General features: G+C 70.3%; 98 protein-coding genes, 1 tRNA gene and 3 pseudogenes (2 of these 102 cut by a window edge). 47 read left to right on the top strand and 55 right to left on the bottom strand.

What is annotated here, in order from left to right:
• The 9 genes from Q9R20_RS05045 to Q9R20_RS05005 form a co-directional block, all read left to right on the top strand.
• Window positions 1–200, top strand: partial view of a substrate-binding domain-containing protein gene (locus Q9R20_RS05045; protein ID WP_311248409.1) — the end only. 640 nt of this gene lie to the left of the window's left edge; the window shows 200 of its 840 coding nt (coding positions 641–840); the start codon falls outside the window, past its left edge; the stop codon is at window positions 198–200.
• Between the two features lie 144 nt (window positions 201–344).
• Complete coding sequence (locus Q9R20_RS05040; protein WP_311248273.1) at window positions 345–3467, top strand: cellulase family glycosylhydrolase; 3123 nt, start codon at window positions 345–347, stop codon at window positions 3465–3467.
• 56 nt (window positions 3468–3523) lie between these two features.
• Entirely contained in the window at window positions 3524–4819 is a 1296-nt protein-coding gene (locus Q9R20_RS05035; RefSeq protein ID WP_311248272.1) for an extracellular solute-binding protein, read from the top strand.
• A gap of 161 nt (window positions 4820–4980) precedes the next feature.
• Window positions 4981–5829 carry a sugar ABC transporter permease gene (locus Q9R20_RS05030; RefSeq protein ID WP_311248271.1) on the top strand — a complete coding sequence of 283 codons (849 nt, stop codon included), beginning with the start codon at window positions 4981–4983 and terminating at the stop codon, window positions 5827–5829.
• A complete protein-coding gene (locus Q9R20_RS05025) occupies window positions 5826–6728 on the top strand; it encodes a carbohydrate ABC transporter permease (protein WP_311248270.1) in 903 nt (300 codons plus the stop codon). Before Q9R20_RS05030 ends, Q9R20_RS05025 begins: the two co-directional genes overlap by 4 nt.
• Entirely contained in the window at window positions 6617–9205 is a 2589-nt protein-coding gene (locus Q9R20_RS05020; protein ID WP_311248269.1) for a glycosyl hydrolase 2 galactose-binding domain-containing protein, read from the top strand. The genes Q9R20_RS05025 and Q9R20_RS05020 overlap by 112 nt, the downstream gene beginning before the upstream one ends.
• Before the next feature lie 53 nt (window positions 9206–9258).
• On the top strand, window positions 9259–10197 hold the full coding sequence (locus tag Q9R20_RS05015) for an ROK family protein (RefSeq protein WP_311248268.1): 939 nt from the start codon (window positions 9259–9261) through the stop codon (window positions 10195–10197).
• Window positions 10198–10268: 71 nt separating this feature from the next.
• Window positions 10269–11915, top strand: coding sequence for an ABC transporter ATP-binding protein (locus Q9R20_RS05010; RefSeq protein WP_311248267.1), 1647 nt, complete (start codon window positions 10269–10271; stop codon window positions 11913–11915).
• Window positions 11912–13279 carry a carboxylesterase family protein gene (locus Q9R20_RS05005; protein ID WP_311248266.1) on the top strand — a complete coding sequence of 456 codons (1368 nt, stop codon included), beginning with the start codon at window positions 11912–11914 and terminating at the stop codon, window positions 13277–13279. Before Q9R20_RS05010 ends, Q9R20_RS05005 begins: the two co-directional genes overlap by 4 nt.
• A gap of 519 nt (window positions 13280–13798) precedes the next feature.
• On the opposite strand, the gene Q9R20_RS05000 is transcribed toward Q9R20_RS05005, so the two are convergent.
• A tRNA-Gly gene (locus Q9R20_RS05000) sits at window positions 13799–13869 on the bottom strand.
• A gap of 271 nt (window positions 13870–14140) precedes the next feature.
• On the opposite strand from Q9R20_RS05000, the gene dcd reads away from it, so the two are divergent.
• Window positions 14141–14746: a dCTP deaminase gene (dcd, locus tag Q9R20_RS04995; protein WP_311248265.1), complete on the top strand. Its 606-nt coding sequence runs from the start codon at window positions 14141–14143 to the stop codon at window positions 14744–14746.
• Window positions 14747–14870: 124 nt separating this feature from the next.
• Here dcd and Q9R20_RS04990 read toward each other — a convergent pair whose 3' ends face one another.
• From Q9R20_RS04990 to Q9R20_RS04940, 11 genes are all read right to left on the bottom strand, one after another.
• The gene (locus Q9R20_RS04990) at window positions 14871–15806 is read right to left on the bottom strand and encodes an NAD(P)/FAD-dependent oxidoreductase (RefSeq protein WP_311248264.1); all 936 of its coding nucleotides are present in this window, start codon (window positions 15804–15806) and stop codon (window positions 14871–14873) included.
• The gene (locus Q9R20_RS04985; protein ID WP_311248263.1) at window positions 15803–17179 is read right to left on the bottom strand and encodes an FAD-dependent oxidoreductase; all 1377 of its coding nucleotides are present in this window, start codon (window positions 17177–17179) and stop codon (window positions 15803–15805) included. Before Q9R20_RS04985 ends, Q9R20_RS04990 begins: the two co-directional genes overlap by 4 nt.
• A complete protein-coding gene (gene cobA / locus Q9R20_RS04980) occupies window positions 17176–18039 on the bottom strand; it encodes a uroporphyrinogen-III C-methyltransferase (RefSeq protein WP_311248262.1) in 864 nt (287 codons plus the stop codon). Before cobA ends, Q9R20_RS04985 begins: the two co-directional genes overlap by 4 nt.
• The gene (locus Q9R20_RS04975) at window positions 18036–18926 is read right to left on the bottom strand and encodes an ABC transporter permease (RefSeq protein ID WP_311248261.1); all 891 of its coding nucleotides are present in this window, start codon (window positions 18924–18926) and stop codon (window positions 18036–18038) included. Before Q9R20_RS04975 ends, cobA begins: the two co-directional genes overlap by 4 nt.
• Window positions 18916–19680, bottom strand: a complete 765-nt coding sequence (locus Q9R20_RS04970; protein ID WP_311248260.1) for an ABC transporter ATP-binding protein — start codon at window positions 19678–19680, stop codon at window positions 18916–18918. The genes Q9R20_RS04975 and Q9R20_RS04970 overlap by 11 nt, the downstream gene beginning before the upstream one ends.
• Window position 19681: 1 nt before the next feature.
• Window positions 19682–20734: an ABC transporter substrate-binding protein gene (locus tag Q9R20_RS04965; protein WP_396653658.1), complete on the bottom strand. Its 1053-nt coding sequence runs from the start codon at window positions 20732–20734 to the stop codon at window positions 19682–19684.
• Between the two features lie 57 nt (window positions 20735–20791).
• Window positions 20792–22123, bottom strand: a complete 1332-nt coding sequence (locus Q9R20_RS04960) for a GTP-binding protein (protein ID WP_311248259.1) — start codon at window positions 22121–22123, stop codon at window positions 20792–20794.
• The gene (cysD, locus tag Q9R20_RS04955; protein ID WP_311248258.1) at window positions 22123–23040 is read right to left on the bottom strand and encodes a sulfate adenylyltransferase subunit CysD; all 918 of its coding nucleotides are present in this window, start codon (window positions 23038–23040) and stop codon (window positions 22123–22125) included. The genes Q9R20_RS04960 and cysD overlap by 1 nt, the downstream gene beginning before the upstream one ends.
• Window positions 23037–23780: a phosphoadenylyl-sulfate reductase gene (locus Q9R20_RS04950; protein ID WP_311248257.1), complete on the bottom strand. Its 744-nt coding sequence runs from the start codon at window positions 23778–23780 to the stop codon at window positions 23037–23039. Before Q9R20_RS04950 ends, cysD begins: the two co-directional genes overlap by 4 nt.
• Complete coding sequence (locus Q9R20_RS04945) at window positions 23777–25489, bottom strand: nitrite/sulfite reductase (protein ID WP_311248256.1); 1713 nt, start codon at window positions 25487–25489, stop codon at window positions 23777–23779. The genes Q9R20_RS04950 and Q9R20_RS04945 overlap by 4 nt, the downstream gene beginning before the upstream one ends.
• 223 nt (window positions 25490–25712) lie before the next feature.
• Window positions 25713–26471: a hypothetical protein gene (locus tag Q9R20_RS04940; protein ID WP_311248255.1), complete on the bottom strand. Its 759-nt coding sequence runs from the start codon at window positions 26469–26471 to the stop codon at window positions 25713–25715.
• 108 nt (window positions 26472–26579) lie between these two features.
• On the opposite strand from Q9R20_RS04940, the gene Q9R20_RS04935 reads away from it, so the two are divergent.
• Window positions 26580–27086, top strand: a complete 507-nt coding sequence (locus Q9R20_RS04935) for a MarR family winged helix-turn-helix transcriptional regulator (RefSeq protein ID WP_311248254.1) — start codon at window positions 26580–26582, stop codon at window positions 27084–27086.
• Between the two features lie 24 nt (window positions 27087–27110).
• On the opposite strand, the gene Q9R20_RS04930 is transcribed toward Q9R20_RS04935, so the two are convergent.
• Complete coding sequence (locus tag Q9R20_RS04930) at window positions 27111–28490, bottom strand: MFS transporter (RefSeq protein WP_311248253.1); 1380 nt, start codon at window positions 28488–28490, stop codon at window positions 27111–27113.
• Between the two features lie 119 nt (window positions 28491–28609).
• Between Q9R20_RS04930 and Q9R20_RS04925 the strand changes: the two genes are divergently transcribed.
• The 5 genes from Q9R20_RS04925 to Q9R20_RS04905 all read left to right on the top strand — a co-directional run bounded on the left by Q9R20_RS04925 (window position 28610) and on the right by Q9R20_RS04905 (window position 35104).
• A complete protein-coding gene (locus Q9R20_RS04925) occupies window positions 28610–30367 on the top strand; it encodes a DEAD/DEAH box helicase (RefSeq protein ID WP_311248252.1) in 1758 nt (585 codons plus the stop codon).
• Window positions 30368–31093: 726 nt separating this feature from the next.
• Entirely contained in the window at window positions 31094–32965 is a 1872-nt protein-coding gene (dnaK, locus tag Q9R20_RS04920) for a molecular chaperone DnaK (RefSeq protein ID WP_311248251.1), read from the top strand.
• Window positions 32966–32974: 9 nt separating this feature from the next.
• Window positions 32975–33574, top strand: a complete 600-nt coding sequence (locus tag Q9R20_RS04915) for a nucleotide exchange factor GrpE (protein ID WP_311248250.1) — start codon at window positions 32975–32977, stop codon at window positions 33572–33574.
• 11 nt (window positions 33575–33585) lie between these two features.
• Window positions 33586–34575, top strand: a complete 990-nt coding sequence (locus Q9R20_RS04910; protein ID WP_311248249.1) for a DnaJ C-terminal domain-containing protein — start codon at window positions 33586–33588, stop codon at window positions 34573–34575.
• Window positions 34576–34666: 91 nt separating this feature from the next.
• On the top strand, window positions 34667–35104 hold the full coding sequence (locus Q9R20_RS04905; protein ID WP_311248248.1) for a heat shock protein transcriptional repressor HspR: 438 nt from the start codon (window positions 34667–34669) through the stop codon (window positions 35102–35104).
• Between the two features lie 29 nt (window positions 35105–35133).
• Here Q9R20_RS04905 and Q9R20_RS04900 read toward each other — a convergent pair whose 3' ends face one another.
• From Q9R20_RS04900 to Q9R20_RS04855, 10 genes are read right to left on the bottom strand one after another with little or no spacing between them, the layout of a single operon-like run.
• Complete coding sequence (locus Q9R20_RS04900) at window positions 35134–35727, bottom strand: hypothetical protein (protein ID WP_311248247.1); 594 nt, start codon at window positions 35725–35727, stop codon at window positions 35134–35136.
• Between the two features lie 9 nt (window positions 35728–35736).
• Complete coding sequence (locus tag Q9R20_RS04895) at window positions 35737–36426, bottom strand: 4'-phosphopantetheinyl transferase superfamily protein (RefSeq protein WP_311248246.1); 690 nt, start codon at window positions 36424–36426, stop codon at window positions 35737–35739.
• The gene (locus tag Q9R20_RS04890; protein ID WP_295840209.1) at window positions 36423–36656 is read right to left on the bottom strand and encodes an MbtH family protein; all 234 of its coding nucleotides are present in this window, start codon (window positions 36654–36656) and stop codon (window positions 36423–36425) included. Before Q9R20_RS04890 ends, Q9R20_RS04895 begins: the two co-directional genes overlap by 4 nt.
• On the bottom strand, window positions 36646–37500 hold the full coding sequence (locus tag Q9R20_RS04885) for an ABC transporter ATP-binding protein (RefSeq protein WP_311248245.1): 855 nt from the start codon (window positions 37498–37500) through the stop codon (window positions 36646–36648). The genes Q9R20_RS04890 and Q9R20_RS04885 overlap by 11 nt, the downstream gene beginning before the upstream one ends.
• Window positions 37497–38537, bottom strand: coding sequence for an iron chelate uptake ABC transporter family permease subunit (locus Q9R20_RS04880; protein WP_311248244.1), 1041 nt, complete (start codon window positions 38535–38537; stop codon window positions 37497–37499). The genes Q9R20_RS04885 and Q9R20_RS04880 overlap by 4 nt, the downstream gene beginning before the upstream one ends.
• Window positions 38534–39886 carry an iron ABC transporter permease gene (locus Q9R20_RS04875; RefSeq protein WP_311248243.1) on the bottom strand — a complete coding sequence of 451 codons (1353 nt, stop codon included), beginning with the start codon at window positions 39884–39886 and terminating at the stop codon, window positions 38534–38536. Before Q9R20_RS04875 ends, Q9R20_RS04880 begins: the two co-directional genes overlap by 4 nt.
• 32 nt (window positions 39887–39918) lie before the next feature.
• On the bottom strand, window positions 39919–40935 hold the full coding sequence (locus Q9R20_RS04870; RefSeq protein ID WP_295840204.1) for an ABC transporter substrate-binding protein: 1017 nt from the start codon (window positions 40933–40935) through the stop codon (window positions 39919–39921).
• Between the two features lie 57 nt (window positions 40936–40992).
• Window positions 40993–42786 carry an ABC transporter ATP-binding protein gene (locus Q9R20_RS04865; RefSeq protein WP_311248242.1) on the bottom strand — a complete coding sequence of 598 codons (1794 nt, stop codon included), beginning with the start codon at window positions 42784–42786 and terminating at the stop codon, window positions 40993–40995.
• Window positions 42783–44504, bottom strand: coding sequence for an ABC transporter ATP-binding protein (locus Q9R20_RS04860; RefSeq protein ID WP_311248241.1), 1722 nt, complete (start codon window positions 44502–44504; stop codon window positions 42783–42785). The genes Q9R20_RS04865 and Q9R20_RS04860 overlap by 4 nt, the downstream gene beginning before the upstream one ends.
• The gene (locus Q9R20_RS04855) at window positions 44501–45445 is read right to left on the bottom strand and encodes a methionyl-tRNA formyltransferase (protein WP_311248240.1); all 945 of its coding nucleotides are present in this window, start codon (window positions 45443–45445) and stop codon (window positions 44501–44503) included. Before Q9R20_RS04855 ends, Q9R20_RS04860 begins: the two co-directional genes overlap by 4 nt.
• 116 nt (window positions 45446–45561) lie before the next feature.
• Here Q9R20_RS04855 and Q9R20_RS04850 point away from each other — a divergent pair, with 116 nt between their 5' ends.
• From Q9R20_RS04850 to Q9R20_RS04820, 7 genes are all read left to right on the top strand, one after another.
• Entirely contained in the window at window positions 45562–46887 is a 1326-nt protein-coding gene (locus Q9R20_RS04850; RefSeq protein WP_311248239.1) for a SidA/IucD/PvdA family monooxygenase, read from the top strand.
• Between the two features lie 3 nt (window positions 46888–46890).
• Window positions 46891–53241: a non-ribosomal peptide synthetase gene (locus Q9R20_RS04845; RefSeq protein ID WP_311248238.1), complete on the top strand. Its 6351-nt coding sequence runs from the start codon at window positions 46891–46893 to the stop codon at window positions 53239–53241.
• A complete protein-coding gene (locus Q9R20_RS04840; protein WP_311248237.1) occupies window positions 53238–59357 on the top strand; it encodes a non-ribosomal peptide synthetase in 6120 nt (2039 codons plus the stop codon). The genes Q9R20_RS04845 and Q9R20_RS04840 overlap by 4 nt, the downstream gene beginning before the upstream one ends.
• Window positions 59358–59656: 299 nt before the next feature.
• On the top strand, window positions 59657–61384 hold the full coding sequence (locus Q9R20_RS04835) for an ABC transporter ATP-binding protein (protein ID WP_311248236.1): 1728 nt from the start codon (window positions 59657–59659) through the stop codon (window positions 61382–61384).
• Window positions 61381–63561: an ABC transporter ATP-binding protein gene (locus Q9R20_RS04830; RefSeq protein WP_311248235.1), complete on the top strand. Its 2181-nt coding sequence runs from the start codon at window positions 61381–61383 to the stop codon at window positions 63559–63561. The genes Q9R20_RS04835 and Q9R20_RS04830 overlap by 4 nt, the downstream gene beginning before the upstream one ends.
• Window positions 63562–63792: 231 nt before the next feature.
• Complete coding sequence (locus Q9R20_RS04825; RefSeq protein ID WP_396653657.1) at window positions 63793–65049, top strand: glycosyltransferase; 1257 nt, start codon at window positions 63793–63795, stop codon at window positions 65047–65049.
• Between the two features lie 4 nt (window positions 65050–65053).
• A complete protein-coding gene (locus Q9R20_RS04820; RefSeq protein WP_311248234.1) occupies window positions 65054–66310 on the top strand; it encodes a glycosyltransferase in 1257 nt (418 codons plus the stop codon).
• Between the two features lie 32 nt (window positions 66311–66342).
• Here Q9R20_RS04820 and Q9R20_RS04815 read toward each other — a convergent pair whose 3' ends face one another.
• Window positions 66343–66591, bottom strand: coding sequence for a hypothetical protein (locus Q9R20_RS04815; RefSeq protein WP_311248233.1), 249 nt, complete (start codon window positions 66589–66591; stop codon window positions 66343–66345).
• A gap of 87 nt (window positions 66592–66678) precedes the next feature.
• On the opposite strand from Q9R20_RS04815, the gene Q9R20_RS04810 reads away from it, so the two are divergent.
• From Q9R20_RS04810 to rraA, 3 genes are all read left to right on the top strand, one after another.
• The gene (locus Q9R20_RS04810) at window positions 66679–67674 is read left to right on the top strand and encodes a helix-turn-helix domain-containing protein (RefSeq protein WP_311248232.1); all 996 of its coding nucleotides are present in this window, start codon (window positions 66679–66681) and stop codon (window positions 67672–67674) included.
• Window positions 67675–67905: 231 nt separating this feature from the next.
• Window positions 67906–70125, top strand: a complete 2220-nt coding sequence (locus Q9R20_RS04805) for an AAA family ATPase (protein ID WP_311248231.1) — start codon at window positions 67906–67908, stop codon at window positions 70123–70125.
• A 209-nt stretch (window positions 70126–70334) separates the two neighbouring features.
• Window positions 70335–70802, top strand: a complete 468-nt coding sequence (rraA, locus tag Q9R20_RS04800; RefSeq protein WP_311248230.1) for a ribonuclease E activity regulator RraA — start codon at window positions 70335–70337, stop codon at window positions 70800–70802.
• Window positions 70803–70876: 74 nt separating this feature from the next.
• Here rraA and Q9R20_RS04795 read toward each other — a convergent pair whose 3' ends face one another.
• Window positions 70877–71461 (bottom strand): nitroreductase family protein, encoded by a 585-nt coding sequence (locus tag Q9R20_RS04795; protein ID WP_311248229.1) that lies wholly within the window; start codon window positions 71459–71461, stop codon window positions 70877–70879.
• 280 nt (window positions 71462–71741) lie between these two features.
• A complete protein-coding gene (locus Q9R20_RS04790; RefSeq protein WP_311248228.1) occupies window positions 71742–73103 on the bottom strand; it encodes a glucose-6-phosphate dehydrogenase in 1362 nt (453 codons plus the stop codon).
• A gap of 113 nt (window positions 73104–73216) precedes the next feature.
• On the opposite strand from Q9R20_RS04790, the gene Q9R20_RS04785 reads away from it, so the two are divergent.
• From Q9R20_RS04785 to Q9R20_RS04770, 4 genes are all read left to right on the top strand, one after another.
• The gene (locus Q9R20_RS04785) at window positions 73217–75004 is read left to right on the top strand and encodes a glycoside hydrolase family 15 protein (RefSeq protein WP_311248227.1); all 1788 of its coding nucleotides are present in this window, start codon (window positions 73217–73219) and stop codon (window positions 75002–75004) included.
• A gap of 9 nt (window positions 75005–75013) precedes the next feature.
• The gene (locus Q9R20_RS04780) at window positions 75014–75748 is read left to right on the top strand and encodes a hypothetical protein (RefSeq protein WP_311248226.1); all 735 of its coding nucleotides are present in this window, start codon (window positions 75014–75016) and stop codon (window positions 75746–75748) included.
• 448 nt (window positions 75749–76196) lie between these two features.
• Window positions 76197–76667, top strand: a complete 471-nt coding sequence (locus tag Q9R20_RS04775) for a ParA family protein (RefSeq protein ID WP_311248225.1) — start codon at window positions 76197–76199, stop codon at window positions 76665–76667.
• A complete protein-coding gene (locus Q9R20_RS04770; RefSeq protein ID WP_311248224.1) occupies window positions 76664–77062 on the top strand; it encodes a ParB family protein in 399 nt (132 codons plus the stop codon). The genes Q9R20_RS04775 and Q9R20_RS04770 overlap by 4 nt, the downstream gene beginning before the upstream one ends.
• A gap of 305 nt (window positions 77063–77367) precedes the next feature.
• Here Q9R20_RS04770 and Q9R20_RS04765 read toward each other — a convergent pair whose 3' ends face one another.
• The 7 genes and pseudogenes from Q9R20_RS04765 to Q9R20_RS04735 all read right to left on the bottom strand — a co-directional run.
• Entirely contained in the window at window positions 77368–77616 is a 249-nt protein-coding gene (locus tag Q9R20_RS04765; protein ID WP_311248223.1) for a hypothetical protein, read from the bottom strand.
• A gap of 48 nt (window positions 77617–77664) precedes the next feature.
• Window positions 77665–77925: a hypothetical protein gene (locus tag Q9R20_RS04760; RefSeq protein ID WP_311248222.1), complete on the bottom strand. Its 261-nt coding sequence runs from the start codon at window positions 77923–77925 to the stop codon at window positions 77665–77667.
• 127 nt (window positions 77926–78052) lie between these two features.
• Window positions 78053–78367 (bottom strand): hypothetical protein, encoded by a 315-nt coding sequence (locus Q9R20_RS04755; RefSeq protein ID WP_016465414.1) that lies wholly within the window; start codon window positions 78365–78367, stop codon window positions 78053–78055.
• On the bottom strand, window positions 78364–78924 hold the full coding sequence (lspA, locus tag Q9R20_RS04750; RefSeq protein ID WP_016465415.1) for a signal peptidase II: 561 nt from the start codon (window positions 78922–78924) through the stop codon (window positions 78364–78366). The genes Q9R20_RS04755 and lspA overlap by 4 nt, the downstream gene beginning before the upstream one ends.
• On the bottom strand, window positions 78921–80834 hold the full coding sequence (locus tag Q9R20_RS04745) for a cation-translocating P-type ATPase (RefSeq protein WP_311248221.1): 1914 nt from the start codon (window positions 80832–80834) through the stop codon (window positions 78921–78923). Before Q9R20_RS04745 ends, lspA begins: the two co-directional genes overlap by 4 nt.
• Window positions 80831–81190 carry a helix-turn-helix transcriptional regulator gene (locus tag Q9R20_RS04740; protein WP_016465417.1) on the bottom strand — a complete coding sequence of 120 codons (360 nt, stop codon included), beginning with the start codon at window positions 81188–81190 and terminating at the stop codon, window positions 80831–80833. Before Q9R20_RS04740 ends, Q9R20_RS04745 begins: the two co-directional genes overlap by 4 nt.
• A 95-nt stretch (window positions 81191–81285) precedes the next feature.
• A pseudogene (locus tag Q9R20_RS04735) lies at window positions 81286–81492 on the bottom strand (heat-shock protein HtpX); the annotation flags it as partial.
• A 332-nt stretch (window positions 81493–81824) separates the two neighbouring features.
• On the opposite strand from Q9R20_RS04735, the gene Q9R20_RS04730 reads away from it, so the two are divergent.
• From Q9R20_RS04730 to Q9R20_RS04710, 5 genes are all read left to right on the top strand, one after another.
• Window positions 81825–83753 carry a heavy metal translocating P-type ATPase gene (locus Q9R20_RS04730; RefSeq protein ID WP_396653665.1) on the top strand — a complete coding sequence of 643 codons (1929 nt, stop codon included), beginning with the start codon at window positions 81825–81827 and terminating at the stop codon, window positions 83751–83753.
• A 93-nt stretch (window positions 83754–83846) separates the two neighbouring features.
• Window positions 83847–84251, top strand: a complete 405-nt coding sequence (locus Q9R20_RS04725; protein WP_311248220.1) for a four-helix bundle copper-binding protein — start codon at window positions 83847–83849, stop codon at window positions 84249–84251.
• Window positions 84252–84358: 107 nt separating this feature from the next.
• Window positions 84359–84811 (top strand): DUF6153 family protein, encoded by a 453-nt coding sequence (locus tag Q9R20_RS04720; RefSeq protein WP_311248219.1) that lies wholly within the window; start codon window positions 84359–84361, stop codon window positions 84809–84811.
• A 92-nt stretch (window positions 84812–84903) separates the two neighbouring features.
• Window positions 84904–85512, top strand: coding sequence for a DUF305 domain-containing protein (locus Q9R20_RS04715; RefSeq protein WP_311248405.1), 609 nt, complete (start codon window positions 84904–84906; stop codon window positions 85510–85512).
• Between the two features lie 60 nt (window positions 85513–85572).
• The gene (locus tag Q9R20_RS04710; RefSeq protein ID WP_396653656.1) at window positions 85573–86439 is read left to right on the top strand and encodes a F510_1955 family glycosylhydrolase; all 867 of its coding nucleotides are present in this window, start codon (window positions 85573–85575) and stop codon (window positions 86437–86439) included.
• A gap of 150 nt (window positions 86440–86589) precedes the next feature.
• On the opposite strand, the gene Q9R20_RS04705 is transcribed toward Q9R20_RS04710, so the two are convergent.
• From Q9R20_RS04705 to Q9R20_RS04660, 9 genes and pseudogenes are all read right to left on the bottom strand, one after another.
• Window positions 86590–87303, bottom strand: coding sequence for a DUF3800 domain-containing protein (locus tag Q9R20_RS04705; RefSeq protein ID WP_311248217.1), 714 nt, complete (start codon window positions 87301–87303; stop codon window positions 86590–86592).
• 212 nt (window positions 87304–87515) lie between these two features.
• Complete coding sequence (locus Q9R20_RS04700) at window positions 87516–88325, bottom strand: AAA family ATPase (protein ID WP_295791443.1); 810 nt, start codon at window positions 88323–88325, stop codon at window positions 87516–87518.
• Window positions 88325–89708: pseudogene (locus tag Q9R20_RS15950) on the bottom strand (Mu transposase C-terminal domain-containing protein). Before Q9R20_RS15950 ends, Q9R20_RS04700 begins: the two are co-directional and overlap by 1 nt.
• 6 nt (window positions 89709–89714) lie before the next feature.
• Window positions 89715–90311 (bottom strand): recombinase family protein, encoded by a 597-nt coding sequence (locus tag Q9R20_RS04685; RefSeq protein WP_295791447.1) that lies wholly within the window; start codon window positions 90309–90311, stop codon window positions 89715–89717.
• Window positions 90312–90545: 234 nt separating this feature from the next.
• Window positions 90546–90917: a fluoride efflux transporter CrcB gene (gene crcB, locus Q9R20_RS04680; RefSeq protein ID WP_270354454.1), complete on the bottom strand. Its 372-nt coding sequence runs from the start codon at window positions 90915–90917 to the stop codon at window positions 90546–90548.
• A complete protein-coding gene (locus Q9R20_RS04675) occupies window positions 90914–91417 on the bottom strand; it encodes a CrcB family protein (RefSeq protein ID WP_270354453.1) in 504 nt (167 codons plus the stop codon). The genes crcB and Q9R20_RS04675 overlap by 4 nt, the downstream gene beginning before the upstream one ends.
• Complete coding sequence (locus Q9R20_RS04670; RefSeq protein WP_311248216.1) at window positions 91414–92160, bottom strand: 2,3-diphosphoglycerate-dependent phosphoglycerate mutase; 747 nt, start codon at window positions 92158–92160, stop codon at window positions 91414–91416. Before Q9R20_RS04670 ends, Q9R20_RS04675 begins: the two co-directional genes overlap by 4 nt.
• Window positions 92157–92663 carry a universal stress protein gene (locus Q9R20_RS04665; protein WP_311248215.1) on the bottom strand — a complete coding sequence of 169 codons (507 nt, stop codon included), beginning with the start codon at window positions 92661–92663 and terminating at the stop codon, window positions 92157–92159. The genes Q9R20_RS04670 and Q9R20_RS04665 overlap by 4 nt, the downstream gene beginning before the upstream one ends.
• Window positions 92664–93131: 468 nt before the next feature.
• Window positions 93132–93377, bottom strand: coding sequence for a hypothetical protein (locus Q9R20_RS04660; protein ID WP_137751078.1), 246 nt, complete (start codon window positions 93375–93377; stop codon window positions 93132–93134).
• A gap of 172 nt (window positions 93378–93549) precedes the next feature.
• Here Q9R20_RS04660 and Q9R20_RS04655 point away from each other — a divergent pair, with 172 nt between their 5' ends.
• The 6 genes and pseudogenes from Q9R20_RS04655 to Q9R20_RS04630 form a co-directional block, all read left to right on the top strand.
• Complete coding sequence (locus Q9R20_RS04655) at window positions 93550–94209, top strand: CDP-alcohol phosphatidyltransferase family protein (RefSeq protein WP_311248214.1); 660 nt, start codon at window positions 93550–93552, stop codon at window positions 94207–94209.
• Between the two features lie 95 nt (window positions 94210–94304).
• Window positions 94305–95336 (top strand): zinc-binding alcohol dehydrogenase, encoded by a 1032-nt coding sequence (locus tag Q9R20_RS04650; RefSeq protein ID WP_137751076.1) that lies wholly within the window; start codon window positions 94305–94307, stop codon window positions 95334–95336.
• A gap of 20 nt (window positions 95337–95356) precedes the next feature.
• The gene (locus Q9R20_RS04645; protein ID WP_137751075.1) at window positions 95357–95746 is read left to right on the top strand and encodes a 6-carboxytetrahydropterin synthase; all 390 of its coding nucleotides are present in this window, start codon (window positions 95357–95359) and stop codon (window positions 95744–95746) included.
• Window positions 95721–96779: a glycosyltransferase family 4 protein gene (locus Q9R20_RS04640; protein WP_311248213.1), complete on the top strand. Its 1059-nt coding sequence runs from the start codon at window positions 95721–95723 to the stop codon at window positions 96777–96779. Before Q9R20_RS04645 ends, Q9R20_RS04640 begins: the two co-directional genes overlap by 26 nt.
• Window positions 96773–97633 carry an SAM-dependent methyltransferase gene (locus tag Q9R20_RS04635; protein ID WP_137751073.1) on the top strand — a complete coding sequence of 287 codons (861 nt, stop codon included), beginning with the start codon at window positions 96773–96775 and terminating at the stop codon, window positions 97631–97633. Before Q9R20_RS04640 ends, Q9R20_RS04635 begins: the two co-directional genes overlap by 7 nt.
• Window positions 97630–98442, top strand: a pseudogene (locus Q9R20_RS04630) (lysylphosphatidylglycerol synthase transmembrane domain-containing protein); the annotation flags it as partial. The gene Q9R20_RS04635 and the pseudogene Q9R20_RS04630, both read left to right, overlap by 4 nt.
• 102 nt (window positions 98443–98544) lie before the next feature.
• On the opposite strand, the gene Q9R20_RS04625 reads toward Q9R20_RS04630, so the two are convergent.
• Together Q9R20_RS04625 and Q9R20_RS04620 are read right to left on the bottom strand one after the other, a co-directional pair.
• On the bottom strand, window positions 98545–99327 hold the full coding sequence (locus Q9R20_RS04625; RefSeq protein ID WP_137751071.1) for a RibD family protein: 783 nt from the start codon (window positions 99325–99327) through the stop codon (window positions 98545–98547).
• 245 nt (window positions 99328–99572) lie between these two features.
• On the bottom strand, window positions 99573–100469 hold the full coding sequence (locus Q9R20_RS04620; protein WP_270354446.1) for a LysR family transcriptional regulator: 897 nt from the start codon (window positions 100467–100469) through the stop codon (window positions 99573–99575).
• Window positions 100470–100568: 99 nt separating this feature from the next.
• Between Q9R20_RS04620 and Q9R20_RS04615 the strand changes: the two genes are divergently transcribed.
• The 3 genes from Q9R20_RS04615 to Q9R20_RS04605 all read left to right on the top strand — a co-directional run bounded on the left by Q9R20_RS04615 (window position 100569) and on the right by Q9R20_RS04605 (window position 102798).
• Window positions 100569–101732 (top strand): TDT family transporter, encoded by a 1164-nt coding sequence (locus Q9R20_RS04615; protein ID WP_267626607.1) that lies wholly within the window; start codon window positions 100569–100571, stop codon window positions 101730–101732.
• Window positions 101733–101743: 11 nt separating this feature from the next.
• Window positions 101744–102301, top strand: a complete 558-nt coding sequence (locus tag Q9R20_RS04610) for a uracil-DNA glycosylase family protein (protein WP_267626608.1) — start codon at window positions 101744–101746, stop codon at window positions 102299–102301.
• 233 nt (window positions 102302–102534) lie between these two features.
• A complete protein-coding gene (locus Q9R20_RS04605; RefSeq protein ID WP_311248212.1) occupies window positions 102535–102798 on the top strand; it encodes a hypothetical protein in 264 nt (87 codons plus the stop codon).
• A gap of 230 nt (window positions 102799–103028) precedes the next feature.
• On the opposite strand, the gene Q9R20_RS04600 is transcribed toward Q9R20_RS04605, so the two are convergent.
• The 4 genes from Q9R20_RS04600 to Q9R20_RS04585 all read right to left on the bottom strand — a co-directional run bounded on the left by Q9R20_RS04600 (window position 103029) and on the right by Q9R20_RS04585 (window position 107256).
• Window positions 103029–104147 (bottom strand): ABC transporter permease, encoded by a 1119-nt coding sequence (locus Q9R20_RS04600; protein WP_311248211.1) that lies wholly within the window; start codon window positions 104145–104147, stop codon window positions 103029–103031.
• On the bottom strand, window positions 104144–105028 hold the full coding sequence (locus Q9R20_RS04595; protein WP_311248403.1) for an ATP-binding cassette domain-containing protein: 885 nt from the start codon (window positions 105026–105028) through the stop codon (window positions 104144–104146). Before Q9R20_RS04595 ends, Q9R20_RS04600 begins: the two co-directional genes overlap by 4 nt.
• A 304-nt stretch (window positions 105029–105332) precedes the next feature.
• On the bottom strand, window positions 105333–106004 hold the full coding sequence (locus tag Q9R20_RS04590) for a response regulator transcription factor (RefSeq protein WP_311248210.1): 672 nt from the start codon (window positions 106002–106004) through the stop codon (window positions 105333–105335).
• The gene (locus tag Q9R20_RS04585) at window positions 105997–107256 is read right to left on the bottom strand and encodes a sensor histidine kinase (protein ID WP_311248209.1); all 1260 of its coding nucleotides are present in this window, start codon (window positions 107254–107256) and stop codon (window positions 105997–105999) included. Before Q9R20_RS04585 ends, Q9R20_RS04590 begins: the two co-directional genes overlap by 8 nt.
• A 143-nt stretch (window positions 107257–107399) precedes the next feature.
• Between Q9R20_RS04585 and Q9R20_RS04580 the strand changes: the two genes are divergently transcribed.
• On the top strand, window positions 107400–107972 hold the full coding sequence (locus Q9R20_RS04580; protein WP_311248208.1) for an NADPH-dependent FMN reductase: 573 nt from the start codon (window positions 107400–107402) through the stop codon (window positions 107970–107972).
• A 274-nt stretch (window positions 107973–108246) separates the two neighbouring features.
• Here the strand turns inward: Q9R20_RS04580 and Q9R20_RS04575 are convergent, their stop codons facing one another.
• The 3 genes from Q9R20_RS04575 to Q9R20_RS04565 all read right to left on the bottom strand — a co-directional run bounded on the left by Q9R20_RS04575 (window position 108247) and on the right by Q9R20_RS04565 (window position 111191).
• The gene (locus Q9R20_RS04575) at window positions 108247–109500 is read right to left on the bottom strand and encodes an RNA polymerase sigma factor (RefSeq protein WP_311248207.1); all 1254 of its coding nucleotides are present in this window, start codon (window positions 109498–109500) and stop codon (window positions 108247–108249) included.
• A 7-nt stretch (window positions 109501–109507) separates the two neighbouring features.
• A complete protein-coding gene (locus Q9R20_RS04570) occupies window positions 109508–109933 on the bottom strand; it encodes a YciI family protein (RefSeq protein ID WP_311248206.1) in 426 nt (141 codons plus the stop codon).
• Between the two features lie 415 nt (window positions 109934–110348).
• Window positions 110349–111191, bottom strand: coding sequence for an exodeoxyribonuclease III (locus Q9R20_RS04565; protein WP_311248205.1), 843 nt, complete (start codon window positions 111189–111191; stop codon window positions 110349–110351).
• An 83-nt stretch (window positions 111192–111274) separates the two neighbouring features.
• Between Q9R20_RS04565 and pyrE the strand changes: the two genes are divergently transcribed.
• Window positions 111275–111853, top strand: coding sequence for an orotate phosphoribosyltransferase (pyrE, locus tag Q9R20_RS04560; RefSeq protein ID WP_311248204.1), 579 nt, complete (start codon window positions 111275–111277; stop codon window positions 111851–111853).
• 213 nt (window positions 111854–112066) lie between these two features.
• On the opposite strand, the gene Q9R20_RS04555 is transcribed toward pyrE, so the two are convergent.
• The 3 genes from Q9R20_RS04555 to Q9R20_RS04545 all read right to left on the bottom strand — a co-directional run bounded on the left by Q9R20_RS04555 (window position 112067) and on the right by Q9R20_RS04545 (window position 113325).
• Window positions 112067–112207: a hypothetical protein gene (locus tag Q9R20_RS04555; RefSeq protein ID WP_311248203.1), complete on the bottom strand. Its 141-nt coding sequence runs from the start codon at window positions 112205–112207 to the stop codon at window positions 112067–112069.
• A gap of 15 nt (window positions 112208–112222) precedes the next feature.
• Window positions 112223–113053, bottom strand: coding sequence for an HAD-IIA family hydrolase (locus tag Q9R20_RS04550; protein WP_295840175.1), 831 nt, complete (start codon window positions 113051–113053; stop codon window positions 112223–112225).
• A 101-nt stretch (window positions 113054–113154) separates the two neighbouring features.
• On the bottom strand, window positions 113155–113325 hold the full coding sequence (locus Q9R20_RS04545) for a CsbD family protein (protein WP_311248202.1): 171 nt from the start codon (window positions 113323–113325) through the stop codon (window positions 113155–113157).
• A gap of 191 nt (window positions 113326–113516) precedes the next feature.
• On the opposite strand from Q9R20_RS04545, the gene Q9R20_RS04540 reads away from it, so the two are divergent.
• Window positions 113517–114464 (top strand): SDR family NAD(P)-dependent oxidoreductase, encoded by a 948-nt coding sequence (locus tag Q9R20_RS04540; protein ID WP_311248201.1) that lies wholly within the window; start codon window positions 113517–113519, stop codon window positions 114462–114464.
• Window positions 114465–115106: 642 nt separating this feature from the next.
• Here Q9R20_RS04540 and Q9R20_RS04535 read toward each other — a convergent pair.
• Window positions 115107–115343, bottom strand: partial view of a metal-dependent transcriptional regulator gene (locus tag Q9R20_RS04535; protein WP_311248200.1) — the final stretch only. It continues 399 nt past the right edge of the window; 237 of the gene's 636 nt are visible here — the last part of the coding sequence; its start codon lies off the right edge, out of view; its stop codon occupies window positions 115107–115109.

Here is a 115343-nt window from a genome sequence, read left to right as displayed (position 1 = left end):
TCGCCTGGGACGACTCGACGCAAGCTCAGCTGTCGACGCCTTCGCTGAGCGCCATCGCTCGGGACACTCGAGCTGTCGGCCGCATGATCGGCCAGGCGATGCTCGATGTTCTGAAGGGGTCACCGGCCGATCTGCGCCACGCGCCGGCGGCCACCCTGCGCGTTCGAACGAGCTCCGCCCGTGATGAACCCGTTACATAAGTAATTTATCTAACCTCTTGACCTCCTTCGCGTCGTGATCGATGCTGGGTTCTACGCCGCAGGGCGAACCCGCATTCACCGGTCGAAGGAGCCTGGTCGTTGTCTCAATCCCACCCCACCGCTCGCGGTCTGATCGCCGCGGCAGTGAGCATCTCCGTGACCGCCGGAGCGCTTCTCGCCGCTCCCGCAGCCACGGCGGCGCCTGCGTCGCTCGCTCAGGCGTTTGACTCCAAGAACACGTCCTTCGTGCAGCGCGACGGCAGCCGCCTCACCCTCGACGGTCAGACTTTCCGTGCAAGCGGAACCAACATCTACTGGCTCGGTCTTGACGAGAATGTCGGCGGCGTCGACTACCCGACCTTCTTCCGCATCAAGGACGCTCTGGACACCGCCAGTCGAATGGGCGTCAACGTCGTGCGCTCGCACATGGTGACCTCCACAGGCCAGAACGATACGAACCCGCTCGCGATCATGCCGCGCCTGGGCGAGTTCAACGAAGAGGCTTTCAAGACGGTCGACTTCGCCATGGCGTATGCGGGGAGCCTCGGTATCCGCTTCATCCTTCCGCTGACGGACGAATGGAGCTACTACCACGGAGGTCACCGGGACTTCACGACCCCGCTGGGGCTGCAGTCAGCGGATTTCTACACGGCGCCCGCCGCCATCAGCGAATACCAGAAGTACGTGGACATGATCCTGTCGCACACCAACTCGCTGACCGGCAAGAAATACGTCGACGACCCAACCATCCTCGCCTGGGAACTCGGCAACGAACTCGAAGGCATGACGCCGGACTGGATCAACCAGCAGGTGGAGTTCATCGCACAGCGAGCGCCTCAGCAGCTCATCGCCGCCGGACGCCGCTTCGACATCGACCCGGACACCCTGACGGCACCCGACCTCGACATCGTCGACGTCCACTACTACCCGCCGACCGTAGACAAGGTCGCCGCCGACTCGGCCGCCGTCGCGGCAGCGGGTAAGGCCTACATCGCGGGGGAGTACGCCTCGACAGCCGCCACCGGCGAACTACTTGACGCGGCCGCCGCGAACCCGAATGTCTCAGGGATGTTCTTTTGGTCGCTGTTCGGGAACAACGACCGCGGCGGCCTCGTCCCGCACGACGACGGCTTCACGCTGGATTACCCCGGCGACACCGACCGCATGCGCCAGTCAGTCACTGCCATCGAGGACTTCGGACGCGACCTCGGGCTGTCGCACACCACGGGGGTGAAGGAAGCCCCGCTCGTGGTCTCCATCGAGCAAACCAACGCCATCAACCGAATCGCTTGGCGCGGAACGGCTGGCGCGGTGGACTACACCATTCAACGCCGCGCGAGCGGCAGTGAGTGGGTGAACGTAACGGCCGCCCCCGTGGGGCCATCCGCGTCACCGGTGACCGACCTTGAATCACCCGCTGGCGCCGAGTACCGGGTGATTGCCCGCGCTGCGGACAACACCACGTCTTCTTCGGACTCCGTCGACGCAACCAGCGGGACCGTTATGGTCGACCCGCTATCGGACTGGCGTCTCACCTCCGCCCACGCTGGCGCCACTCTGTCGGTGCCGGGCGGGGCGCGAGCGACCAGCGCGACGGCCACGGCGACGTGGAAGGTGCCGGGAATCGCTCGCGCGGCCTTCCGCTTGTCGTCGATGGCGGGAGCGACCGTCGAAACGAGCGTCGACGGCAACACCTGGGCCGCAGCCGCCACGAACTCCCCGAGCCCGTCAGAAGTTGTTGCAACCGATCTCAACGCGGAGTACGTCCGGGTGTCGTGGGCAAGCGGAACCGTGCTCGAACGTGCCACGGTCTCGAGCTCGGCTCCTCGTGTGGCGCTGTTCGATCCCCTCGACGATTTCAGCCTGACGCACGCCCACAACGGCAGCCTGTCGTTCGACACGGGGAACCCCGCGCTGTTCAGCGGTGACACCTCCCGTGTGAAACGTGACGCCTCGGACGGTTCCGAGTCGCTGACCTGGACCTACGACAACATCTCCGGTGCAGACCTGATCGCCTATTACTGGCCCGACCAGCCCGTCATCCCACTGACCATTTCCGGCTCGAGCGATGGTCAGCAGTGGCGCGCACTCACCCCCGCCATCGACGGTGGTGACGGCAATTGGAAGCGGTACACCTATCGTCTCCGCGACCTCCAGAATCTCGACTACATCCGCGTGTCTTGGGAGGGCGAGGCTGGCCAGGTGTGGACCCCGCAGATCTCACAGATCTCGATCTACTCCCCAAACGCCCCCCAGCTCGGCGCACCCGGCGACGTCTCGCTGCAAACACCGGTCAACGGTGAACTGGATGTTCGATCCGCTCCCACCTTCACGTGGCTGCCCGTCACAGATGCTGCGTACTACCGCTTCGAGCTGTCCCGCGACGCTGACATGGGAACCAAGGTTGCCTCCGAGACCGGCCTGACGGGACCGTCCTACCGCCCCGCAGTCGACCTCGAGCCTGGAACCACTTATTACTGGCATGTGGTCGCCGTGAACGGGCTGGGGACAGCAACATCCCCCACCTGGAGCTTTACCACCGCGCCCGAACCCCTGGCGAACTCGGTCGTCGATGACTTCGAGTCCTACGCCGACGATGCGGCCCTGACGTCCGCATACGTCCGCAACACCGGCGGGGGAGCGGTGACGTCCACACTGGCGACGGGAACGGCGACACCCACCCAGGCGGGCTCCTTCGCATACGACCTCGGAGCGCCCGGCTATGCGGGCGTGGTTCGCTCCCTCACGGGAATCAGCTGGTTCGGATACACCGGGCTCGGCCTCACCCTTGACGCCCCGGTCGGCTCAACCGTCACCGTCCAGTTCGTCGCCTCCGGAGGCTACTGGGAGACTCGGCTCCCCGTCACACAGGCCGGGCCTCAACCCGTCACGGTCGACTTCAGCGCTTTCGCCCCTCCCGCATGGGCCGGGGAGTCAAGACTGGACCTGTCTACCGTGACCGCAGTGGCCTTCTACTTTTCCGGCCCCGCCCAGAGAACAGTCACCATCGACGACGTGGTCGCCCTCGCGCCTGTCAACGAGCCAGCCCCTGGACCTGAACCCACACCGGGGGACAGCGGCGTACCCACGCCCGGTGACACACCGAGCTCCAGCGCCCCCACACCCGCGCCGTCCGCCCCTGACGCCTCCGGCTCCCTCGCGACCACCGGCACGAGCGCTCCCCTCGGGTTCGCCGCCCTGGGCGCGCTGCTCGTAATCGCAGGGATCGGTGGCGCTTGGATCCGTCGCTCACGAACCCGTTCCTAACCCCACACACCCGGTGCGGCGGCGGTGCCGCCGCCACACCACCCCGAAGGAGAACCATGAAAAGGCATGTCATCACCGCCGCAGGCTTGACCACGGTGGCCGCCCTCGCCCTCGCTGGCTGCTCAGGTGGCGGCTCGGCGAGCACAGACGACAACCCATCCGGTGAGATCACCGTCCTGACCAACCGCACGGACATCGTCGACACCGTCTTCCAGGACTACGTGAAGGAGTTCCAGAAGACGTACCCGAACGTCCAGGTCAAGTTCGAAGCGCTCACCGACTACGAGGGTGACGTCCGTATCCGGCTGAACTCCAAGGACTACGGCGACGTACTCCTCATCCCCACCTCCAACGTCACACGCGATCAGTACCCAAACTTCTTTGAGCCGCTCGGTGACGAGCAGGAAGTCTCGCAGACCTACCGATTCGCCAACGACGGTGCCTACGACGGAACGGTCTACGGTCTGTCGACTTTCGGCTCGGCGATGGGATACGTCTTCAACCGCGACGTCTGGACCGCCGCGGGGATCACGACGCCGCCGAAAACCGAAACGGAATACCTCGACGCGCTCAAGGCCATCAAGGACACGGGCGTCACCCCGTACTACACGAACTATAAGGACGGCTGGCCGCTGTCCTCCCTCGCCGGCAACATCGGCGGCGTCACCGGCGCAGGGGCGCTCAACGCCATGACGACCGAGAACGCGCCGTGGAGCAAGAGCAACGACATCTACGACGTCGACGGTCTGCTTTACGACACCGTCGCCGCCGGCCTCAGCGAACCCGACCCCACCACCACCAACTGGGAGGAATCCAAGAACCTCCTCGCCACGGGCAAGATCGGTTCGATGATCCTCGGATCCTGGTCCGTTTCGCAGATGCAGGACGCGGCCGAGGCCGCCGGCAAGTCGCGAGACTCCATCGGTTTCTGGCCGATGCCGTGGCAGACAGACGGCAAGTTCACCTCGGTCACCGCGACGGACAAACTCCTCGCGGTGAGCAAGTTCTCGAACAACAAGCCGGCTGCCAAGGCCTGGGTCGACTGGTTCGAGACCAAGTCAGGTTTCGCTGAGAGCCAGGGTGCGATCAGCCCGCTGAAGGCCGATGACGCCCCCGCCACGCTGTCGGATTTCACCGACCTCGGAGTGCAGTACGTCGAACTCGACCCGCGGCCCGAGGGACAGGAAAGCCTGATCACAGACGTCGCGAATAAGGCGGAAATCACCCTGTTCGGCGAGAAGTACCGCCAGGAGCTCATCGACACCGCACGCGGCGCTCGCGACGGTGACAAAGACTCCATCTTCGCCGACCTCAACGCGCGTTGGGGTCAGGCGGTCGCCGCCACCAAGTGATTCCCCGGTGCGGGGTGGGCACCCGAGCCCACCCCGCACCACCCCTCCGGAAAGGAGTGCACGCGATGGCAATCGCCGAAGGCACCCCCCTTGAAACACTCCCCGCCCGCCGACGTCTGCGTCGTGCGGGCTCGCGCCGGTCCGCCGCCCGCGGGTGGCGGATGACCCCTTGGCTCTTCCTCCTCGTGCCGCTGGGTTTTCTGATCTTGTTCACCTACGTCCCCGTGGTCAACTCGTTCTGGTACAGCGTCACGGATTGGGACGGTCTCGACCCGCAACAGAATTTCGTGGGGCTCGATAACTACATCCAGATCTTCACGCGACCCGAATACTTCCAGGTCTTCGCTGTCAGCCTTTTCTACCTCGTCGGTGCCTTCGCACAACTTGGACTAGCCCTCTTCTTCGCCGTGCTGCTCAGCTTTCGCACCCGATTCAAGAACTTCTTCAAAGGCGTCATCTTCTTCCCTTACCTGATCAACGGTGTCGCCATTGGTCTGATGTTCTTGTTCTTCTTCCGCCCGGGCGGCACCCTCGACAGCGTTCTAGCAGCCTTCGGCGTCGTCAACCCGCCGCAATGGCTCGGCGACCCCTCCATCGTCAACATCTCGCTGGCAGCCACGTCCGTGTGGCGCTACATGGGGCTGAACTTCGTGCTGTTCCTCGGCGCTATCCAGTCCGTCCCGTCCGAGCAGTACGAAGCCGCCGACCTCGACGGGGCGAACTCGTGGCAGAAGTTCCGCTTCATCATCCTCCCGAGCATCCGCCGCATCCTCGGGCTGTCGCTCATCCTTGCTGTCTCCGGGGCGCTCTCCGCCTTCGAGATGCCCTACATCATGACCGGCGGAGCGAACGGGTCCGAGACTTTCGTCATACAGACAGTCGACACCGCCTTCCGCTACGCGCAGGTCGGACTCGCCTCCGCGATGGCCGTCGTTCTGTTGGCGATTGTGCTCATTATCACCGCCGTGCAGCGACGGTTCTTCCCCGACGAGAAAGCGAGCGTGCAATGACTGGCACCCTCACCCGTGCTACCCCCACATCGCGCCCCGCCTCAGCCAGACCCGCGCAACGGCGAGCCCACCTCGACCTCGGATGGATCGCGACGGTCCTGAAATACGCAGCCCTGGTTGTGGCTTGTCTGTTCGCGCTGCTGCCGATTGTCACGATCTTCGCGCTCGCATTCAAGACGTCGACGGAGTACCGCACCACTGGGCCGCTCGACCCGCCGTCGAATTGGCTCAATTTTGAAAACTTCTTCATCGCATTCACCCAGGGCGGGATGCTCACCGGCTTCCTCAACACGGGCCTCATCCTTGTGGTGTCGATTGTGGGCACCATCCTCATTGGCACCATGACGGCGTATGCAGTCGACCGGTTCCGATTCAAAGGGCGAGCGCTCGTCACCGGAGTTTTTCTTCTGGCCACGCTCGTCCCCTCGATCACCACCCAGGTCGCGACGTTCCAGGTCATCAGCGCACTCGACCTGTTCAATACGCGATGGGCAGCAATAGTCCTGTTCACCGGCACTGACATCATTGCGATCTACATCTTTCTGCAGTTCATGCAGAACATCCCGGTTGCCCTCGACGAAGCAGCCATGATCGATGGTGCAAACCGCTTCACCATTTACTGGCGCATCATCCTGCCGTTGCTCAAGCCCGCCATTGCCACGGTGGTGATCATCAAAGGCATCGCGGTCTACAACGAGTTCTACATCCCCTTCCTCTACATGCCGTCGAGAGACCTGGGGGTGATTTCGACGTCCTTGTTCCGCTTCATGGGGCCTTTTGGTTCCCAATGGGAAGTCATCGCCGCCGGCACCATTCTCGTCATCGTCCCCACCCTCGTCGCCTTCCTCTTCTTGCAGCGATTCATCTACAACGGACTCACGTCTGGAGCTACCAAATGACCGACCTCGCCACCGCCCGCCCCCTAGCCGCGCACGCCACCTCCCTCCCCGACATCTGGCAGTTGCGCGCACTCGAAGGCCCCATACCCGCTGACATCGCCGGCCGCACCATCCCGGCCACTGTTCCGGGTCTCGTACACGTTGCTCTCCTCGAGGCTGGCTTGATCCTCGACCCGTACCTGGACCGCAACGAGACCACCGTTACCTGGATTGGTCAGAGCTCCTGGGAGTACGCCACGACGTTCGAGTGGGCGCCCGACGGTCAGGACCGCCACGAACTCGTCTTCGACGGTCTCGACACGTTCGCCGAGGTCAACCTCAACGGTCGCACCCTCGGACGAACCCGTAATCAGCACCGGACTTACCGCTTCGCCATCGACGAGGCGCTGCGAGAGGGGCGAAACGATCTCGTCGTGACCTTCTCCTCCCCGGTCGCTGAGGCCGACCGCGCGAGCCTTGAAATCGGCTACCGCCCGCACACCTACTTCCACCCGTTCAACGCCATCCGCAAGGCCGCGTGCAACTTCGGTTGGGACTGGGGCTTGGACGCTGCGTCATCCGGCATCTGGAAGGCGGCTCGTCTCGAATCCTGGTCGGGGGCGAGATTGGGCGCGACTCGTCCAGTCGTCACAGTTGACGGTGTCGAAGGCGTCGTCGCCGTCCACGTGGACATCGAGCGCGCCGACGACGCTGACTACGAGGTGGAGGTGACGTTGGAGAACGGCCCGACCGCCAGAGTTGTCATCGCTGCAGGGGAGAGCACGGCTGTGGTCGAACTGCGAGCTACGGATGTCGAACTGTGGTGGCCGCGGGGTTTCGGCGAGCAGCACCTCTACAATCTGACGGTCGCCCTGCAGCGCGACGGCGCGACCCTTTCGGAGCGGACCCACCGCATCGGTTTCCGGACGGTTGACGTACAGCTCGAGCGCGATGAAGAGGGGACATCCTTCCGCTTTGTCGTAAATGGCGAGCCCGTCTGGATTCGCGGCGCGAACTGGATTCCGGACGACGCCTTCGTCACGCGCGTCACCAGAGACCGCCTCGCACACCGGCTCGACCAGGCCGAGTTCGCCAACATGAACCTCCTGCGCATCTGGGGAGGCGGCTACTACGAGTCGGATGACTTCTACGACCTGTGCGACGAGCGCGGAATCCTCGTATGGCAGGACTTCCTCTTCGCCTGCGCCAGCTACGCGGAGGAGGAGCCGCTGTGGTCCGAGGTCGAAGCCGAAGCCCGCGACAACATCACGCGCATCATGCCGCACGCCAGCCTCGCGCTGTGGAACGGCAACAACGAGAACATCTGGGGCTACGAGGAATGGGGCTGGGCCAAGCGCCTGCAAGGACGCACCTGGGGTCTCGGCTACTACCTCGACCTGCTCCCGCGCCTTGTGAGCGAACTAGACCCGGCTCGCTCCTACACCCCTGCCAGCCCGTGGTCCGGGGACCCGAACATCTTCGCGAACGACGCCGACCACGGCTCCGTCCACCTCTGGGAGCTGTGGAACCGCGTCGACTACCCCGCGTACCGTGACATTCACGCGCGTTTCGTCGCGGAGTTCGGTTGGCAGGGGCCGGCCACCTGGTCGACCATCAACCGGGCGATCTCCGACTCGCCGCTCACACCCGAATCGCCGGGAATGTTCCACCATCAGAAGGCGACGGACGGAAACGACAAGCTCACAGACGGGCTCGTCGCTCATCTCCCTCTCCCGGACGACACCGAGGACTGGCACTGGGCAATGTCACTGAACCAGGCGCTCGCTGTGACCGTCGCCATCGAGCACATGCGCTCCGAGTCCCCCCGGTGCATGGGATCCGTCGTCTGGCAGCTGAACGATTGCTGGCCCGTGACATCCTGGGCGGCCGTCGACGGCTACGGTCGCGCCAAGCCGCTGCTCTACGCGCTGAAGCACGTCTACACCGACCGACTGCTGACCATCCAGCCCCGAGATGGCGGCCTCGCGGCAATCGCCGTCAACGACTCACCCGCCCCGTGGACGGGCACCGCCACGGCTCGCCGCCTCTCCTTCGACGGAACCGTGCAAGCGAAGGCGGAGTTTCCCGTCGATATCGAGGCACGCGGCACGCACACCCTTTCCCTCCCGGTCGAGATCGCTACCGCGGAAGACGTAGCGGGAGAGTTCGTCGTCGTCGACATCAGCGGCGTTCGCGGGCTGTGGTTCTTCGCGGAACATCGCGACTCGACCCTGACCGCGGCGGACCTGACGGCCACGGCCCGCTCGGTGGAGGACGGGTTCGAGGTGCGCATCACCGCCCGCAATCTCGTGCGTGACCTCGCTCTGCTCGTGGACAAGGTGGACCCCGACGCCGTCGTGGACGACATGCTGGTGACACTCCTGCCCGGCGAGACCGCGACCTTCCATGTGCGCACCGCATGGAGCGGTGAGCCCGAACGGTTCATTGCCCGTGACGTGCTCCGCACCTCCAACCAGCTCGTCGCTGACTGGACCTGATGACGTGCGGGGGAGGGTAATTCGCCCTCCCCCGCAACACAGCAAGGCACTTAATGAACGACACATTTGTCCTGGCCGTCGACATCGGCGGCACCAAATTCGAAACGGCCATCGTCGATGGGTTCGGGAGCATCGTGGAGGGGACCCGCCGCCGGCGGCCCACCGGACGCTCGCGCGACCGCAACGAGGTCGTCGCCGCCCTGCGCGAGAGCGCGGCGGAAAGCCTCGCTGCGGCCGGCCTCCCTATCCGCGCAGCGGGCATCGGATCGGCCGGTCCCGTGGATCTGAGGGTGGGTTCTATCAGCCCACACAACCTTCCCCTTCTGCAGGGTCTCCCCGTGCGAGAGATCGTCGAAGATGCCGTCCGAGTGCCAGCTGTGCTCCGGTTGGACGGTACCTGCATTGCCGTGGCGGAAAGCTGGCTGGGCGCAACACGGGGGACGGCCATCTCGATGAGCATGGTGGTGTCGACGGGTGTTGGCGGCGGGATCCTGATTGGCGGTGAGCCCTTCGGCGGTGTGTCCGGCAATGCCGGACACATTGGCCAGATACACGTCCATTCAGGAGACAGCCGCTCCAACTCAGAGGGAAGCACTCTCGAGGCCGTTGCATCAGGCCCCGCGTCCGTTCGGTGGGCGCAGGCTCGAGGCTGGGAGGGAGCGACCGGCGAGGATCTCGCGCGGGACGTGGCGCGAGGAGACGCCGTCGCGGAAGCAGCTACCCGGCGCTCCGCACAGCTGGTCGGGCAGGCCATTGCCAGTGTGACCACATTGCTGGATCTCGAGGCGGTCGCCATCGGCGGGGGCTTCGCACGGGTCCGAGCCGACTACGTCGACATCGTGCGGGAGTCCGCGCGCGAGAACGTGCTCTTTCCGTACGCGGCACGCGTCAGCATCGCTCCGTCAGGACTGGGGGACGAGGGCCCGCTCTTGGGGGCGGCGGCTCTGGCTCTCCAGGTGGTCGAACCGGTCCACGCGAACGCGGCATTGTGAAAGCCCTGCGGTCGATTCGGCCGTACCTGAGACCCCACCGCGTTCGCATCGCCGTCGCGTCACTTGCATTCGTGCTCAAAGACAGCCCGCTGTGGGTGCTTCCCATCGTCACCGCGGAAGTGCTTGACCTCCTCATCAGCGGCGCGCCGCCCGCGGGCCTTATGCTGTGGGCACTGCTGGGTGCGGCGGCGGTCGCGGTGAACGTAGGCGCGAACGCAATCTATGTCCGTGCCTACTTCTCAGCGGTCCGCGGCATCGGGGCTGACCTGCGACGGAGCCTCACGCAGAGGCTGCAGACGCTGTCGCTGGCCTACCATTCGCGCTCCGCGAGTGCTCTCGCTCAAACCAAGCTCGTGCGCGACGTTGAAAACGTCGAACTGATGCTCCAGCAGAGCTTCGGGCCCATCCTGACCGCCGGTTCTGTACTCGTCGGCGCGAGCGTGACGATGGCTGTCAGAGCGCCTGCCTTCCTCATCTTCTTCGCCGTCGCCGTCCCGCTCGCCGTCATGCTCATCCGCTGGCTACGACTGCGCACCTCTGCAGCCAACGAACGCTTCCGTCGCGAGGTTGAGCGCATGTCGAGCAGAATCAGCGAGATGGGTTCGCTCCTGTCCGTCACTCGAGCTCACGGCCTGGAGGCCGTAGCGGTCGAGCGAGTGACGACCAGCGCAGAGCATGTACGCGCCGCAGGATTTGATCTAGACCGCATCAACGGTCGGTTCGGGGCCATGTCATGGGCCAGCTTCCAAACGCTGAGTTTGGCTTGTCTCTTCGGCGCCGCCCTCGCCTCGTTGACGGGCGTCGTCGATGTGTCGGCTGGAGATGTGATCCTCCTGAGCAGCTATTTCGGGCTGCTGACCGCGACGACTGTCGCTGTTTTCCAGCTTGCGCCCCTGATCACTCGAGGTCGCGAATCTATCTCGTCGATGCAGGAATTGCTCACCGCGGACGAGATCGAACAGAACGACGGCAAGCCCGCCGTGACCCGGGTAGCAGGTGAAATCCGTTTCGAATCGGTGACCTTTGCGTACTCCCGCGAACCTGTTGTCACCGACGTAGACCTGACGGTACGGGCAGGGGAAACGGTCGCTTTCATCGGACCCTCCGGGTCTGGCAAGTCGACGCTGCTGCACCTTTCGCTCGGGTTGATATCCCCACAAGGAGGACGGGTGTTCATCGATGGTCATGATCTCCGAGACGTCGACCGCAGAACATATCGCCGGTTCGTATCCGTCGTACCGCAAGAGCCCGTCTTGTTTGCCGCCACCGTGCGAGAGAACATCACCTATGGCTCGCCCGACCTGGACGACTATGCTGTGTGGGCGGCGCTGGAGGGCGCGAATGCCAGCGACTTCGTTCGCGAGTTGCCTGAGGGGTGGGACACCCTCGTTGGCGAGCGAGGGGGCAGCCTCTCCGGCGGTCAACGGCAGCGTCTCGCTATCGCGCGTGCTCTCGCCCGTGACCCACGGATCCTCCTCCTCGACGAAGCGACAGCAGCCCTCGACGGAGAATCCGAAGCTGCGGTGCAGAAGGCGCTGACGAACCTGCGCGTTGGTCGAACGACCTTGGTCGTCGCTCATCGTCTGTCGACTATCCGAGCAGCTGACAGGATTGTCGTCTTGGAGAATGGGCGCATCGTCCAGCAGGGCAATCATGAGACCCTGGCCCGCGCCGAGGGCTATTACCGCACCACGTTGGAGCGCGCGGGGTTGGCGTGACTCGGTTGAACGGAGCGCGGGAATCGCTGCGAATCGCACGCGGGATTCGATACGCGCGCGCCGAACGCTTTCGCCTTCCCGTTCTCGAGGCGCCCGGTCCCGACCGGCTGACTCTCAGCGCTCCTCAGCCCGGCGCTTTGGGGAGCGAGGATTGCCTCCACCTCACAGTGTGGTCTCCAGCCGAGGCGGACTCAGCCCCCGTCCTCGTGTGGATCCACGGTGGCGCCCACGTGAGCGGGAGCTCCACGAACAGCGCCACCGACGGGGCTCGGTTTGCCGCATCACAGGGTGTTGTCGTCGTCGCGGTGGAGTATCGCCTCGGCTTGCTCGGACATCTGCATCTGGACAGGGATGCAGCCGGGTTCGCGGACTCAGGGAACCTCGCGCTGCACGACCAGCTCGCAGCACTGCGATGGGTACAGGCTTACATTCACCGTTTCGGCGGAGACCCCGACGCGGTCACCGTCATGGGTCAGTCGTCTGGTGGTGTTGACGTCTTGGCCCTGCTCGCATCAGGGGCCGGCGCCGGGCTCTTCGCCCGCGCCATCGCGCACAGTTGCACGGCAGAGCGAACCGCCTCCATCGAGCAGGCGGAGGAAGTCCGAGATGAGCTGTTGAGGGCGGCCGGCGCGTTGGCGGCCACCGAGCTGGTCGACATGCCCATTGGACTGCTGATGCGCGCACAGGAGCGGGTCATAATCGAGCGCTCACAGCGCGCAGTTATAGATTCCCTCCCGTTTCGCCCATTGATCGACGGTCGATTGCTCTGCGAAACCCCGCTCCGGTCCTTTGACCGCGGCGTCGGGAAAAACGTCAGCCTCCTCATTGGAACCAACCGGCACGAAGCCCTACCGTGGGTCGATCCGGCTGGGCACAGTGTTGAGGCGCTCCACGATCTCTTAGCCGCAGTCGCACCCGGGGTCGCGTGGGAGTCCGTGCGTGAGGCGATGAACGCGGATCGAGGCAGCACACCCTCCGCAACGGCGGCATACGAGGCGGTGCTATCGCAAGTCATGTACCGCCTACCGACGGCTCGCGTCGTCGCCTCCCGGCGTGGTGCTCTGACCTACGAGTTCGTCTTCGACCCAGATAGTTCTGAGGAGATTCGTGCAGGCCATTCCGATGAGCTCCCGATGCTCTTCGGCGATGAGCCAAATCCGCCCGCCCAGGCCGCTCTCTCACACCGAATGATGAGCTCATGGGGGGAATTCGTTCGCCACGGGCGGCCCCAGCCCGAGGAGGAATGGGCACCGTCCCCCGGGGGATGCCTTTCCTGGGGGCCACGGACGAAGCGAACATCACAAAGCGACCCAAACCTGCGGGCTCTACTTGAGACCGCCTCGGCGCATGCAGACAGATGGTGAGTTTTCGAAGCGCCGAGTCGAGATGGGCCACTTCGGCGGCCCTCCCCCTGGCGCACGGGTCAGGCGGTGGAGTCGTCTTGCTTGTAGGTGCTTCCTGCGCCGCTCCCTTTGCGTTCAACGCTGGCCCCGAGTTGTCGCTGACGAACTCGCAGAGGGCATGGTCGCGGCTTTCCGCGCGGACGCCAAGCACTGTGGAAGTGCCGCCGGGGATTCGCGGTCAGGCGTGCAATTGCGCCGCGGCCGCAGCGTCATCCTCTGCCTGGGGCCTGGGGCCTGGGGCCCGGGGCTGTCCGCCGGACGATGGACGCGGTGGTGTGCCTCGCTCCTCGAGCGGACCTATGGGCTGCACGTCATCTCAGCAGGGCTACTCCGCACCTCGCCACCACTGCGGCCTCTGGCGAAATAGGCGAGTTTCGACTGCAGAGGACCTTCAGAGGCTTTTGGGGCGACTGCCCGGTCATCTCAGCCGGTCTGACCTAACTGCGAATCGTCCGGTCTAGAAGTGGAAGTGACAATTTGAGGGGCTGACGGGAATCGAACCCGCGCTGTCTGCTTGGGAAGCAGAAGTTCTGCCATTGAACTACAGCCCCGTGCGCCTTGCGGCAGCCCGGCCAGCATAACAGCGTCGCCGTGGCATCCGGACCCTCGTGGGTTGCGGTGCGCGCCACGTCACGTGACCTCGTCGAGACGACACGCCACCGCACGTGCACTCGCCCAGGTCACGTGACCTCGCCGAGGCCACGCGCCAGCACACGTCCGCCCGCCCAGGTCACGTGACCTCGCGTGCGGTCAGGCGCCGCCGCGCCCGTGATGCGCGGTAACCGAGGGGTGCGCGGAGCCGACGCGTTCTAGGCTGGGGCCGTGCTGCTCTCCGATCGCGACATCCGTGCCGAGCTCGCCGACGGGCGCCTCGGTCTCGACCCCTTCGACCCTGCGATGGTGCAGCCGTCGAGCGTCGACGTGCGACTCGACCGGTACTTCCGGCTGTTCGACAACCACAAGTACCCCTTCATCGACCCCGCCGAGGACCAGCCCGAACTCACGCGCCTCATCCAGGTCGAGCCCGACGAGCCGTTCATCCTGCACCCCGGTGAGTTCGCGCTCGGCTCCACCTTCGAGCGCGTCACGCTGCCCGACGACGTCGCCGCCCGCCTCGAGGGCAAGTCGTCGCTCGGACGCCTGGGGCTGTTGACCCATTCCACCGCCGGCTTCATCGACCCGGGCTTCTCGGGGCACGTCACCCTCGAGCTGTCGAACGTCGCGACGCTGCCGATCAAGCTCTGGCCCGGGATGAAGATCGGCCAGGTCTGCTACTTCCGCCTCACTTCCCCCGCGGAGAACCCCTACGGCTCGGGTCCCTACGGCAACCGCTACCAGGGGCAGCGCGGCCCGACCGCGTCGCGCTCGTCGTTGAACTTCCACCGTACCGACGTCGGCTCCACCGACGCGGGGTCGCTCGGCGGCTGATCGAGCGCGCCTCGGCGCCTTCCACGCGACCGCAGGCGTCCGCACTCCGCGGCGCGACGCGCGCATGCCCTGACGACCGCGGAACGCCTGACGCGGGGCTCACCGCGGGAGCTCCCCGCCCGCCTCAGTGCGACGTCCGCACGCCCACGAGGTCGTGCACCAGCACCGCCGCCACGCGCGCGCCCTGCCCGGCCGCGACGATCAGCTGCTGGGGTCCTGGCGATGCCGCGTCGCCCGCCGCGTAGAGTCCCGCGACCGAGGTGCGGCCCGAGCGGTCGGTGACGAGGTGGCCGTCGGCATCCCGATCGGGGGAGAGCTCGGCGACGAAGTCGAGGGCGGCGTCCCACAGCGGCCGCACGAACCCGCCGTCGATCTCGACGCGGTCGCCGTCGACGAGGCGCACGGCGGTGACGTGTCCGCGGTCGCCCTCGAGGTCGTCGATGCGGCGTCGGTCGACGGTGATCCCGGATGCCGCCAGCTCGGCCTCGTCGACGGCGTCGATCGCGGGGGTGCCGTTCGTGAAGACGGTGAGTCTCGAGGTCCACCGCGCCAGCAGCCGCGCGCGTGCCGCGAGGTCGCCGGTCTCGCCGATGAGGGCGAGGGGTCGGTCCTGCAGGTCCCAGCCGTCGCACGCGGCGCAGCTGAACACCGTGATCCCGTAGAACGCCCGCAGGCTCGGCACCTCGGGCAGCGTCTCGCGCAGCCCGGTCGCGAGCACGACGGCCCGCGCGCGCACCTCGGGCAGGGTGGTCGCCGCACGACCGGCGAGGGTGACGGTGAAGCCGTCGTCGTCGCGGGTGACGCGGGCGACGGGCGAGCGATCCACGATCCGCACGTTCGGGTACGCCTCGAGCTCGGCGCGTCCGAGCTTGCGCAGCTCGATGGGCGGGATGCCGTCGCGGGTGAGGTAGCCGTGCGAGCGCAGCGTCGCGGCGTTGCGGGGTCGCCCCGCGTCGACGAGCAGCACCGAGGTCCGCGCCCGGGCGAGGTTGAGAGCGGCCGAGAGACCGGCGGGGCCGCCGCCGACCACGACGACGTCGACGGCGGCGTCCGCGGTCACGGGACCAGCGCGGCGGAGCGGGCGATGGCCACCTGCTCCTCGCGCGGCACGACCTTGACGCGCTCCCGGGTGTGCTCGTGCGCGGCGCCGAGCGCGCGCTCGTGCGCGTCGAGGACGCGCCAGCCCTCCCAGGTCGTGAACTCCACCCCGCGCGCGGCGAGGACCTCGAGCACGTCGTCGGTGACGGACGGGGCCCGCAGCGACCCGGCCTCGACGTCGGAGACGAGGTGGGCGACGGTCTCCATGGCATCCGACTTGGTGTGTCCGATCAGGCCGACCGGTCCGCGCTTGATCCAGCCCGTGGCGTACAGGCCGGTCACGGGGGCGTCGCCGTCGACGACCCGGCCCTCGACGTTCGGCACCACGCCGCGCACGGCATCGAACGGGGCGCCGAGCACGGGACTCGAGAAGTACCCGACCGCGCGGTACACCTGCTGCACGGCGATCTCGCGGATCTCGCCGGTGCCGCGCACGGTGCCGTCGCCGATGGGCTCGGTGCGCTCGAAACGCAGGCCCTCGACACGGTCGTCGCCGAGCACGGCGAGGGGCGAGTGGTAGAAGTGCAGGTGCAGGCGGCGGCTCGCGCCGGTCCGCTCGCGCGTGCGCCAGCTGTTCAGCACGCGCAGCATCACCTTGAGCTGGTTGTTGGGGGCCTGGGCGGGATCGGCATCCGCGAAGTCCTCGTCGTGCACGACGATGTCGACGTTCGGCACCTCGCCGAGCTCGCGCAGCTCGATGGGCGTGAACTTGATGTCGGCGGGTCCGCGGCGACCGAACACGTGCACATCGGTGACGGCGGAGGCCTCGAGTCCGTCGAGCACGTTGTCGGCGATCTCGGTGGAGCGCAGGTCGACGGCGTGCTTGGCGAGCACGCGAGCGACGTCGAGGGAGACGTTGCCGTTGCCGATCACCGCGACCTCCCGCTGGTCGAGGGGCCAGTCGCGCGGCACGTCGGGGTGGCCGTCGTACCAGGCGACGAAGTCGGCCGCGCCGTAGGAACCGGGCAGATCGATCCCCGGGATGTCGAGCGGGGCGTCGCGCAGGGCCCCGGTCGCGAGGATGACGGCGTCGTACCGGTCGTGCAGCTCGTCGACGGCGAGGTCGCGGCCCACCTCGACGTTGCCGATGAAGCGGGTGACGCCGGTGTCGAGCATCTCGTGCAGCGAGTCGACGATGCCCTTGATGCGCGGGTGGTCGGGGGCGACGCCGTATCGGATGAGGCCGTAGGGGGCGGGCAGCGAGTCGAACAGGTCGATGGCGACCGTGCCGCCGGCGTCGGTCACCGCGCGCGTGAGGATGTTGCCGGCGTAGATGCCCGCGGGGCCGGCACCGACGATCGCGACACGGAGCGAGGTGAGAGAGGACGAGGTCACAGCGAAGGGGCCTTTCGGGGAACGGCGAGCGGGTCGAACGTGAGATCGAGGGATGCCAGGGCGGCCGGCGCGTACGGACTCAGGCGCACCACGTCGCCGACGACCACCACGGCGGGGGAGCGCACCCCGCGCTCGGCGGCCTGCGCGGCGATGGTCGCAAGGGTTCCGACGGTCACGCGCTGGCGCGCGCCGAAGCCGTCCTCGATGATTGCGACGGGGCAGTCCGCACCGCGCTCGCCGCGGGCGAGGGTGAGCGCCGAGTGAGCGAGCGTGCCGACGCCCATGAGCAGCACGACGGTGTGATCGCGTCCGCCGCCGAGCGCGGCGATCTGATCGTGCGCGGTCGCCACGGTGAAGCTCGTCGCAACCCCGCGGTGGGTGAGCGGGATGCCGGCCAGTGCAGGCACCGAGACGGCGCTCGTGACACCGGGGACCACGCGTACCTCGATGCCGGCCTCCTGGCAGGCGAAGAGCTCTTCGCCGCCGCGGCCGAAGACGTACGGATCGCCGCCCTTCAGGCGGACGACGCTCCGCCCCGCGAGCGCCTCCCGCACGAGGAGGGCGTTGATGGCATCCTGCGGCACGGCGTGGTGACCGGGCAATTTGCCGACGTCGATGATGTCGGCGCTCAGGTGCACGCCCTCGGCCGCGAGGCCGTCGAGCACGCCGCGCGCGCCGAGGCGGTCGGCGACGATCACGTCGGCGGACTCCAGCGCGCGCAGCCCCCGCAGGGTCAACAGGCCCGGGTCTCCCGGTCCGGCGCCGACGAGCCAGACGGTCCCGGATGCCGCAGCCCCGGCCGGCTGCGGAGCGCGGGCCGCCACGTGCTGCGGGGCCGGGATGCCGGCATCCCGGGTCACTTCGCGCCTCCCGAGAGCAGCAGCCCGCGGCCGCGCAGCATGCGCCGTTCGATCGGTCCGAAGAAAGCGAGCTCGATGAGGATGCCGATGCCGAGGATCACCACGATCGTGGCGAGCACGCCGGCGAGGTCGGCGAGGTCGCGCGTCTGTTGCAGCATCGTGCCGAGTCCGAAGCCGATCGTGCCGCCCGAGGTGATGATCTCGGCCGCCATCAGGGAGCGCCACGAGAACGCCCACCCCTGCTTGAGCCCGGCGAAGTAGCCGGGGAGGGCGGCGGGGAGGATCACCGAGGTGGCGAGCTGCCACTTCGACGCGCCGAGCACCGTGCCGACTCGCCGCAGCTGCGGTGGCACCTGGTCGACGCCCGAGATGAGCCCGTTGACGATGGAGGGGATCGCGCCCATCAGAATGACGAAGTAGGCCGTGGCATCCGTGAGCCCGAACCAGATGATCGCGGCGGGCACCCACGCGACCGACGGCAGCACCTGGAGCCCTGAGATGATCGGCCCGACCGCGCGGCGGATCGGGCGCACCTCGGCCAGCAGCAGACCGATCGGGGTGCCGATGACGATCGCGATGAGGAAGCCGAGGATGCCGCGTTCGAGGCTGGTCAGGACCGCCTCCTGAAGGCGGCCGGTGTCCCAGGCGTAGCCGAGCGCACCGATGACGTCGGCGGGGCTCGGCGCCTTGTCCGGTCGCGGGTCGGCGATCCAGATGTACGCCTGCCACACGAGGATCGCCAGCACGACGAAGATCACGGGCGGAAGGATGCTGGCCGACCAGCGGCGCCAGCGGGGCGTCGCCGCGTCGGTGGTGGTCTGCAGGCGATCGAGCCCCGCCTCGAGGCTGCGGAGGTCGTCGGAGCGGGTCGCGGTCTCAGCGGGCATTGCGGCGGATCTCCTTGCGCAGCTCGTCGGTGATCTCGGCGGCGAGGGCGCCGGCATCCTTCGCCTCGACGTCGGCGGTGCGCCATTCGCCGACGACGCGGCCGGGGCGGCTGCCGAGCAGCACGATGCGCTCGCCGAGGCGGACGGCCTCGCGCACGTTGTGGGTGACGAACACGATCGTGCGACCGGTGGCGCGCCACACGCGCTCGAGCTCCTCGTGGAGCAGGTCGCGGGTGATGGCGTCCAGGGCGGCGAACGGCTCGTCCATCAGCAGCACGGGCCGGTCCTGCGCGAGGGCGCGGGCGAGCGCCACACGCTGGCGCATCCCGCCGGACAGCTCGTGCGGGCGCTTGTCGGCGGCATCCGTGAGATTGACGGTGTCGAGCAGGGCGAGAGCCTCGTCGCGGCGGCGGGCGCGCGAGACGCCGCGCAGCCGCAGGGCCAGCTCGACGTTGCGGCGGGCGGTGAGCCAGGGCATGAGCGCCGACTCCTGGAACATGACCGCCGAGCCCTCGGCGGGGGCCTCGATCCGGCCCGCGGTGGGGCGGTCGATGCCGGCGACGAGGTTGAGCAGCGTCGACTTGCCGCAGCCCGAGGCGCCGAGCAGGCACACGAACTCGCCGGGGGCGAAATCGAGGGTGATGTCGTCGAGGACGACCGGGCCCGCACCGAAGCGCTTGGACACCCCTTCGATGCGCACCGCGGGCGCGGTGGCGGCGACGGGCGGGCGGCTGTCGGTGCGGGCCGTGGTCATGTCACTCCTCGCCGAGTCCGGCGGCCGAGACCTTCGCGTCGCCGAGCTGCGCGTTCAGCAGGCGCAGGTCGAACAGTCCCTCGATCGAGCCCTGCTTCTGCGTGCCCGCCTGGATGCCGTGCTCGACCAGGGTCGAGAAGGTTTCCGCGTGCGGGTCGACCGAGAACGTCACATGCTCGAGCGCCCGGGCGATGACCGCGTCCGCGAGCGGCTTGCCCGTGTCGGCGGCGAGCTGCGCGTTGACCACGCCCGCGACCTCGCCCGGGTTGTCGGCAATCCAGTCGACGGATGCCGTGTGCCCGGCGAGCAGCTTCGACACGGTCTCGGGGTGCTGGTCGAGGAAGTCCTTTCGCACCAGCAGCACGGTGGTGGGGAACTGTCCGTCGGGCCACTCGTCGGCCTCGTCGACGAGCACCTTCGCGCCGGCGTCGACGACCAGGCGCGACACCCACGGCTCGGGCAGCCACGCGCCGTCGAGCTGACCATCCTTGAAGAGCTGGAAAGTCTGCGCGTTCTCGGTCGGGGTGATCGTCACGTCGCCGCCGCCCGAGGTGTCGGTGGCGAAGCCCTGCTCCTCGAGCCAGCCGCGCAGCGCCACGTCCTGCGTGTTGCCGAGCTGCGGGGTGGCGAGGGTCTTGCCCTTCAGATCCTGCGGCGAGGTGATCCCGTCGCGAACGACGAGCGCCGCGCCGCCGGTGGCGGCTCCGGCGATGACGCGCGCCGACTCGCCCCGCGACTGGATGAACGTGTTGATCGACGGATTCGGCCCGATGTAGGTCGCGTCGATCGCGCCGGCCGACAGGGCCTCGATCGCGGCGGGCCCGGCGTTGAACACCTCGGTCGACAGCTTCGTGTCGCCGAGGGCGTCCTGCAGCAGGCCCTCCTGCAGGCCCACGAGCGCGGGTGCGTGCGTCACGTTGGCGAAGTAGCCGAGACGCAGCTCCTCGGCGGGACCCTGGTCGGTGGCTTCCGCCGTCGAAGAGGCGCAGCCCGCCATCATCGCTGCCACCACTCCCAGGGTCGTGATCGTTGCTGCAATGCGTCGTTTGTTCACTGTCGCCTCCTTCGCAGGGCTGGGTGCGCCGATGGGCGCGGGTTCGTCGCGCGCTGCTCAGCGCACGATGCCGGCGGCGAGAGTCGCGCCGTCGGACGGATGGATGACGAGGAACGAGCCCTCGTGGCGGCTGTCGCGGTAGGGCTCCAGCGGCAGGTCGGCGGCCAGGCGCAGGCGCGCGCGGCCGATGTCGTTGGTCTCGAGCCGGTCCGCGTCGACGTGGGCCAGCGCGTCGAGGTCGTAGCGCGAGTCGATGGATGCCACGATCGCCTGCACCGTGGCCGTGCCGTGCTTCACGAGCACGCGCGCGCCGGGGGTCAGGGGGCGCGCGTCGAGCTGGAACAGCTCCACGTCCGCCTCGCGGCGCGCGACCGGGAGAGTGCCGGCCGAGGCGATGACCGCTCCGCGGGCGGCATCCACGTCGTCGGCCAGTTCGAGCGACACCGATTGCGGAGCGACGGCGCTATCGGCCGGTACTCCCGCCACTCGGATGCCGCGGACCACCGTGCGCACCCCGGAGCCCGACACCTCGACCTCGTCGCCCACGCGCACGGCGCCGCGTGAGATGCGGCCGGCGACGGCGCGGTAGTCGCGCAGCGCCGTGGCGGTCTCGGGGTCGGCGGCGAGCTCGGGCGACAGCCCGCCCTGCGGGCGGATGACCGACTGCACGGGAAGGCGCAGCGGCTCGGCGTCGCGGGCGGACTCGTCGGCGGAGGGCAGCGTCTCGAGCAGCTCGAGCAGCGCGGGCCCGTCGTACCAGGGTGTGCGGGCCGAGCGGTCGACGATGTTGTCGCCCTCGAGGGCCGAGACCGGCAGCACGTGCAGGTCGTCGATCTCGAGCTCGGCCGCGACCGCCCGCGCGTCGGCGGCGACCGATGCGAACACGTCGGCCGAGAAGTCGACGAGGTCGATCTTGTTGACCGCGACGATCACGTGCGGCACGCGCAGCAGCGCGACGACCGCGAGGTGACGGCGCGTCTGCTCGACCACGCCCGCTCGCGCGTCGACGAGGACGACGACGGCGTCGGCGGTGGTGGAACCGGTGACCATGTTGCGCGTGTACTGCACGTGGCCGGGGCAGTCGGCGAGGATGAACGACCGCGACCCGGTGGCGAAGTAGCGGTAGGCGACGTCGATCGTGATGCCCTGCTCGCGCTCGGCGCGCAGACCGTCGGTCAGCAGGGCGAAGTCGAACGCCCCGTGCGCGAAGCCGCGGTCGGCGGAGGTGCGCGCGACCTGCTCGAGCTGGTCGGCGAGGATCGCCTTGGCGTCATGCAGCAGGCGTCCGACGAGCGTGGACTTGCCGTCGTCGACCGAGCCCGCCGTGGCGAAGCGGAACAGGGTCGGCTCGATCGTGTCGACCGGAGCCTCGAGGGTGTCGAGCGACATCAGAAGTACCCGTCCTTCTTGCGGTCTTCCATGGCCGCCTCGCTGAGGCGGTCGTCGGCGCGGGTCGCCCCGCGCTCGGTGATGGTGGTGCGCGCGACCTCGGCCACGATGGACGCCAGGTCCGCGGCATCCGATTCGACGGCGCCGGTGCAGCTCATGTCGCCGACCGTGCGGTAGCGGACCGTGCGCACCTCGACGGTCTCGCCCTCGCGGGGAGGGGAGAACGGACCGACCGGATGCCACATGTCACCGCGGCGGTACACCTCGCGTTCGTGCGCGAAGTACAGCGGGGGGAGGGCGATGTCCTCGCGCTCGATGTAACGCCAGATGTCGAGCTCGGTCCAGTTCGAGATCGGGAACGCCCGCACGTGCTGACCCGGGGTGTGCCGGCCGTTGTACAGGCTCCAGAGCTCCGGTCGCTGGGTGCGCGGATCCCACTGGCCGAACTCGTCGCGCAGCGAGATGATGCGCTCCTTCGCGCGGGCCTTGTCCTCGTCGCGCCGCGCCCCGCCGAAGACGGCGTCATGGCGGCCGGCGGCGATGGCGTCCAGCAGCGGAAGGGTCTGCAGCGGGTTGCGGGTGCCGTCGGTGCGCTCCTGCAGGCGCCCGTCGTCGATGTAGTCCTGCACGCGCGCGACCTCGAGGCGCAGGCCCAGGCGCTCGACCGTCTCGTCGCGGAAGCGCAGCACCTCGGGGAAGTTGTGTCCGGTGTCCACGTGCAGCACGGGGAAGGGCACGCGGCCCGGCGCGAACGCCTTGGTCGCCAGGTGCAGCACGACGACCGAGTCCTTGCCGCCCGAGAACAGCAGCACGGGACGCTCGAACTCGGCGACGACCTCGCGGATCACGTGGATCGCCTCGGCCTCGAGCAGGTCGAGGGTGGAGAGGGCAGTGGATGCCGTGGACACAGCGCTCATGTGTGCAACCCGCATTCCGTCTTGGAGAGGCCCGCCCAGCGGCCGGACCGGGGATCTTCGCCCGGGGCGACCGGGCGCGTGCACGGCTCGCACCCGATGGACGGGTAGCCGTGGGTGAGGAGGAGGTTGACCGGCACCTTCCGGTCGGTGGCGTAGCCGATGAGGTCGTCGAAGCTCCACGCCGCCACCGGGTTCACCTTGACCAGGCCGTTGCGCTCGTCCCACGTGACCAGGGGGGTGTGCGTGCGCGTGGGTGCCTCGTCGCGGCGCACGCCGGTGAACCACACCTCGTAGCCGCCGAGGGCTCCCTGCAGGGGGTCGACCTTGCGACGCGCGCAGCACAGTGCGGGGTCGCGCTCGTAGAGGCGCTCGCCGAAGGCGGCATCCTGTTCCGCGACCGTCTGCTCGGGCAGCACGTCGACGACGCGCACGTCGAGGGCGCGGTCGACCTCGTCGCGCGTGAAGTGCGTCTCGCGGAAGTGGTAGCCGGTGTCGAGGAAGAGCACGTCGACGTCCGGCAGCTGCTGGGCGACGAGGTGGGGGAGCGCGGCATCCGCCATCGAGCACGCCACGGCGGCGGACTCGGGGGAGAAGTGGCGCGCCACCCAGGCGACGACCTCGGCGGGCGACGCCTCGTCGTCGGCGAGGCTGCGCAGCTCGACGTTGCCCTGCTCGGCGAGGGCCTTCAGTTCGTCGTGACTGCGGCGGGCGGTGACGCGCGGAGCGAGGGAGACGCTCATTGCAGGGCCTCCTCGTCCGCGCGGTGGGCCCACTGGGCGAAGGTCTCGTCGGCGGCGGTGTCGCGGTCGTCGAGGAAGCGGCGCACGACCCGGTCGACGTAGTCGGCGATGCCGTCGGCGGCCACCTTCAGCCCGCGGACGGTGCGGCCGAGGCCGGCTTCGTCGCGATCCTGGGAGGCGAGCCCGCCGCCGAGGTGCACCTGGTACCCGGGCACCTGCTCGCCGTCGATCGTGACGAGCTGTCCCTTCAGGCCGATGTCGGCGGTCTGGATGCGCGCGCACGAGTTGGGGCAGCCGTTGACGTGCAGCGAGATCGGGTGCGGCAGGTCGAAGCCCGCGAGGCGCTCCTCGAGGTCCTTCACCGCGGCGGTGGCGTTGACCTTCGTCTCGACGATCGCGAGCTTGCAGAACTCGATGCCCGTGCACGCGATCGTGCCGCGTCGGATGAGGCTCGGCCGCGCTTGCAGGCCCAGCTCGTCGAGGCCGGCGACGAGCGACTCCACGCGGTCCTCGGGGATGTCGAGGATCACGACCTTCTGGTGCGGCGTCGTGCGCAGGCGCGTCGAGCCGTGCTCCTCGATGAGGTCGGCGAGGCGCGCGAGCGTCGTGCCCGAGACGCGGCCGACGATCGGCGTCGCGCCCACGTAGAAGCGCCCGTCCTTCTGCCGGTGGATGCCGACATGGTCGCCGGGGGCCGCGGGCTTGGGCGCCGCCGGACCGTCGGGGAGGGCGTAGCCGAGGTACTCGTCCTGCAGCACCTGACGGAACTTCTCCGTGCCCCACTCCGCGAGCAGGAACTTCAGACGCGCCTTGTTGCGCAGGCGCCGGTAGCCGTAGTCGCGGAAGATCTGCGCGACACCGTGCCAGGCCTCGGCCACCCGCTCGGGCGAGACGAAGACGCCGAGGCGCTCGCCGAGGCGCGGGGTGGTCGACAGTCCGCCGCCGACCCACAGGTCGTAGCCGATGCCGAGCTCGGGGTGCTCGACCGCGACGAAGGCGACGTCGTTGATCTCGTGGACGACGTCCTGGTTGGGGTGCCCGGTGATGGCCGACTTGAACTTGCGGGGCAGGTTCGACAGCGTCGGGTCGCCGATGAAGCGGCTCGTGATCTCGTCGATCTGCGGGGTGGGATCGATCAGCTCGTCGGCCGAGATGCCCGCGACGGGGGAGCCGAGCACGACGCGCGGAACGTCACCGCACGCCTCGGTGGTGCCGAGACCGACGGCCTCGAGCCGGCGCCAGATCTCGGGCATCGACTCGACCTCGACCCAGTGCAGCTGCACGTTCTGGCGGTCGGTGAGATCGGCGGTGTCGCGGCCGAACTCCTGCGAGATCCAGGCGATGACGCGCAGCTGCGCGGTCGTGAGCTGCCCGCCGTCGATGCGGACGCGCAGCATGAAGTAGGCGTCCTCGAGCTCCTCGGGGCTCAGCGTCGCCGTGCGGCCGCCGTCGATGCCGGGCTTGCGCTGCGTGTAGAGCCCCCACACGCGGAAGCGGCCGTGCAGGTCGGTCGGGTCGATGGATGCGAACCCGCCCGCGGCGTAGACGTTCTCGATGCGCTCGCGAACGGCGAGGCCGTCGTCGACCTGCTTCCACTCCTCGTTGCCGTTGAGCGGCGTCGTGCCGTCGATCTTCCACTGCCCGTTCGGCTTGGTGGAGGGGCGCGGCGGACGCGCAGCGGGGCGCGCGGAGGGGGGACTGGTGGTCACGGGTTCGGCTCTTTTCGGCAGACGTCGTGGCGACGCTAGAGCGACGCCTGAACCCGGTCCAACAAGATGACACGGAGCGTCGCCGAGCGACACATTCCGTCACGCGGCGTCGCACGACGGGCCCGTCGGGCGTCACACAGTTGCCGCGTTCCGCCCCGTGCGCTAACGCGGAACGCCGCCGGTCGAGACGCGAGGTCCCGATCCGGCGGCGTCCGTCGCGGGCTCACACGGATGCCGTGGACGCGCGGCCCCGCGAGAAGCCGGCGTCGAAACCGCGCTCGTAGGCGCGCTGGGCCAAGCGCTCGGCGCGGTGATGGCCGTGGCGCGGTCCGAAGCCGTGGCGCCGGTGCTCGTTCCCGTGGCCGCAGCGGTGGGTGTCCGCGCCGGGCTCGCGTCCGTCGCCTCCTGCGCCGCCGCCCGCGGGGCGGGCGCCGTGGTCGGGTCCGGGGCGCTGACCGCTGCGGAAGCCGTGGTGCAGGTTGGGCCCGAACGCGAGGCCGCCGTCGCCGCGCGGGCCGAAGCCGCCGCGCGGCCCGAAGCCGCCGCGCGGGCCGGGTCCGAAGCCGCGGCCGAAGGGACCGCGGTGGTCGTCGTCGCCGACGTCGAGCTTCTCGGCCAGGAGGTCGAGCGTCTCGGCGAGTGTCGAGAGGGTCTCGGCGGGGATGCCCTCGAGCAGCGCGGAGCGCTCGGCATCCACGCGGTCCAGGACGGAGCGTCCCTCGTCGGTGAGCCGCCAGCCGTCGTCGGTGCGGGCGATCAGACGCTGAGCCTCGAGGGCGTCGACGCGCTTGCCGCCACGGGCGAGGCGCTCGAGCACCTCAGGGGCGTCGATGCGACCGTCGACGGCGCTCAGCAGCAGCACCATCTTGGGGTGGATGCCGCTGGCGCGCAGCTGCGTGAAGAGGCGGTGGTGCAGCGCGTGGCCGACCGTCGTGAGGCGGTGGGCGAGGGCGCGGGGGTCGTGAGGAGAAGGGGTGTTCATGGGGTGTCCTTTCGTGGGCGGGAGCTCCGCCGATGCATGTCGGATGACAATGAATGTACTGTGACATGCATTCCCGATGCTTGTCAAGAGACATGTAAAATTCCCGGCGTGAGCACCGACCCCGCCGACGAGATCGCCGCAGCGCTCGGACGACTGCGCGGACGGCGCCCCCGCCCGCCCTTCCCGCCCGAGCCGCACCACCACCCGCACGGCGGGCGCGGCGCCCCCTGGGGTCGCGGCGCCCCGCCGTGGGCCGACCCCGCCCACGGACGCTTCGGCGGACCCGCGCGGCTGCGCATGCTCGACGCGCTCGTCGCGGCATCCGGATCGCTGTCGGTGAGCGAGATCGCCGAGGCGGTCGGCGTCGACCAGCCGCGCGCCTCGCGCCTCGTGCAGCAGGCGGCGCAGATGGGGCTGGTCGCGCGCGAGCCCGATCCCGACGACGCCCGCCGCACGCGCGTGCGCCTCACCGCCGAGGGCGAGGGGCTCGTCTCCGGCTTCCGGGGTCGGCGGCGGGATGCCGTGCGCTCCGCGCTCGAGGGTTTCACCGACGCCGAGCGCGCCGAGTTCGCGCGCCTGCTCGCGAAGTTCGCCGACGCCTGGCCGCGGGACTGAGTCCGCGTCATCCGCTCGACCGGGTCAGCGGATGACGGCGGTCTTCGTCCGCACCGGCAGCATCAGCAACAGGCCCGCCGCGAGGATCAGCACGATGCCCAGGATGCCGAGACGGGTGTCGCCCGTTAGTCCGACGAACAGCGCGAACAGGCCCGGGGCGAGGAATGACACCGCGCGCCCCGTCGTGGCGTAGAGGCCGAAGATCTCGCCCTCGCGCCCCTCCGGGGCCACGCGCGCGAGGAACGACCGGCTCGCCGACTGCACCGGACCGACGAAGGCGCACAGGCCGAGCCCCACGATCCAGAAGCCGATCTGCGCGGTTCCGACGAAGAGCATCGTGGTCCCGAGCACGATGAGGCTCGCGAGCGAGACGACGATGACGTTCTTCGGGCCGAAGCGGTCGTCGAAGCGGCCCGCGACGAAGGTGCTGAGACCCGCGACGACGTTCGCGACCACGGCGAAGTACAGCACCTCCGTCGAGCTGAAGCCGAAGACCTGCGCCGCGATGATCGCACCGAAGGTGAAGACGCCCGCGAGACCGTCGCGGAAGACCGCACTCGCCACGAGGAACAGCAGCACCTGCCGGCTGTCGCGCCACAGCGAGCGCAGCGTCCGCCACAGCACCACGTACGACCCCAGGAAACCCACCCGCACCTGACGGCGCTGCGCCGGGATCTCGGGCACGCGCAGCAGCACCGGGATCGCGAAGACCGCGAACCACACGGCCGAGGCCAGCACGGCGAGGCGGATGTTGAGTCCGCCCTCCTTCGTCACCCCGAGCAGGCCCCCGGCCGTCGGGTCGCCGAAACCCTGGATGAACAGGGCGAGCAGCAGGAGGAGGAGGACGATGCCGCCGACATACCCCATGCCCCACCCGAAGCCGGAGACGCGGCCGATGTTCTCGCGCGTGGAGACCTGGGCGAGCATCGCGTAATAGTTGACGCTGGCGAACTCGAAGAACACGTTGCCGACGGCGAGGAGCGTCGCGCCGAGCACGAGATAGCCGGGCGTCCCCTCGACGAACACCATCGCGGCCATCGCGAGCACCACGAGACCGGTGTTGATGCCGAGCCAGAGCTTGCGTCGCCCTGTGCCGTCGGAGCGCTGCCCCAGGACGGGCGCGACGAGCGCCACCACGATGCCCGCGATCATCAGGGCGACGCCCACGAAACTGGCGTTCTCGGCGAGGGCGCGCACGAGAGCGGGATTCGCGTCGTCGTCGCCCGCGGCGGCGACGATCGCCGGGTCGACGAACAGCGTGCTCGACAGGTAGGTGCTGAACACGAACGTCGTCACGACCGCGTTGAACGCGGCCGAGCCCCAGTCCCACAGCGCCCAGGCGAGCACGGGGCGCCGATTCGAGACGGCGGTGTCAGCGGTGCCGGGGGGAGGCGTGGGGGTCACGGTAGAGCCCTTCGGTGAACACCCGGGTCGGCCGGGTCGCGACGGCGCCGTCGTCGGCGCGTCGAGTTCAGGCTAGACCCCGGCCCGCGCCGGAGCGCGGAGGAGACTACCGTGGAGTCATGGCATCCGAAACCCCCGTCGAGTCCGCTGAGACGGACACCGCTCCCGAGAAGCTCACCTTCGCCGACCTGGGACTGGATGCCGCTGTGCTCAAGGCCCTGAAGGACGTGGGCTACGAGACCCCGTCGGCCATCCAGGCCGCGACCATCCCCGTCCTGCTGCAGGGGCGCGACGTGGTCGGCCTCGCCCAGACCGGAACCGGCAAGACCGCGGCCTTCGCGTTGCCGGTGCTGTCGCAGATGGAGACCGGCTCCAAGAACCCGCAAGCCCTCGTGCTGGCGCCCACCCGCGAGCTCGCGCTGCAGGTGTGCGAGGCGTTCGAGAAGTATGCGGCGCACATCAAGGGCGTCTCGGTGCTGCCCGTCTACGGCGGTCAGGGCTACGGCCAGCAGCTGTCGGCCCTGCGCCGCGGCGTCGACGTGATCGTCGGCACGCCCGGGCGCATCATGGACCACCTCGACAAGGGCACGCTCGACCTGAGCGAGCTGAAGTTCCTCGTGCTCGATGAGGCCGACGAGATGCTCAAGATGGGCTTCGCCGAAGACGTCGAGACGATCCTCGCCGACACCCCCTCGACCAAGCAGGTCGCGCTGTTCTCGGCGACCATGCCGGCGCAGATCCGCCGCATCTCGGCGCAGTACCTCAACGACCCCGAAGAGATCACGGTCAAGACCAAGACCACGACCTCGGCGAACATCACGCAGCGCTACCTGGTCGTGTCGTACCAGCAGAAGATCGACGCGCTCACGCGCATCCTCGAGGTCGAGAACTTCGAGGGCATGATCGTCTTCACCCGCACCAAGAACGAGACCGAGACGGTCGCCGAGAAGCTGCGCGCCCGCGGCTACACCGCCGCCGCGATCAACGGCGACATCGCCCAGGTGCAGCGCGAGCGCACGGTGAACCAGCTGAAGTCGGGCAAGCTCGACATCCTCGTCGCCACCGACGTCGCCGCGCGCGGCCTCGACGTCGAGCGCATCAGCCACGTCGTCAACTACGACCTGCCGATCGACACCGAGTCGTACGTGCACCGCATCGGCCGCACGGGCCGGGCGGGTCGCACGGGCGACGCCATCAGCTTCGTCACGCCGCGCGAGCGCCGCATGCTCACCGCGATCGAGAAGGCCACGCGCCAGCCGCTGACCGAGATGTCGCTGCCGAGCGTCGACGACGTCAACGCCACGCGCCTGACCCGCTTCGACGACGCGATCACCGCGGCACTCGAGGACACCGCCGCGATCGCGACGTTCCGTGACGTCGTCGCCCACTACGTCCAGCACCACGACGTGCCCGAGGCCGATGTGGCCGCGGCGCTCGCCGTGGTCGCGCAGGGCGACACCCCGCTGCTGATCGAGGAGGAGACGCTCCAGCAGCCGCGCTTCGACCGGGATCGCGACCGCGACCGCCCCGCCCGCGACGGTGGGGACCGTGGTGACCGCCGCAGCGCCGGTGGCCGCTTCGCGACGTACCGCATCGCGGTCGGCCGTCGTCAGCGCGTCGAACCGCGCCAGATCGTCGGCGCCCTCGCGAACGAGGGGGGCTTGCGCCGGAACGACTTCGGCGCGATCCAGATCCGCCAGGACTTCTCGCTCGTCGAGCTGCCCGCCGACCTGTCGAACGACACGATCAACCGCCTCGCCGACACGCGGATCTCCGGCCAGCTGATCGACCTGCGCCTCGACCAAGGCGGACGCTCGGCCAAGCGCAGCGACCGTCCTCAGCGGCGTTCGTTCGACCGCGACCGCGACCGCGACTGAGCCCGCGACCGAGGCCGCGACTCGGCGGCCGCGTCGGAAGCGCTGTCGCGTGAGTCGGCGATCCCGGCCGTCGCGCCGGGTTCATGGGCGCGCGTTGGGCTGATCCCGGTCGTGGCGCCGGGTTCGTGGGCGCGCGTGGCTGATTCCGGGCGTGGCGCCGAGGTCCGTGTTCGGGCGCCGCGGTGGTCCGGACCGCGGCGCCGGGGTTCCGGCATCCGTTCGACGCCCCCGTGCCCCGCTGAGGGTGCGGGGGCGTCGTGCGTGGTGGCGTCGGCTGCGTCTGCGACGAGCCGTGTCCCACTTTCGGCTGCCTGGGGCGTGCTGGGGCCGCCCTTTCTGGGACGTGCTCTGCGCAATTCTTGGACATGGTCTGCGCGAATCGGGATATGGTCTGCACAGACGGGGCATGGGAGCCCGGCTGCGGGTTGCCCGGCGGAGCCATGTCCCACTTCGTGCGGCTGAAGCCGTGCCAGACAGCACATTCCGGGACATGGCCTGCACGAATCGGGACATCGACGCCGGGAACCCGTGCCCCACACGTACGCGACGCCGAGCACACAGCGAGCGGGCGACACGGCATCCGGAAGTTGAGCCGATTCATATCAAGTCGCCTTGACCTACCGGGAGGGCCGCGATAACCTTGAGTCATCGCGGCTCAACCCGCGCAAGACTTTCACCAGAACCCCGAGTGCGGCAACGGCCGTGCTCACAAGCAAGGAGACACATATGCCCCGTGCAGTGGGAATCGACCTCGGTACGACCAACTCCGTCGTGAGCGTGCTCGAGGGTGGCGAGCCCAAGGTCATCGCCAACGCCGAGGGTTTCCGCACGACCCCCTCGGTCGTCGCCTACACGAAGGACGGCGAGGTGCTCGTCGGCGAGACCGCCAAGCGCCAGGCCGTCACCAACGTCGACCGCACGATCTCCAGCGTGAAGCGCCACATGGGCACCACGTGGAGCTTCGACGTCGACGGCAAGAAGTGGACGCCGCAGGAGATCTCGGCCCGCATCCTTCAGAAGCTCAAGCGCGACGCAGAGGAGTACCTCGGTGACAGCGTGACGGATGCCGTCATCACGGTCCCCGCGTACTTCAACGACGCCGAGCGTCAGGCCACCAAGGAGGCCGGCGAGATCGCGGGCCTGAACGTGCTGCGCATCATCAACGAGCCCACCGCCGCGGCCCTCGCGTACGGCCTCGACAAGGGCAAGGAAGACGAGCTCATCCTCGTCTTCGACCTCGGTGGTGGAACGTTCGACGTCTCGCTGCTCGAGGTGGGCAAGGACGACGACTTCTCGACCATCCAGGTGCGCGCCACCTCCGGTGACAACCGCCTCGGTGGAGACGACTGGGACCAGCGCGTCGTCGACTACCTCATCAAGCAGTTCAAGGACACCACCGGTGTCGACGTCTCCGGCGACAAGATCGCCCTGCAGCGTCTGAAGGAAGCGGCCGAGCAGGCCAAGAAGGAGCTGTCGAGCTCGACCTCGACGTCCATCAACCTGCCCTACCTGTCGCTCACCGACTCGGGCCCCGTCTCGCTCAGCGAGACCCTCACCCGGGCGAAGTTCGAGGACCTCACCAAGGACCTCCTCGACCGCACCCGCAAGCCCTTCTCCGACGTCATCCGCGAGGCCGGCGTCAAGGTCGACGACATCGCCCACGTGGTGCTCGTCGGCGGCTCGACCCGCATGCCCGCGGTCGCCGAGCTCGTCAAGAAGGAGACGGGCAAGGATGCCAACAAGGGTGTGAACCCCGACGAGGTCGTGGCCGTGGGCGCAGCCCTCCAGGCCGGTGTCCTCAAGGGCGAGCGCAAGGACGTCCTGCTCATCGACGTCACCCCCCTGAGCCTCGGCATCGAGACCAAGGGCGGCATCATGACCAAGCTCATCGAGCGCAACACGGCCATCCCGACCAAGCGCAGCGAGACCTTCACCACCGCCGACGACAACCAGCCGTCGGTCGCGATCCAGGTCTTCCAGGGTGAGCGCGAGTTCACGCGCGACAACAAGCCGCTCGGCACCTTCGAGCTCACCGGCATCGCCCCGGCCCCCCGTGGCATCCCGCAGGTGGAGGTCACCTTCGACATCGACGCGAACGGCATCGTGCACGTCTCGGCGAAGGACAAGGGCACCGGCAAGGAGCAGTCGATGACCATCACGGGCGGCTCGTCGCTGCCCAAGGAGGACATCGAGCGCATGGTCCGCGAGGCCGAGGAGAACGCGGCCGAAGACAAGAAGCGCCGCGAGTCCGCCGAGACCCGCAACCAGGCCGAGACCCTCTCGTACTCGATCGAGAAGCTGATCAAGGAGAACGAGGACAAGCTCCCCGCCGAGGTCAAGACCGAGGTCCAGGGCGACGTCGACGCGCTCAAGACGGCTCTCGCCGGCGACGACGACGACGCGGTCAAGACCGCGTTCGACAAGCTGAACGCCAGCCAGGGCAAGCTCGGCGAGGCCATCTACGCCTCGTCGCAGGCCGCCGGCGAGCCCGCCGACCCGAACGTGGGTCAGCCGGGCAACGGCGAGACGCCGAACCCCGAGGAAGACGTCATCGACGCCGAGGTCGTCGACGACGAGAACCCCGACGAGAAGAAGTAAGCAGAGAACATGGCACACAAGGACGACGAACAGCCCACGGGCTCGGGCGCCGGTCCTGACGAGACGGGGCCGGAGGAGAACACCTCCGGCCCCGCGCCGTCGGGCGAGCAGCCGGATGCCGAGGGCCTGACCATCGACGACATCCTCGGCGCGGAGCAGACGCCCGAGGCCGCAGCCGAAGACGCCGGCTCCGACCGCGAGGCCTCGCTGCTGATCGACCTCAAGCGCCTGCAGGCCGAGTACGCCAATTACCGCCGACGCACCGAGGAGCAGCGCGAGCGCGAGATCGAGCGCGCCAAGGGCGAGGCCGTGAAGGGCCTGCTGCCCGTCATGGATGACCTCGACCGCGCCGCCAAGCACGGCGACCTCGTCGAGGGCAGCCCCCTCGCCGCGATCGGCGACAAGGTGCGGGCCGTGGCCGAACGCCTCGGCGTGGTGTCGTACGGCACCGTCGGCGACGTGTTCGACCCGCAGCAGCACGAGGCGATCTTCCAGGCCCCGACCCCCGGCGCGACCGAGTCGACGATCCTCGAGGTCGTCGAGGTCGGTTACCGCCTCGGTTCGGTCGAACTGCGACCGGCCAAGGTCGTCGTCGCGGTGCCGGCCTAAGAGGAGGACGCATGGCGAGTCAGGACTGGTTCGACAAGGACTTCTACAAGGTCCTCGGTGTCGACAAGAGCGTCAGCGCTGCCGATCTGAAGAAGACGTACCGCAAGCTCGCGCGCCAGTACCACCCCGACTCGAACCCGGGCGACGCGAAGGCCGAGGCGAAGTTCAAAGAGATCAGCGAGGCCTACTCGGTGCTGAACGACCCCGATCAGCGCGAGGAGTACGACCAGATCCGGGCCATGGGCTCGGGCGCGCGCTTCTCGGCTCCCGGGGCCGGGGGCGGTGGCGGTTTCGACGACGTCTTCAGCCGCTTCGGGCAGCAGCGCGGCGGCGGTCAGGCGCCGGGCGGCTTCGAGGATTTCTTCTCGATGTTCGACCAGCAGGGCGGCGGCGGCTTCGGTTCCGGCCGGTTCGGTCAGACCACCGGAGGGTTCCGCGGCTTCGGCGGTCCGCAGAAGGGCGCCGACGTCACGGCCCGCACGACGATCGACTTCGTCACCGCGGCGAAGGGCGAGACCATCACCCTGCAGGGTGAGGACAACGTCCCGTTCAAGGTGAAGATCCCCGCCGGTGTCTCGGACGGGCAGAAGATCCGACTGCGCGGACGTGGTCGCAAGTCACCCGATGGCGGCGAGAGCGGCGACATCGTCGTGACCGTCGCGGTGCGCCCGCACCCGGTGTTCTCGCGCGACGGTCTCAACCTGCGCGTCACCGTGCCGGTCACCTTCACCGAGGCGGCCCTCGGCGCCACGATCGAGGTCCCCACGCTCGGCGGAGACCCCGTGCGGCTGCGGGTGGCCCCGGGAACCCCGTCCGGCCGCGTCCTGCGCGTCAAGGGGCGTGGCATTCAGACCTCCAAGGGCACCGGCGACCTGCTCGCCGAGGTCCAGGTGGCGGTGCCCGCGCACCTCGACGACGCCGCCCGCGAGGCCCTCGAGCGCTTCCAGGCGCTCGAACCGAAAGAGAACCCCCGCGCCGACTTGATGTCGAAGGCGCGGTAATCGCACGCGCGTCGCCGCGGTTCTCGGCACCCTGTACGACAGGATGCCGAGAACCCGGCGCCGCACCCGGCACGACGAGAGAGGTGAAGACGTGTCCGAGAGAGAGATCGACGAAGACGCCCCCATCTTCGCCATCGCCGCGGCCGCCGAGCTGTCGAACATGCACCCGCAGACGCTCCGGCAATACGACCGGCTCGGTCTCGTCGTGCCCGCGCGCACGCAGGGCGGGTCCCGCCGCTACTCCAGTCGGCACGTGCAGCAGCTCCGCGAGGTCGCCCGGCTGTCCGGTGAGGGCATGAGCCTGCCGGCGATCGCCCGTCTGCTCGCCCTCGAGGAGCGTGTGCACGAACTCGCCCGCCGGGTGAACGACCTCGAACGTCAGCTGACGATCGAGCGGCAGTCCCGCCCCGGGGCCCGCGTCTTCGCGGCCGGGGCGACCGGATCGGTCGTCACGCTCCGCCACGGGGCCCGCGTCCGCCGCGCCACCGACGTCGTGCTGTGGCGCCCGCGCGACATACACGGCGACTGAGCGGGCTCGCCGGAGCTTTCTCTGCCGGGTCAGGCCGGGTCGAGCCGCAGGACCGTCGGCGATTCGCCGAGCTTCAGGTCGTCGACCACGCGGACCGTGCGGGCGACGGCATCCACCGACGAGATCACCGTGCCGAAACGCTGCCGGTCCGAGCACACCGCGGTCACGGTGACGAAGTGCGAACCGGTGTCCCACGTGTAGGTGGCGAAGGGCGGCGTCTTCGGATCGTCGGGGAGCGGCATGGCCAGCTTCTCGCCGGTGCCGAGGTGCGGATTGCGAAACGACTCGGTGTCGTCGTACTCCATCGGCATCATCGCCCGGGCCGTGCGCACCTGCGGCGTGGCCTCCTGCAGCTGCGCCATCACGACGAGCAACTCGGGGTCGCTCTTCCACACCCACACCAGCACGCGGCCCGCCGCTCGACGCATGAGCAGGGGCGCCGCCTGGCTGAGGATCCACGCGAAGGCGCCGCCGCCAGGCTTCGGGGTGACGCCGGCGGCCTGGTTCGCCTGGCTCAGCAGCATGCCGATCGCGGCCTTGCGGTGGCGACGGCCACGGAATCCGAGGGAGCCCGTCACGGGCACCCAGAGGTCGGCGGGGGCGTCGGCCTGCAGTCGGGACATGCGCTCAGCCTACGATCCGCCCCCTGGGAGAGGGATGCCGATCCCGGGCGTTCGCGACGGGAGAACGCTCGCGGGGCCCGGCACGCACGCGGTGAGGACGAGGCCCGCCCCCGTGGTCCAGGCTCCGGTGAAACGGCGGGGCTCGTTCGGGCCCGCGGTGAGCACGAAGGCGTCGAAGCGCCGGGTGGCGACATCCGGGATCACCGACACCTCGTCGAAGTCGAGCCACCGGCGCGTCAGGGGGTACCAGGCCTTGTAGACCGCTTCCTTCGCGCTGAAGAGCAGACGGTCGCCCGGGGCGTCGAGGTCGGAGAAGCGGCGGAGCTCCTCGGGGCGGGCGATCAGCTGCCGCACGCCGTCCGGAAGCGGCTCGTCCGGTTCGGCGTCGATGCCGATGCTCGACAGGCGCGATCGATCGACGACAGCCGCCGCACGGTAGCCGGCGCAGTGCGTCATGCTGCCGGCGACGCCGGCGGGCCAGATCGGCGCGCCGCCCGGGCCGGGGAGGAGCGGAGCCGGGCGACGACCGAGTCGCGCCAGCGCACGGCGAGCGCATCCCCGCACGGCGGCGAACTCGTCGCGCCGCGTCGCCACGGCATCCGCCACGACCGCCGCTTCCTCGGGGAACAGGATGCCTCCGCGGCTCTCGCCGAGGTCTTCGGCGACCTGCACCCCCGCCGGGACGATCGCCTCGATCACCCGCGAGACGCCGCGGCCTGCGCGTCGCGGAGGCTGCGCGGGCGCAGATCGGTCCAATTCGCCTCGACGAAGGCGAGGCAGTCGCCCCGCGGGGCTCCGTCCGGGCCGCCGTGGGCGATCGTCCACCCCTCCGGCACGGGAGCGAAGACCGGCCACAGCGAATGCTGCTCCTCGGCGTTGATCAGGACGAGGAAGCGGGCGGTCTCGTCGTCGAAGGGGTTATGCGACATGGGTGTCTCCTGACTCTCCGGGGTGGGGTGCGTGTGATGGGCGGGTACGTCGCCGCCCGACGGGCACGACGAGGGGGCGTCCCGAGACGGGATCGGCGACGACGCGCGCGGTCAGCCCGAAGACGGTCTCGAGCAGGCGCTCGGTGATCACGTGCTCCGGCGCGCCCTGCGCGGCGATGCGCCCCTCGTGGACGACGACGAGCTCGTCGGCGTAGCGGATCGCGAGGTTGAGATCGTGGATCACCATGACGACGGTCCGGCCGAGGTCGACGCAGAGGTGGTCGACGAGGTCGAGCACCTCCACCGAGTGGGCGATGTCGAGGTACGTGGTCGGTTCGTCCAGGAGCAGGATCCGGGTGTCCTGGGCGAGGCTCAACGCGATCCACGCGCGCTGCCGTTGACCGCCCGAGAGGGTCTGCACGTCGCGATCGGCGAGGTCGTCGAGACCGGTGAGCCGGAGGGCCGCCTCCACGGACGCCGCGTCGGCGGTGCTCCACTGGCGGAGCAACGACTGGTGCGGATGCCGGCCCCGGGCCACCAGCTCGCGCACCGACATCCCCTCGGGGGCGGTGGGGGCCTGCGGCAGGAAGGCCAAGGCCCTCGCGAGCTCGCGAGCCCGCAGCGTGGACAGGGGGCGACCGTCGATCGTGACGGAACCCTCGTCCGGACTCAGCAGGCGGGCGAGAGTCCGCAGCAGTGTCGACTTGCCGCTGCCGTTCGGGCCGATGACGGCGGTGACCGCGCCCGGGCGCACCGTGAGGTCGACGCCCCCGAGGATCCGGCGACCCCCGTAGCCGACGCGCAGGCCGGATGCCGTCAAGGGGTGGGCAGCGTGATCGGTCATGCCGGGCTCCTCAGTCGTCGCAGCATCAGGGAGATCAGGATCGGGCCGCCCACGATCGCGGTGAGCAGGCCCACCGAGACCGCGCCCGAGAAGAGGGTGCGCGCGGTGAGGTCGGCGGCGAGGACGAGGAGAGCCCCGCAGGCCGCCGTGCACCCGAGCGGAGCGCGCGCTTCTCGGGTGAGGGAGCGCGCGATCTGCGGTGCGGAGAGCGCGACGAAGCCGAGCGGCCCGGCCGCGGCGACGGCGGCGGACGCGGAGAGCACCGACGCGGCCACCAGCACCGCGCGCGTGCGCCCGACGGGTACGCCGACGCCGTGCGCGACGTCGTCGCCCAGGTGCAGCGCCGCCCTCGATCGAGACGAGGCCGCACCGACGAGCGCCGTGAGGGCGAGGACCCCGACGAGCGGGGCGATGCGCGCGGCATCGGACGACAGGTCGCCCGTGAGCCACACCTGCATCTGCAGGGTGTCGTACGTGCCGCCGGCGATGAGCAGTGCGTGCAGGATGCCCACCAGGGCGGCGTTCACGCCGATCCCGACGAGGATGAGCCGGAGAGTCCCGGGGGTTCCTCCGGAGAGCGAGAACACCGCGACGGCCGCGACGGCGCCGCCGGTCACCGCCCCCAGCGGGAGCGAGAGGATCAGAGGGGCGTCGAGGGGTCGCCAGCCGAGGATGAACACCGCAGCGGCTCCGACCGCGGCGCCGCTGGTCACGCCGAGCACGTCGGGGCTCGCGAGCGGGTTGCGGGCGACCGCCTGGAGGAACGCCCCCGCGAGACCGAGCGCCGCTCCGGCGAGGAGGGCGATCACCGAGCGGGGCAGACGGAGGCCCAGCACCTGGTAGCGGACGGCTTGGCCCGCCCCTCCGGCGAGCGCGTCGACGACCTTCGCGGGTTCCACCCACGTGCTTCCCGCGCTGAGAGAGACCGTGAACATGAGGCCGCACGCGACCACCAGCGCGACGAAGACGACCGGGGGCCGAGCGCGCAGGACCACCGAGACCGTCCCCACGCGCAGCACGCGGACGTCCCCCCTCACGGGGTGACCCCCTTCCGGCGCGCCAGCAGCACGAACAGCGGGGCGCCGACCAGGAGGAAGACGATGCCCGCCGGCACCTCCTCGGGGCGGGCGACGGTGCGTCCGAGCAGGTCGGCGAACAGCAGGGCGACCGCGCCGGTCAGCGCCGAGGCGGGCAACAGCACGCGGTGGTCGGTGCCGACCAGCAGGCGGGCGGCGTGCGGCGCGATGAGGCCGAGGAACGCGAGCGGGCCGCAGACGGCCGTCGCCGCACCCGCGAGCAGCCCGACGGCGAGGAGGCCGCCGATGCGGGCACGGCGCACGTCGGTGCCGAGGGATGCCGCCATCTCGACGCCGAGGCTCAGGGTGTTCAACGACGGCGCGCACGCGAGCGCGATCGTCAGCCCGAGGGCGATGGCGACGAGGGGCACGGCGAAGGTCGACAACGGCGCATCGGAGAGCCCGCCGATCAGCCACCGACGGAAGGACTGCTGCACGGTCTGGTCGAGCAGGAGCAGCATCGCCGCGACGCTGCCGAGCACGGAGGAGATGGCCGCCCCGATGAGCGGGAGCGCGATGACCGTGTCGCCGAGCGTCTCGGCGATCACGATGACGAGCACCGTCACGATGAGCGCTCCGAGGAGCGCGAAGACCGTGTACTGCGCCGGGGTGGTCAGACCGCCCAGGGCGATCGCGAGCACGGTCGCCACCGTGGCCCCGCGCGTGATGCCCAGCAGGTCGGGATCGGCGAGCGGGTTGCGCGTGTGAGCCTGCACGATCGCTCCCGCCGCGCCCAGGGCCAGGCCCGCCGCGATCGCGACGACCGCGCGCGGCGCCCGCTCACGGATCACGACGTCGTTGTACGTGGAGGGCTCGCCGAGGAACGCGTGCGCCACCTCGGGCAGCGTGACGGTGCGCGCCCCGACCGCGATCGCGATCATCGCGACGCCGACGACGACCGCCGCCAGCACGGCGAGGATGCCGACCGTTCGGCGGGGACGGACGACGAGGGTGTCGACGTCGATCCCCGCCCGGCGCAGCTCCGCCAGCGCGCGCACCCCGAGGCCGGGGACGCGAGCGAGTCCGACCGCCGCCATTCCGATGCTCTGCCCGCGGCGATGACGGGAGACGTCGACGACCACCAGCCCCGCCGCCAGCGCGAGACCGCCCAGCGCGACGACGATCCGGTCGCTCTGCCAGGCCCCGCGTTCGTCGGGGATGGAGAGCACCAGGACCACCGTCATCATCACCGGGACGACGGGCAGCAGCACGTCGATGAGACGTGCTGCCGCCCGGAGCCCCGCCCGCGGCGGGTCGGGGGCGCGCTCCGGCCGATCCGGGGCCCCGGGCACCAGGTCGGTCAGGCTCATCGCGCTCCTCGATCCCATCGCTCGGCTGTCGGTCAGGCCGTCTTCGCGGGCAGCGCCTTCACGGCGTCCGTGAGCAGCTCGATCTGCTTCGTGTAGCTGGCGTAGTTGAACGTCGCGTCAGTGGTCCAGGCCGCGACGTGGCCCTGGGCGACGGCGTTCAGCGTGCCGACGGTCGGGTGCTCGCTCGTCACCTGCGCCAGCGGCGTGGTCCAGGAGCGGGTGTCGTACAGCAGCAGGTCGGAGGCGTAGTCGCCCGCGTTCTCCCAGCTGACGGGGCTGAATGACCCGGAGGTGTCGTTGCGCGCGACGTCGGACTGCTTCACGTCGAGGCCCCAATCGGTGTAGTCGATGAGTTCGGCGAACTCGTCGGGGATGGCCACGTAGAACTGCGTGGACGGCGCGATCGCGTATGCGGTCGTCCCGGGACGCTCGGCGAGGGCGGCCTTCGCCTCGGCGACCGCGGCGTCGTACGCGGTCTTCTCGGCGGCGATCGTTCCGGAGTCGACGTCGGCGCCGAGCGTCTGCGCGAGCGTGCGCCAGTCGTCGAGCGAGGCCGACGCGCTCTTCTGAGCCGACACCGTGATCATGGGGGCGACCTGCTCGATCTGCGTGGACACTTCGGCATCCTCTGCCCCGAGACCGCCGAGGTACCCGCCGGCGTACCACCCCGTGATCACGAGATCGGGTTCGAGGGAGGCCAGTCGGTCCACGTCGACGTCCCCGTACGAGACGCCCAGCGACTCGATCCCGGAGACGTCGAGACCCGCGAGCACTCCGCTCTTGTCGGGGGTGCTCGAGCCCCAGATGCCGACCGGCCGGATGCCGTAGGGGATGAGCGCGGCCGCCGCCTGCTCGCTCATCACGATCCGGTCGGGGAGGGCGTCGAGGGTGACCTGATCGCCCCGGGCGTCGGTGTAGGAGAAGCCGGCGGCCTCGTCCCCGCCGGTGGCGGGGGCGGAACCGGTGGCGCATCCCGCCTGGGTGAGGGCCAGGGCCGCGAGGCCGAAGAGGGTGAGCGCCCGCACGGGGCTCTTCGAACGGAACTGCATGGTGTTTACCGCCTTTGCTGTGGTGTTTCGGGTGGGGATCGGTCGCCTGCGCGATGCTCAGTGCGCCGGGGGATCGGGATGGGGGATGCCGGCATCGTCCGGTTCGCCGCGCCAGGCCGCCCACTGCCGGGCGTAGATGCCGCCGCGGGCGAGGAGGCTCTCGTGCGTACCGGTCTCGACGATGCGTCCCGCCGCCATGACAGCGACGGCGTCGGCGGTCGCCGCCTGCGTGAGACGGTGCGCGACGATCAGGGTGGTGCGTCCCTCGGTGGCCGCGAGGGCGCTGCGTTCGAGGGCGAGAGCGCCCGCGCTTCCGGCTTCCGCGGTGGCCTCGTCCAGGATCGCGACGTCGGGGTCCGTGAGGACGAGACGGGCGAGGGCGATCTGCTGCCGCTGCGCCGCGGTCAGCCGGTGGTGGTGGGCGCCCACCGCGGTGTGCAGACCCGCGGGCAGCGCACGCACCCACGCGTCGGCCCCCACGGTCTCGAGCGCTTTCCAGATCGTCGGCTCGTCGGCATCCGGATCCGCGAGGCGGAGGTCGTCGATCACGGGGCCCGCGACGACGTGGACGTCCTGACTGAGCAGGGCGATGCGCGAGCGCATCTGTTCGTCACCGAGCTCCGGGAGAGGCGCCCTGCCCAGCCGCACGCCGCCGTGGTGCGGGGCGAGGGCGCCCGCGGCGATGAGGGCCGCGGTCGTCTTCCCGGCCCCGGAGGCCCCCACGAGGGCCAGTCGGGTGCCGGCGGGGACCGTGAACGAGACGCCGTGGAGCACGTCGTCGCCCGGGCCGTAGGCGAAGCGGACGTCTTCGACAGCGAGGTCGCGACCCGTGGGGCGGGCGGTCGCGGGCCGAGACGAGCGGGGCATCCGGACGATCCCGACGAGGCGGTTCATCGCAGCCCCGGCGGACTGCATCTCGTCGAACAGGAACAGGATCGCGCCGAACGGGGTGAACAGGCGATGGAAGAGCAGGATCGCCGCGGTCACCCCGCCGATCGAGACGTCTCCGCTGGTGAAGCGCACGAAGCCGGCGACGAACAGCACGGCCATGCCGCAGAACTCCGCCAGGTTCGCTCGTCCGACGAAGCCGAGCAGCAGGCGGAACACCGAGATCGACAGCGTGCGCGAGCGCTCGGAGGCGACGCGGATGTCGTCGAGGCGGGCCGCCTCCATGCCGTACGCGTGCACCGTCTCACGCCCGTGCAGGGTCGAGACGAGCGCCTCGCTGCGTGCGCCGGCGGCGGCGCGCTCGCGCGCGTACAGCGGGGCGCTGCGCGGGAGGTACCACCGCAGAGCGGCGGCGTAGAGGGGGAGCGTCAGCAGCCCGGCGAGACCGAGGACCGGGTCGACGCCGAAGAGCGAGCCCAGCGACACCACCACGAGCAGCACCGCGGCCAAGACCGTGGGGATGACGTCGCCGCCGGCCCGGGTGATGCGGGCGATGTCGTCGCCGACGCGGGAGAGCACGTCGCCGCGCCCGCCGGCCTCGGTCGCTCCCGCGGGGAGCAGCAGCACGTCGCGGACGACGTCTTCGCGCAGGACCGCCACCGTGGTCTCGCCGAGGCGCGTGATCGCGTAGCTCCCGATGCCCGCGAGCACCCCCGCGGCGAGGGCCGCCGCGCCCAGCACCGCGGCGGGGCCGACGATGTCGGTCGCCGGCCGCCCGGCGACCGCCGCGTCGACGATCCAGCCCATGGCGTAGACGGGGACGAGGGCGGCGGCCGCGGCCAGCAGACCCGTCACGAGGGCCGTGCCCAGGAGGAGGGGATGCCGTCGCATCGCGCGGGTGAGCCAGCGCAGCGAATCGCGGTAGCGCGCCACGGGGAGGGTGGCCGGTTCCGGGAGCATCATCGCGACACCGCCTCGGCGTACATCGGGTCGTCGGCGAGCAGGCTTCGGTGCGTCCCCTCCGCGGCCACGCGGCCGTTGCGGAGCACCGCGACCCGATCGGCGGCGGCGAGCAGAGCGGGCGAGCCGGTGATGACGACGGTCGCGAGCTGCGGGCCGTCGCTCGCGGTGCGCAGCTCGCGGATCCCCTCGGCGATCCGCTGCTCGGTGACCGAATCGATCGCCGTCGTCGGTTCGTGCAGGACGAGGACCGGAGGGGCCGCGTACAGCGCCCGCGCCAGGGCGAGGCGCTGACGCTGTCCGCCGGAGAGGTTGTGCCCGCGGTCCACGATGTCGTGATCGAGCCCGGCGGGGAGGACCTCGACGACCTGGTCGGCGCCCGAGGCGCGCAGCGCGCACTCGAGCCGCGTCGGGTCCGGCGACGCGTCGGTCCCGACGACGTTGCGCCGGAGACTTCCGCTGAACAGGTGCGCGTCGTGCGGCTCGGCGACCAGACGCCCGCGTACCGCGTCGACGGGCCCGGAGCGCAGGTCGATCCCGCACACCTGCACCGAACCGCGGTACGACTCCGGCGCGGATCGGCCCGACAGGAGGGATGCCAGGGCGTCGCCCTCGGCGCCGTCCGCGGCGAACACCGCCGTGATGCGCGTCGGGGGGACGTCGAGGTCGAGGTCGGCGAGCGGGCCGTGCGCGACGCCCCGCAGGCGCAGCCCGGTCGACGTCACCGTCGTCGAGGACGATGCGCCCGTCGGCAGGAGCGGCTCCGCGGCGAGCACGGCGGCGACCCGCTCGGCCGACCCCCGCGCCCGGGCCGCGGTCGCCGGCAGGCCCGACAGCGTCGTGAGGGGCTCGATGAGGAACTGCGCGAGACCCACGACGGTGACCAGCTCCCCCGTGGTGATGCGGCCGCTGAGCGCGTACCACCCGGCGACGGCCGCGATCACGGCGGCGGCGACGCCGCTCAACGCCGCGGTGATCCCGCGCTGCAGCGCGATGGACCGGTTCGTCGCCAGGGCCGCGGCGAACGCGGCCCGGCTCGCCGTCCGATAGCGCTCGGCGGCGGCCCGCTCCGCGCCGATCCCCGCGAGCGACCGGTGCCCCGCGATGAGATCGCCGGCGAGGGCGACCGCTTCGGCGACGCGGGACTGCTGCCGCACGGCTCTCGCCGTGATCCGCGCCGCGGCCGCGTGCGCGAGGACGAAGAAGAGCGGGATCGCGACGAGGGCGGCGACGCCGAGAGTGACGTCGACGATGAGGAGCGCGAGGGCCGTCGCGAGGAGGGCGGTGGCCGCCGCCAGCATCCTCGGGAGCAGGTCGAGGAACCACGCCGTCTGATCCGCATCGCTGCCCGACACCGTGACGAGTTCGCCGGGGTCGGTGTCGGTACGCAGGCCGTGGGGCGAGAGCGCCTTCTCGGACACCTCCTGCCGGAGCAGGTGGGCCTCGTCCTGCAGGGCGGTGTTGAGGCGCCGCATCCCCGCGCGGTACGAGTAGGTCAGCACGACGAACACCGCCGCGAGGGCGGCGACGGCGGCGAGCATTCCCGGCACCCGACCCGGGGCGATGCCGGCGTCGACGAGCACGCCGATGACGACCGCCACCGAGGTCTCGGCGAGTTGGTGCACGCACAGCAGCACCGTGCCGATCACGATCGCCGTGCGATGACGGGCGATCGTGCGGCGGACGAGGTCTCGGCCCGTTCGGACGGGGGTCGCGCTCACGGCTCGCGGCTCAGGTATCCGCCGCCGACCGGGAAGTACGCGCTCGCGGCGTGCTCGGTCCCGTCGGGCGTGCGCACCCGGTCGATGACGAGGGCGCGGTTGCCGCCGCGGTGCGCGTCGCCGCCGGCGACGATCGCCATGCCGTCGCCCTCGCGGATGAAGATGCGACCCGGGGTGCCGCCGTAGCGGAACGCCGAGATGTGCGCCTCGATCACCTCGAGGCGTTCTCCACGGTGGAACGTGTAGGCGCTGGGGTAGGGGTCCGACATGGCGCGCACGAGGCGGTCGAGGTCCGCCGCGGGCCACGTCCAATCGATGAGGCTGTCGCGTTCGGTGCGCCGGTGGAAGAACGTGCGCTGGTCGAGGTCCTGCGCGCGCCACTCGACGGTCCCCGCCTCGATGCGCGCGAGGGCGTCGAGCAGCACCTCGGGGATGAGATCGATGGTCGCCCGGACCAGTTCCGTGCCGGTGGAGCGCGGGCCGACGGGGACGGCGCGCTGCGCGGCGATGTCTCCCGTGTCGAGTCCGCCGTCCATGCGGTGGGCGGTGATGCCGACGTCTTCCGCGCCGCTGATGAGCGCCCACGGCACCGGAGAGAACCCGGTGAACGCGGGCAGGAGCGAGTCGTGCAGGTTCAGCGTCCCGTGCGGCGGCAGGTCGTACACCTCGGGCGGCAGCCAGGTGCGCCAGTTGTTCGCGACGGCGATGTCGGGCTGCCAGGCCGTCAGCCGCGCGACCAGGTCGTCGTCGGGGCGGCGGGCGAGGTGGACGGGGATGCCGTGCTGCCGGGCCAGCTGTTCGACCGAGTCGCCCCAGATCCGCTCGTAGGCGTGGTCGCTGGCGGGGTGCGTGACCACACCGACGACGTCGTGCGTCGAGTCGAGCAGCGCCTGCAGCGTGCGGTGCCCCCACGTCTGGTACCCGAGCATCGCGACGCGCATCCGTCCGCCTTCCGTGTGGGGAGTGGTAGTAAGCCTTACCTAAGTTATGTAAGGCTTGCCTAAGCTAGCAGACGCCCGAGCGGGATCGCGACGGCGACGACGAACAGGAGAGACGGATGACGGACGACCGGATGCCGGCAGAGGACGCCCCGCGCGGAAGCACTCGCGACGACATCGTCGACATCGTCGGCGTCGGGTTCGGTCCCTCGAACCTGAGCCTCGCCATCGCCCTGCGCGAGCGCAACGGCATCCCCGGCAACGCGCCGATCACCGCCGCTTTCGTCGAGGCCAAGCCGGCCTTCGCGTGGCATCCCGACATGCTCCTTCCGGGGGCGACGATGCAGGTCTCGTTCCTGAAAGACCTCGTCACACCGCGGAACGCGGCCAGCGACTTCAGCTTCGTGGCGTTCCTCCACGAGCACGGGCGGCTGCATCACTTCATCAACCGGCAGACGTTCTTCCCCACGCGCATCGAGTTCCACCAGTACCTCGTGTGGGCCGCCGACCGCGTGGCCGCCGACGTGCGATACGGCACCCGGGCGACCCGGGTCATCGACCACGCCGACCACTTCGAAGTCGTGCTCGACGGCGCCCGGGGCGGCTCGCTGCGCGCCCGTGACGTGGTTCTCGCGGGCGGGCTGACTGCGCAGCTCCCCGAGGGCGTCCGCCCCCGTGCGCGCCAGTTCCACAACCACGAGCTGCGCAGCCGCCTCGCCGGTCTTCCGCCTCTCGCGCACGACGCATTCGTCGTCGTCGGGGCGGGGCAGAGCGCGGCCGAGGTGGCGCTGCACCTGCACGGGCAGTATCCCGACGCCCGCGTGCACGCCGTGTTCGGCAAGTACGGCTACACGCCCGCCGACGACAGCCCCTACGCCAATCGCATCTTCGATGCCGAGGCGGTCGACGCCTTCCACGGGGCCTCGAGCGACATGAAGGCGCGACTGATGGCCTACCACCGCGGGACCAACTACTCGGCCGTGGACGCCTCGCTCATCGAGCGGCTCTACGAGATCGAGTACGCCGAACGGGTGGTCGGTGCGCGGCGCCTGTTCGTGCACGGGGCCAGCGCGCTCGCCGAGACGCGGGAGCTGCCGGACGGGGTGTCGACGCGGATCGAGAACCGCCTGACCGGCGAGACCGAGCCGGTCGTCGCGGATGCCGTCGTCTACGCGACCGGGTTCACCTCGATGCCGCTGGGCGCGCTCCTCGGCGACCTCTACGACCCGGACGCTCCCGGCCGAGGGCCTCGGGTGGAGCGCGACTACCGGCTGCGCCTCACCCGTCCGACCGCGGGCGGCGTCTACCTCCAGGGCGGCACCGAGGACACCCACGGCCTCACGTCGTCGCTGCTGTCGAACATCGCGGTGCGCTCGGCGGAGATCCTCGAGTCGATCGCCGGGAGAGCGAACGTGCGTGCGCACGAGCTCGTGCGGAGCGCGTGAACGGTGACCGCGTCGACGCACACCGCTCCGCTCACGATCTCGCCGGTGCTGACCCCGGCCGAACGCGGCGTCTGGACCGCTTCCGAGGTCGATCCCGACGCGGCGGCCGACTTCCACCTCGGGTGGGTGACCAGCTTCGGTCCTTCCGCCGACCCCGCTCGTGTCGCCGAGGCGGTCGCCCGCGTGCTGGACGACGAGCCGGGGCTCGCGCGCACCCTCGTCACCGACGGCGGCGTCCCCCGGTGGGTCGAGCACGCGTCGCCCGCGGCGCCCGCCGTGATCGACCTCCGGGCCGGGACGGAACGCGATGCGCGCATCGCGGCGCGCGTCGACCGACTGCGCGGGCAGGTCGCCCTCGGAGCGGGCGGTCCGCTGCACCGCCACGAGATCCTCGTCGTCCCCGGCGGATGCGTGTGGGCGCAGGCCTACCATCACGTCCTCGTCGACGGCCGGTCCATCCGCGAGCTCACGCGCCGGGTCATCGCCGCGCTCGATGATCCGGATGCCGGGCCCCCGGCCTCGCGATCGGCGGACGGCGAAGGCGCGGCGGCGTCGCCCGCTCCCGACGCCGACGTTCTCGTGTCCGCCCTCACCCGCGCCGACGAGGGACTGCTCGAACGGCCGGGACGCGGCATCCGGGACCTCTCCATCGACCTCCCGCCGGGGGTGGTGGGAGCGCTGCCCGGGCTCGCCGACCGCTGCGGGATCAGCATCGGCCGCACGATGGCCGGCCTGATCGCCGCCTACACCGCGACGGTGCGCGGACCGGGAACGCACGCGGTTCGCCTCGCGGTGGCCGGGGCGGGCGACCGGCGGGCGGTGGGGATGCGGGCCGCCGTGGTGCCGCTGCAGCCGGATGCCGACGCGGACGCGACGATCGTGACGTATCTGGGCGCGTTCGACGAGGCCCTGCGCGCGACGCGTCCGCATCACGGTGCCGCCCCCGACGCCGTGGCCAGCGCCCTGCGCGCCCGGTTCGGCAGTCCGGTGCTCACCGCACCCGGCATCAACGTCATGCTCGGCGACAGCATCGCCCGCTCCACCTGGGTCGGGCCCTCGACCGACATCGAGTTCGTCGTTGAGGGCGACATCGATCGCCGTCTCCTCCGGATCGTCGTGCGCGGCCGGGCCGACGCCCTCGAGCTCTCGGCCCATGCAACGGGGCTCGCCGCGTTCTTGGCATCCGCCGTCGACGCCCCCGACGCGCCGCTGAGCGCGCACCGGCTCGTCGACGACGCCGAGCGCGCGCTGCTGCTGGCCACGCGCAACGACACCGGCCGCTGCGTGTCGGAGCACGACGTCGTCGAGATGGTCTTCGCCCGGGCGCAGAACGCCCCGACGGCCACGGCGGTCGCCGACGGCGACCGCGCGATCGACTACCGCACGCTGCTGGGGGCCGCGACGCGGATCGCGCGCGTGCTGCGCGACGAGTTCGGGGCCGGTGCCGAGACGGTGTTCGCGATCGACATGCACCGCAGTGCCGAGATGGTCGCGGCGATCCTCGGCATCCTGATGTCGGGTGCCGCGTTCGTGCCGCTCGACCCCGCGTGGCCGCACCGGCGACGCGCGGGCGTCGTCGCGGACGCGGCGGCACGGGCCGTGCTCGTCGGCCCCGGAGCCGGCGAGCCGACCGGCCTCGCCACGCACACGGTCGACCTCGACCGCACCGACCCGCCCGCCGACCTCGGGGGGCGCGACCCCGAGTCGCTCGCCTACGTGATCTTCACCTCGGGCTCGACCGGCGCCCCGAAGGGCGCGATGATCCGCCACGGCGCGATCGCGAGCCGCATGCGGTGGCAGATCGAGCGGGTGCTGCGGTTCGGCGCCGGCGACGCGAGCCTGTTCAAAGCGCCGTTGTCGTTCGACATCTCGATCAACGAGGTGCTGCTGCCCCTCTGCGCGGGCGGCACCGTCGTCGTCGCCCGCGACGGCGAGGAGCGCGAGCCCGAGCGCGTGCTGCAGCTCATCTCACGCCACGGCGTGACCTTCACCTACCTCGTCGCCTCGATGCTCGACGCGCTGCTCGACAGCGACACGACGACGACGGCGCCCCGCTTGAGCGGCCTCCGGCACGTGTGGTGCGGCGGCGAGCTGCTGACGCCCGAGCTGTTCGGCCGGTTCCGCCGCCAGCTGCCGGACGCCACGATGTACCACGGCTACGGGCCCGCCGAGGCGACGATCGGCGTCTCGCACGTCGTGTATCGCGGCGACCACGTGCGCAGCACCACCTCGATCGGCCGCCCGAACCCCGGATGCCGGCTGTACGTGCTCGATCGCGCCCTGCGTCCCGTGCCGACGGGGATGGGCGGCGAGCTCTACGTCGCGGGAGACCTGCTGGGCCGGGGCTACGTCGGCGCGGCGGGCCTCACCGCGTCGCGCTTCGTGGCGAGCCCTTTCCACGACCCCGCCGACCCGGCGAGCACCCCTCGGCTGTATCGCACGGGCGACCGCGCGCGCTGGAACGGCGACGAGCTCGAGTTCCTCGGACGCGCCGACAACCAGGTCAAGATCGGCGGCATGCGCGTCGAGCTCGAAGAGATCGAGCGGACGATCGCCGCCGCCCCCGGCGTGCGTGCGTGCGTCGTCGTCGTGCGGGGGGCGCGGGTGCACGCGTACGTCGTGCCGGGCGCCGACGCCTCGGCGACCGAGGTCGAGGCGGCGGCCCGTGAGCGCGCGGCCGACACCCTGCCGCGGCACATGGTGCCCGCGTGGGTGACCGCCCTCGACGCGCTGCCGACGACCGCGAACGGCAAGGTCGACCGCGCCGCGCTGCCCGAGCCGGCGCAGACCCCGGCGGACGCGGGCACGCTGACCGACGCGCAGCGCCCCGTCGCCGAAGAGATCGCCGCGGTGCTCGGCATCGACGCCGCCGAGATCGGGCCCGACACCGGGTTATTCGCCCTCGGCGGCGACTCGCTCGCCGCGGTGCGGTTGGCCAACCGCCTGTCGCGCGCTCTGCAGCGCACGGTGCCGACCCGCGCGGTGTTCGAGAACCCCACGGTCGCCGAGCTCGCCCGGTTCGTCGAGCACGCCGGGGCCGCGGCGGTCCGCGAGCGCCCGACCGACGCGGCAGACGAGGCCGCCCGGTTCCCCGCGACCCCCGGTCAGCGCCGCATGTGGCTCGCCTCGCAGCTCGACACGACCGCCGCGACCTACACCGTCCCCCTCGCGTTCCTCTTCGACGACGAGCCCGACCGACCCGCCCTGGCCCAGGCCCTCGCCGACACGACGCGGCGGCATCCGGCGTTGCGCACCCTGCTGTCGCCGGGGCCCGACGCCCTGGTCGCCGAGCGGCTCGCGGCCGACGACCCGCGGGCGCGCCCGGTCGTCGAAGAGACCGCCGACGTCGAGGCGTTCGTGCGGCGGCCGTTCGACCTGGCATCCGAGATCCCGATCCGCGTGGGGCTGAGCCCGCGCGACGACGGTTGGCTGCTGGTCATCGCGCTGCACCACAGCGCCGTCGACGAGGCATCCGAGCCTGTGCTGCTGCAGACGGTCTCGGAGGCCATGCGCGCTCGCTCCGCGGGGACCGCCCCCGTCTGGCGCCCCGCCGACGCCGCGGTCGACGCGACGACGGGCGAGAGCGCGGTCGACGCGCTGACCCGCCTCGGACCCCTGCCCGACCGGGCCGACATCCCCGGCTGGGCGACCACCACGGCGGGCTTCGGACGTGCCGGGGCGACGCGCACGCGCGTGCTCACCGGGTCGTCTGCCGAGGCGGTGCGCCGTCGCTCGGGCGAGGCGACCGTCTTCGAGCTCGCCGTCCGTGCCGTCGCGACCGCGGTCGAGCGCCTGGGCGGCCCGTCGCGGCTGCTGATCGCCGCCCCCGTCGCGCGCACGACGCCCGACGACGGCCTCGTCGGATGCCACGTCACCACGACCCTGTTCGCGGTGGGGCGCGAGGTCGACCTGCGCGCGCAGATCGTCGCGGCCCTCGACACCCGGGCCGACGTCGCCGACCTGGTGACCGCCGCCCCGGAGCTGCGCGACCGCGCGGCCCCGCGCATCATGGTCGTCCACCAGTCGCGGCGCCTTGACCGTCTGGCCTGGGGCGTGCGCGAGGGGACGCGCGTGCCGATCTCGACCGGCACGGCCAAGTTCGACGCGACGGTCACCGTGGCCGAGGTCGGCGCCGAGGTGGCCGTCGAGCTCGAGTACGCGACGGACGCCCTCGTGCCCGACGAGGCCGAGCGCTTCCTGCGGCACGTCTGCGCGGCGCTGGAGGGCGTCGAGATGGCCGATGCGGCAGTTCGCGAGATGCTGGCGGCATCCGACCCGATCGACCGGGGCGACACGACCCTCGCGGGGCTCATCGCGCCCCGCGCCTCTACCGAGGCCCATCGCATCGCGGGGGTCCTCGCCGCCCGGGGCATCGGGCCCGGCGCGGTCGTCGGGGTGTGCGTCGCCCGCGGCCCCGTGCAGGTCGACCTCGTGCACGGGATCGTGCTCGCCGGTGCGGCGTACGTGCCGATCGACCCCGCGTGGCCGGGCGCGCGGCGTGCGGCCGTCGTCGCCGACGCGGGCGCCGAGGTCGTGCTCGACGGCGTGCCCGATCGTTCGGCCGCGGTCGCCGAGCCGACGGCACCGCTGCCCGACGACGCGGCCTACGTGCTGTTCACGTCGGGCTCGACGGGACGGCCGAAGGGCGTGGTGGTCAGCCACCGCGCGATCGTGAACCGCCTGCTCGCGGCCCCCGGTCTGCACGGCATCGGTGCTGACGACGTCATCCTCTACAAGACCCCCTTCACGTTCGACGTGTCGCTCTGGGAGCTGTTCCTCCCGGCGGTCATGGGCGCGCGCCAGGCGGTCGCCCCGCCCGACGCCCACCGCGACCCGGCCGCGATCGCCGCCGCGATCACGGCGGAGCACGCCACGGTCGTGCACTTCGTGCCCTCGGTGCTCGCCGCCTTTCTCGAGCACCTGTCGGGCGCACGCGAGACGGCGGCCGCGGTGGCGCAGAGCCTGCGCCTCATCGTCTGCAGCGGCGAGGCGCTGACCCCCGGGCACCTGCGGGGGCTTGCCGAGCTGCTTCCGGGCGTGCGCGTCGACAACCTGTACGGGCCCACCGAGGCGGCCGTCGACGTCACCGCCGCCCTGCGCGTCAGCGCCGACCGGCCGATCGGCATCGGCCTGCCGATCGCGGGGGTGGGATGCCGCATCCTCGACGCTGAGCTCCGTCCGGTCGTGCCCGGCGCCGTGGGCGACCTCTACCTGTGCGGCGTGCAGCTCGCCCGCGGCTATGCGAACCGGCCGACGTTGACGGCCGAGCGTTTCGTGGCCGACCCGTTCGACGTCGGCGCGCGCATGTACGATACCGGCGACCGCGCCCGGCAGCGCCCCGACGGCACGATCGACTACCTCGGCCGCCGCGACCAGCAGGTGAAGGTCGGCGGCCAGCGCATCGAGCTCGGCGACGTCGAGGCGGCGCTGACGTCGGCGCTCGGCGTCGAGGCCGCGGCCGCGTTCGTCGTCGCGGGCACGCTCGTCGCCGTCTACACGGGCCGCGCGGCGCCCGAGGCCGTGCGGGCCCACGCCGCGGGGGTCGTCCCGGCCGCGCTCGTGCCCGCGCGCCTCACCGAGGTGCCGGCGCTGCCGCTCACCCCGCACGGCAAGCTCGATCGCGCGGCGCTGCCCCCCCTCGACCGCGTGCCGACGGCCGCCGCGGGCCGTCCCCCCGCGGGGCCGACCGAGTCGGCGCTGGCCGCGGCGTTTGCCGAGGCGCTCGGGGCGGCGTCGGTGCCGGCCGACGCCGACTTCTTCGCCCTCGGCGGCGACAGCATCTCGGCGATCGCCGTCGTCGCCGCGGCTCGACGCCGTGGCATCCCGGTGGCGGTCGTCGACCTCTTCGAGACCCGCACCGTCGAGGGGCTCGCGCTGCGGTGCGCGCCCGCGGCGGCGGAGCGGGCCGTTCCGCTGCCGGCGGTCGTCGTGGCGGCGCGCACGGACGGTCTCGACGTCGACGACATGGTGGTCTCGGAGCCTTTGGGTGCGGTGGATGCCGCCGCGGCGCGCCGTGCGCTCGCCGCGGTCGTCGCCGGGCGTCCCGAGCTGCGCGTGCGCCTCGACCGCAGCCGTGCCCGGCTGTGGCGGGCGTTCCAGGTCGACGACGTGCCGCCCGGCGACGGCGTCAGCGTGACCGACGGGCGGCTCGCCGCCGTCGAGGTCGCCCACGACACGGTGCGTGTCGTGGTCCACCGGATGGCCCTGCCCGCCGACGCGGAGCAGGGACTGCGTCGTCTGGTCGCCGAGATCGACGATGTGGTGCACGCCGGGAGTGGCCCCGGTGTCGTCGGGGCGGCAGACGACATCGCGCCGGACCGAGAAGCCGTCGGCGCAGGAGAGGGACGGGTATGACCGACGACGTGATCGAGACGGCAGGGGTGCAGGGCGCGCGCGAGCGCATGCTGTTCCTCGCCGAGTTCGAGGACTCGCCCGCCGCCTACGCGATCCCCCTCGTGCTGCGGATCGTCGAGGGCCGTGTCGACGTCGAGGTCTTCGCCGCCGCGTTCCGCGACGTCGTCGAGCGCCACGTGAGCCTGCGGACGTCGTTCGACAGGACCGGCGACGGATGGGTCGAGAACGTGCGGGATGCCGCGGGGGCTCGCGTCGTCGACCGGTCGGCCGACGAGTGGGACGGGCGCCTTCCGCTCGCCCCCGACCCCCGGCGTGAGGTGCCGGCGGCGGCCGCCGTGTACGCGCGGCACGTCGTGATCGTCGTGCATCACGTTGCGGCCGACGGGCAGTCGATGCCGACGATCCTCGACGACCTCGAGCAGGCTTACGGGGAGCGGTTCGCGGGCCGCGCGCCGGTGTGGCCCGAACCGCCCGCGTTCGCGGAGGAGCCGCCCAGCCTGTCGGCCGAGGGGCTCGCGCCGCTGTTCGCCGAGATGCCGGCGGCGATCCCTCTCACCCTCGACCGGCCGCGCAGCCCCGCGCCGAGCTCGGCCGCGGCCCAGCACGAGCACCTGCTCCCCGCCTGGGTCGCGCGGGCGCTGACCGAGGCGTCGGGCCGGCTCGGGGTGTCGCGCCTCATGCTGCTCAACGCGGCCGTCGCGCTGGCGCTGCGCTCGCGCGGAGCGGGTGACCGGATCCCGCTGGGCCTGGTCGCCGACCTGCGCGACGACGACGCCGCCGGCGTCGGCCTGTTCCTCAACACCGTCGTGAGCCTCACCGACCTGACCGGCGCCTCGACGGTGGGCGACGTGCTCGCGCGCGTGCGCGATGGGGCGCTCGACGCGTGGGAGCGCCGGGCCGTGCCGTTCGACGAGCTCGTCGCCGAGGTCGCGCCCCCGCGCGTCGCGGGTGTGCACCCGCTCTTCCAGGTCATGATCGCCGAGGTCGACCGCCGCACCCGATCGGTCGGTCTGGGCGACGTCGTCGCCGAGGTGCGCCACGACGCCGAGCCCTCGGCCAAGTTCGACCTCACGTTCGCCATCGGCGAGGGCGACGACGGCCTCGTGGTCGACGTGCTCTTCCGTACCGAGATCTTCGCGCCCGAGACCGCGTCGGCCCTGCTCGAGTCCGTCGTGCTCGCCCTGATCGCCCTGACGGGGGATGCCGCGGCCCCCGCCGACGATCTCGCGCTGACCCGCGCGACCGGGCGTCGCCCCGCGCTGCAGCCGTCGAGCGCCGCCGTGACGCAGCGGCGGGTCGCCCTTCCCGCGCACCGGGTCGCCGCCGCGCTGGTCGCGGTGTACGCGACGAGCGACGCCGTCGGCACGCGCCGCGACGGCGACGCGTACGTCCCGCTCACGCTCGACGAGTTGCTCGCCGCCGCCGAGGTCACGGCCGTGCCGCGGCATCCCGATCCCACGGCCGGGCGCACGATCGCCGCGTCGGCCGCGCCCGACGGCGTGCTGCTCACCGCGGCGTCCGAGGCGATCGACGAAGAGTCCTGGCCCGCGCTGCTCGGTGCGCTCTCGACCGGCGCGGTGCGCGGCACCCATGAGGCCGCCGCGTATGCCGACGAGCGTTTGCGCCGCGCCGACGACCTCGGGATCGTCGACGCCGCCGAGGCGTGGCTCGACGTGATCGAGTCGGCGTCTGCGTCGGTGCCCGACGCGACCTGGGCGGCCCTCGACCCCGCGGCGTCGGCGCACGTCGACCTGTCCGCGGCGCCGGCCACCGTGATCGCGCTGCGCCGCGCCGTGCTGTCGGCCCTCGCCGACCTGGTGAGCGGCCCCGCCGTGGCGATGGTCGGCGAGCCCGACCGCGACGACCCGCCTCGGGCGTCCGCCGTCGGCGTGCGCCGCCGAGTCTTCCCTGCCTTCCTGCGCGGCGACGGGACGATCGCCGATCCGACCGCCGAGGCCGCGCGCGACTACGCCATCGCCGGCGAGCTCAGCCCGCACACCCCGGGGGTGTTCGACGGCCTGGTGCACCCCGACGCGCACATCGACATCCATGTGTCCGACCGTCCGGTCGCGCCCGCCCCGGGTCGCGTGGCCGTGACCGCGAGCCCCGTCGGCGACCGCTGGCGGGTGACGGTCGCCGGGCATCGTGAGGCGGCCGCGCTCGCGGTATCCATCGCCCGACACGTCACCCCGGGCACCACACCGAGCGCGCTCGATGCGATCGTGCGCCCGGCCGACGCGCGCGTGCAGGACACGGCGGGGGTCGGCGCCGCCGCGATCCGCGACCTCGAGAGCACGGCGGGGCCGCTGCACGCGGTGCACCCGGCGACGGGTCTGCAGGAAGGGCTGCTGTTCCACCGCGACCTCTCCGGCGACACCGAGGTGTACCTGTCGCAGACGATCACCGAGCTGACGGGCCCGCTCGACGTCGCGGCGCTGCGCGCCGCGGCCGCGCGCACCATCGCGCAGCACCCGCACGTGGCGGGCCACTTCGACCGCGTCGGCGAGCGCACGGTGCTCGTCGTGCCGAGAGCGCCCGTCATCGCATGGGACGTGCGGAGGGGCGACGACCGAGAGACGTTCCTCGCCGCGCAGCGCGCGCACGGCTTCGACGGCGACGGGCCGCTCCTGCGGTTCGGCCTGCTGACGTCTCTGGACGGTCTGCAGCACACGTGGGTGCTGACCGTCGAGCACGCGATCCTCGACGGATGGTCGATCTGGCGGTTCCTGCGCGGCATCCTCGACGAGTACACCCGGCAGGGGACGGCGGCCGAGCGGTCGGGGCCGCCGTACGCGGCGTACGTCTCGTGGCTCGCGACCCGTGACCGGGCCGCGGCACGCGCGGCCTGGGGCGAGGCGGTGGCGGGCATCGAGGGGCCGACTCTGGTCGCTCCGTCGCCGTCGGCCGCCGACCGGCGTTCGCGTGAGCGCGTGCTCACGCTCGACCCGGCCCTGACGGGCCGGCTCCGCCAGGCCGGGGCCGCGGCGCGCGCCCCGCTCAGCGCGGTGTACGAGCTCGCCTGGGCGCTGGCGCTCCGGTACGAGACCGGGCGTAGCGACGTCGTGTTCGGCACCGTGACCTCGGGCCGCCCGCCCGAGATCCCGGGGATCGACGACCTGCTCGGGCTGCTGTTCAACACCGTGCCGGTGCGGGTGGGCGTGCGCCCCGGCGCCGACGTGCAGAGCCACCTCGACGACCTCACGCGGTTCCGCCGCGTGATGCTCGCCCACCCCGATGTGCCGCTGTCCGAGATCCTCGCGGCCTCCGGCCACCGCGAGCTGTTCGACACCCTGTTCGTCTTCCAGAACATCCCCGTCACCCCGCCGACCGAGCGGCTGGGGCCCGACGGCGCCCTGCGTCAGCGCGCGCAGACGGTCCGCGACGCGACGCACTACCCGCTCACCGTCGTGGTGAACCCGGGCGACGAGCACGCGGGTGCCCGCATCCGCGTCATGTCGCGCCCGGGAGCATGGCCGAGCGACGACGACGCCGAGCGCGCGACCGAGCGCGTCGTCGCCGCGTTCGTCCGGGCGCTCGAGGGGCTGGCCCACCACACTGGCCCGCTCGCCGCTCTCGACGTCGGCGATCCGAGCGACCGGGACGCGGTCGCCCCCGTCGGCGCGACGCCGGGTGGCGACGACGCGGCGCTCCTCGACGCCACGGTGTGGCAGCTGCTCGTGCGGCGGGCCCTCGTCGACCCCGACGGGCTCGCCGTCGTCGCGGGCCCCGTACGGTGGACCTTCGCCGAGCTCGTGCAGCGGGCCGCGCGCCTCGCGACCGCCCTGCAGGACGCCGGGATCGGGCCCGAGTCCCGCGTGGCGCTCTCGCTGCCCCGGGACGAGCGCATGATCGTCGCCCTGTTCGCCGTGTTCGCCGCCCACGCGGCCTACGTCCCGATCGACCCCACCCTGCCCGAGGCGCGCGTCGTCGACATCCTGCGCGAGGCCGACCCGGCCGTCGTCGTGACCGAGCATGCCGTGCCCGCAGGCCTGCGCGTCGTACCGCCCGACGCCGCCGGCGACGGACCGCTCATCGAGCCCGACCGCGCCCTCGACGCGCTCGCGTACGTCATCTTCACCTCGGGGTCGACCGGCACGCCGAAGGGCGTCGCCGTGCCCTACCGGGGCCTGACGAACATGTTCGTCAACCACCGCTCCGAGATCTTCGCGCCCGTCGTGGCCGCCGTCGGCGGGCGGCGGCTCGCGATCGCGCACACCACGTCGTTCGCCTTCGACGCCTCGTGGGAGCAGCTGCTGTGGCTGCTCGAAGGCCACAGCGTCCACGTGATCGACGACGACATGCGCCGCGACCCGCGCGCGCTGTTGGCGTACTTCGACGAGCACCGCATCGACGGGTTCGACGTGACGCCGAGCTATGGCGGCATCCTGGTCGACGAGGGGCTCCTCGACCGCCCCCGCTGCGCCGATCCCACCGCCGACGGCCCGGGCGTCGTCTTCGTCTCGCTCGGGGGAGAGGCCGTGCCCGACGCGCTGTGGACGGCCCTGCGCGAGGCGCCGGGCGTGCACGGCTACAACCTGTACGGCCCGACCGAGTACACGATCAATGCTCTCGGCGCCGACGTCGACGAGCGGCCCACCTCGACCATCGGCCGCCCCATCACCGGCACGGTCGCGCGGGTGCTCGACGAGGGCCTGCGACCCGTGCGGCCCGGGGTCGCGGGCGAGCTGTACCTCTCGGGGGTCGGCATCGCCCGCGGGTACCTCGGCCGCAGCGACCTGACGGCCGAGCGCTTCGTCGCCGATCCGTTCGGGATGCCGGGGCAGCGGATGTACCGCACGGGCGACCTCGCGATGGTCGGCGCCGACGGCCTGATCACCTATCTCGGCCGCACCGACGACCAGGTGAAGATCCGCGGTCACCGCGTCGAGCCGGCCGAGATCGCCTCGGCCCTCGTCGGACTCGACGGGGTGCGGCGGGCCGCGGTGGTGCCGGTACGCGGGCCGCGGGGGACCGAGCTCGCGGCCTACGTCGTGCCCGACGGTGCCCCCGTGGCGGCCGTCGAGATCACCGCCGCCCTGCGGTCGCGGCTGCCCGACTACCTCGTGCCCGCCACGGTGACGGCCGTGGCCGAGCTGCCGCTGACCGTCAACGGCAAGCTCGACGTGCGGGCCCTGCCCGAGCCCGTGCGCGAGTCGGTCGAGCGGCAGCGCCCGATCGGCGACGTCGAGTACCTGATCGCCGAGGCGATCGCCGAGGTGCTGGGCCTCGACGCGGTGGGCCGCGACGACGACTTCTTCCTGCTCGGCGGTCATTCGCTGCTCGCCGTGCGGGTCGTCTCGCGGCTGCGGTCGTCGTCGGGCCTCGACCTCGGTGTCCGCGACCTCTACGGGGCGCCGACCGTGGCAGGGCTCGCGCGCGCCGCGGCGGGAGAGCGCAGCGAGACCATGTTCGCCCCCGTGCTGCGTCTGCGTGACGCCGAGGGCCCGGCCGTGTTCTGCCTGCAACCCGCCGGCGGCCTCGGGTGGGCGTACGCCGGCCTCTGCCGGCACCTCGATCCCGGCTTCGCCGTGTACGCGTTGCAGGACCCCGCACTGTCGGGCGGACCCGAGCTGCCCTCGGTGGATGCCATCGTCACCGACCAGATCGCCCGGATCCGCGCCGTCCGCCCGCACGGTCCGTACCACCTGCTGGGGTGGTCGTTCGGCGGCCAGCTCGCCTACGCCGTCGCCACGCGGCTCGGCGACGAGGTGGCATCCATCGTCCTTCTCGACGCGTACGCCGACGGGACGGGCGACGAGATCGACGCACCGATCGACGAGCAGGTGGCGGGGTTCGTCCGCGGCATCGGCGACGATCCCGTGCTCGCCGATCTCGACGCCCAGGCGCGGGAGCGGCTGATCGCCACCTTCGCCCGGCACCTGCGGCTGTCGATCCCGGCGCTGACCGGCTCGGTGCGCGCCGACACGCTGCTGGTCGCGGCGGCCCGGGGCGTCGCGACGGCCACCGCCGCGCGGCGCGACGCCGATTGGCGCGCGCGCATCGAGGGACGCCTGCGCATCGAGCCGGTCGACCTCGACCACGGCGGTCTCGGCCGCGCGGCCAACTGGGAGGTGTTCGGCGGCGTCGTCGCGCGGTGGATCGAGGGGGACCGCTGACCGCGAGGCCCTCGATTCCGGATGCCGGCTCCCCGGTGCCCTGGCCCTCGCGGGGGCCTCTGGTGCGAACGGGAGGCACCGGCGTCCGGGCCCTCGCCGGGGGCTGTCTCGCACGCGGGCGGCAGGCGGGCGGGACGCCTCGATGGGCGGCGTCCGACCAGCAGTCGGCGTGCGTCGGGGGCCGCGTGTTCGCGGGCAGAGAACGCTCCCACGGCGGCAGGGGTCGCCGGTGTCGGAGGTTAGTGCCAGGCTGTATCGCGCGGTCACGGCGACCGCGCCCGACCTGCCCGGAGGTCCCTGTGCTCGGCAAGCTCCTCATCCGTTATCTCACCCGCTATCGCTGGCTGCTGCTCGCGCTGCTGCTGTTCCAGTTCGCCGCGGCGATGGCGTCGCTGTACCTGCCGCGCCTCAACGCCGACATCATCGACCAGGGTGTCGCCCGCGGCGACACGGGGTTCATCTGGTCGCGCGGCATGCTCATGCTCGCCATCTCGCTCGGTCAGATCACGGCGTCGATCATCGCCACCTACTTCGCCGCCCGAGCGGCGATGGCGGCCGGTCGCGACATCCGCCGCGACGTGTTCGAGAAGGTGAGCGGCTTCTCCGAGCGCGAGCTCTCGCAGTTCGGTGCCGGCTCCCTCATCACCCGCAACACCAACGACGTGCAGCAGGTGCAGATGCTGGCGATGATGGGCGCCACCATGCTGGTCAGCGCCCCGCTGCTGGCCATCGGCGGTATCTTCATGGCCCTGCAGCAAGACGTCGGGCTCAGCTGGCTGATCGCGGTCGCCGTGCCGACCCTGCTCGTCGCCGCGGGCCTCATCATCGCCCGCATGGTGCCGCTGTTCCGCAGCTACCAGTCCAAGCTCGACGCGGTGAACCGCATCATGCGCGAGCAGCTCACCGGCGTGCGCGTCGTGCGGGCGTTCGTTCGCGAAGACATCGAAGAAGAGCGCTTCCGCGGCGCCAACACCGACATCATGGTCGTCGGACGCAAGGTGGGGTCGCTGTTCGTCCTCCTCTTCCCGCTCGCGATGCTCGTCCTCAACGTCACCGTCGTCGGGGTCATCTGGTTCGGCGGCATCCAGGTCGACGCTGGGGGCGTGCAGATCGGCACCCTCTTCGCCTTCATGCAGTACGTGGCGCAGATCCTCATGGGCGTGCTCATGGCGAGCTTCATGACGGTGATGATCCCGCGTGCCGCCGTCTCGGCCGAACGGATCGGCGAGGTGCTCGACAGTCACTCCACCCTCGAGCGTCCCGCCGACCCGGTCACCGCGTTCCCGGATGCCGGCGCGGTCGAGTTCGACGACGTGGCCTTCGCCTACCCCGGAGCCGAGTCGCCCGTCGTGTCCGGAATCAGCTTCCGCGCCCGACCGGGCGAGACCGTCGCGATCGTGGGCTCGACCGGAGCGGGCAAGACCACGCTCGTCTCGCTCATCCCCCGCCTCTTCGACGTCACGGCGGGTGCCGTGCGGGTCGGCGGGGTCGACGTGCGCGAAGCCGATCTCGACCTGCTGTGGAAGGGCATCGGCCTTGTGCCGCAGCGGCCGTTCCTGTTCAGCGGCACCGTGGCATCCAATCTGCGGTTCGGGCGCGAAGACGCGACCGACGACGAACTGTGGCGCGCCCTCGAGATCGCCCAGGGTCGTGACTTCGTCGCAGCGATGGAGGGCGGCCTCGAGGGGCGCATCGCGCAGGGCGGCACCAACGTCTCGGGAGGGCAGCGCCAGCGCCTGGCGATCGCGCGGGCCATCGTGCACCGACCGGCGGTGCTCGTCTTCGACGACTCCTTCTCGGCGCTCGACCTCACGACCGATGCGCGCCTCCGGCAGGCCCTATGGCACGAACTGCCCGACGTGACCAAGATCGTCGTCGCGCAGCGCGTGTCGACCATCACCGGCGCCGATCGCATCGTCGTCCTCGAAGACGGCCGCATGGCCGGCGTCGGCACCCACGAAGATCTGCTGCAGACCAGCAGCACCTACCGCGAGATCGTCGAATCGCAGCTGGGGGTGGAGGCATGAGCACGACCGATGCGCTCACCGAAGAAGACCGCGCCGAACTCGAGCTCGCCGAGCAGGCGCGCCTGAACTCGGGCGACTGGGACAGCGTCGCTCCCGGCAAGGCCTCGAACTTCGGGCCGAGTTTCCGCCGGCTCATCGGCCTGCTGCGGCCCTACGCCTGGTCGTTCGCCTTCGTCTCGCTGCTGGGCGCCCTCGGCGTCGTCCTGGCCGTGCTCGCCCCGCGCGTGCTCGGCGACGCGACCAACATCATCTTCGAGGGCGTCGTCTCGAAGGGCCTCGCCGAGCAGTTCCCCGCGGGAACCTCGCAGGAGCAGGTCGTCGAGGCGCTGCGCGCCGCCGGTCAGACCGACATCGCCAACATCGTCGGGGCGATGAACACCTTCTCGGTGGGGGCGGGCGTCGACTTCGACGCGCTGCGCACGGTGGTGGTGACCGTGCTCGCCATCTACGTCGGCTCGTCGCTGCTGTCGTGGATCCAGGGCTACGTCATCAACGTCATCATGGTGCGCACCATGTGGCGTCTGCGCGAAGACGTCGAGGCGAAGATCAACCGTCTGCCGCTGTCGTACTTCGACAAGGTGCAGCGCGGCGAGCTGATCTCACGCGTTACCAACGACATCGACAACATCACGCAGACGATGCAGCAATCGCTGTCGAGCGCCCTCACCTCGGTGTTGACCGTCGTGGGCGTGCTCATCATGATGTTCACCATCTCGTGGCAGCTCGCCCTGGTCGCCCTGGTGTCGTTGCCGCTCATGGCGGTGATCTTCGGCGTCATCGGACCCAAATCGCAGAAGGCCTTCGGCGAGCAGTGGAAGAAGGTCGGCCGTCTGAACGCCCGTGTCGAGGAGTCGTTCTCCGGACACGCGCTGGTCAAGGTGTACGGCCGCGAGAAAGACGCCCGCGAGAAGTTCGAGGTCGAGAACGACGAGCTGTTCCAGGCGAGCTTCAAGGCCCAGTTCCTGTCCGGCATGATCATGCCGGGCATGATGTTCGTCGGGAACCTCACCTACGTCGGCATCGCCGTGCTCGGCGGGCTCATGGTCGCGGGCGGCCAGATCCGCCTGGGCGACGTGCAGGCCTTCATCCAGTACTCGCAGCAGTTCACCCAGCCGCTGTCGCAGCTGGGCGGCATGGCGGCGGTCGTGCAGTCGGGCACCGCGTCGGCCGAGCGCGTCTTCGCCCTGCTCGACGCCGACGAGCAAGACCCCGACGCCGTTGACGCGCCCGCGCACGTCGACGGGCGGGGCGTCATCGAGTTCGAGAACGTCCGCTTCTCCTACACGCCCGACCGTCCGCTCATCACCGACCTGTCGTTCCGGGTCGAGCCCGGGCAGACCGTCGCGATCGTCGGACCCACGGGGGCCGGCAAGACCACGCTGGTCAACCTGATCATGCGGTTCTACGAGCTCGACGGCGGGCGCATCCTGCTCGACGGACAGAACATCGCCGACCTCCGCCGCGACGACGTGCGCTCGCGGACCGGCATGGTGCTGCAGGACCCGTGGCTGTTCGCGGGCAGCATCCGCGACAACATCCGCTACGGTCGCGAGACCGCCACCGACGACGAGATCGTCGAGGCCGCGGTCGCCACGCGCGTAGACCAGTTCGTCCACTCGCTGCCCGAGGGCTACGACACGGTGCTCGACGAAGACGCCGCGAACGTCTCGGCGGGTGAGAAGCAGCTGATCACGATCGCCCGTGCCTTCGTCGCACGACCCTCGGTGCTGATCCTCGACGAAGCGACCTCGTCGGTCGACACCCGCACCGAGCTGCTGCTGCAGCAGGCGATGGCGGCCCTCCGCGAGGGACGCACCTCCTTCGTCATCGCGCACCGCCTGTCGACGATCCGTGATGCCGACCTCATCCTCGTGATGGAGCACGGAGACATCGTCGAGAAGGGCACGCACGACGAGCTCATCGCCGCCGAGGGCGCCTACTACCGCCTCTACCGCTCGCAGTTCGAGCAGGCGAGCGCCGACCTCGACGCCGACCTCGACACCGGCGTCGCCGGGGCCGTCGACCCGCGGCAGGCGCCGGCCGGCGACGACGCGGTCGTGGTTTCGGCGATGGCGGCCGCGGCATCCGAGGTGCGCGCGCCCGCCGGCACCGACGGTCCGCCCCGTCCGGCGCACGGCTCGCCCGCTCCGGACCCTCGACTCGACGGCGAGGCGTAGCGCCGGTCGCCGCCGTCCCCGTCGAAGCCCGCTCGGTCCTGCACCGGGCGGGCTTCGTGGTGTGTGCGAACCGCTCCCGGTTCGGGGCGGATCCGAGTGTGCGGTGCCGCAGCCGAGGTCGGCGACACCTGTGGACGGCCTCCGGGGCCGCAAAACCCCCTCGGGTACAGTGGACGGGCGCATGACCCGCACCGTGCGAACCGTCCGCCGCACAGATAGGCCTCACCACCCGTGACCACTCCTGCGACGCCCGCCGACCATCCCACGCCCCCTGCATCCCCCGACGCTTCGGCGGCATCCGGGGCCGAGAACACCCCGGAGCGGCCGCTGCGCATCCTCATCGGGGCCGACACCTTCCTCCCGCACGTCAACGGCGCCGCCCGCTTCGCCGAGCGCCTCGCGGCGGGTCTCGTCGCCCGCGGGCACGACGTCCACGTCGCCGCCCCCAGCGCCGGTCGCGGCAACGCCGGTCGGCGCACCGAGACGATCGAGGGCCAGCCGATGACGCTGCACCGGCTCCCGGCGTACCGTTTCCTGCCGCACGACTGGTTGACGTTCGTCTGGCCGTGGCGCGCGAAGCACTACGCCCGCCTCCTCCTCGACGAGATCAAGCCCGACGTCGTGCACATCCAGTCGCACATCATCATCGGCCGCGGCCTCGCCCGCGAGGCGCGCAAGCGCGGCATCCCCGTCGTCGCCACCAACCACGTGATGGCCGAGAACATCCTCGACTTCACCACTCTCCCCGACTTCCTCGACCGCATCTTCGTCAAGCTCGCGTGGGCCGATGCGGCGCGCACGTTCAAGATGACGCGCGCCGTCACCACCCCGACGCGCAAGGCGGCCGACTTCCTCGAGTCGACGATCGACATCTCCGGCGTCATCCCCATCTCGTGCGGCATCGACCGGTCGAACTACCGTCCCGACCTCACTCCGCGCGACGCCAACCGCATCCTCTTCGTGGGGCGCCTCACGACCGAGAAGCACATCGACGTCGTGCTCCGGGCGCTGTCGCAGCTCGACCCCGCGCTGGACGTCACCTTCGACGTCGTCGGCGGCGGCGACCAGCGCGCCAAGCTCGAGGCGCTCGCCCAGCAGCTCGGCGTCGCCGCGCGCGTCACCTTCCACGGCCACGCCTCCGAAGAAGACCTGCGCGCCCTGTACTCGCGGGCGAGTGTCTTCGCGATCGCCTCGATCGCCGAGCTGCAGTCGATCGCGACGATGGAGGCCATGGCATCCGGTCTCCCGATCGTCGCGGCCGATGCGGTCGCCCTGCCCCACCTCGTGCACGACGGCGAGAACGGCTACCTCTTCGAGCCGGGCAACGCCGACGAGCTCGCCGCTCGCCTGACCGATGTGCTCACCGCGTCGCCCGAGGAGCGCACGCGCATGCAGCAGGCGTCGCTCGATGCGGTCGCGGTGCACGACATCACCCGCACCCTCGACACGTTCGAGGCGCTGTACCGCGGCCGCCCGCTCCCGGAGTAACCGCGTGCACGTCGTGATGTTCGCCGACCAGCACCTCGAATCGCTGGGCGGCGCGCAGGTGTCGATGCGGCTGCAGAAGCGCTTCCTCGAGCGGGCCGGACACGTCGTGACGGTCGTCGCCCCGCGCCTGCACCGCGATGCCCCCGACGATCGCGCCTACCTCGACCTGCCGTCGTGGGCGATCACTCCCGATCGCGAGTACGCGCTGACGTGGCCGGGTGCGCGCACCGATCGATTCCTGGATGCCGAGATGGGCGCGCGCCTGCCCGTGGACGTCGTGCACGTGCAGGCCGATTTCTGGGGCGCCTTCATCGGCCACCGGTACGCCCAGCGACACGGTCTGCCGGTCGTTCACACGATGCACAACCGCGTCGACGTCGGCATCGAAGCGACCGCGCCGTTCCCCGGGCTGGTGCTGCGCGCGCTGAACGCCTGGGCACGACGGGCGCTGCCGGGCGGCTCCTCCGCCGGCCGGGCGTCCCGCGATACGGCTCCGATCCGGTCGGATGCCGCGCTTCGGGACCGACACGAGAGCACGGCGGCCGACGGCTGGGCGTTCCTGCGCCGACTGGCCCGCCTCTCGCGGGCGGTCACGGCGCCCTCGAGCCACTTCGCGCGCCGCCTGGAAGCCCACGGCGTGGCAGAGTCGGTCGACGTCATCTGGAACGGCATCGACGACGACGTGCTCGACGCCGCCCTGCGCGCCGAGGTGGTGGAGCGTCGTCCCGGTCGTCCGCGCTTCATCTGGCTCGGGCGCATGAGTCCCGAGAAGCGCCTGCTGCCCTTCCTCGAGGCGGTCATCGCCTCGGGCATCGACGCGGAGGTCGAGATCGTCGGCGGTGGGACGCAGCTGCGTTCGGCACGACGGCTGATCGAGCGATCGACGCCGACGGCCTCGGTCACCTTCGCCGGGCGTCTGCCCTACGCCGAGACGCTCCGACGCCTCGCCGACGCCGACGCCGTCGTGCAGACCTCGATCGGTTTCGAGACGCAGGGGATGACGGTGTTCGAGGCCGCTTCGCTCGGCACCCCCGCCGTCGTCAGCGACCCCGACATCGCCGGCGAGCTCGGCTCGGGTGTCTGGGCGGTCCCGGATGCCACGGTCCCGGCGCTCGCGGACACCCTCCGCCGCGCCGCGGCCGGCATCGCCGCGGGTGCACCGGTCGTGCCGGATGCGTCGATCGCTGAACGGTTCCGCCAGTCCTCCCGCACGGCCGCGATGGTCGCCGTGTACGAGCGGGCGGTGGCCGCGGGGCGCTGATCAGCGCGATCGGGCGCCGCCGCGGGGCGGTGTCAGGCCGCGCGGTGGGTCGTGCGAACCGCCCGGACCGATGACGTCGCCGAGGGACGGCGCTGAGCCGACGCCTGCTCGGGGGCGGGAGCAGGGGCGGAAGCGGAGGCGGAGGTGGCCGGTTCCGCGGCACGCGGCGGTAGCCGCCGCGCATCCGTGGGCACGCGGCGATAGCCGTCCGTGCGCAGAAGCCAGAGCGTCGAGACGATGCCGGCGAGGGACAGGATGCCGAGAGCGATGAGATAAGCCATGGCAGGAAAACTATTTCTAGAGGAATCGTGCCCACGAGTGGCATGATGGACGCTGTTCGCGTTTTTTCTGCCACACCGGAGGTTCCGATGCGTTCGGTCGCCGTCGTCATCCAGCCCGGGTTCGCCCCCTTCGAGTTCGGTCTCGCGTGCGAGGCCTTCGGGCTCGACCGCAGCGACGACGGCATCCCGAACTTCGACTTCCGGATCGTCGCGCCGGATCCCGGCGCCGTCGCCTCGAACATCGGCTTCTCAGTGAACGTCGAGCGCGGGCTCGAGGCGGCCGCCGACGTCGACATCCTCGTTCTCGCTCCGATCCCCCGCGAGCAGTGGGGGTCCGTCGATCCGCGCGTGCTCGACGTCGTCCGGGCCGCGCACGCCCGGGGTGCCTGGCTGCTGAGCGTCTGCAGCGGGTCGTTCGTGATCGCGGCATCCGGAATCCTCGCCGGCAAGCGTGCGACGACGCACTGGCGCTACGCCGACGTCATGGCGCGCATGTACCCCGAGATCGAGGTCGACCCCGACGTCCTCTACGTGCAGTCCGGCAACATCATCACCAGCGCCGGCACGGCCGCGGGGCTGGACGCGAGCCTGCACCTGCTGCGGCAGGAACTGGGGTCCGAGCTGGCCAACCGCATCGCCCGCCGCATGGTCGTGGCGCCCCAGCGCGACGGCGGTCAGGCGCAGTTCATCGCCTCGCCCATCCCGATCGACTCCTCGCTGTCGCTCGCTCCGGTCACCGAGTGGATGATGCAGAACCTGGATGCCGAGCTCTCGGTCGACCTGCTCGCGGCGCGCGCGCACATGTCGCCGCGCACCTTCGCCCGGCGCTTCAAGGCGGACCTCGGAGCCACTCCGGCGGCATGGCTCGCCCGGCAGCGCCTGTTGCACGCCCAGCGGTTGCTCGAGGAGACCGACCTGGGCCTCGACCGGATCGCGTCCGAGTGCGGCTTCGGATCCGCCGCGGTACTGCGACAGAACTTCGCCCGCACGATGGGGCTGACCCCGACCGCGTATCGCGCGCGCTTCTCGTGCGCGGAGTCCGCGGCTGTGGCATCCGACGTCCGGGAGTCCGTCCCGGCCTGATCTCCCGCTGCCTCTCGCCGCCCGAGGTCACACGATCCGCACGAGGTGACACGGTTCCGCGCGGGCGGAGCGTGTGTGCTCGGGCGGTTCGTGTGATCTCGGCGCCTGCGCCGCAATGCGGAGCACTCATCGAGCCGGCCCACGGCCATTGCCGCCGTGCACCTCCGCTGCTAAACTTGAGTCAACGCCGCTCAAGTTTGAGCGAGAGCGAGAACACTTCCAGGAGACCACATGAACGCCACACAGCAGCCGGGGCAGGAGGACGCGCGCAGCGCCCTCGAGCAGTTCGGCATCAACCTCACCGACCGGGCCCGCCAGGGCAAGCTCGACCCCGTGATCGGGCGCGACGGCGAGATCCGCCGCGTCAGCCAGGTACTCACCCGGCGCACCAAGAACAACCCCGTGCTCATCGGCGAGCCCGGCGTCGGCAAGACCGCCGTCGTCGAGGGCCTCGCGCAGCGCATCGTCGCGGGCGACGTCGCCGAGAGCCTGAAGAACAAAGAGCTGGTGTCACTCGACATCTCGGCGCTCGTCGCCGGCGCGATGTACCGCGGCCAGTTCGAGGAACGCCTGAAGAGCGTCCTGAAAGAGATCACCGAGTCCGACGGACGCATCATCACGTTCATCGACGAGCTGCACGTGCTCATGGGCGCGGGCGGCGGCGAGGGCTCGGTCGCGGCATCCAACATGCTCAAGCCCATGCTCGCGCGGGGCGAGCTGCGCCTGATCGGCGCGACCACGCTGGACGAGTACCGCGAGTTCATCGAGAAGGATGCCGCTCTCGAACGCCGCTTCCAGCAGGTCTACGTCGGCGAGCCCACGGTGGAGGACACCGTGGCGATCCTCCGCGGCCTCAAGGAGCGGTACGAGGCGCACCACAAGGTCGCCATCGCCGACGCGGCGCTGGTCGCCGCGGCATCCCTGTCCAACCGGTACATCCCCTCGCGTCAGCTGCCCGACAAGGCGATCGACCTCATCGACGAAGCGGCATCCCGTCTGCGGATGGAGATCGACTCCGCGCCGCTCGAGATCGACGAGCTGCGCCGGCACGTCGATCGCCTCAAGCTCGAGGAGCTCGCGCTGAAGAAGGAGAAGGACGACGCCTCGAAGGAGCGCCTCGCCGCCCTCCGTGAGACCCTCGCCGCCGAGCAGGCCAATCTCGACGAGCTGCAGGCGCGATGGGAGCGCGAGCGCGCCTCGCTCAACCGCGTCGGTGACCTCAAGACGCGCCTCGATGCGGCCCGCGTGGATGCCGAACGCGCCCAGCGCGAGGGTAACCTCGAGCGCGCGTCGCGGTTGCTGTATGCCGAGATCCCGGCGCTCGAGCGCGAGCTCATGGTCGCCGAGCGCGAGGATGCTTCGACAGGCTCAGCAACCGGTGAGAGTCGCATGGTCAACGACCAGGTCACCGATGAGGACATCGCCGCGGTCATCGCCGCGTGGACCGGCATCCCGGTCGGTCGTCTGCTGCAGGGCGAGACCGAGAAGCTGCTGCACCTCGAGCGCGAACTCGGCAAACGCCTGATCGGACAGCGGGATGCCGTGAAGGCGGTGTCGGACGCGGTTCGTCGCTCGCGCGCGGGGATCAGCGACCCGCACCGGCCGGTCGGCTCGTTCCTGTTCCTCGGTCCGACGGGTGTCGGCAAGACCGAGCTCGCGAAGTCGCTCGCCGACTTCCTCTTCGACGACGAGCACGCCATGGTGCGCATCGACATGTCGGAGTACGGCGAGAAGCATTCGGTCTCGCGCCTGGTCGGTGCCCCTCCGGGGTATGTCGGGTACGAGGCGGGCGGTCAGCTGACCGAGGCCGTGCGGCGGCGCCCGTACAGCGTCGTCCTGCTCGACGAGGTCGAGAAGGCGCACCCCGAGGTGTTCGACGTGCTGCTGCAGGTGATGGACGACGGTCGCCTCACCGACGGTCAGGGCCGCACGGTCGACTTCACCAACGTCATCCTGATCCTCACATCGAACCTCGGCTCGCCGATCCTCATCGACCCCACGCTGTCGATGGACACCAAGCGCGAGCAGGTGCAGGCGTTGGTGCGCCAGGCGTTCAAGCCCGAGTTCGTGAACCGCCTCGACGACATCGTCATCTTCCAGGCCCTCAGCCAGGACGACCTCGCGCAGATCGTCGAACTCGCCGTCGACGCGCTGCACAAGCGTCTGCGTGAGCGGCGTCTGAGCCTGGCGGTCACGCCCGACGCCCGCTCGTGGCTCGCCGAGCGCGGATACGACCCGGTGTACGGCGCCCGGCCGCTGCGTCGCCTCATCCAGACCGAGATTCAGAACCGCCTCGCCATGGCGATCCTGGCCGGGACGGTGCGCGACGGCGACGTCGTGCGCGTCGACGTGGCCAGCGACGGCGATTCGCTCGTGCTGGTCAGCACGGGTCCGGCCGCGCCCGACGACGCTGCGGACGACGACGTGGTCGAGGCGGAGATCGTCGAGTAGCACGGCCGGAGGGGGGCGGTGTGCGTGGTATCCCTCCTCGTGCGCCTGGGCTGTGCGTCGGCGCCGCCGCTGCGTCGTCCGCACCGATAAACGCTTTCCGCGCGCAGAAACGCGGTGGCACGGCGTTTCTGCGCGCGGATAGCGTTTCCGAGTGGCGGGCGGGGGTCGGTGCCCACGCGGCACGCAGGCACCGTCGCTACCCTGGCCGCATGACCATCGCGACCGCAGACCTCTACGACGACCGTGGCGACGAGCTCGACTCCCTGAGCCTGCAGCTGCTCGATCTCGGCGGACGCACCGCGTTCGACGGCCCCGTCCGCACCGTGCGCTGCCATCGCGACAACGCGCTGGTCAAGCAGGTGTTGAACTCGCCGGGGGAGGGGGCCGTGCTCGTCGTCGACGGGGGCGGCTCGCTCGCATCGGCGCTCGTCGGCGATCTCATCGCGGGAGCCGCGGTCGAGAACGGGTGGGCCGGGATCATCGTGAACGGCGCGATCCGTGATCGCGTCGCGCTCGCGACCCTGCCGCTCGGCCTGAAGGCGCTCGGCTCGAACCCGCGCAAGAGCGCGAAGGACGGCGTCGGAGAGGTCGACGTCCCGGTCACGATCGCCGGAGTGGTCTTCGCGCCCGGCCGCCATGTGTGGGCCGACGCCGACGGCGTCCTCGTCGAGCGCTGACCCGGCCCTGAAAGCGAACCGCCCCGAGACGCGCCCTGCGGGGGCGGGTCTCGGGGCGGCAGGATGCCGTGGGCTCAGTCGTCGACGAGCAGCGAGTCCGCGACGGTACGGCGCTCACGCGGGGCGAGCTCGCGCTGTCGCAGGCCCTCCTCGGCGGCGTCGACGTCGCCGAGAGCACCGACCGCGATGACGGTGACGGGCTGGAAGCGCGCGTCGATGTCGAACGCGGCGCGCAGGTCGTCGGCGACGAAGCCGCCCATCTGGTGCGTCGCGAGACCCTCGGCGTGCGCCTGCACGGTGAAGTGCGCGGCGGCCTGGCCGGTGTCGTAGAGCGCCCACGTGCGCGCTTCGCCGTCTTCGGTCTCGGTCTCGGCGAGCACGACGAGCAGGGCGCCGGCGGCGGGAGCCCAGGCCTGGTTGAACCCCATGAGAGCGGATACGACCTTCTCGTGAGCGGCGGTGCCGCGGCGCGCGACGATGAAGCGCCAGGGCTGGAAGTTCATGCCCGACGGCGCCCACCGCGCGGCCTCGAGGGCGGAGCGCAGCGCCGCCTCGTCGATCGGCGTCTCGGGGTCGAAGACGCGCGTGCTCCAGCGCTCGGCGAGCACGTCAAGGATGGGGGCGTCGGTGGGGGCGGTGCGATCGAGTACGAGAGACATGAGTCCTCCTGCGAGACGAAACGATGTGAGGGACTCCGTTGACCCGCACCAGTCAACGACGGCCGGGCCCGATCTGTTCCCGTGTGACGCCGTGCGTCGTCGCGAGCAGATCCCGGATGCCGGCCCCGACGTCGAAGGACGCTCACCGGCCCGCCCAGGTGCGCAGGCATCGCGGGCGCGCACCGCGACGGGATCCGCCCCCGGACACCCGGCCGTCCAGCGCCGCCGCCCGACCGAACCCGTCCATTGCGCCGCCACCGCGGCGAACGTCACCGCCGCGTCACTCGCTCCACGCGGTGGGACCGGCGGTGCCGGCCGGATACTCGTCGAGCGGCACCTCGTTCTTGCGCCATGCGTCGATGACGGGCTGGACGATGCGCCAGCACTGCTCGGCGGCGTCGCCGCGGACGGCGAGCATGGCGTCGCCATCGAGGATGCCCGACAGCACCTCGCCATAGGCCTTGAGCGCACCCTCGCCCAGGTCGGCGGCCAGGGTCACGCGTTCGAGCTCGAGGGGATCGTCGGCTCCGTTGACGTTGAGGCCGAGGCTCATCGTGTCGGGGCCGAGCGAGAAAACGAGGACCGAGGGCTCGCTCTCGCCGAGGAAGCCGCCGGGCAGATGGCGCACCGGCTTGAACGTCACGGTGATGGCGCGGTCCGACGAGCTCAGCGCCTTGCCCGAGCGCAGGGTGATGGGCACGCCCTGCCACCGCGCATTGCGCACCTCGACCGTCATCTCGGCGAGCGTCTCGGTGCCGCGGGAGGGGTCGACGCCCGGTTCGTCGGCGTAGGAGGGGAAGTGGCGGTCGCCGACGTCGCCGGCGGTGTAGCGGGCGCGCCGGGAGTTGCGGACGGGGTCGTCGTCGAGCACGTGGGTGGCGCGCAGGACCGCCGAGGTGGCGTCGCGCAGATCGAGCTGGTTGAGGGATGCCGGGGGCTCCATCGTGACGAACGCCATGACCTGCAGGAGATGGCTCTGGATCATGTCGACCAGGGCACCGGCGCCGTCGTAGTACCCGGCGCGACCCTCGAGCCCGAGGGGCTCGGGGTAGTCGATGAGCACCGACGCGATGTCGTCGGCCGACCAGACGCTCTCGAGCGGACGGTTGGCGAAGCGCGCCCCGAGCAGGTTGAGCACCGTCGACCGCCCGAGGAAGTGGTCGATGCGGAAGACCTGGTCTTCGGGCACCAGCTTCGCCAGCTGCTGATTGAGTCGGTGGGCGCTCGCCTCGTCGGTGCCGAACGGCTTCTCGAGGGCGAGCACGGTGCCCTCGGGAATGGTGACGTCGCTGAGCGCGAGGCACGACTTCTCCGCCACGGCCGGGGGCACGGCGAAGTACAGCGCCGGACGGCCCTCGGCGTCGTCGAGGAGCTTCTGCAGGTCGTCGGCCTTCGTGATGTCGGCCCGCGAATAGGTGGTCTCGGAGACCGCGGCGAAAGCGGCAGCGGCATCCGTCGTCTGAAACGACTTCTGCACCACCTCGCGCCAGTGCTCATCGGTCCAGTCCTCCATGCCGGCGCCGTGCAGGCGCACCGACCGTCCGGGTTCGCGCGTGAGCAGCTGACCGAGCGCGGGCAGGAGCAGGCGCGAGGTGAGGTCGCCCGAGGCGCCGAGGATGATGAGGGTGGTGTCCGCCGTCATGCGGCAACCGTAGCGCTCCCCTCCGACACCGCCGACGTGCTTGCAGCGAGCACAGGGGAGCCACTATCGCGATGCTCGGCCGCGATGTCGGCGGCCTCTGCCACAATCCGATCATGACGACTCCCATCGAGGATTACGCCGTGCTCAGCAACTGCCGGTCCGCCGCCCTCGTCTCGCGCGCCGGGAGCGTCGACTGGCTGTGCCTGCCGCGCTACGACAGCGGCTCCATGTTCGGCGCGCTCCTGGGCGACGACTCGCACGGCTCGTGGTCGCTGCGACCGGCCGACCCCGACGCCCGGTCCACGCGGCGCTACGACGACGACACCTTCGTGCTCGTCACCCGGTGGGAGACGGCGACAGGCGTCGCCGAGGTCGTCGACTGGATGCCGATCGATGAGGGCGTCGAGGCGCTCGCGCGCCGCGTCGTCGGCGTCTCGGGGCGGGTCGACTTCGTCAGCGAGCTGCGCCTACGCTTCGACTACGCCCGCGCCGTGCCCTGGGTGCAGCAGGTGGGGAGCGCCGACGAGCACGCGATCCTGGCCGTGGCGGGTCCCGACGCGGTCGTCGTGCGCGGTCCACGGCTGATCGCCGTCGATACGGCTCACCGGGGCCGGTGGACCACGTCGCCCGGCGAGAGCGTCGACTCGGTGCTGTCGTGGGGGCCGTCGTGGGAGAGTGCTCCCGCCGCCGTCGACGTGGATGCCACCCTCGAGCGCACCCGCCGGTGGTGGGCCGCGTGGGCCGAACGCGTGCAGTCGGCCGGCTCGCACGCGCAACTCGTCACGCGCTCGCTCATGGTGCTGCGCGCACTCACCCATTCCGAGACCGGCGGCATCGTGGCCGCGGCGACGACGTCGCTCCCCGAGGCGTTCGGCGGCTCGCGCAACTGGGACTACCGCTACGTGTGGTTGCGCGACGCGGCCCTGACCCTCAGCGCGTACATCGATCACGGTTACCTCGAGGCGGCGCACCGCTGGCGCGATTGGCTGCTCCGCGCGATCGCCGGAGACCCGGCCGACGTGCAGATCATGTACGGCGTGGCGGGCGAGCGCGACCTGCCGGAGCGCGAAGTCGACAGCCTCCCCGGCTACGGCGGGGCGTCTCCCGTGCGCATCGGCAACGGTGCGGTCGACCAGTACCAGGCCGATGTCATCGGCGAGGTGATGGTGGCGCTCGAGGCAGCTCGCGACGCGGGCGTCGAGGAGACACGCTTCTCGTGGGCCCTCCAGCGGGCCCTGCTCGACCAGCTGGCCCAGTGGGTCGATCGGCCCGACCTCGGCATCTGGGAGATGCGCGGCGACCCGCACTTCTTCACCCACTCGCGGGCGATGGTGTGGGCGGCGTTCGACCGTGGCATCCGGGCCGTCGACGAGCGCGGCCTCGACGGTGAGGTCGACACCTGGCGTGCGCTGCGCGATCGCGTCCGCGCCGACATCGATGCCCGGGGCGTGCACGAGGGCGGATGGTTCACCCAGCACTTCGACACCGACGAGGTCGACGCCTCCCTGCTCGTGCTGCCGCAGGTCGGCTTCTGCGCCTACGACGATCCCCGCATGCTGGCGACGGTCGCGCGCATGGAAGAGACGCTCATGCCCGACGGGTGGCTGCTGCGCTACCGCACGACCGGTGTCGACGGGCTGACGGGCGACGAGCACCCGTTCCTCGCGTGCTCCTTCTGGCTCGTGGGGCAGTACGCGCACAGCGGGCGCCGCGACGACGCCGTGGCTCTCATGCAGCGGCTGACCGCCGTCGCCAACGACCTGGGGCTGCTGTCCGAGGAGTACGACCCGACCGAGAAGCGGCAGGCGGGCAACACCCCGCAGGCGTTGTCTCATCTCGCGCTCGTCGGCGCAGCCGACGCCCTCGACGCGACCGCCCCCGCGTCGTCACCGCGGCCCTAGAGTCGTCGCATGGACGACACCGCCGAACTCCACGCCCTGCGCGAGCGCGTGTACGGCGTCGACGGTGCGAGCGCGACGCCCACCATGATCGCTCGTCTCGCCGAGCTCGAGGACCGTGAGCGCGAGCGCGAGGAGGCCGCGTCCGGGGTGGCCGGCGGCGAGGAACACGTGGGGCAGACGCCCGGGGTTGCCGCCCCGACGCCCGAGGCGCCGGCGGCGGTCGACCCGGTCGACCCGGAGTCCGTCGACGACGGGGCCGTTCCCCGCACCACAACGGCCGGCCGAGTCGTTCGGTGGACCCTGTCAGCGGTCGGCGCGGTCGCTCTGGTCGGCATCGGCATCGCGATCGGGGCGAGCATGTCGGCCCCGACGGCCACCGCCGATCCGGCCGCCGCGGAGTACCCCGAGCTCACGTTCCCGCAGACCGTCGAAGACGCGATCTCGGCTGACATCCTGCGCGACAGCGGTATCGACTCGGGCAGCACCCGCTACATCGCGACCGTGCGCGATTTCCGCATCTACCTGGCTCAGCCGGAAGACGGCGACGGTCGGTGCATCGTCACGTTCACCTCGACCGATAACCGCCCCTGGTCGGCCGGGTGCGCCAGCGGCGCGCAGGAGGGCCCTGCGGTCTTCGGCATCGACGAGGGCCTCGAGGTGGCGATCGGCGACCCCGACGACTCCTCGATCGACGGCATCCCGATCCGCCTCTCCGAGAGCGTCACGGCGTACGTGGCGCGGTAGCAGGGGAACGGCGGGAAGCTCACCCGCTCGAGCAGGCGTTTCAGCCTTGCGGCATTTCCCATCGTCGGAGCGCGGCCTCTTCTCCCGCTCCGAGGCGGGCCGCCGTGGTCGCATCCGACGGCGTCAAGACCGCCAATACCGTCCACAGCGAGACCTAACGAAGGAGAACGACACGGGCTACATCACCCGCGCCGGCAACTTGGCCGCTACCCCCGAACTCCGCGAGGGGGAGCGCGGCCCGACACACCTACGAACCAGTCCTCGTGACTGACCGCATCAAGCAGCACGACGGCAATTACATCGACGGCTCGACGATGGGTCACAACGTGTCCGTGAGTGGCAGTGAGGCCGTCAACCTCGTGTCCGCGGCCGAGGCATTCGGGAACACCCGCGTCACATTCTCGGACCGCTGCCGGGCCACCGCGTACATGGGCGAGGGCGGCACCCGTTGCGCGACGTCATCGTGCCCGGAATCTGGCCTGGCCTCGACGTCGTACCGACGTCGGGCCGCACGCTCGGACACGTCCGCGACGAACTCGTGATTGCCGGGGTTGGCCGCGAGGCCCGCATGCGCGAGGCCCTGGCCCCCGTCATCGACGACTATGACCTGGTCCTGATTGACTCCGCGCCCTCGCTCGACCAGCTCACGATCAACGCCCTGTCGGCCGCGGATGCCGGGGTGATCGTCAACCAGCACGAGGAACGCACCGTCGGCGGGGCTCAGTGGCTCGACGCGCTGCGCGAAGCGGCCGAAGGGCGCGGCCTCAGGATCATTGGCCAACCCATCCCCAAGCGCGTCGTGATCGCAGACGCTACCGGGGCCGCACGCGGCCTCGACGAGTGGGGGAGCGCAGAAGCAACCGCACTCGGCGCGATCTACGCCGAGCACCTCACCGAAATTGAAGGAGCGCACTCATGAGCCGTCCTACCCCCCGCAAATCCAGCCTGTCGGGTCAAAGCATCTTCACGCCTCCCGCCGCAGAAGCGCCCCACGAGGCCCCCGCAGCCGCTCCCGCACCCAGCGCACCCGCTGAGGCGTCTCAAAGCCGCACAGCGGCGCAGGGGGCCGCGCAGACGGCATCCGGCAAGAAGCCACCGAAAATTTCGATCTACCAGCACCCGGAGGACTCGGGACGTACCCGCGCCGCGGTGCTTGCCCTACAGCGCTACGAGGGGTCGATGACCCTGACGAAGTTCGCGAACGAAGCGATCCTCGAGAAGGTTGCGCGAGTGGAGGAGAAGTACAACGGCGGCAAGCCGTTCGATCCGATCGGGACCGGTGAGCTGCCGGTGGGCCGGCGCATGGGGGAGTGACCGCCGCACATGCTCGTTGGAACCATCCGCCCCGCGGACGCCACGACAGCCGACGTCGAAGCTCACTCGCTGGCAGAGGCGCACGAGGCGCTGCGCGCCGCCGCGCCTGACGGGTTCGAGCTCGTGAAGGCATCCGTTCGCATGTCGAGCGGAACTACGCTCCTCGCCGCCGCGGGGGAGTTCTCCCGCCGCGACGGGGCGAAGGAGATTGAGGCGCCCGATATGGAGGCCATGCGAGCGGCAGTCCCGGAGGGATGGACGCTGCTACACGTTCGCCGCGGTTGACGCCGCGGCACAGGCCAGATCTACTTTCGGTTGCTCGTCGACGGCCCCACGGCTCTGACGTACGCGCTCCACGTGCACTCCACCGCCAGGCGCATCGCGTCCTCAGGGAAGTACCCGATGAGCTGACGCTGCGCCGGGTCGTGATCGAAGGTCACCGAGCGCAGCAGCTTGCGCCCGTGCACCTCGACAACGCGGACGATCGCTATCCGCTTGCTCTTGTCGAAGATGAACCACACCCCCGGCTCAGGGGAGCGCTGTAACTGCGACATGGGCGACCACACTTGCACCATGCGCGGCCCCCTACGCCTCGTTGACGGTCACGAACCGTTGATCCCGCCACCGGGCACACCCGCGGAAATGATGACGCGGTGCAGCCGCTCCGTGGCCGTTTTGAGCGACGTCGCCCAGTCGAGCAGTTCACCGCCGACTACCTCGACCCGGTAGCGCGGCCCGTCGTCCGTGCGGCGCAGCTCGATCGTCCCGGCGACCTGATCGCGAGCGTTGAGCATCACCCAGTGAGCGGGTGACGTCTCGCGGGCGAGGAGCTGGGGATGCCGGCGGGGACCGTCGTCACGCATTGCGCCAGTATCGAATATGTGTTCGATTGTCGCAAGTTTGTCGGTGGAGAGCAGTATTTCGGGAGGCAGTATTCGCACCACGGCTTGGTGGGCTCCATGTTGACCAGGTGATGATCGTGTCCGCCGGTTACGCCTGCTCGGGCAATGCTCGGATCGCCCGTTCGATCTGGGACGTGGTTGGTGCCCCAGCGAACCCGTTCTCCGTTGTGTAGACGCGGCACGCAAGTGCCTGTACAGGAGATGTCGGGAATAGGTCGACGCCGTCGGCCAGGAGCGTGGGCGATCCTCCGAACCCGAGGCTTGCCGCTTCGGCCTCGGTGTGGATCGTCACCAGCTCGACGGCGACGCCCCCGAGCCCGAGAGCGTCGAGCGCCGCGCGTGCGTTGGCTTCGGCGATGTCCGTGTTGGGGCAGTCGACGATGTGCAGCAATTCCACTTTCACGAGGCGCTTTCCGTTCTCTCGCTGTTGGTCATCGTGCGAGCGTTCGGCAGGAGGAGGTTCAGGCAGACGAGTCCGACCCCAATCACGACGAAGACGTCGGCGACGTTCCCGACGAAGAGGTCGCCGTAGGCGAGGAAGTCGGTGACGTGGCCGCGGCCGAACGCGGGCGGGTTCATGATTCGGTCGATGAGGTTGCCGACCGCGCCGCCGAGGACCAGCCCCAGCGCGAGGCCCCAGCGGGCACCGCGCAGCCGAATGGCGAAGATGACCACCGCGGCGGAGGCGAGTACGCCGATGAGGGTGATGATCCAGGTGGCCCCGGAGCCGAGCGAGAACGCGGCTCCGGGGTTGTAGACCAGGGACAGGCCGAACAGGTCCCCGACCAGCGGGATCCGTTCCCCCGGGGCCAGCTGTGCCACGGCGAGGGCCTTCGAGGCCTGGTCGAGCACCACAGCGAGCACGGCCACGACCAAGGTGAAGCCAAGGGCTCTCCTCGCCTGCGGCCGTGGGCCCGTACGGTCTTCGCCGACTGTCGCGGCGACGTCCTGCACGGTCACGCGATGGTCTTCCGGGTCCGGGCGGCGCGCAGACCGTTGAGGATCACGACGACCTCGGCGATCTCGTGCACGAGCACCACGGCGGCGAGGCCGAGGACGCCGAAGAGGGTGAGCGGGAGCAGGGCGCTGATGATCAGCAGCGACAGGATGATGTTCTGGTTGATGATGTGCCGTCCGCGGCGGGCGTGGTCGAACGCGCGCGGCAGCAGCCGCAGGTCGTGGCCGGTGAAGGCCACGTCGGCGGAGTCGATCGCGGCATCGGAGCCGGTCGCGCCCATCGCGATGCCGATATCGGCAGCGGCCAGGGCGGGGGCGTCATTGATGCCGTCGCCGATCATCGCGACCGAGCCCTTCGCACCGAGCTCTGCGATCGCAGCGGCCTTGTCCTCCGGGCGCAGTTCGGCGCGGACGTCCTCGATCCCCGCTTGGGCGGCGAGGGCGCGGGCGGTGCGAGCGTTGTCGCCGGTGAGCATCGTGACCCCGATGCCCTGCGCGGCGAGGGTACGGACGACCTCGGGGACCTCCGGGCGCAGCTCGTCGCGGACGCCGATCGCGGCGACCGGCTCGCCGTCGCGGTGGACGATCACGACCGTCATGCCCTGCTCCTCCAGCCCCGCGACCTGGTCGCCGAGGAATCCGGCGTCGAGCCAACGCGGGCTGCCGACCGTGATCCGCGCGCCGTCGAGCTCGCCTTCGATGCCGTGACCTGCCTGCTCGGTCACGCCCTCGGCTGCAGGGGCCTCAGGCGCTGCAGCGGTGATCGCGGCCGCGAGGGGGTGGGTGCTGTGCTGCTCCAACGACGCCGCCCACGCCAGCGCCTGCGCCTCGGTCACGCCGTCGGCGGTGAGCACCGCGGTGACGGCGGGCTCGTTGCGGGTCAGGGTGCCGGTCTTGTCGACCGCGACGTGGCGGATCACGCCGAACCGCTCGAACACGGCCCCGGACTTGATGATCACGCCGAACTTGCTCGCCGACCCGATGGCGGCCACCACGGTCAGCGGGACCGAGATCGCCAGCGCGCAGGGCGATGCCGCGACCAGCACGACGAGTGCGCGGGTGATCCACAGCTCCGGGTCGCCGAGCAGCGACCCGATGATCGCGACGAGAGCGGCGAGGATCAGCACGCCGGGCACGAGCGGGCGGGCAATGCGGTCGGCGAGACGGGCGCGGTCTCCCTTCTCCGCCTGCGCCTTCTCCACCAGGTCGACGATCGTGGTCAGCGAGTTGTCCGTGCCGGCCGCGGTCGTCTCGACCTCCAGCGCCCCCGCGGTGTTGATCGCACCCGCCGACACGGCATCGCCGGGCTCGACCTCGACCGGGATCGACTCCCCCGTGATCGCGGACGTATCCAGGCTGGAACGTCCCGTGCGGACGACGCCGTCGGTCGCGATCCGCTCGCCCGGCCGCACCAGCATCAACTGACCGACAGCCAGGTCCTTCGCGGCGACCTCCACCGAGACGCCGTCGCGGCGGACGGTCGCGGTCTCCGGGACGAGCTTGAGCAGCGCCCGGAGCCCGCCGCGAGCACGGTCCATCGCCTTGTCCTCCAGCGCCTCGGCGATCGAGTACAGGAACGCCAGGGCGGCGGCCTCCTCGACGTAGCCGAGGATCACCGCGCCGACGGCGCTGATGGTCATCAGCAGGCCGATGCCGAGCTTGCCCTTGAACAGCTTCCGGATCGCGCCCGGGGTGAACGTCGACGCGCCCAGCAGCAGACCGATCCAGAACGCCACCAGTGCCGGGATCTCCATCCCGGACCACTCCAGCGCCAGGCCGGTGAGGAAGGCGACGCCGGAGAAGACCGGGACCATGATCCCGCGGTCCCGCCACCAGGGGCGCTCCGCCTCCTCGGCTTCATCGCCTATGACAGTCTCGGGCTCGTCGTGCTCGCAGCCGCACGCCGCGCTCACTCGCCTGCTCCCGTCCCGCAGCAGCCCGGCACGGTGCACGAAGAGTCCACGCAGGGAGCGTGCTCGTCGACAGCAAGCGTCACGTCCACCAGTGCGGTGAGCGCCGCCGCGAGGTGCGGGTCGGCGATCTCGTAGCGCGTCTGCCGCCCCTCAGGCTCGGCGACCACGATGCCGCAGTCGCGCAGACAGGTCAGGTGGTTCGAGACGTTCGAGCGGGTCAGCTCCAACTCGCGCGACAGCACGGCCGGATAGCTCGGGCCGCCGAGCAAGGTCATCAGGATCCGGGAACGCGTCGGGTCCGCCATGGCCCGGCCGAGCCGGTTCATGACGTCGAGCCGAGAAGCAATAGTCAGCATGCACTGATTATACAGTGCTTGCTGAACTTACGAGGCAAGGAGGCTGTCGACGGAGAGACGAGGTCCCGGGGACAGTGCACGGCAATCGGAGTCGCTCAGACGAGTTCGCTGACCAACTGTTCGATGCGGGTGCGGATCTCGTCGCGGATCGGACGGACGGCGTCGATGCCCTGCCCGGCCGGGTCGTCGAGCTTCCAGTCCTCGTAGCGCTTGCCGGGGAAGAACGGGCACGCATCGCCGCAGCCCATGGTGATGACGACGTCGGAGGCCTGCACCGCTTCGGTGGTGAGGACCTTGGGCAGGCGAGAGTACCGATCGAGCAGCATCGCGACCGTGCTCGTCAACGGGTCGGGAATATACCCCCCGGGGGTGTACTTGTGGAGGGCAACGGACTGCCTGCGCCTTTGAGCGTGTGACGCGCAGACACGTTGAAACGGAAGGAGACCCCGTGAATGAGCACGACCACGGCGTACACCACGGACACACCGCGGTAACGGACCCGGCGTCAGCGCACAACGACCACACGGCAGATGGGGCCCCGGCTGGGGGGATGTCGGACCATGGGCACGCTGACCACGGTGGTCACGCCGGCCACGGCGACCATGTGGCGAAGTTTCGCCGGCTGTTTTGGATCATGCTCGTCCTCGCGGTGCCCGTGGTCGGGTTCTCGATGATGTTCTCGATGCTCATTGGGTACGCGCTCCCGGATGCGGGGTGGGTGCGGTGGGTTTCACCCGTCCTGGGGACGGTGATGTACGCGTGGGGCGGTGCGCCCTTCCTGTCCGGGGCGGTCAGCGAGCTGCGTGCCCGCAAGCCGGGCATGATGCTGCTGATCGCTCTCGCGATCACCGTCGCGTTCATTGCGTCCTGGCATGCGCGTTTGGGCTTGGTTGATCACCAGCTGGACTTCTGGTGGGAGTTGGCGCTGCTGATTGTGATCATGCTGCTGGGTCACTGGATCGAGATGCGTTCCCTCGCTCAGACCACCTCGGCGTTGGACTCGCTGGCGGCGTTGCTGCCTGATGAGGCGGAGAAGGTCGACGGGGACACCACGGTCACCGTCGCTCCTGCCGATTTGCGTGTGGGGGACACCGTCGTTGTGCGACCCGGTGGGCGCGTGCCCGCGGACGGGCGAATCGTTCAGGGCTCGGCGAGCATGGACGAGTCGATGATCACCGGGGAATCCCGCCCCGTGCGTCGGAATGACGGCGACCAAGTCGTGGCCGGCACGGTTGCCACCGACTCCGGTATCCGCCTGGAAGTCACCGCGGTGGGCGAGGACACAGCCCTCGCCGGCATCAGAAAGCTGGTCACCGACGCGCAGAACTCTTCTTCCCGCGCGCAGCGGCTGGCCGACCGCGCGGCGGCATGGCTGTTCTGGTTCGCGTTGGGTGCAGGCGTTATCACCGCGCTGGTCTGGGCGCTGCTGGGTTCCCCCGATGACGCGGTGATCCGCACCATCACCGTGCTGGTGATCGCGTGCCCGCACGCTCTGGGCCTGGCAATTCCGTTGGTGGTGTCGATCGCGACGGAGCGCGCGGCACGTGCGGGTGTCCTGGTGAAAGACCGCCTCGCGCTGGAGAGCATGCGAACGGTCAACACCGTCTTGTTCGATAAGACCGGAACTCTCACCCGGGGAGCCCCCGCCGTCACCGCCGTCCAACCGACCGATTCTTTCCAGGAGGACGACCTGTTGGCTTTGGCGGCCGCCGCGGAAACCGATTCGGAGCACCCGTTGGCCCGCGCGATCGTCAACGCCGCGAAAGCGAAGCAGCTCCCCATCGCCTCCGCCACCGATTTTGAATCCTCACCCGCAGTGGGCGTTCGTGCCCGGGTGGATGGTCGCGTCGTACAGGTAGGTGGGCCGAACCTGCTGGACCGAGAAGGGGGACGCGAGCTGCCTGTCGCAGATGCGTGGCGAGAGGACGGCGCGATCATCCTGCACGTGCTCGTTGACGGAACGGTCGCTGGGGCTTTGCGTCTTGCCGATGAGGTGCGACCTGAATCCCGCGCGGCGGTCGACGCGCTACATCAGCGGGATGTGCAGGTCGTCATGATCACCGGTGACGCCGAAGCTGTCGCCGCGGCCGTCGCCGCCGACCTCGGCATCGATCGATTCTTCGCTGGCGTGCGCCCGGAAGACAAGGCGTCCAAGGTCAAAGAGCTGCAAAACGAGGGCCGCCGTGTTGCCATGGTCGGTGACGGGGTGAACGATGCTCCCGCTCTCGCTCAGGCGGACGTGGGAATCGCTATCGGTGCCGGCACGGACGTGGCGATCGCGTCGGCGGGTGTGATCCTGGCCAGTGACGACCCGCGCTCGGTGCTGTCGGTCATCGAGTTGTCCAGGGCCAGCTACCGCAAGATGAAGCAGAACCTGTGGTGGGCGGCCGGGTACAACCTGCTCTCCGTGCCGTTGGCTGCTGGGGTATTGGCACCCATCGGGTTCATCCTGCCGATGTCGGTGGGGGCGATCTTGATGTCGTTGTCCACGATCGTCGTCGCGCTCAACGCGCAGCTCTTGCGACGGCTCGACCTCAGCCCGCAAGCCGTCGCCGCGAAGTAGTTTCGCCGCGCCCGCAACCCCCCGGATCATCCCCGTCGCCCGCTCCTATCGTGGCAGGCGCCGGGGACGGTCCCCGGGAAAGGACCAGCGATCATGACTGCTGTTGACCAGATGCTCACCACTCACCCCAAGGCCGGATCCATCGCCGCTCAGGACGCCCTCGCCCGCTGTATCCAGGCGTGCATCGAGTGTGCGCAGACCTGCACCGCGTGTGCCGACGCGTGCCTGTCGGAGGACCTGGTGGCCGAGTTGGTGACGTGCATCACCAAAAACGCCAACTGCGCCGACATCTGCGCCGCGACCGGTGCGGTGCTTTCTCGACAGACGACCGTGGACGTCGAGGTGGTTCGCGCTGCTGTCGAGGCGTGCCGCGCCGCGTGTGCCGCGTGTGCAGAGGAGTGCGAGCAGCACGCCGATATGCACGAGCACTGCCGGGTGTGCGCCGAGGCATGCCGCCGCTGCGAGCAGGCGTGCAGCGACCTTCTCGCGACGTTGTGAGCTGACGCGTCGTGCCGCGCATCGTCTGAGAATGCGCGCTTGGGTCGTCAACCGGCCCGCCCGCTCGTCCGGCGAAAGTTAGCCTAGAAATCGACCAGGAGGTGAAGATGTCGCTGATTGCCCTTGCGCACCGAGTGCGTGGCCAGCGTGCATTCACCCGCACCCTGCTGATGGTGATCGCCGTAACAGGCGCCGTCATCGTGGGGCTCTTGGCGATGCACTCCCTCAACACCCACACCACCGCCTCCGGGCACGGAAAGACGGTGGCTGTTGCGGCGGAGGTTTCGACCCATCACGATGCGTCCCCCCTCGCCGCCGAGCTGAACACGACCGCCGCGCACGACGACAGCTGCGGCGACTGCGGCGACGACCACGCCATGGCCTGGATGGCCTGCGTATTGGCGCTGCTTGTCAGCGTGCTCATGCTCGCCCGTCACCGCATCGGGTGGCGCATCACCGGCAGAAACGATCCGCTCCGCGCGGTGCAGGCCCGGTGGCCCGCACCCAGACACGCCGTCCTGCCACCTTCACTCACCGTTCTCTGCATCAGTCGCACGTGATGACGCGTCCGCCCGCCCTTTCGCGCGCGGGCAACGCATCTTCCGGCACGACAACCGTCGCGCCTCATCACTGACCAATGGAGAACACCACCATGAACACCCGCGCCGCGGCGACCGCCGCGCTCACCCTCGCGACCCTGCTCACTCTCGCCGGATGCTCCGGCGGGACCACCTCGGGCGGCAGCATGCCCGGAATGGACCACGGCAGCAGCAGCAGCAGCGCTACCCCCGCGCAATCTGCCGACGCCAACGAGGCGGACGTCATGTTCGCCAGCATGATGATCGAGCACCACACCCAGGCAATCGAGATGTCCGACACGCTCCTGTCGAAAGACGGCATCGACGAGCGCGTCACCGCCCTGGCAGAGCAGATCAAAGCCGCTCAAGAGCCCGAAATCGCGACCATGGAAGGCTGGTTGGAGGACTGGGGAGCCAGCTCCTCCGATACGGGCAGCATGGACCACAGTGGCGGCGGCATGATGAGCGAGGGCGACATGCAAGCCCTCGAGCAGGCCACCGGCACCGACGCCGCCCGACTGTTCCTTCAGCAGATGATCGAACACCACCGCGGCGCGATCGAGATGGCCCAGGAAGAGGCCAGCAACGGCCAAAACAGCGACGCCGTCGACCTGGCGAACCAGATCGTCGAGTCGCAGACGTCGGAGATCGCGACCATGGAGGAGCTTCTGGCAACTCTCTGATCACCCGGGTGGGGCGCGGAAAGCCTCCGCGCCCCACCTGATCAGACGAAACGCTCCACTATGAGCCACCACCCGACTCTTCTCCGCACGTCTCTCCGCGCTCGCGCCGCCTCATCGACCGCGCTCATCGCGATAACCATGCTCGCTCTCGCAGGCTGCGCCGGGACCCCCTCCCTTACGGGTGAGGCCCACCCCGAACAGCCACTCACCCACGTGCACGGCATCGTCCAAGACCCCGCCAGTGACGGGTTTCTCCTCGGAACACACGAGGGGATCTTCACCGTCACCCAAGACGGTGAGCTGGGTCCCCGCCTCGCGGACACCGATTTCGACGCAATGGGCCTCACCGTTGTCGACGACACGCTCGTGGTGTCCGGCCACCCCGGCCGAAACACCCCACCCGAACTCGGCACACCCAACCTCGGCATTATCCGCAGCGCCGACAACGGAACAACGTGGGAGCCCACCGCTTTCACCGGCGAGAAAGACTTCCACGCCCTTACCGCAGGCCTCGACGGCACCCTCTACGGCGTCGCCACAGACGCCAGCGAAGTCCTCACCAGCAGCGACGGCGGGGCCACATGGCAGTCAACCGGGGCATCCGTCTACGCCATGTCTATCGCCGCTGATGCAGCCGGGCGGGTCATCGCATCCACCTCGGAAGGTCTGATGGTCAGCACCGACCGGGCCGTGACCTTCCAAGAATGGGCGGGCGCCCCCCGCCTCGTCGGCCTCAGCTCCTCCCCAGACCACAACCGAGTCGTCGGCATCGGCTCCCAAGGGAAGATTTGGACCACAACCGCCGGCACCCAAAACTGGTACGAAGTCGGAACAGCCCACGGCGCCACCCAAGCCGTCACCATCACGAACAACGGTGACATCCTCGTCGTCGACGACAGCGGCCTCACTCTCGTCACTAGCCCGTAGTCTGAGCCCGATCCCGAGCCACGGAGGGCCTGCGTGAAGCACTCTGGGAGGCCGTGACTCCTCCAGGTTCCGCGTGTATCCTGGGGCTCACAACGGGCCGGTTACCGGAACGTTGCCAGCCTAAGACCCCGCCTCGGCGGGGTCTTAGTTTTATGGCGTCCAGATCCAGTCGTGCGAAGTGGATTCCTTGATCAAGCCGCCCAACCGTGCCATCGTGGCCGCTGACTTCGGGTGCGTCTCTGTCACCGTGTGCCGGCGTCGGTGCAGGTAGACCGCGAGGTCCACGGCCTGCAACCCGACAGCGTTCTTGGAGGACGCGAACTGGATCGGGGACGAAATCAGGTCCAGCCTGCTCGACCGGTACCCCGGCGTGCCCAGCAGCCGGTAGCTCTCAAACTGCCGCCGATGCTCCTCCTGCGTCGCGATCTCGTCAGCGACGACGATCACCTCCTCCGTGTCAAAGGGAAAGAAGTCGCGCCGGTACGCATTGACCCGCTCAAGCAGATGCTGCAAGACGACCTTGTGGGGCTGGTCCGGGTACCGGTACCGCGCATTGAGGCGGTTCACGTCCACGCCGCGGAAGAGGTAGCGAACCTCCGCGTCCCGCGCGATGCGCAGCGCTGCCGCGTAAATTCCTGCCGCCTCACGGTGCTTGCCCCGCAGCGGTGACCATTCGCCAGCCCCACCCATCAGCTCGTGGCCGTGAAACTCCACGTCGGCCGGCACCCCGTGATCCGCTGCGATCTGGGTACGAAAAGTGGCATAGCCTTCCTCGAGCTGTTCCCACTTCTCCTGTGTCGTTATGGCGGCGCCGATGAAGTAAAAGTCCTGGTTATAGGACTCGTCGACATAAGCAATCAGCACTCCGACATCATGACAGCGGCATGCGCGTGGCTAGAGTCCACCATCTGCTGGTGTCCATCGCATCATCTTCCGCCTTCTACATGTGGTGCAAAACCGATCGGTTACGCATCATCGGGTAGGTCGCTGATGGGCCGTCGAGATGCGGCGGATCGGGGTGGTGTGTGGAGTTGCCAGCTCTATGGCGGTGTTCCGTGATCGCCCGGTGAGGCTGGTTAGCTCCCGATGACGAGGACGCTGGCGGCCGCTTCGACGACGTCGTCGGTGATTGTCTCGAGTTCGTTGATCTTGAGGATGCGGCTGATCTGAGGGAAGAGTCGTTCGAGGAGGCGGAAGTTTCCGCGAGTGATGCGTTCGATGGCGGCGATGGCCTGGGCATCGGTGAAGTCGTCGGGGTTAAGGGTGCGTCCGAGGCGTTTCCAGTGTTTGTCGAGGACAAAGAGGAGTTCGTCGCGGCCGAGGGCGCGGTAGCGGTGGGAGAAGCCAAGGCGGCTGTAGAGCTGGGGGTAGTGGCGGAAGCGCTGGTCGATGCCGGGCATACCGATCAGGATGATCGCGAGGTGGGTGCGGTCGTGTTTGTCGCGGAGCAGCTCAAGCGCGGTGGGGGTGAGTCGCTCAGCTTCGTCGACGATGAGTAGTTCAACCCATCGGGTGGTGTCGCCGTTATTTGCGCCGGTGACTTTCCCGAGTGTGCGGAGGTGTTCATCGATGCAGATGCCGGCCTTGGCCTGCCATCTGCTGATCTCCTCCATGAGAACTTTGGGTCGCGGGAGGACTTCGGGTGTGTAGAAGACGGTGCGGGAGCGGTGCGCGAGCGCATAGTGTTTCGCGTCGTCCTCGCCCCTCGGGCCCCACGCGGTGATGTAAGGCTCGAGGGCGTCCCAGTTGGCGTAGCGACGCGCGGAGTTGGTCTTTCCCACTCCGGCGTCACCGTGGCAGATGCCGATCGTGCGCTCCTTCCTCACCGCGTTCGCGAACTCGGTGAAGCGACGGTGTTCCTTGGTGACGATGAAGTTTTGGCTCATCACTCCTCCTCGTAGGTACGGAGTCGTTTCCTGCGCGGGGCGGGGTCCGCAAGGCGAGGTTCTTCGCGGTGGGCGACGGTGGGGATGCGATCGTTGATGATGCGCCGGAGTTCGTGGCGGCGAGCACGGCGGGCGGCTTCGATGTCGCGGAGGCTGAGGCGGATGTTGGGGTGGGCTTCGTCGACGGCGACGCAGACGAAGGTGTCGTGGTCGTAGACGCGGATCTCGGAGACGTCGCGGGGGTCGTAGCGGATGGTGACGGCGTGTCCGACGAACGGGGCGAGAGTGGGCGCGAGGTAGCGCTGACCCTGAAAGTGGATGCCGTCTCGATGCACGGTCCGATGCGTGGGGACGGTGAGTAGCAGGCCGTCGAGCTGGTCGAGGGTGTCGGGCATGCGGGGCATCCAGCCGTCCGCGACCCAGGCGTCTCGCGGGGAAACACCGAGCTCCCGGTGGGTGCGCTGGTTGTAGGTGGCGATGAAGGCGCCGACCTCCCCGGTCCGCACCGGGGAGGTCGAGCACTGGCTGAGGGCTGCGGTTGCGGGGGCCGAGGTGGCCGGGGAGGGTCTGGAGGACTTCGGTATTGATGGTGCCGAAGAACCGCTCGATCTTGCCGCGCCCCTGGGGCCGTCCGACGGTCGAGAAGATGAGCCGCAGGTGCAGCTCGACGGCGGTGCGTTCGAGGTGGTGGCTGGTGAAGTCGGAGCCGTGATCGACGTGCAGCACGTCGGGGATCCCGCACATCGCCCATGCCGGGTCGGTCTTTCGCCAAATCGCCTGCCGCAACGCGAGAGCGGTGTTCAGTGACGAAGGCGCGCCGGTAAAGACCATGTAGCCGCAGATTGAGCGGGAGTAATCATCCATCACCGTCGTCAGCCAGGGGCGCTCGGGCTTCCCGTTCGCGCCGATGATGAGGATGTCGAGTTCAGTGTGGTCGGCCTGCCAGATCTGGTTCGGCCGTTCCGCGCGGCGGCGGAACACCAGCTCGTGGCGGTCGCGGTAGGAAGCGGGACCCTCTAACGCGAGGGTGACGAGCGCGGGGTCGAGGGCCTGCACGATCTGCCGGACGGTCGCGTAGCTCGGCGCCGGCCTGCTGTCGCGCAGGCACTCTTCGACGGTGAGGCGATGCAATGTCGCAATTGAGGGACGAGGCCGCGTCAGAGCGAGCCGCTCGATGGTGGTGACAGTTGCCGGGTGAGTGCGCCGCCTGCCCTTGTCTCTTCGTGCCGAGTCGTCGAGTCCCGCGAGCCCGTGTTTCTTGTAGAGCTGATGCCAGCGTTGCAGCGTCCGCGTGCCGATGCCGCTCTCGCGGGCGAGGGCCGCGAGGGGGACCTGATCTTCGACGTGAAGTCGAAGGATCCGCCACCGCTCGAGGCCGTCCATGAGCCGCTACATCGCTGCGCTCTCGCGGACCGCGTGGGCCTGCTGGTGGCGGTAGAGCGTTGCGCGACTCCACCCGACGAGACGAGCAGCGTCCTCAGCGGTGCGACCACGCGCCCGCGCGTCCGCGGCGATCGCGAGCTTGTCCGCGATTACGACCGGATCTGACAGGGGCCGGCCGAACCGGGTCCCGTTTGCTCGGGCGGCCGCGATGCCGGCGTTGACCCGTTCGACGATGAGCTCCCGTTCGTACTCCGCGAGCGTGGCGAGCATGTTCAGCATCAGCCGGCCCGTCGACGTCGACGGATCGATGCCATCCGAAATAGACCGCACCTGCACACCGCGCTCGCGCAGCAGGTTCACGGTATTCAGCACATCAATCAGGGAGCGGCCAAGACGATCGACTCGCCACACGACCACGGTGTCGCCGTCCTCGGCGTACTCGAGGAGCTTTTTCATCCCGGCCCGCTCGATCGCGGTCTTGCTCCCCGAGGTGACGTCCGCGAAGACGTCGCGCTTCTGCACCCCGGCGGCGACGAGCGCATCAAGCTGCAACTGCGCATCCTGACTCGACGTACTCACACGCGTATACCCCAGAAGCCTCACAACCTCATTCTGACTCGGAAAAACCCTCCGCGCCCCCTTCTGAGACAAAACGCGGCAAGACGTCTTTTCAAGACGGCTGACGTCCCGAGAACTCGAACCCGATGAGCGCGGAACGACCGCAGGACGGCTTGTCTCAGAAAGCTACAGCTACCTGAGACGCTTCCTTTCGGGTCGAGCCAGCTACACAGCAGCTCCCGCGACGCAAGAGTTGTGAACGGTGAAGGGTGACGACGGTCATAGTGCGCCGCCGAGAAGGATGCCGACGGTGGCTGCGGAGACGGAGACGACGAGCATCCCGAGTCCGTTCACGGTGGCAGCGGTCAGCCGGCCGCTTCGGGCGAGTCGAACGGTCTCGAAGCTGGCCGTGCTGAAGGTGGTGTACCCGCCCATCACTCCGGTGCCGAGCACCGCGACCGGTACCGCACCGAGGTGGCTTGCCGCTCCGACGATGACGCCGAGCAGCAGAGACCCGGTGATGTTGATCGTCAAGGTTCCGACGGGAAGGCGGAATTGCCGGCCGGTGTTGATCAGGCCGTCAAGCAAGAACCGGGCGGCAGCGCCGACACCACCGCCGACAGCGATGAAAAGGACCAGGAGCGCGCTCATGCGTGCACCGTCCGCGGGCGCATCCAGGAGGCGGCCACGAGGCCGCCCGCGGTCGCGATCGCGCCGGACACCACGGTCAGAAGTGCGTAGCCGGTGCCGGCGAGGCCGTGTCCGTCGAGGAACAGCGCGGCGGTGGCTTCTGCAAGGGCACTGTAGGTGGTGAAGCCGCCCAGAACCCCGGTTCCCAGGAGCAGCCGCAGGGTGCGGCGGTGACCGTAATCGGGTCCGCGGTGCGAGAGAGCCTCCAAGAGCAGGCCAAGAAGCAGCGCGCCGACAATGTTGATCCAGAAGATGGACCAGCTCACCCCATCGACAGCGGGGAAGACCTCAACGACGATCTCGCGTACCGCGGTACCGATGGCGCCGCCAGCAGCTACCAGCCCGAGGTAGCGCCAACGCAGGTGAATCGGACGCGTTGCCGCTGACGGTGCCGGGGTGTAAACGTCGGGGTCGGGTGGGAGCTGTTCATCGGGCATTGACGTGTCCGTGGGGGTGTTCATGTTCCGCCTTCTGCCGCGACGAGTGCTGCGGCGTCGTGTGCTGCCGGATCGAGGTAGGCCCCGCCTCGGGGCGTGAGCGTGTTGTCTGCGTCGTCCATCCGGTAGAGCAGGGGCTGTCCTGTGGGGAGGTTGAGGTCGGCGAGCTCTGCATCGGAGAGGTCGTCGATGACGGCGCAGAGGGCGCGCAAGGAGTTGCCGTGCGCGACGATGAGCACGCTCTGCCCTGACTGCAGCGCGGGAAGAAGCCGTGTCCGCACCACGGGCGTGAGGCGGTCGATGACATCCATCAGCGCCTCCGTCCGCCGGACCGCCGCTTCGGGGAGTCCGCGCAGTGCGGGTGTTTGTCGCAGAGCTCTCCAGTGATTACCTGACATTTCCGGTGGTCGACCGTCCCGCGACCGACGCATGTGTGTGTACTGGTTGTCGCCGAGCTCGGCGCGGGCCTCTGCTTTGGTGCGTCCGGTGAGGGCGCCGTAGTTGCGTTCGTTGAACTCCCACATCGCGGTGGTGGGGGCGTCCGTGCCGAGGGTGTCTCGAACAAGGTCGGCGGTGTGGACGGCGCGCTGCAGCGTCGATGTGAATATCAGATCCGGCATCACGTGGTGGGTTCGCAGTAGGAGCCCGGCATGGTGGGCCTGCTGGATACCGCGGGGGGTGAGCTGCACGTCGAGTAATCCCGTGAAGATCCCGGTTTGGTTCGCGGTGCTTTCGCCGTGTCGGAGGAGCGCGAGGGTCCCGGTCATGACGGATCCGCTGGTGAGTGGTGATTGAACCCGACGGGGTCTGTCGGCACGACCAGCACCGGGCGGTGCTGGTGACGGGTGAGTCGCGCAGCGACGCTGCCGTTGAACAACTTCGCCAGCCGATGCCACCCGGTGTTCGTGCCCACCACGATCATCACGGCGTCACGCTCCTCGGCGATCGTGGTGAGGGCTCGGACAGGATCCCCGACTCTCGTCAACACTGCGACCTCGACCGACCGGGCGGCAGCGATCGCATCAATCGCGGCGCGGTCGGGATCCGAAAGATGCTGCGGGTCCCTGTCGATGGAGTCCGGGTCAAGCGGCTCGATGATCGCGGAACCGTCCGCTCGCTTTCCCAAAGCCAGCAGCCCTGCATCGACGGTGACGCACACCACAGGTACGGCGAATTTTTCGGCTACCTGCGCCGCGACTTCCATGACGTCACGCACGTGACCCGTTTGTACGCCGATGACGACTGCGCCCGGCACCGTCAAATCTGCCATCACATCTCCCTACCTCAGGCGCGCGTGAGCGCGACCAACTGAGATAGGGACTGTTGTCGACGAGTGTCGAGGTTGGGTCCGGGCAAGCCCCACTGCCGGGTCCGAAGACACCACCAGTATGCACCCACCCGGGCACCTGTCATAGAGGCAGGTCGATAGCGCCCATCATCAACGACGCGGTCGAATCCGATGCGCCTGATCTCCACCCCCGCTGGGACTTGACCTTCCCCAGCGCGCGGAGCGGCCGCGATGTGATGCCTGGCTGGCGTCACCCTTTGCCCCGGCAACGTACTCCGCACGGATTCGTCGACGAGTTGAACGATGTGGCGGTGCACCGGGTACACCAGATGACGGGTGTCAGCCGGTGACGAGGACGCTTGCGGTGGTTTCGATGTCGTCGTCAGTCATGGTTTCGAGTTGATTGACGCGCAGTACTCGTTGAACTTGGGAAAAGAGGCGTTCGAGGAGTCAGAAATTGCCGCGCGTGATGCTTTCGGTAGCGGCGACGGTTTGTGTCGGTGAAGTCGTGGAGGTCGAGAACGCACCGAGGCGTTTGCAGTGACAGTCGAGGACAAACAGGAGTTCGTCGAAGCCGAGCACTTCTGTACCGGTGAGAGAAGCCGAGCCGGCTGTCGACCGGCGGGCAATGGCGGGATCGTTAGTCGATACCGGGCATGCCGATGAGTGCGACCGCGATCCGGGTGCGGTCGTCATGGTCGCGGATCAGTTCGAGGCCAGTCGTCGCGTCGACAACGGCGTCGGAATGCGCTCTTAGCCGCGGATGTTTGCGTCGCGTTACTGTGAGGGAATGACTCCCCATCGATTAAAGACCGCTTCTGGCGAGGCGCGCCCGTCGCGGTCCGGCGGAGCGGTCGACGCGGGCGTCGTGGTGCTCTTGCCCCTGATCGTCGCGTTCGTGTGGGCGCTGCTGTACACCCCGCACGGCGTCGAGATCGTCGTGACGGTCGCCGTGGCCCTCGTCGTTCCCCTGGTCGCCGCCGCCTCGATCCTGCGCCGTCGGCCCCGCACGATCACCCCCGCCGATCGCGTCACTCTGGGGCGCGTAGCGCTCACCGGGTTGATCGCCGCCGTCACGGTGCTGGTCCTCTTGGACCGTTTTCCCGTCCGCACCTGGACGACGGCCGCGGTGGTGAGCGCGGCACTCCTCCTCGACGCCGTTGATGGGTGGGTGGCACGCCGCACGGGCACCGCCACCGACGCTGGTGCACGCCTCGACATGGAGTCGGATGCCGCCCTCTTGCTCGTGCTCTCGGTCCTCGTGTCGCAGACGGTGGGCTGGTGGGTGCTGGCGATTGGCCTCATGCGCTACGTGTTCGTTGCGGCATCCTGGGTGCACCCCAAGCTGCGGGCTGATCTGTCGTACAGCTCGTTCCGCCGTGTGGTTGCCGCGATCCAGGGGATTGCCCTCCTGCTCGCGCTCGTTCCGATCGTGCCGCCCGCGATGGCCGTCGCATCCGTCGCGATCGCCTTGGCACTGTTGACGGTTTCGTTCGGTCGGGACGTCGTCGCCTTGGAACGCGCGTGAGTATCGCGGACGACGACGGGTTCGCTCCGCGCGAGCGGCACCCAGCCGCTGTAACGGCCCGCGCCTTCTGGTTCGTTGCTCCAAATGAGGGTCGGATGCAGATTGAAGAGCTGCCTCCGGTGCGCGACGGCGAGGCGCGTGTGCGGACGCTGTACACGGGCATCAGCCGGGGAACCGAGCTCCTCGTGCGCCGCGGCGAAGTTCCCGACTCGCAGCATGCGCGCATGCGCGCCCCGTTCCAAGAGGGCGACTTCCCTTTTCCCATCAAGTACGGATACCTGTCGGTGGGAGTGGTCGAGGCGGGGCCCGACGCGCTGCTTGGTCGCCGCGTGTTCTGCCTGTATCCGCACCAGGACCAGTACGTCGTCGATGCGCGCGCGCTCACGCCCCTCCCCGATGAGCTGCCGTCGCGTCGCGCCGTGCTCGCCGGAACGGTCGAGACGGCGTTGAACGCCCTCTGGGATGCCCCTCCCTGTGCGGGCGACCGAGTGGCGGTCGTCGGGGGCGGGCTCGTCGGCGGTGCGGTCGCGCTACTGCTGCGGCGTTTTCCGCTCGCGCGCCTGCAGATCGTCGATCCGGATGCCGCGCGCCGGGCACGCCTCATCAGCGCGGGCCTCGACGTGGTGGAGGCCGGGGAGGCGATGAACGACTGCGATCTCGTGTTTCACGCGTCGGCGTCGGAGGAAGGCCTAGCGCTCGCCCTGGGCCTGCTCGGCGACGAAGCGGAGCTGATCGAGATGTCGTGGTTCGGCACTCATCCGACGCGGGTGCCGCTGGGCGAGGACTTTCACTCCCGGCGGTTGCGAATCACGGCGAGCCAAGTCTCGCGGATCGGCATGGCGCGACGCGCCCGCCGCGATGCAGCAACCCGTCTCGCGACGGCGCTCGAGCTGCTCACCGACCCTGCCTTCGAGGAGCTGATCGCCGCCGACGTCACATTCGACGACATCGGTGACGCTTACGCCGCGATGGAGAAGGGCGAGATCGGCCCCGGCTGCGTGGTCGTGGCCCATCCCGGGGCCTCCGACGATCCCCGCTCGAAGCGAGCGGCCACCCCCGGGCCGCTTGATCCCCCGACCGGTTCGGTCATCCGTCCGAACCCCTCCGCAGAGATCGCCGCGACCTGACGCGTCGCCGAAAGGACCCCATGTTCGGACTCACCGTCCGCGATCACATCATGATCGCTCACAGCCTGCCCGACCCGTTCTTCGGCCCTGCTCAGGGGCTCCATGGCGCGACGCTCGTCGTGGAGGCGACATGGCGCAGCCCCAGCCTCAACGACCACGCGGTCGTGATGGACATCGGCGAAGCGTCGCGCCATCTGTCCGAGGTGCTCGATCCGCTGCGGTACGCCAACCTCGATGAGCACCCCGCCTTCGCCGGGACGCTGAGCACGACCGAGGCCGTGGCCCGGCACATCGCCAATGAGCTGGCGGCACGACTGGAGGCCGACCGCGGAATCGCGAGCATCGGCATCGTGGTTCGCGAGCACCCCGATGCGTGGGTGACCTTTGAGATCGACCTCTCGGGTCGCTGATCGCGCTTTCGTCGTCCCCGCCGATCTCGGTGGTCCGAGCGGCGGCAGCGCATACAACGACGCGGTTCTCGCCGCGCTGCGGGCGGGCGGCACGCACGTGGCGGAGTTCCGTGTCGCGGGCGCGTGGCCACGACCCTCGAGGTCCGACCTCGAAATTCTCGCGCGCGCCCTTTCGCACGCGGACGAGGTCGTCGTCGACGGGATCGTGGCCTGCGCTGCGCCCCGTCAGATCCGGGACGCCGTAGCCTCCGGCATCCGCGTCGTCGTGCTTGTTCACCTTCCCCTCCCCGCCGAGTCCGGACTCGGGCGCATCGATGTTGGCGCCCTGGCCCGGTCGGAGCGCACAACGCTCGAGGCGGCGAACGCGGTGCTCTGCACGAGCGATTGGACGCGCGCCGACCTCGCGGCACGGTACGGGGTAGATGCCGATATCGTGCGTCCAGGCGTCGAAGAAGCCGCACTGTCCGCGGGGAGCAGCCCACCGCGTCTGATGCTGCTCGGGTCGGTGACGCCGCGGAAGAACACCCTGCTCGCGCTCCGCGCGCTAGCCTCGGTTCGTGAGCTGCCGTGGGAGGTGGTGGTGGCAGGGCCCGTGATTCCCGGCGATCCCTTCCCCGCCGAGGTCGCTCGCGCCGTTCACACCCTCGGAGCCGACCGCGCCCGCCTCGTCGGCGCCGTGACCGGGCGTCGCCGCGAGCGTCTGTGGCACGAAACCGACCTCCTCCTTCTGCCCTCGCTCGTCGAACCGTACGGCATGGTCGTCACCGAGGCCCTGGCCCGAGGCATCCCGGCCCTTGTCGCCTCGGGGACGGGGGCCGTCGAGGCGCTCGGCGACGGCACGCCGCCCGGTGCCCCGCTGCCTGGCGCAGCACTTCCCCCCGGCGACCCCGCGGCCTGGAGCGACGCCGTCGCCCGCTGGTCGGACGATGCCTCTCTCCGCGGCGCCTGGCGGTCCGCCGCTCTGCAGGCGCGGTCTAGACTTCGACGATGGCCCGACGCCGCAACTCAGCTGCGAGAGCTGCTCCGATGGTAACCCGGCCGGTTCCCGCCGCCTGGCTGTCGCTGCGCCGAGGGGCCGACCACGCCGCCCGTGAGGCGTCTCTCCCCCTTGTTGATGAGCTCGTCGGAACCCTCGTCCGCCGAGATCGGGCCCGCACCGAGGGGACGGTACCCCGCCCCGACGAGACGGTCGAGGTCCGCGTGGTCGACGTCGGCGCGGGCACCGGGTCGAACCTCATGTGGCTCGCCGATCGCCTGGCGCCGCTGCCGCAGCACTGGATCCTCGTCGATCACGACGCTGAACTCATCGGCACGACCGATCTGGTCGCCCCGCCGTCCATCTCGCGACTCACCCGCCGTATCGCGACCGTCGCCGAGCTTCCGGACATCGTCACCGGCGGGGCGGGACCCGTCGTGATCACCTGCGCGGCGCTTCTCGATCTGCTCTCCCCCGATGACGCTGCCGTGCTCGTCGACGTCATCGTCCAAACGGGCTCCGCGGCCCTGCTGAGCCTCAGCGTGACCGGGGAGGTGTCGATCGATCCTCCTCACCCCGCGGATGCGCCGATCTCCGCGGCCTTCGACGCCCATCAGCGGCGTGATGACCTGCTCGGTCCAGATGCGATCGACCACGTCGGCGCTCTGCTGCGCGACCGTGGACACCGGGTGCGCGTGATGCAGACGCCCTGGCGGTTGGATGCCGCCGATCAGTCCGCACTCCTCGCGCGCTACCTCGCCGATCGTGGCGCCGTCGCCGTCGAGCAGGACCCGGCGCTCACCGATCTCGTCGCCGTGTGGGGTGCGGCGCGGCAGGAGCAGATCCGACGCGGTAACCTCGTCGTGCGCGTCGGGCATGCCGACATCCTCAGCTTGCCCCCCAACGGATGACGGGCACCGTGGGCCGGGGGCGATACGTGTTCTTCTCGGTCGCGCAGGCGGCCGCTACGGTCGGCATCCTCTCTTTTCTCGTATGGAGCTTCGGTCTGACGCCATTCGTCAACGCCGTGATGCGCCTTCCGCCGTGGACCTACCCCGCCGGTATCGGCCTGGGAGCGCTCGGCGTCGTCGCCCAGGCGCTTCGATGGAGCATCGTCGCGCGACACCACGCCATCCGCGTCCCATTCGGATCGGCGGTCGCCAGGTGCTGGCAGGCGTCGTTCCTCAACAGTGTGCTCCCCGGTGGTCTGGCCGGAGACGCACTGCGGGCGGCCGACGACAGCAGCGACGCGCGTGTGGACCGAGGTCGCCGGGCTCTCGCGAGCAGCTTCGCCGCGGTCGCGACGGAGCGGTTGATCGGCACGGCGGTGGTCTTTGCGGCGGCGTCGATCGCGCTGGCCTTTGTGGCTCCCATCTTCGCAGCCGGGTGCGCCGTGATCGCCGCGTTCGCCGCTGCCATCGCCGGACGATGGATGCGGCGGCTCTCGCGCGGCGAGACGCTCGCCGTCGTCGGCCTCGCGATCGTCGGGTGGGCGGCATTCACGGCGATCTTCGTCGTCTCCGCGGTTGCGCTCGTACCCGACCCGAGCGCTGCGGTACTGACGAGCACCTCCGCCGTCGCCGTCGCCGGGATGTCCGTTCCGCTCGGTGTCGGCGGGTGGGGCACCCGGGAAGCAGCCGCGGCGTGGGCCTTCGAGATGCTCGGGTCGACCGCAGAAGACGGTCTCACCGTGTCGATCGGCTACGGCATCCTGGCCCTCGCGTCGACGCTGCCGGGGGCGGTGATCCTCGGCGCACGCGTCGTTCCGCGCGTTCGCGAAATCGGGCGAGCGCGCGCGCGTCGCCGGGCGCACGGTACCGCGTCAGAACGTGAACTCGGTGCAGAGGTCGGCGCCGAGGGGGAACCTACGCACGGCTCCGCGCAGCGCGTCGGCGAGACGGTCCTCCCCGTCGAAGCGGATGCCGGGCACCCCGTCGCCGATCAGCACCGGAGCGGTCGTCAGGTAGAGCCGGCGGAGGGCGCCGTCGACGACAAAGCGTGAGACCGTGACCCCTCCGCCCTCGACGAGCACCCGTGACAGCCCCCGCTCAGCGAGTACGGCGAGGATCGCCCGCGGGCTGAGTGCAGAGAGCCCGGGGACGCGGACCACCTCGACGTGATTGCCAACGGTCACGTCGACGTCGGTATCGGCATCCACCAGCCAGAGGGTCGTCGCCGCGCCGTCGCGCAACAGCACGGCCTCCGACGGAATGCGCGCCGACGGGTCGAGGACCACCCGCACCGGGTTGAGACCGGCCACGGCGCGGACGGTGAGGCGGGGATCGTCCTGCGCGACGGTGCGCCAGCCGACCACGACGGCGTCGACGAGGGCGCGAAGCCGGTGCAGGTGTCGCCGATCCTCGACGCCCGTGACGTAGTTGGCGTCACCCGTGCGCGCGGCGATGAACCCATCGAGACTCTGCCCCAGCTGGGCGATCGCGAGAGACCCCGTATCGTTCATGATCGGCTCGTACATCGATGCGATCACCGGGCACGACGACGCCTCTCCGGCGATCAGCTGCCGCCAGGCCACGTCGTCGGGGTCGGGCACTGCTTCGCCGGACGAGGGAGGCGGTGGGTGTCCCGCGTCATCGATGGACGTCATTGCGTCAGCGTATCCGGCCTTCCCGGGCAAACGCAGGGCATGCGGTGGCTCCGTACTCCGCCTGCGGGGCAGGGCAGCCGCGGGGCACGGCCGTCACCAGGTGCGGAAGGATCGATAGTCAGATTGGGCTGTCGGCAGGGCGGTCGACGTACTCCGGCGCAGTTCGCTCGCGGATAATGCGTCGTAGGGCTTTCGGGCAGTCGCGCAGCAGTTCCTTCCGAGGTCGCCCCAGGGCCCGGGTAGCTCTATGGACTGAGGTGACCGAAAGCGCCGGGTCCGTGAGCGATGCTTAAGAACGCTGTCGCGGCAGACCCGGGCCGGGTGGACCACACCGCGCGCAGCGGGCGAGTCAGAGGGGGTGCGAGCAGGGGAACCTGGACGAGGGTCCCGTCGGCAAGGTCACCGTCCACCGTGCGCAAGCTCATCACCGCCGGTGCGATACCGGCGCGCGCGTTCGCTCGGATGATGCCCGTCGTGTCGAGCACCGCCGCCGGCGAAGAGAGGTGAAGCCCCGCATCGGCGAGCCAGGTTTCCAGCGTGGCGCGTGTTCCGGAGCCTTCCTCCCGCAACAGCAGGGGGGTGTCGGCGAGTTCTTTCGCGGTGACGCCGGCAACGTGTGCCCACGGATGGTGCGGCGCGACGACGACCGCGAGCTCGTCCACAGCGACCACCACCGAGGAGACGTCCGGTGCGTCGATGGGGGTCTCGACGAAGCCGAGATCTGCCGCACCGGAGCGGACCAGGTCCGTCACGGCGGCGGAGTTACCGGCGAGCAACCGCACGCTCACATCAGGTGCAGCGTCCCGGTGCACCAGCAGCCAACCGGGCATCAGCACCTCCGCGATCGTCTGTGACGCGGCCACGACGAGGGCACCACCAGGCTCCCTGAGCGCAACGATCCCCGCCTCCAACCGTCGGGACGCCTCCAACACCGGAACAGCCAGCCCGAGAACCACCCGGCCCACATCGGTGAGCTGCGAACCGGATGCCGTCCGGTGCACGAGAGGCTGACCGGTCGCCCGCTCCGCAACGCGCAAGCGCGCAGACACTGCCTGCTGCGTCACCCCCAGCGCCTCGGCGGCGCGGGTCAACGAACCGGTCTCCGCGATGCCCGCGAGAACCTCGAGAGTGTCCAGGTCCAAGGTCCGGTCCGTCAACCGCCGCGTCTTCACAAACACTCATTGTGCCCTGCCAAAACGATCGCCGTTCCGAAAGAAGCCGATGCCGCTCAGGCTGGAACCATGCCTTCCCTGCTTGCTGAGTCCGCACCCGCCCGCACGCGTGTCACGACGGATACCCGCAAGCGCTTCTTCCGCGAGTTGGAGGGACCGGCGCAGATCGTGTCGAACCTGACACCGAACTGGTTCGCATCCATCATGGGAACAGGGATCGTCGCCGTCGCCGCAGCCTCGCTCCCGCTGCAGTTCCCCGGCCTTCGCACCGCAGCGACCGTCGTGTGGGCGATCGCCGCTGTTCTGCTCGTTGCGCTCACAGTAGCCACGGGTCTGCACTGGACCCGGTACCGGCACGTCGCCAAGAACCACCACCTGCACCCGGTCATCTCGCACTTCTACGGCGCTCCGCCGATGGCGTTTCTCACTGTCGGTGCGGGCACCCTTCTCCTCGGAAAAGACTGGATCGGGTTACCCGCCGCGGTCGCCGTCGACTGGGTGCTCTGGGTCATCGGTACCGTCGGCGGGCTCCTCACCGCGGCGCTGGTGCCGTATCTGGCATTCACTCGACACGAGAACAAGCCCGACTCCGCGTTCGGCGGGTGGTTGATGCCGGTCGTCCCCCCCATGGTGTCCGCCTCCACCGGCGCACTGTTGCTGCCCTACACCCCCGCCGGACAAGCGCGAGAAACGCTGCTGTGGGCGTGCTACGGGTTCTTCGGGCTCAGCCTGATCGCCTCGCTGGTGGTCATCACCCTGATCTGGAACCGCCTCGCGCAGCACAAAATCGGTACCGCCGCGATGGTCCCGACCCTTTGGATCGTTCTCGGCCCCGTGGGGCAGTCGATCACCGCCGTGAACCTCCTCGCAACGAACGCCTCCACCGCCGTCGACGCGAGCACGACCCACGCGCTACTCATCGTCGCTCTCGTATACGGTTTCGCGATGCTCGGCTTCGCGCTGCTGTGGACCGTTATCGCCCTTGCCATCACCATCCGCACCGCCCGCGAGCACCTCCCGTTCAGCCTGACCTGGTGGTCTTTCACCTTCCCCGTCGGCACCTGCGTCACCGGGCTGAACGGCCTCGCCCTGCACTCCGGGCTCACCGCTGTTGGGGCCCTCGCCGTGATCTACTACGTCGGCCTGGTCGCGGCATGGATTACCGTCGCCGTTCGCACCTTCCACGGCTCCGTCATCCGCGGAACCCTCCTCGCACCGCCGCGTCCAGCATGAAAACTCTCGACGTGCCCGCAGACGTCCACACGCTCAACGCTCTCGCCGAAACCTGGCGGACAGCACCCGATGGCACACGGCGGTTCGTGCCCAACTTCGATCCACTCTCCGGCGGCACCACCAGCCGGGTTCTGGTTCTCATGCAATCCCCCGGCCCGCAGACGATCGCCGCCGGAGAAAACGCGGTCTGCAGTGAGGACAACCCCGGCCCAACCGCGCGCGCGTTTCGAGCAGCCCGCATCACCTCCGGGCTCGCTCGAAGCGACTACCTCCGGTGGAACCTCATCCCCTGGGCGACACGCAGCCCGGTCCGCGCATCGGAGATCGAGCTGGGCCGCCGTGCGCTGGGCGAACTACTCCCACTCCTCCCCGCGCTTGAGACAGTGGTCACCTACGGCGCCGTCGCCCTCAACGGGATCATGCGCCACCTCACACTCGATGACAACGCACGCCTCGTTCACGTCATAGCCGCTCCGCACCCCTCGCCCGCAAACGGCCATCACCGCTCCGAACAAGCAGAACGCTCCGTACGAGCACTCCGACTCGCTACGCGCCCACGAACCCCCTGAACGGCATCGCGAGATGCGCGAATCGCACCACGCCCAAGCAATCCAGCGCTCGCCTCACCGTCTTCGTCATCGGAAGCTGACCGGCGCCATCGAGCGATCAGAGAACGCCGCCATCAGGCGAGCAACCCCACAGGGGTGGTGCAAAATCCGTCGCCAAACCCGGCACGATGCGAAACTCAGGAGAGCCGTTATGCGTCGTTTGGGAGAACCGGTAGCGAACGAGGGGAGCCACTGTGGCCGAGCCGCAGATGAAGATCGAGCAGCGTTATCCGGAGCTGTTCGCGCAGCTCGACGAGACGCAGCGTCGTGCCGTGGTGCAGTCGCTCGCGGCCGGGTGGCATGAGGGTTGGAAACCTACCCGCGAGGACGTCGAGAATCTGACGGACTATGCACGCGGTGCGATCGACGCGGACGAGTACGACCGCCGGGCGGATGCCGCAGCTCACCGCTCGGCCAAGGCGTCTCGACGCGCTGCCGGCGTCGTCGGCAGAGCCTGACGTGGTCGGGGGTCCCCACAGCTAGGGGTCGTACTTCTACCCAGCCGCGTTGACCGGCCGGACCCGCGGCGGGACGCTCCGCAACAGGTTCGACGAGCGCGACTCCTCACGCGCTGCAACGCCGATCGGACGCGGGAGGTGGAGACGCCAACACGGGAGTCCGCCCAGCGCGTCGGCCCCTGAGCGCACAACGAAAAGGGGATGCCGGCACCCCGGCATCCCTCCTCCGTTCACCCGCGCAGCGCGTCGGCGAGCTTCACCCGTGCGCCCATCCGCAGCAGCGAGTTGCGGTAGATGCGCGCGGCCAGGCCGATGGCCAGCGCGCACGAGGCGATGAGCACGAGCAGCGACAGCACCGGCTCCCACCACTGGGCGTCCCCGAGGTACATGCGCAACGGCATCCCGACGGGGGCCGAGAACGGCACGTACGACATGATCGTCAGCACGACGGGGTTGTCGTTGAAGAAGATCACCAGGAAGTACGGCGCCATGATCAGCATCGTGATGGGTGTCGTGGTGGCGCCGACGTCCTCCTGACGGGAGACCAGCGCCGCGGCCGCCGCGAACAGCGAGGCCAGCAGCACGAACCCGAACAGGAAGAAGATCGCGAACCACGCGATCGGGGCGCCGAGGGCGTCGAGCACCCCCGACTGTCCGGTGACCGCGAGGCCCACCACGGCGACCGCCGCGAGCAGCACGATCTGCGCCATCGCGAGGACCGTGTTGCCGATCACCTTGCCCGCGAGCAGCGCTCGAACCGGGATCGCCGAGATGAGGATCTCGACCACGCGCGTCTGCTTCTCTTCGACGACGCTCTGCGCGATCGTGCCGCCGAACGTCGACGCCGCGATGAGGAACACGATGCCGAAACCGAGGGCGATGAAGTAGCGCAGGGCGTCGGCGGCGCCCGCGCCCGGGTCGATCATGTCGACCGGCGGGGTCTCGCTGAGCATCTGCAACAGCGAGGCGGGGACGTTGTCCTTCACCACGACGGTGTAGTCGAACGCCGGGTCCGTCGAGCCCGTGACCAGGGCGGCATCCACCGTCCCGTCCTCGACGAGGGCGCGCGCGGCGTCGTCGCTGTCGGACACCGTCACCTCGACGCCCTCGAGATCGGCCACGGCGCTCTGCGTCTGCGAGGTGACCGCGACCGGGATGCCGTCGCCCCGCAGGTTGTTCGCGGCGAAGCCGCCCCACAGCACCGACGCGAGGGCGGCGACGATGAGGATCGCGGTCGAGATGACGAAGGCCTTGCTGCGCAGCTTGGAGCCGATCTCGCGCTCGGCGACGAGCCAGATGCTCTGCAGTTCGCCGGGCGCGCGGCACGCGGCGGTCGGGGAAGTGCTCACTGGATGACCTCCTTGAAGATCTCGGCGAGGGTCGGTCGTTGCGGGGCGAAGCTCGCGACGTCGCCGCGCTCGACGGCGCCGCGCAGCACACGCTGGGCGGTGGTGTCGTCGGCGGCGTCGAAGAGGGCGTACCCCCCGTCGAAGTCGAGCACCGTGATCCCCGGCTCGTCGCGCAGCCACCCCGCGTCACTGCGCGAGACGAGTTCGTAGCGGTGGGTCGCGTGCTGCGCGCGCAGGTCGTCGCGGCTGCCGGCGGCGCGGATCGTCCCCCCGGCGATGATCACCAGGTCGTCGCACAAGCGCTCGACGACGTCGAGTTGGTGCGACGAGAACAGCACGGCCGCACCGGCCGCCGCCTTCTCCTGCAGCACGCCCGCCACCACGTCGACCGCGAGCGGGTCGAGGCCCGAGAACGGCTCGTCGAGGATCAGCACCTCGGGCTCGTGCACGAGCGAGGCGGCGATCTGCGCGCGCTGCTGGTTGCCGAGAGAGAGCGTCTCGACGAGGTCGCCGAGGCGCTCGCCGAGTCCCAGGCGCTCGAGCAGGGCCGTGGCCTTCGCGTTCGCCTCGGCCTTGCCGAAGCCGTGGAGGCGCGCGAGGTAGGCGATGTGCTCGGCCACCTTCATCTTCGGGTAGAGCCCGCGCTCCTCGGGCATGTACCCGAAGCGGCGGCGGTCGGCGGTGGTGACCGCCGCCCCGTTCAGTTCGACGGTGCCCGCGTCCTTGCCGAGCACCCCCAGGGCGATCCGCATGGTCGTGGTCTTGCCGGCGCCGTTGCCGCCGACGAAGCCCGTCAGCCGGCCCGGGGCGACGTCGAAACCCACGCCGTCGAGCACGCGGCGTCCGCCGTAGCTCTTGGTGATGCCGTTCAGTTCGAGCACGATGCATCCCTTCTTCTCGATGTCTCCCACGCTAGGGATCCGGATGCCGCGGGCACCTCCACCCCGGGACGGTTCCACGTCTCCGCCGTGAGGGGGAGGGGACGGCGAGGCGAGGTCCCTGAGCCTGTCGAAGGGCCGGACCCGTGGGCTCTGAGCCTGTCGAAGGGGTCGGTACCCGCGGCCTCGGGACCGAGGTCCCTGAGCCTGTCGAAGGGCCGGTACCCGCGGGCGCGGAACCCGGGTCCCTGAGCCTGTCGAAGGGCCGGTGCCGGCGGGTCGGCTGAAGCCTGCCGCGGACCCGCCCTCAGGCCAGCCCGTGCCGGTGCGCGAGCACCACGGCCTGCACGCGGTCGCGCGCGCCGAGCTTCTGCAGCACGTTCGACACGTGCGTCTTGACCGTCGCCTCCCCGATGAACAACCGCGCGGCGATCTCGGCGTTGCTCATCGCCTCGGCCACCAGGCGCAGCACCTCCGCCTCGCGCTCCGTCAACGGCTCGGTCAACTCGAGCGCCAGCGGCGGGGGAGCGGATGCCGGGGTGCCGGCATCCTGTGCCGCGAAACGCTCGATGACCCGGCGTGTGACCTCGGGGGCGAGCAGCGCGTCGCCCGCGCCGACGACGCGGACGGCCGAGACGAGCTCTTCGGGCCCCGCGTTCTTGAGGAGGAAGCCGCTCGCGCCGGCGGCCAGGGCGGAGAAGAGGTAGTCGTCGCGGTCGAAGGTCGTGACGATGAGCACCGCCGCGTCGGAGGCGGGGTCGGCGGCCAGCTGCCGGGTGGCCTCGAGCCCGTCCATGTCGGGCATCTGCACATCCATGCAGATCACGTCGGGCCGCAGGCGTGCCGCGGCGGCGAGCGCCTCGACCCCGGAGGCCGCCTCGCCCACGACCTCGATGTCGGGCTCGAGCGACAGGATCGTGCGGAACCCCGCCCGCATCATGGCGTGGTCGTCGACCAGCAGAACGCGCAGCTCAGGCATTCGCCACCTCCGCGGGGGTGAGCGGCACGCGCACGCGCACGAGGTAACCGCCGCGCGAGCGCGGTCCGATCTCGATCGAGCCGCCGGACACGGCCGCGCGCTCGCGCATGCCGAGCTGGCCGAGGCCGGGCGTCGACGAGCCGCGGCGTCCGGTGTTCGATATCTCGAGTTCAACGGCATCCGTCTCGAACCGCAGTCGCACGTCGGCGGTGGCGTCGGGCCCGGCGTGGCGGCGCGCGTTCGTCAGCGCCTCCTGCGCGATGCGGTACAGGTTCACCTGCACGAGAGGCGGGGGATCGCACGCGGGGGCGCCGACGGCCGTGAAGGTGGTGGGGAGCCCCGCGGCGGTGGCGTCGTCGACGAGGGAGCGGATGGAGGTGAGCCCGTGCGTGGTGGGCGCGGTGTCGGGGGCGGTGTCGCCGTCGGGGGTGCGAAGGGTCTCGAGCAGCTGGCGCAGCTCGTGCAGAGACGTTCGCGCGGAGCTCTCGACGCCGGTGAGGGTCTCGCGCGCGGCGTCGGGATCGCGGCTGAGGAGCGACCGGGCGACGCCCGCCTGCACCCCCATCAGTGAGACGTGGTGCGCGACGACGTCGTGCAGCTCGCGGGCGATGCGCACGCGATCGAGGGCGACGGCCTGCGCCGCGGTCACCTCGCGCTCGGACTCCAACTCGGCGGTTCGCTCCTCGAGGGCCGCGCGTTCGCGCATCTGCTGGTGCGAGCGGTCGCCGAAGTAGTACGCGCCACCGAAGAACAGCGCGTTCACGCCGATCATGAGCAGCTGGTACGCGACGAAGGGCGAGAACGCCCCGGCGCGCGAGAACGCGCCCTCGAGGTCGGGGTCGATCGGCTGCGTCGCCTCCTGGAACATCACCACGAACAGCCACGCGAACATGCCCACGATGATCGCGACACGCACGATCGTGGCGCGCTGGCGGCTCGTCTCCCACGCGCCGACCGTGTAGAGCGCGATGAACATCGCGATGTTCCCCGCATAGATCTCGGGGATGCGCAGGGTCACGGCGGCGAAGTACGCGAGCGAGACGATCACGGCCACCACCGACGGCCAGCGGCGTCGGAACGCGATTGGGGCGGCGAGCACGAAGATGTAGCCCACCGCGAGGGCGAGCGAGGCCTGCTGGTCGCCGTAGAGGCCCGAGACCGACGACAACACGGCGCTGAGCAGACCGCCGAGCAGGAGGACGACCGCGAGCACGACGTCGTTGCGTTGTTGCGCGCGCGTGATCCTCGGCATCCCTCCACGCTAGGGGCGACCGCCGACACCTGCATCCCCCGTGAGGCGGAGTCAAGAGGAGGGGGAATACAGGTTCGGCCGCGATGCTTGCACGTGAATGAACCAGGGCGCCCGCGCCCCCGTCGTCCGGAAAGAGGATCATCGTGACCGACTACACGATCGGCTACATCGTCGGCAGCATCTCCAGCACCTCGATCAACCGCCGTCTGGCGAAGGCACTCGAGAAGGTCGCCCCCGAAGGCGTGACCCTGAAGGAGATCCCGATCAAGGACCTGCCCTTCTACTCGCCCGACTACGACGGGAACTTCCCCGAGGTCGCGACCGAGTTCAAGAAGGCGATCGAGGATGCCGACGGCGTCTTCATCGTGACCCCCGAGTACAGCCGCTCGATCCCGGGCGTGCTGAAGAACGCGCTCGACTGGTCGGCGCGCCCCTACGGCGAGGCGTCGTTCAACGACAAGCCCACCGCCGTCATCGGCACCTCGCAGGGCGGTATCGCCACCGCCGCCGGACAGCAGCACCTGCGCTCGGTGCTCCTGCACTACAACGCCCTCGTCCTCGGTCAGCCCGAGGGCTACATCCAGTCGACCCCCGGTCTCTTCGAGGACGACGGCACCGTCACCGACGAGGGCACCGCCGCGTTCCTCCGCTCGATCATCGAGGCGCTCGTGACGCTCATCTCGCGCACCGCGCCCGCCGAGGTCCCCGCGGCCTGACGCTCCCCCACGGCGGGGCCGGGGTTCGCCTCGGCCCCGCCGTCGTGCGACGGCGGCGCTGACCCTGCCGAGGAGGTCCCTGAGCCTGTCGAAGGGACAGCGGTCGAGGCGGGACCGGTGGCTTCGACAGGCTCAGCCACCTGGGTCTCTGCCGAGTCGGGGGAGGAGGTCCCTGAGCCTGTCGAAGGGACCGGGCCGGGGGCGGGATCGGTGGCTTCGATGGGCTCAGCCGCCTGCGCTCCTGCCTGGCCAACGGGCCAGGCGACGACGGTGGTCAGTCGCCCGCGCTCGCGTCGGGCTGCAGCGCCTCGGCCTTGCGCCGCAGCAGCGCCGCCTCGCGCTCATTGCGCGTGAGCCCGGACGCGACCCGCAGCTCCTCTCGCGCCTCGGTCGTGCGGCCGAGGCGCGCCAACAGCTCCCCGCGCACCGAGGGGAGGAGGTGCGAACCCTTCAGCACCCCGGCCGCCGCAAGGCCGTCGACGATCTCGAGGGCATCGAGGGGATCGGATGCCATCGACACCGCCACCGCACGGTTGAGTTCGACCACGGGACTCGGCGTCACCCGACCGAGCGCCTCGTACAGCAGCACTATGCGGTCCCAGTCGGTCGCCTCGACGCTCGATGCCCGGGCATGACAGAGCGCGATCGCGGCCTGCAGCTGATAGGGACCCCGCCCGCGCCCGAGGGCGTCGGCCCGGGCGAGCAGCGCCGCGCCGCGGGCGATCGCCGAGCGGTCCCAGCGCCGGCGGTCCTGGTCGGCGAGGAGCACGGCATCCCCGTTCCGGTCGACGCGGGCGGCGAAGCGCGACGCCTGCAACTCCATGAGCGCCGACAGGCCGAGAGCCTCGGGCTCGCGCGGCAGCAGGCGGTTCAGCACGCGGCCGAGCCGCACCGCCTCGTGCGCGAGCTCGGTGCGCAGCACCGTGTCACCGGAACTCGCGACGTAGCCCTCCGTGAACACCAGGTAGATGACGCTGAGCACGGCGCCGAGCCGCCCCGACCACTCTTCAGGCCCCGGCACCTCGAAGGGCACCCGGGCCGCGCTGAGCGTCTTCTTCGCGCGCACGATCCGCTGCTGCATCGTCGGGACGGGCACCAGGAACAGCCGCGCGATCGCCGCGGTGTCGAGGCCGCCCACGACCTTCAGCGTCAGGGCGACCTGAGCCTCACGCGCAAGCACCGGATGGCACGCCGCGAACACCAGGCGCAGCACGTCGTCGTCGATCGGCTGCCACTCGGCATCCTCGATCTCCTCCAGGTCCGCGCCCAGGAGTCGGTACTTCTCGTCGAGTCGCTGCTGCCGTCGCCACCCGTCGATCGCGCGTCGTTTCGCCACCGCCGTCAGCCACGCCCCCGGATTGTCGGGGATGCCATCGCGCGGCCACTGTGCGAGCGCTTCGGCCACGGCATCCTGGGCGAGATCCTCCGCCGTGGCGAGATCACCGACTACGCGCGCGAGCGTCGCGACGACCCGGGCGCCCTCGATGCGCCAGATCGCCGCGACGCGTCGCGCGACGTCGGTGGTCACGACGGGGTCAGCGCGCGGCCTGCTCCTCGCGCCAGCCCTCTTCCTTCTGGATGTACTCGTTGTCGGCGAAGGCCGCGAAGTCGGTCTCGTCGGTCACGCGGCGCACCTCGAGCTTGTTGCCGGCGATCAGCGGGGCGCGGCGGGCCCACTCGACGGCTTCGTCGCGTGTGGAGACCTCGATGATCCAGAAGCCGTTGAACAGCTCGTGCGTCTCGCCGTAGGGGCCGTCGGTGACGACCGGCTCCTCGCCGCCGAACTCGACGACGAAGTTCTGGCTCGTGTCCTCGGCCAGGCCGTCACCCGCGACGAGCACCCCGGCCGTCATCATCGCCTCGTTGTACGCGCCCATCTCGTTGATGATCTGCTCGAACGGGATCTGCTTGTACGCCGCGTACGCCTCGTCGGTGCCGCGCATGATCAGCATGAACTTCATCGTGGACTCTTCTCGTCGGTGCTCTCTCGAGCGATCTGAGGGGAGCGAATGCTTCCCCTTACTATCGCGTCGAACGGGGTCGAGCGGAATCGACAGGGTGCGGAAAAAAGTTCGCGGATGCCGTGAGCTCCGGCTTCGGAGCGGCCCGCGGCCCTGGGGATCGCGCCGGAATCGGAGCACCGCAGCAGAATCGGATCGGTGGGGCCGCGGCATCCGAATCTGGTGTGCTTCTCCGATTCTGCGACGCCCGGCCGGATGCCGTGGGCTCCGGCTTCGGAGTGGCCCGCGGCCCTCGGCGGGCGTGGGGGCCGCGCCGGAATCGGAGCACCGCAACAGAATCGGATGGGTGGGGCCGCGGCATCCGAATCTGGTGTGCTTTTCCGATTCTGTGACGGCTCGCGCGAGGCGGCGGCGCTCAGCCGAAGATCATCGGCAGATCGTCGTCGTCGGCGCCCGACAGGTCGAGGTCGGCGACGACGGGGACGTGGTCGCTGGGAACCTCGCCCTTGCGCTCGTTGCGATGGATCTCGGCGCCCTGAACGGCGTCGGCGAAGGCCCGCGACCCGAGGATGAAGTCGATGCGCAGGCCCTCGTTGCGGGGGAAACGCAGCTGCTTGTAGTCCCAATAGGTGTAGCCGGTGGGGATGAGCGGACGGACGACGTCGGTCAGGCCGGCGGTCTCGAAGGCGGCGAAGGCCGCGCGCTCGGGCGGGGAGACGTGGGTGGTGGCGCCCTCGACGACCGTGGGGTCGCCGTTGTCGTCGTCGGTCGGGGCGATGTTGAAGTCGCCCGTCAGGGCGAGCGGCAGACCGGGGTCTTTCGCGAGGGTGTCGGAGGTGTACTGACGGAGCTTGTCGAGCCAGTCGAGCTTGTACACGTAGTGGGGATCGTCGAGCCCGCGACCGTTCGGTACGTACAGACTCCACACGCGGACGCCGTTGACGGTCGCGCCGATCGCGCGCGCCTCCTGCGGAAGGTCGGGCCCCTCTTTGCCCTTCTCGAAACCGGGCATGCCGGGGAAGCCGATCTCGACGTCTTCGAGGGGCTCACGGCTGGCGATCGCGACGCCGTTCCACTGGTTCAGACCGTGCGCGGCGACGTGGTAGCCCGCCTCCTCGAAGGCGGCGTACGGGAACTGCTCCGTCTTGCACTTGATCTCCTGCATCGCCAGCACGTCGATGTGCTCGCGCACGCAGAACTCGACGGTGCGGGTGACGCGGGCGCGGATGGAGTTGACGTTCCAGGTGGCCAGGCGCATGGCATCCAGCCTACTTTCGACCGCCGACATCGCCGTCCGGAACAGCCCCGGCGTGATCCGAACGGAGCACTAAACTCGACGCCGTGACCACCGCCTCCACGCCCGAGCTCGAAGCCGACCGTCAGGCCCTCATCGGCCTCATCAACGACGAGGCGGTGTTCCACGGCGACTTCACCCTCTCGAGCGGCAAGAAGGCGACGTACTACGTCGACATGCGCAAGCTCACGCTGGACCACCGCGCCGCCCCCGCGATCGGTCGTCTCGTGCTCGACCTCGTGAAGGACCTCGACGGCGTGGTCGCCGTCGGCGGGCTCACCCTCGGCGCCGACCCGATCGCCAACGCCGTCATGCACGAGTCCGTGCACGCCGGAACTCCGCTCGACGCCTTCGTCGTCCGCAAGGAGCCGAAGGACCACGGTCGCGGCCGCCAGATCGAGGGCGCCGACGTGAAGGGCAAGCGCGTCGTCGTCGTCGAGGACACCTCCACCACGGGCCAGTCCGCGCTCAAGGCCGTAGAGGCCCTGCGCCGGGAGGGCGCCGAGGTCGTCGCCGTCGCCGTGATCGTCGATCGCAAGACGGGCGCGCGGGCAGCGATCGAGGCCGAGGGACTGCAGTGGCTGGCATCCATCGACCTCGACGACCTCGGGCTCGCGCCGCAGTAAGCGGATCGAGGCCCGCGCGTCGAGTACAGGCCGTTCCGGCGGCTCCAGCGACCTGCCCCGTCCCGGTGAAGGGGCGGATGCCGTTGCGCGGGGCAGGACTCGATCTCGCGCGTACGCACGCGCGCTGTCATCAGAACAGGCCCACGCCGCCCCTGCTGCGGTGGCGTGGCCACGGGATGCCGGCCCCTCGGCGAGTGTCGTGCGTCCCGCGCGTCAGCCCGGACCGTCCCCCGGTCCGTCGAAGGGGTCACGACCACCGCCGCGCCGCGACCGGCGCCACTGGACGATGAACGCCACGAGCGTTCCCGCCGTGATGAAGAAGGCGACGATGAGCCAGAGGGTGCGGTCGTCCATGGTGTCTCCTCGGGGTCAGAGACCCGCTTCGAGGCCCTCTTCGCCGTCGGCGAGGTCGGTCTCGAGGGGCTCCGGGCGCACGAGCTCGGCGACGGAGCCGAGGATCTCGTCGGGACGGAACGGGTAGCGCTCGATCTCGCGCTGGTCGCTGATGCCGGTCATCACGAGCACCGTGTGCAGGCCCGCCTCGATGCCAGCGACGATGTCGGTGTCCATGCGATCGCCGATCATGCCGGTGTTCTCGCTGTGGGCGCCGATACGGTTGAGCGCGGAGCGGAACATCATCGGGTTGGGCTTGCCGACGATGTAGGGCTCCTTGCCGGTCGCCTTCGTGATGAGCGCCGCGATCGCGCCCGTCGCGGGGAGCACGCCCTCGGTCGAGGGGCCCGTGGCATCCGGATTGGTGGCGATGAAGCGCGCGCCGCCCCGGATGAAGCGGATGGCCTTGGTGATGGCCTCGAACGAGTAGTTGCGGGTCTCGCCGACCACCACGTAGTCGGGAGCGGTTTCGGTCATGATGAAGCCGGCTTCGTGCAGGGCGGTGGTCAGCCCCGCCTCACCGATGACGAAAGCCGAACCGCCGGGCATCTGCGACTGCAGGAAATCGGCGGTCGCCAGGGCCGAGGTCCAGATCGCCGCCTCGGGGACGACGAGCCCGGAGGCGCGGAGCCGGGCGCTCAGATCACGCGGCGTGAAGATGGAGTTGTTGGTCAGCACGAGGAACGGCGTGCCCTCGGAGCGCCACTGCGCGAGCAGCTCGGACGCCCCGGCGATGGGGGTGTTCTCGTGCACGAGGACGCCGTCCATGTCGGTCAGCCAGCACTCGATGTCGCCTCGGGTCCGCATGCGGTCAGCCTAGCCCCGACGTCCGACACTGCCCGGAAAAAGCAGGCGGAATGCGCGAGGGCGGGCCCGACCGAGGTCGTGACCCGCCCTTCCAGCGCGGTTTACTTGAACGCGTCCTTGACGTTCTCGCCGGCCTTCTTCGCGTCGGCCTTGGCCTGGTCGGCCTGGCCCTCGGCGGCGAGCTTGTCGTTGTCGGTCGCGTTGCCGATCGCTTCCTTCGCCTTGCCCACGATGTCCTGAGCGGCGTTCTTGATCTTGTCGTCGAGACCCATGATCTGACTCCTTGCTGTCGTGTCGGCGTCGGCGGCGGTTGTTTCGTCGCGACGGAGCGGGTGGCTCACAATGCAGACGCAGCGACCGCTCGAAACGTCACGCGCAATCCCGAGAAAGTTTTCCGCACGTCGATATTCCGCGGAAGGAATGAACCCGTGACGCGGTCGTGCGATCTCGTTAGGGTCGTAGGGTGGCGCGCACCGAATGGGACCCCGAGACGCTTCCCGATCTGACCGGGAAGACGTATCTCGTCACCGGCGCCACCGCGGGACTCGGCTTCTTCGCGTGCGAGCAGCTGACCGCCGCCGGCGCCCACGTGCTCCTGACCGGCCGCAACCCGCACAAGCTCGTCGCGGCGAAGGCCGCGGTGAAGCGGTCGACCCCGGATGCCGCGATCGAGACGCTCCTGCTCGACACCAGCAACATGGGGTCGGTGCGTGCTGCCGCGGCGACCGCCCGCGCTCGCGGACGACTCGACGGGTTGCTCTTGAACGCGGGGGTCGTGCACCCGCCGAAGGAGAGGGAGACGGTCGGCGGCCACGAGCTGGTGTTCGCCACCAACGTCCTCGGCCACTTCGCGCTCGCCGGCGAACTGCTCAAGCCCCTCGCCACCGCTCGCGGTCGGATGGTGTGGGTGGGCAGCATGTCGACGTCGATCTGGAAGCACGTCCCGACCGACCCGGAGCTCCGAGAGGGCTACACCCCGTGGCGGGCCTACGTGCAGTCGAAGGCCGCGACCACCGCGCTGGCCCTCGAGGCCGACAAGCGCCTGCGCGCGCACGGCGTACCGGTGCAGAGTCTCGTCGCGCATCCCGGCTACTCCACGAGCGGCCGCACGCGCGGGGTGCGCGGCGTGAACGAACCCACCCGTCGCACCCGGTTCTTCGACAACCTCCAGGCGCCGATCACGCAGTCGAAGGAGCAGGGGGCGTGGGCGCTGGTACGCGCTCTCGTCGACCCCGCGGCCGAGAGCGGCGAGATGTACGGTCCGGCCCTCATCGCGAAAGGCGCCCCACGCGTCGCCACGCCGGCGCGTCGCACGCGACGCAGCGAGCTGGGCGCCGACCTGTGGCGCTCGTGCGAGACGGCGACGCACGTGCGGTGGCCCTTCGACCGCGCCCGCCGCGCGGCATCCTGACCCTTCGCGCGGAACGTCCCTGTTTGGGAGGGGATTTTGCGGGCGGAGGCTCGCGTCCGGCGAGAACGTCCTCCCGCGGCCGATTCTCCTCCCGTGTGGGCTGCCGGGCGTGATCGCTGCGCCCGCTGCGCCCGCTGCGCCCGCTGCGCGGCATCCTGACCCTGCGCGCGGAACGTCCCCGTCCGGGAGGGGATGCCGCGTGCGGAGGGCCGATCGCGGCGGAAACGTCCTCCCGCGGCCGATTCTCCTCCCGTGCCCGCGCGCGTGCCCGGGCAGCGCCGCACAGGCCGTGCCCTCCCGGCGCGGCGACCGCGCCCGGCGCGCGTTCCGCCTCGGGAGCGGAGGGGATGCCGCGGGCGGAGGGCCGATCGCGGCGGAAACGTCCTCCCGCGGCCGATTCTCCTCCCGTGCCCGCGCGCGCCCGCCCGGGCAGCGCCGCACAGGCCGTGCCCTCCCGGCGCGGCGACCGCGCCCGCCGCGCGTTCCGCCTCGGGGGCGGAGGGAATTTAGCGGGTGGAGGATCGATCATGGCGCGGACGTCCTCCCGCGGCCGATTCTCCTCCCGTGCCCGCGCGCGCCCGCCCGGGCAGCGCCGCACAGGCCGTGCCCGCCCACCCGCGCCCGCCGCGCGGCATCCTGACCTCAGGCCGTCAACCACACCGAGATCGCGGCCCCGGCCGGAAGCGACACGTCGACGCCGTCCGCGCGCACGGTGTCGTCCGAGACGACCTCGAGCTCGTGGCCCACGTCGATGCGGCGCTCCACGAGCGCGCGCAGCAGCTCGGGGTCGCGATCGCTGACGCGGAGCACGCGGCCCGCGTGCCCGGTCGGCGCTTCGCCGAGGAGCACGAAGGGTTCGCGGTGCACCGTGCCGTCGGC

The organism is Microbacterium sp. PRF11 (assembly GCF_031844085.1).
GTDB lineage: Bacteria > Actinomycetota > Actinomycetes > Actinomycetales > Microbacteriaceae > Microbacterium.
This window is presented reverse-complemented; position numbering and strand designations above follow the sequence as displayed.

What these genes read in the sequence shown, in the direction of transcription:
- crcB (WP_270354454.1), bottom strand. Translation starts at nt 90,917, where the DNA reads ATGAGCGCGCTCCTGGTCCTTTTCATCGCTGTCGGCGGTGGTGTCGGC.
- Q9R20_RS04875 (WP_311248243.1), bottom strand. Translation starts at nt 39,886, where the DNA reads ATGAGCCTGACCGACCTGGTGCCCGGGGCCCCGGATCGGCCGGAGCGC.
- Q9R20_RS04805 (WP_311248231.1), top strand. Translation starts at nt 67,906, where the DNA reads ATGAACGCCACACAGCAGCCGGGGCAGGAGGACGCGCGCAGCGCCCTC.
- Q9R20_RS04890 (WP_295840209.1), bottom strand. Translation starts at nt 36,656, where the DNA reads ATGTCGCATAACCCCTTCGACGACGAGACCGCCCGCTTCCTCGTCCTG.
- Q9R20_RS04665 (WP_311248215.1), bottom strand. Translation starts at nt 92,663, where the DNA reads ATGGCAGATTTGACGGTGCCGGGCGCAGTCGTCATCGGCGTACAAACG.
- Q9R20_RS04885 (WP_311248245.1), bottom strand. Translation starts at nt 37,500, where the DNA reads ATGACCGATCACGCTGCCCACCCCTTGACGGCATCCGGCCTGCGCGTC.
- Q9R20_RS05035 (WP_311248272.1), top strand. Translation starts at nt 3,524, where the DNA reads ATGAAAAGGCATGTCATCACCGCCGCAGGCTTGACCACGGTGGCCGCC.
- Q9R20_RS04910 (WP_311248249.1), top strand. Translation starts at nt 33,586, where the DNA reads ATGGCGAGTCAGGACTGGTTCGACAAGGACTTCTACAAGGTCCTCGGT.
- Q9R20_RS04700 (WP_295791443.1), bottom strand. Translation starts at nt 88,325, where the DNA reads ATGAGCCAAAACTTCATCGTCACCAAGGAACACCGTCGCTTCACCGAG.
- Q9R20_RS05015 (WP_311248268.1), top strand. Translation starts at nt 9,259, where the DNA reads ATGAACGACACATTTGTCCTGGCCGTCGACATCGGCGGCACCAAATTC.
- Q9R20_RS04790 (WP_311248228.1), bottom strand. Translation starts at nt 73,103, where the DNA reads ATGACGGCGGACACCACCCTCATCATCCTCGGCGCCTCGGGCGACCTC.
- Q9R20_RS04615 (WP_267626607.1), top strand. Translation starts at nt 100,569, where the DNA reads ATGCCTTCCCTGCTTGCTGAGTCCGCACCCGCCCGCACGCGTGTCACG.
- Q9R20_RS04770 (WP_311248224.1), top strand. Translation starts at nt 76,664, where the DNA reads ATGAGCCGTCCTACCCCCCGCAAATCCAGCCTGTCGGGTCAAAGCATC.
- Q9R20_RS04855 (WP_311248240.1), bottom strand. Translation starts at nt 45,445, where the DNA reads ATGCGCGTCGCGATGCTCGGGTACCAGACGTGGGGGCACCGCACGCTG.
- Q9R20_RS04795 (WP_311248229.1), bottom strand. Translation starts at nt 71,461, where the DNA reads ATGTCTCTCGTACTCGATCGCACCGCCCCCACCGACGCCCCCATCCTT.
- Q9R20_RS04720 (WP_311248219.1), top strand. Translation starts at nt 84,359, where the DNA reads ATGTCGCTGATTGCCCTTGCGCACCGAGTGCGTGGCCAGCGTGCATTC.
- Q9R20_RS04840 (WP_311248237.1), top strand. Translation starts at nt 53,238, where the DNA reads ATGACCGACGACGTGATCGAGACGGCAGGGGTGCAGGGCGCGCGCGAG.
- Q9R20_RS05030 (WP_311248271.1), top strand. Translation starts at nt 4,981, where the DNA reads ATGACCCCTTGGCTCTTCCTCCTCGTGCCGCTGGGTTTTCTGATCTTG.
- Q9R20_RS04830 (WP_311248235.1), top strand. Translation starts at nt 61,381, where the DNA reads ATGAGCACGACCGATGCGCTCACCGAAGAAGACCGCGCCGAACTCGAG.
- Q9R20_RS04670 (WP_311248216.1), bottom strand. Translation starts at nt 92,160, where the DNA reads ATGACCGGGACCCTCGCGCTCCTCCGACACGGCGAAAGCACCGCGAAC.
- Q9R20_RS04675 (WP_270354453.1), bottom strand. Translation starts at nt 91,417, where the DNA reads ATGAACACCCCCACGGACACGTCAATGCCCGATGAACAGCTCCCACCC.
- Q9R20_RS04715 (WP_311248405.1), top strand. Translation starts at nt 84,904, where the DNA reads ATGAACACCCGCGCCGCGGCGACCGCCGCGCTCACCCTCGCGACCCTG.
- Q9R20_RS04765 (WP_311248223.1), bottom strand. Translation starts at nt 77,616, where the DNA reads ATGTCGCAGTTACAGCGCTCCCCTGAGCCGGGGGTGTGGTTCATCTTC.
- Q9R20_RS04555 (WP_311248203.1), bottom strand. Translation starts at nt 112,207, where the DNA reads ATGGACGACCGCACCCTCTGGCTCATCGTCGCCTTCTTCATCACGGCG.
- Q9R20_RS04585 (WP_311248209.1), bottom strand. Translation starts at nt 107,256, where the DNA reads ATGCCGAGGATCACGCGCGCGCAACAACGCAACGACGTCGTGCTCGCG.
- Q9R20_RS04850 (WP_311248239.1), top strand. Translation starts at nt 45,562, where the DNA reads ATGACGGACGACCGGATGCCGGCAGAGGACGCCCCGCGCGGAAGCACT.
- Q9R20_RS04590 (WP_311248210.1), bottom strand. Translation starts at nt 106,004, where the DNA reads ATGCCTGAGCTGCGCGTTCTGCTGGTCGACGACCACGCCATGATGCGG.
- Q9R20_RS04950 (WP_311248257.1), bottom strand. Translation starts at nt 23,780, where the DNA reads ATGAGCGTCTCCCTCGCTCCGCGCGTCACCGCCCGCCGCAGTCACGAC.
- Q9R20_RS04940 (WP_311248255.1), bottom strand. Translation starts at nt 26,471, where the DNA reads ATGAACACCCCTTCTCCTCACGACCCCCGCGCCCTCGCCCACCGCCTC.
- Q9R20_RS04865 (WP_311248242.1), bottom strand. Translation starts at nt 42,786, where the DNA reads ATGATGCTCCCGGAACCGGCCACCCTCCCCGTGGCGCGCTACCGCGAT.
- cysD (WP_311248258.1), bottom strand. Translation starts at nt 23,040, where the DNA reads ATGAGCGCTGTGTCCACGGCATCCACTGCCCTCTCCACCCTCGACCTG.
- Q9R20_RS04570 (WP_311248206.1), bottom strand. Translation starts at nt 109,933, where the DNA reads ATGAAGTTCATGCTGATCATGCGCGGCACCGACGAGGCGTACGCGGCG.
- Q9R20_RS04970 (WP_311248260.1), bottom strand. Translation starts at nt 19,680, where the DNA reads ATGACCACGGCCCGCACCGACAGCCGCCCGCCCGTCGCCGCCACCGCG.
- Q9R20_RS04710 (WP_396653656.1), top strand. Translation starts at nt 85,573, where the DNA reads ATGAGCCACCACCCGACTCTTCTCCGCACGTCTCTCCGCGCTCGCGCC.
- Q9R20_RS04635 (WP_137751073.1), top strand. Translation starts at nt 96,773, where the DNA reads ATGGTAACCCGGCCGGTTCCCGCCGCCTGGCTGTCGCTGCGCCGAGGG.
- Q9R20_RS04650 (WP_137751076.1), top strand. Translation starts at nt 94,305, where the DNA reads ATGCAGATTGAAGAGCTGCCTCCGGTGCGCGACGGCGAGGCGCGTGTG.
- dnaK (WP_311248251.1), top strand. Translation starts at nt 31,094, where the DNA reads ATGCCCCGTGCAGTGGGAATCGACCTCGGTACGACCAACTCCGTCGTG.
- Q9R20_RS04900 (WP_311248247.1), bottom strand. Translation starts at nt 35,727, where the DNA reads ATGTCCCGACTGCAGGCCGACGCCCCCGCCGACCTCTGGGTGCCCGTG.
- Q9R20_RS04645 (WP_137751075.1), top strand. Translation starts at nt 95,357, where the DNA reads ATGTTCGGACTCACCGTCCGCGATCACATCATGATCGCTCACAGCCTG.
- Q9R20_RS04785 (WP_311248227.1), top strand. Translation starts at nt 73,217, where the DNA reads ATGACGACTCCCATCGAGGATTACGCCGTGCTCAGCAACTGCCGGTCC.
- Q9R20_RS05025 (WP_311248270.1), top strand. Translation starts at nt 5,826, where the DNA reads ATGACTGGCACCCTCACCCGTGCTACCCCCACATCGCGCCCCGCCTCA.
- Q9R20_RS04660 (WP_137751078.1), bottom strand. Translation starts at nt 93,377, where the DNA reads ATGACGACCGCACCCGGATCGCGGTCGCACTCATCGGCATGCCCGGTA.
- Q9R20_RS04815 (WP_311248233.1), bottom strand. Translation starts at nt 66,591, where the DNA reads ATGGCTTATCTCATCGCTCTCGGCATCCTGTCCCTCGCCGGCATCGTC.
- Q9R20_RS04915 (WP_311248250.1), top strand. Translation starts at nt 32,975, where the DNA reads ATGGCACACAAGGACGACGAACAGCCCACGGGCTCGGGCGCCGGTCCT.
- Q9R20_RS04925 (WP_311248252.1), top strand. Translation starts at nt 28,610, where the DNA reads ATGGCATCCGAAACCCCCGTCGAGTCCGCTGAGACGGACACCGCTCCC.
- Q9R20_RS04565 (WP_311248205.1), bottom strand. Translation starts at nt 111,191, where the DNA reads ATGCGCCTGGCCACCTGGAACGTCAACTCCATCCGCGCCCGCGTCACC.
- Q9R20_RS04760 (WP_311248222.1), bottom strand. Translation starts at nt 77,925, where the DNA reads ATGCGTGACGACGGTCCCCGCCGGCATCCCCAGCTCCTCGCCCGCGAG.
- Q9R20_RS04810 (WP_311248232.1), top strand. Translation starts at nt 66,679, where the DNA reads ATGCGTTCGGTCGCCGTCGTCATCCAGCCCGGGTTCGCCCCCTTCGAG.
- Q9R20_RS04725 (WP_311248220.1), top strand. Translation starts at nt 83,847, where the DNA reads ATGACTGCTGTTGACCAGATGCTCACCACTCACCCCAAGGCCGGATCC.
- Q9R20_RS04960 (WP_311248259.1), bottom strand. Translation starts at nt 22,123, where the DNA reads ATGTCGCTCGACACCCTCGAGGCTCCGGTCGACACGATCGAGCCGACC.
- Q9R20_RS04780 (WP_311248226.1), top strand. Translation starts at nt 75,014, where the DNA reads ATGGACGACACCGCCGAACTCCACGCCCTGCGCGAGCGCGTGTACGGC.
- rraA (WP_311248230.1), top strand. Translation starts at nt 70,335, where the DNA reads ATGACCATCGCGACCGCAGACCTCTACGACGACCGTGGCGACGAGCTC.
- Q9R20_RS04975 (WP_311248261.1), bottom strand. Translation starts at nt 18,926, where the DNA reads ATGCCCGCTGAGACCGCGACCCGCTCCGACGACCTCCGCAGCCTCGAG.
- Q9R20_RS05020 (WP_311248269.1), top strand. Translation starts at nt 6,617, where the DNA reads ATGGGAAGTCATCGCCGCCGGCACCATTCTCGTCATCGTCCCCACCCT.
- Q9R20_RS04550 (WP_295840175.1), bottom strand. Translation starts at nt 113,053, where the DNA reads ATGCGGACCCGAGGCGACATCGAGTGCTGGCTGACCGACATGGACGGC.
- Q9R20_RS04870 (WP_295840204.1), bottom strand. Translation starts at nt 40,935, where the DNA reads ATGCAGTTCCGTTCGAAGAGCCCCGTGCGGGCGCTCACCCTCTTCGGC.
- Q9R20_RS04545 (WP_311248202.1), bottom strand. Translation starts at nt 113,325, where the DNA reads ATGGGTCTCGACGACAAGATCAAGAACGCCGCTCAGGACATCGTGGGC.
- Q9R20_RS04625 (WP_137751071.1), bottom strand. Translation starts at nt 99,327, where the DNA reads ATGACGTCCATCGATGACGCGGGACACCCACCGCCTCCCTCGTCCGGC.
- Q9R20_RS04740 (WP_016465417.1), bottom strand. Translation starts at nt 81,190, where the DNA reads ATGCTGACTATTGCTTCTCGGCTCGACGTCATGAACCGGCTCGGCCGG.
- Q9R20_RS04730 (WP_396653665.1), top strand. Translation starts at nt 81,825, where the DNA reads ATGCTCGTCCTCGCGGTGCCCGTGGTCGGGTTCTCGATGATGTTCTCG.